Source organism: Corynebacterium sp. HMSC034B08, assembly GCF_001835805.1.
Lineage (GTDB): Bacteria > Actinomycetota > Actinomycetes > Mycobacteriales > Mycobacteriaceae > Corynebacterium > Corynebacterium coyleae.
The window spans coordinates 94,917-209,854 of the sequence record NZ_KV825973.1 but is presented as its reverse complement, the minus strand read 5'-3'; the positions used below and the strand labels follow the sequence as shown (position 1 = coordinate 209,854).

Annotated in this window: 102 protein-coding genes, 1 tRNA gene and 1 pseudogene (1 of these 104 only partly in view); 64 read left to right on the top strand and 40 right to left on the bottom strand. The window is 61.8% G+C overall.

The features are described 5' to 3' along the window. From HMPREF2656_RS11825 to HMPREF2656_RS11800, 6 genes are all read right to left on the bottom strand, one after another. Positions 1-1,843: the 5' portion of an ABC transporter ATP-binding protein gene (locus tag HMPREF2656_RS11825; RefSeq protein ID WP_070816860.1), read on the bottom strand. It extends 80 nt beyond the left edge of the window; only the first 1,843 of its 1,923 coding nucleotides appear in the window; it begins with the start codon at positions 1,841-1,843; its stop codon lies off the left edge, out of view. Beyond that, positions 1,840-2,829, bottom strand: a complete 990-nt coding sequence (locus tag HMPREF2656_RS11820) for an ABC transporter permease (protein WP_101740371.1) — start codon at positions 2,827-2,829, stop codon at positions 1,840-1,842. Before HMPREF2656_RS11820 ends, HMPREF2656_RS11825 begins: the two co-directional genes overlap by 4 nt. Before the next feature lie 103 nt (positions 2,830-2,932). Beyond that, positions 2,933-3,916, bottom strand: a complete 984-nt coding sequence (locus HMPREF2656_RS11815) for an ABC transporter permease (protein WP_070421616.1) — start codon at positions 3,914-3,916, stop codon at positions 2,933-2,935. Between the two features lie 128 nt (positions 3,917-4,044). Continuing rightward, positions 4,045-5,748 carry an ABC transporter family substrate-binding protein gene (locus HMPREF2656_RS11810; protein WP_070421615.1) on the bottom strand — a complete coding sequence of 568 codons (1,704 nt, stop codon included), beginning with the start codon at positions 5,746-5,748 and terminating at the stop codon, positions 4,045-4,047. Positions 5,749-6,136: 388 nt separating this feature from the next. Further along, positions 6,137-6,673, bottom strand: coding sequence for a ribonuclease FAU-1 family protein (locus HMPREF2656_RS11805; RefSeq protein WP_070614087.1), 537 nt, complete (start codon positions 6,671-6,673; stop codon positions 6,137-6,139). Between the two features lie 3 nt (positions 6,674-6,676). Continuing rightward, a complete protein-coding gene (locus HMPREF2656_RS11800; protein WP_246815464.1) occupies positions 6,677-7,294 on the bottom strand; it encodes an Rv1157c family protein in 618 nt (205 codons plus the stop codon). Positions 7,295-7,571: 277 nt separating this feature from the next. Between HMPREF2656_RS11800 and HMPREF2656_RS11795 the strand changes: the two genes are divergently transcribed. The 9 genes from HMPREF2656_RS11795 (at position 7,572) to HMPREF2656_RS11755 (ending at position 15,895) form a co-directional block, all read left to right on the top strand. Next, entirely contained in the window at positions 7,572-7,898 is a 327-nt protein-coding gene (locus HMPREF2656_RS11795) for a hypothetical protein (protein WP_070452725.1), read from the top strand. Positions 7,899-7,972: 74 nt separating this feature from the next. Next, on the top strand, positions 7,973-9,889 hold the full coding sequence (gene typA, locus HMPREF2656_RS11790) for a translational GTPase TypA (protein WP_070484497.1): 1,917 nt from the start codon (positions 7,973-7,975) through the stop codon (positions 9,887-9,889). A 10-nt stretch (positions 9,890-9,899) separates the two neighbouring features. Next, positions 9,900-11,522, top strand: a complete 1,623-nt coding sequence (locus tag HMPREF2656_RS11785; protein ID WP_070816859.1) for an ABC transporter family substrate-binding protein — start codon at positions 9,900-9,902, stop codon at positions 11,520-11,522. Continuing rightward, positions 11,519-12,394 (top strand): N-acetyl-1-D-myo-inositol-2-amino-2-deoxy-alpha-D-glucopyranoside deacetylase, encoded by an 876-nt coding sequence (gene mshB, locus HMPREF2656_RS11780; RefSeq protein ID WP_070816858.1) that lies wholly within the window; start codon positions 11,519-11,521, stop codon positions 12,392-12,394. Before HMPREF2656_RS11785 ends, mshB begins: the two co-directional genes overlap by 4 nt. Beyond that, complete coding sequence (locus tag HMPREF2656_RS11775) at positions 12,391-12,714, top strand: hypothetical protein (RefSeq protein WP_070816857.1); 324 nt, start codon at positions 12,391-12,393, stop codon at positions 12,712-12,714. Before mshB ends, HMPREF2656_RS11775 begins: the two co-directional genes overlap by 4 nt. A 13-nt stretch (positions 12,715-12,727) precedes the next feature. Further along, the gene (gene fdxA / locus HMPREF2656_RS11770; RefSeq protein WP_070421608.1) at positions 12,728-13,051 is read left to right on the top strand and encodes a ferredoxin; all 324 of its coding nucleotides are present in this window, start codon (positions 12,728-12,730) and stop codon (positions 13,049-13,051) included. A gap of 3 nt (positions 13,052-13,054) precedes the next feature. Next, a complete protein-coding gene (gene dapC, locus HMPREF2656_RS11765) occupies positions 13,055-14,164 on the top strand; it encodes a succinyldiaminopimelate transaminase (RefSeq protein ID WP_070816856.1) in 1,110 nt (369 codons plus the stop codon). An 85-nt stretch (positions 14,165-14,249) separates the two neighbouring features. Continuing rightward, positions 14,250-14,756: a GtrA family protein gene (locus tag HMPREF2656_RS11760; RefSeq protein WP_070816902.1), complete on the top strand. Its 507-nt coding sequence runs from the start codon at positions 14,250-14,252 to the stop codon at positions 14,754-14,756. Positions 14,757-14,845: 89 nt separating this feature from the next. Continuing rightward, complete coding sequence (locus HMPREF2656_RS11755) at positions 14,846-15,895, top strand: HNH endonuclease signature motif containing protein (protein WP_070816855.1); 1,050 nt, start codon at positions 14,846-14,848, stop codon at positions 15,893-15,895. Positions 15,896-15,918: 23 nt separating this feature from the next. Here HMPREF2656_RS11755 and HMPREF2656_RS11750 read toward each other — a convergent pair whose 3' ends face one another. The 5 genes from HMPREF2656_RS11750 to HMPREF2656_RS11730 all read right to left on the bottom strand — a co-directional run bounded on the left by HMPREF2656_RS11750 (position 15,919) and on the right by HMPREF2656_RS11730 (position 21,177). Further along, on the bottom strand, positions 15,919-16,428 hold the full coding sequence (locus tag HMPREF2656_RS11750) for a GNAT family N-acetyltransferase (RefSeq protein ID WP_083319539.1): 510 nt from the start codon (positions 16,426-16,428) through the stop codon (positions 15,919-15,921). Beyond that, positions 16,418-17,392: a 2,3,4,5-tetrahydropyridine-2,6-dicarboxylate N-succinyltransferase gene (gene dapD, locus HMPREF2656_RS11745; protein ID WP_070615202.1), complete on the bottom strand. Its 975-nt coding sequence runs from the start codon at positions 17,390-17,392 to the stop codon at positions 16,418-16,420. Before dapD ends, HMPREF2656_RS11750 begins: the two co-directional genes overlap by 11 nt. A 5-nt stretch (positions 17,393-17,397) precedes the next feature. Further along, positions 17,398-18,756 (bottom strand): amino acid permease, encoded by a 1,359-nt coding sequence (locus HMPREF2656_RS11740; protein ID WP_070816854.1) that lies wholly within the window; start codon positions 18,754-18,756, stop codon positions 17,398-17,400. After that, positions 18,756-20,123, bottom strand: a complete 1,368-nt coding sequence (locus HMPREF2656_RS11735) for an amino acid permease (protein WP_083319538.1) — start codon at positions 20,121-20,123, stop codon at positions 18,756-18,758. The genes HMPREF2656_RS11740 and HMPREF2656_RS11735 overlap by 1 nt, the downstream gene beginning before the upstream one ends. 112 nt (positions 20,124-20,235) lie before the next feature. Next, the gene (locus tag HMPREF2656_RS11730; RefSeq protein WP_070816900.1) at positions 20,236-21,177 is read right to left on the bottom strand and encodes a 2,3,4,5-tetrahydropyridine-2,6-dicarboxylate N-succinyltransferase; all 942 of its coding nucleotides are present in this window, start codon (positions 21,175-21,177) and stop codon (positions 20,236-20,238) included. A gap of 29 nt (positions 21,178-21,206) precedes the next feature. Here HMPREF2656_RS11730 and dapE point away from each other — a divergent pair, with 29 nt between their 5' ends. From dapE to HMPREF2656_RS11695, 7 genes are read left to right on the top strand one after another with little or no spacing between them, the layout of a single operon-like run. Next, the gene (gene dapE, locus HMPREF2656_RS11725) at positions 21,207-22,295 is read left to right on the top strand and encodes a succinyl-diaminopimelate desuccinylase (protein ID WP_070816852.1); all 1,089 of its coding nucleotides are present in this window, start codon (positions 21,207-21,209) and stop codon (positions 22,293-22,295) included. A gap of 5 nt (positions 22,296-22,300) precedes the next feature. Then, positions 22,301-23,086 carry an LOG family protein gene (locus HMPREF2656_RS11720; protein ID WP_070569802.1) on the top strand — a complete coding sequence of 262 codons (786 nt, stop codon included), beginning with the start codon at positions 22,301-22,303 and terminating at the stop codon, positions 23,084-23,086. After that, complete coding sequence (gene folP, locus HMPREF2656_RS11715; RefSeq protein ID WP_246817482.1) at positions 23,079-23,918, top strand: dihydropteroate synthase; 840 nt, start codon at positions 23,079-23,081, stop codon at positions 23,916-23,918. The genes HMPREF2656_RS11720 and folP overlap by 8 nt, the downstream gene beginning before the upstream one ends. After that, positions 23,915-24,664, top strand: a complete 750-nt coding sequence (locus HMPREF2656_RS11710) for a glucosyl-3-phosphoglycerate synthase (RefSeq protein WP_256381259.1) — start codon at positions 23,915-23,917, stop codon at positions 24,662-24,664. The genes folP and HMPREF2656_RS11710 overlap by 4 nt, the downstream gene beginning before the upstream one ends. 10 nt (positions 24,665-24,674) lie before the next feature. Further along, positions 24,675-24,980 carry a hypothetical protein gene (locus HMPREF2656_RS11705; RefSeq protein ID WP_070421784.1) on the top strand — a complete coding sequence of 102 codons (306 nt, stop codon included), beginning with the start codon at positions 24,675-24,677 and terminating at the stop codon, positions 24,978-24,980. A 12-nt stretch (positions 24,981-24,992) separates the two neighbouring features. Continuing rightward, the gene (locus tag HMPREF2656_RS11700) at positions 24,993-25,163 is read left to right on the top strand and encodes a DUF3117 domain-containing protein (RefSeq protein ID WP_070421785.1); all 171 of its coding nucleotides are present in this window, start codon (positions 24,993-24,995) and stop codon (positions 25,161-25,163) included. A gap of 28 nt (positions 25,164-25,191) precedes the next feature. Further along, the gene (locus tag HMPREF2656_RS11695) at positions 25,192-26,052 is read left to right on the top strand and encodes a methyltransferase domain-containing protein (protein ID WP_070421786.1); all 861 of its coding nucleotides are present in this window, start codon (positions 25,192-25,194) and stop codon (positions 26,050-26,052) included. A 106-nt stretch (positions 26,053-26,158) separates the two neighbouring features. On the opposite strand, the gene HMPREF2656_RS11690 is transcribed toward HMPREF2656_RS11695, so the two are convergent. Both HMPREF2656_RS11690 and glgA read right to left on the bottom strand, forming a co-directional pair. After that, on the bottom strand, positions 26,159-27,583 hold the full coding sequence (locus HMPREF2656_RS11690) for a GH32 C-terminal domain-containing protein (protein WP_070816851.1): 1,425 nt from the start codon (positions 27,581-27,583) through the stop codon (positions 26,159-26,161). Further along, entirely contained in the window at positions 27,583-28,737 is a 1,155-nt protein-coding gene (gene glgA, locus HMPREF2656_RS11685; protein ID WP_070816850.1) for a glycogen synthase, read from the bottom strand. The genes HMPREF2656_RS11690 and glgA overlap by 1 nt, the downstream gene beginning before the upstream one ends. 67 nt (positions 28,738-28,804) lie before the next feature. On the opposite strand from glgA, the gene glgC reads away from it, so the two are divergent. Further along, positions 28,805-30,022, top strand: coding sequence for a glucose-1-phosphate adenylyltransferase (gene glgC, locus HMPREF2656_RS11680; protein WP_070421858.1), 1,218 nt, complete (start codon positions 28,805-28,807; stop codon positions 30,020-30,022). Here glgC and HMPREF2656_RS11675 read toward each other — a convergent pair. Continuing rightward, complete coding sequence (locus HMPREF2656_RS11675; RefSeq protein ID WP_070816898.1) at positions 30,019-30,672, bottom strand: O-methyltransferase; 654 nt, start codon at positions 30,670-30,672, stop codon at positions 30,019-30,021. The two genes, glgC and HMPREF2656_RS11675, sit on opposite strands and share 4 nt — an antisense overlap. 111 nt (positions 30,673-30,783) lie before the next feature. Here HMPREF2656_RS11675 and sigE point away from each other — a divergent pair, with 111 nt between their 5' ends. Genes sigE through tatB form a run of 3 tightly spaced genes read left to right on the top strand, consistent with a single transcriptional unit; the run spans position 30,784 to position 32,126 of the window. Then, the gene (gene sigE, locus HMPREF2656_RS11670) at positions 30,784-31,374 is read left to right on the top strand and encodes an RNA polymerase sigma factor SigE (RefSeq protein ID WP_070816849.1); all 591 of its coding nucleotides are present in this window, start codon (positions 30,784-30,786) and stop codon (positions 31,372-31,374) included. A gap of 19 nt (positions 31,375-31,393) precedes the next feature. Then, entirely contained in the window at positions 31,394-31,714 is a 321-nt protein-coding gene (locus HMPREF2656_RS13575) for an anti-sigma factor family protein (protein ID WP_070816848.1), read from the top strand. Positions 31,715-31,724: 10 nt separating this feature from the next. Further along, positions 31,725-32,126, top strand: a complete 402-nt coding sequence (gene tatB / locus HMPREF2656_RS11660) for a Sec-independent protein translocase protein TatB (protein ID WP_070816847.1) — start codon at positions 31,725-31,727, stop codon at positions 32,124-32,126. Here the strand turns inward: tatB and HMPREF2656_RS11655 are convergent. Continuing rightward, a complete protein-coding gene (locus HMPREF2656_RS11655) occupies positions 32,119-33,255 on the bottom strand; it encodes an Mrp/NBP35 family ATP-binding protein (protein ID WP_070816846.1) in 1,137 nt (378 codons plus the stop codon). The two genes, tatB and HMPREF2656_RS11655, sit on opposite strands and share 8 nt — an antisense overlap. A 59-nt stretch (positions 33,256-33,314) precedes the next feature. On the opposite strand from HMPREF2656_RS11655, the gene HMPREF2656_RS11650 reads away from it, so the two are divergent. Both HMPREF2656_RS11650 and HMPREF2656_RS11645 read left to right on the top strand, forming a co-directional pair. Beyond that, the gene (locus HMPREF2656_RS11650; RefSeq protein ID WP_070816845.1) at positions 33,315-33,842 is read left to right on the top strand and encodes a YflT domain-containing protein; all 528 of its coding nucleotides are present in this window, start codon (positions 33,315-33,317) and stop codon (positions 33,840-33,842) included. A gap of 6 nt (positions 33,843-33,848) precedes the next feature. Next, positions 33,849-34,559: a type 2 periplasmic-binding domain-containing protein gene (locus HMPREF2656_RS11645; RefSeq protein WP_070816844.1), complete on the top strand. Its 711-nt coding sequence runs from the start codon at positions 33,849-33,851 to the stop codon at positions 34,557-34,559. 63 nt (positions 34,560-34,622) lie between these two features. Here HMPREF2656_RS11645 and HMPREF2656_RS11640 read toward each other — a convergent pair whose 3' ends face one another. The 3 genes from HMPREF2656_RS11640 to HMPREF2656_RS11630 all read right to left on the bottom strand — a co-directional run bounded on the left by HMPREF2656_RS11640 (position 34,623) and on the right by HMPREF2656_RS11630 (position 42,975). Beyond that, a complete protein-coding gene (locus HMPREF2656_RS11640) occupies positions 34,623-38,357 on the bottom strand; it encodes a multifunctional oxoglutarate decarboxylase/oxoglutarate dehydrogenase thiamine pyrophosphate-binding subunit/dihydrolipoyllysine-residue succinyltransferase subunit (RefSeq protein WP_070816843.1) in 3,735 nt (1,244 codons plus the stop codon). Positions 38,358-38,480: 123 nt separating this feature from the next. Beyond that, positions 38,481-42,083 carry an ABC transporter ATP-binding protein gene (locus tag HMPREF2656_RS11635; RefSeq protein WP_070816842.1) on the bottom strand — a complete coding sequence of 1,201 codons (3,603 nt, stop codon included), beginning with the start codon at positions 42,081-42,083 and terminating at the stop codon, positions 38,481-38,483. Beyond that, positions 42,070-42,975 (bottom strand): hypothetical protein, encoded by a 906-nt coding sequence (locus HMPREF2656_RS11630; RefSeq protein WP_070816841.1) that lies wholly within the window; start codon positions 42,973-42,975, stop codon positions 42,070-42,072. The genes HMPREF2656_RS11635 and HMPREF2656_RS11630 overlap by 14 nt, the downstream gene beginning before the upstream one ends. A gap of 100 nt (positions 42,976-43,075) precedes the next feature. Between HMPREF2656_RS11630 and HMPREF2656_RS11625 the strand changes: the two genes are divergently transcribed. After that, a complete protein-coding gene (locus HMPREF2656_RS11625) occupies positions 43,076-44,605 on the top strand; it encodes a carboxylesterase/lipase family protein (protein WP_070816840.1) in 1,530 nt (509 codons plus the stop codon). Positions 44,606-44,693: 88 nt separating this feature from the next. Continuing rightward, positions 44,694-45,512, top strand: a complete 819-nt coding sequence (locus HMPREF2656_RS13180) for a hypothetical protein (protein WP_070453093.1) — start codon at positions 44,694-44,696, stop codon at positions 45,510-45,512. Here HMPREF2656_RS13180 and HMPREF2656_RS13175 read toward each other — a convergent pair. Further along, complete coding sequence (locus HMPREF2656_RS13175; RefSeq protein WP_168161869.1) at positions 45,509-46,036, bottom strand: hypothetical protein; 528 nt, start codon at positions 46,034-46,036, stop codon at positions 45,509-45,511. The genes HMPREF2656_RS13180 and HMPREF2656_RS13175 overlap by 4 nt on opposite strands. 95 nt (positions 46,037-46,131) lie before the next feature. Between HMPREF2656_RS13175 and HMPREF2656_RS11610 the strand changes: the two genes are divergently transcribed. The 5 genes from HMPREF2656_RS11610 to HMPREF2656_RS11590 all read left to right on the top strand — a co-directional run bounded on the left by HMPREF2656_RS11610 (position 46,132) and on the right by HMPREF2656_RS11590 (position 51,091). Next, positions 46,132-47,331: an MFS transporter gene (locus tag HMPREF2656_RS11610; RefSeq protein ID WP_070816839.1), complete on the top strand. Its 1,200-nt coding sequence runs from the start codon at positions 46,132-46,134 to the stop codon at positions 47,329-47,331. Continuing rightward, complete coding sequence (locus HMPREF2656_RS11605) at positions 47,328-48,323, top strand: nucleoside hydrolase (RefSeq protein WP_070816838.1); 996 nt, start codon at positions 47,328-47,330, stop codon at positions 48,321-48,323. The genes HMPREF2656_RS11610 and HMPREF2656_RS11605 overlap by 4 nt, the downstream gene beginning before the upstream one ends. A 90-nt stretch (positions 48,324-48,413) precedes the next feature. Next, the gene (locus HMPREF2656_RS11600; RefSeq protein ID WP_070816837.1) at positions 48,414-49,220 is read left to right on the top strand and encodes a glycosyl transferase family 9; all 807 of its coding nucleotides are present in this window, start codon (positions 48,414-48,416) and stop codon (positions 49,218-49,220) included. A gap of 9 nt (positions 49,221-49,229) precedes the next feature. Then, the gene (locus HMPREF2656_RS11595; RefSeq protein ID WP_246825165.1) at positions 49,230-49,937 is read left to right on the top strand and encodes an energy-coupling factor transporter transmembrane component T family protein; all 708 of its coding nucleotides are present in this window, start codon (positions 49,230-49,232) and stop codon (positions 49,935-49,937) included. Next, positions 49,928-51,091, top strand: a complete 1,164-nt coding sequence (locus tag HMPREF2656_RS11590) for an ATP-binding cassette domain-containing protein (RefSeq protein WP_168167570.1) — start codon at positions 49,928-49,930, stop codon at positions 51,089-51,091. Before HMPREF2656_RS11595 ends, HMPREF2656_RS11590 begins: the two co-directional genes overlap by 10 nt. On the opposite strand, the gene HMPREF2656_RS11585 is transcribed toward HMPREF2656_RS11590, so the two are convergent. From HMPREF2656_RS11585 to HMPREF2656_RS11570, 4 genes are read right to left on the bottom strand one after another with little or no spacing between them, the layout of a single operon-like run. Continuing rightward, positions 51,069-51,959, bottom strand: a complete 891-nt coding sequence (locus HMPREF2656_RS11585) for a hypothetical protein (protein ID WP_141750434.1) — start codon at positions 51,957-51,959, stop codon at positions 51,069-51,071. The two genes, HMPREF2656_RS11590 and HMPREF2656_RS11585, sit on opposite strands and share 23 nt — an antisense overlap. Before the next feature lie 45 nt (positions 51,960-52,004). Further along, positions 52,005-55,133, bottom strand: coding sequence for a DEAD/DEAH box helicase (locus HMPREF2656_RS11580; RefSeq protein ID WP_070816836.1), 3,129 nt, complete (start codon positions 55,131-55,133; stop codon positions 52,005-52,007). Positions 55,134-55,140: 7 nt separating this feature from the next. Beyond that, the gene (locus HMPREF2656_RS11575; RefSeq protein WP_070816835.1) at positions 55,141-55,536 is read right to left on the bottom strand and encodes a (deoxy)nucleoside triphosphate pyrophosphohydrolase; all 396 of its coding nucleotides are present in this window, start codon (positions 55,534-55,536) and stop codon (positions 55,141-55,143) included. 52 nt (positions 55,537-55,588) lie between these two features. Further along, complete coding sequence (locus tag HMPREF2656_RS11570) at positions 55,589-56,548, bottom strand: L-lactate dehydrogenase (RefSeq protein WP_070816834.1); 960 nt, start codon at positions 56,546-56,548, stop codon at positions 55,589-55,591. A 134-nt stretch (positions 56,549-56,682) separates the two neighbouring features. Between HMPREF2656_RS11570 and hisD the strand changes: the two genes are divergently transcribed. Next, the gene (hisD, locus tag HMPREF2656_RS11565) at positions 56,683-57,981 is read left to right on the top strand and encodes a histidinol dehydrogenase (RefSeq protein WP_070816833.1); all 1,299 of its coding nucleotides are present in this window, start codon (positions 56,683-56,685) and stop codon (positions 57,979-57,981) included. 21 nt (positions 57,982-58,002) lie between these two features. On the opposite strand, the gene HMPREF2656_RS11560 is transcribed toward hisD, so the two are convergent. The 4 genes from HMPREF2656_RS11560 to HMPREF2656_RS11545 form a co-directional block, all read right to left on the bottom strand. Next, positions 58,003-59,412 (bottom strand): amino acid permease, encoded by a 1,410-nt coding sequence (locus tag HMPREF2656_RS11560; RefSeq protein WP_070816832.1) that lies wholly within the window; start codon positions 59,410-59,412, stop codon positions 58,003-58,005. Positions 59,413-59,825: 413 nt separating this feature from the next. After that, positions 59,826-60,785, bottom strand: coding sequence for a hypothetical protein (locus HMPREF2656_RS11555; protein ID WP_070816831.1), 960 nt, complete (start codon positions 60,783-60,785; stop codon positions 59,826-59,828). 40 nt (positions 60,786-60,825) lie between these two features. Continuing rightward, a complete protein-coding gene (locus HMPREF2656_RS11550; protein WP_070450187.1) occupies positions 60,826-61,401 on the bottom strand; it encodes a hypothetical protein in 576 nt (191 codons plus the stop codon). 13 nt (positions 61,402-61,414) lie between these two features. Continuing rightward, complete coding sequence (locus HMPREF2656_RS11545; RefSeq protein WP_070816830.1) at positions 61,415-62,764, bottom strand: CitMHS family transporter; 1,350 nt, start codon at positions 62,762-62,764, stop codon at positions 61,415-61,417. 99 nt (positions 62,765-62,863) lie between these two features. Here HMPREF2656_RS11545 and HMPREF2656_RS11540 point away from each other — a divergent pair, with 99 nt between their 5' ends. From HMPREF2656_RS11540 to HMPREF2656_RS11530, 3 genes are all read left to right on the top strand, one after another. Continuing rightward, on the top strand, positions 62,864-65,005 hold the full coding sequence (locus HMPREF2656_RS11540; protein ID WP_070816829.1) for a DEAD/DEAH box helicase: 2,142 nt from the start codon (positions 62,864-62,866) through the stop codon (positions 65,003-65,005). Positions 65,006-65,114: 109 nt separating this feature from the next. After that, positions 65,115-65,930 carry a chymotrypsin family serine protease gene (locus HMPREF2656_RS11535; RefSeq protein WP_070816828.1) on the top strand — a complete coding sequence of 272 codons (816 nt, stop codon included), beginning with the start codon at positions 65,115-65,117 and terminating at the stop codon, positions 65,928-65,930. A gap of 107 nt (positions 65,931-66,037) precedes the next feature. Further along, positions 66,038-67,057: a chymotrypsin family serine protease gene (locus HMPREF2656_RS11530; RefSeq protein WP_070816827.1), complete on the top strand. Its 1,020-nt coding sequence runs from the start codon at positions 66,038-66,040 to the stop codon at positions 67,055-67,057. A 70-nt stretch (positions 67,058-67,127) separates the two neighbouring features. Here the strand turns inward: HMPREF2656_RS11530 and HMPREF2656_RS11525 are convergent, their stop codons facing one another. Genes HMPREF2656_RS11525 through putP form a run of 3 tightly spaced genes read right to left on the bottom strand, consistent with a single transcriptional unit; the run spans position 67,128 to position 69,831 of the window. Further along, a complete protein-coding gene (locus HMPREF2656_RS11525; RefSeq protein WP_070615260.1) occupies positions 67,128-67,613 on the bottom strand; it encodes a DUF2269 family protein in 486 nt (161 codons plus the stop codon). Positions 67,614-67,629: 16 nt separating this feature from the next. Further along, on the bottom strand, positions 67,630-68,250 hold the full coding sequence (locus HMPREF2656_RS11520; RefSeq protein ID WP_070615263.1) for an HNH endonuclease family protein: 621 nt from the start codon (positions 68,248-68,250) through the stop codon (positions 67,630-67,632). A gap of 6 nt (positions 68,251-68,256) precedes the next feature. Further along, the gene (gene putP / locus HMPREF2656_RS11515; protein ID WP_070615266.1) at positions 68,257-69,831 is read right to left on the bottom strand and encodes a sodium/proline symporter PutP; all 1,575 of its coding nucleotides are present in this window, start codon (positions 69,829-69,831) and stop codon (positions 68,257-68,259) included. A 118-nt stretch (positions 69,832-69,949) separates the two neighbouring features. Between putP and HMPREF2656_RS11510 the strand changes: the two genes are divergently transcribed. The 6 genes from HMPREF2656_RS11510 to HMPREF2656_RS11485 all read left to right on the top strand — a co-directional run bounded on the left by HMPREF2656_RS11510 (position 69,950) and on the right by HMPREF2656_RS11485 (position 78,537). Next, positions 69,950-73,078: a DEAD/DEAH box helicase gene (locus tag HMPREF2656_RS11510; RefSeq protein WP_070816826.1), complete on the top strand. Its 3,129-nt coding sequence runs from the start codon at positions 69,950-69,952 to the stop codon at positions 73,076-73,078. Then, a complete protein-coding gene (locus tag HMPREF2656_RS11505) occupies positions 73,071-73,886 on the top strand; it encodes an SWIM zinc finger family protein (RefSeq protein WP_070482749.1) in 816 nt (271 codons plus the stop codon). Before HMPREF2656_RS11510 ends, HMPREF2656_RS11505 begins: the two co-directional genes overlap by 8 nt. Before the next feature lie 58 nt (positions 73,887-73,944). Beyond that, complete coding sequence (locus tag HMPREF2656_RS11500; protein ID WP_070816825.1) at positions 73,945-75,093, top strand: metallophosphoesterase family protein; 1,149 nt, start codon at positions 73,945-73,947, stop codon at positions 75,091-75,093. Between the two features lie 2 nt (positions 75,094-75,095). After that, the gene (locus tag HMPREF2656_RS11495) at positions 75,096-77,765 is read left to right on the top strand and encodes an AAA family ATPase (protein WP_070816824.1); all 2,670 of its coding nucleotides are present in this window, start codon (positions 75,096-75,098) and stop codon (positions 77,763-77,765) included. Between the two features lie 11 nt (positions 77,766-77,776). Next, positions 77,777-78,250: a MarR family winged helix-turn-helix transcriptional regulator gene (locus HMPREF2656_RS11490; RefSeq protein ID WP_070421824.1), complete on the top strand. Its 474-nt coding sequence runs from the start codon at positions 77,777-77,779 to the stop codon at positions 78,248-78,250. A gap of 62 nt (positions 78,251-78,312) precedes the next feature. Next, positions 78,313-78,537 (top strand): PspC domain-containing protein, encoded by a 225-nt coding sequence (locus tag HMPREF2656_RS11485; RefSeq protein ID WP_070569869.1) that lies wholly within the window; start codon positions 78,313-78,315, stop codon positions 78,535-78,537. An 84-nt stretch (positions 78,538-78,621) separates the two neighbouring features. On the opposite strand, the gene HMPREF2656_RS11480 is transcribed toward HMPREF2656_RS11485, so the two are convergent. The 9 genes from HMPREF2656_RS11480 to HMPREF2656_RS11435 form a co-directional block, all read right to left on the bottom strand. After that, positions 78,622-80,235 (bottom strand): alpha/beta fold hydrolase, encoded by a 1,614-nt coding sequence (locus tag HMPREF2656_RS11480; RefSeq protein ID WP_070421826.1) that lies wholly within the window; start codon positions 80,233-80,235, stop codon positions 78,622-78,624. Positions 80,236-80,307: 72 nt separating this feature from the next. After that, the gene (locus HMPREF2656_RS11475) at positions 80,308-80,766 is read right to left on the bottom strand and encodes a hypothetical protein (RefSeq protein WP_070450152.1); all 459 of its coding nucleotides are present in this window, start codon (positions 80,764-80,766) and stop codon (positions 80,308-80,310) included. Between the two features lie 17 nt (positions 80,767-80,783). Then, positions 80,784-81,317, bottom strand: coding sequence for a YceI family protein (locus tag HMPREF2656_RS11470; RefSeq protein ID WP_070421828.1), 534 nt, complete (start codon positions 81,315-81,317; stop codon positions 80,784-80,786). A 63-nt stretch (positions 81,318-81,380) separates the two neighbouring features. Continuing rightward, a complete protein-coding gene (locus tag HMPREF2656_RS11465) occupies positions 81,381-82,301 on the bottom strand; it encodes a CPBP family intramembrane glutamic endopeptidase (RefSeq protein ID WP_141761085.1) in 921 nt (306 codons plus the stop codon). A 435-nt stretch (positions 82,302-82,736) separates the two neighbouring features. Beyond that, positions 82,737-82,810: transfer RNA gene (locus HMPREF2656_RS11455), tRNA-Arg, on the bottom strand. Between the two features lie 241 nt (positions 82,811-83,051). Further along, positions 83,052-83,732 carry a LutC/YkgG family protein gene (locus HMPREF2656_RS11450; protein ID WP_070421831.1) on the bottom strand — a complete coding sequence of 227 codons (681 nt, stop codon included), beginning with the start codon at positions 83,730-83,732 and terminating at the stop codon, positions 83,052-83,054. After that, positions 83,733-85,256: a LutB/LldF family L-lactate oxidation iron-sulfur protein gene (locus tag HMPREF2656_RS11445; protein ID WP_070421863.1), complete on the bottom strand. Its 1,524-nt coding sequence runs from the start codon at positions 85,254-85,256 to the stop codon at positions 83,733-83,735. It lies immediately after the preceding gene. Positions 85,257-85,279: 23 nt separating this feature from the next. Then, entirely contained in the window at positions 85,280-86,065 is a 786-nt protein-coding gene (locus HMPREF2656_RS11440; RefSeq protein WP_070421832.1) for a (Fe-S)-binding protein, read from the bottom strand. 88 nt (positions 86,066-86,153) lie between these two features. After that, complete coding sequence (locus HMPREF2656_RS11435) at positions 86,154-87,836, bottom strand: L-lactate permease (RefSeq protein ID WP_070482780.1); 1,683 nt, start codon at positions 87,834-87,836, stop codon at positions 86,154-86,156. Positions 87,837-88,041: 205 nt separating this feature from the next. Here HMPREF2656_RS11435 and argS point away from each other — a divergent pair, with 205 nt between their 5' ends. The 5 genes from argS (at position 88,042) to HMPREF2656_RS11410 (ending at position 95,631) form a co-directional block, all read left to right on the top strand. Beyond that, positions 88,042-89,703, top strand: a complete 1,662-nt coding sequence (gene argS, locus HMPREF2656_RS11430; RefSeq protein WP_070816821.1) for an arginine--tRNA ligase — start codon at positions 88,042-88,044, stop codon at positions 89,701-89,703. Beyond that, positions 89,703-91,067, top strand: coding sequence for a diaminopimelate decarboxylase (gene lysA / locus HMPREF2656_RS11425; RefSeq protein ID WP_070452195.1), 1,365 nt, complete (start codon positions 89,703-89,705; stop codon positions 91,065-91,067). Before argS ends, lysA begins: the two co-directional genes overlap by 1 nt. Positions 91,068-91,150: 83 nt before the next feature. Beyond that, positions 91,151-92,503 (top strand): homoserine dehydrogenase, encoded by a 1,353-nt coding sequence (locus HMPREF2656_RS11420; protein WP_070482789.1) that lies wholly within the window; start codon positions 91,151-91,153, stop codon positions 92,501-92,503. Between the two features lie 14 nt (positions 92,504-92,517). Beyond that, entirely contained in the window at positions 92,518-93,447 is a 930-nt protein-coding gene (thrB, locus tag HMPREF2656_RS11415) for a homoserine kinase (RefSeq protein ID WP_070816820.1), read from the top strand. Positions 93,448-93,648: 201 nt separating this feature from the next. Further along, the gene (locus HMPREF2656_RS11410) at positions 93,649-95,631 is read left to right on the top strand and encodes a vWA domain-containing protein (protein ID WP_070816819.1); all 1,983 of its coding nucleotides are present in this window, start codon (positions 93,649-93,651) and stop codon (positions 95,629-95,631) included. A gap of 15 nt (positions 95,632-95,646) precedes the next feature. On the opposite strand, the gene HMPREF2656_RS11405 is transcribed toward HMPREF2656_RS11410, so the two are convergent. Beyond that, positions 95,647-97,377, bottom strand: a complete 1,731-nt coding sequence (locus HMPREF2656_RS11405) for a long-chain fatty-acid--CoA ligase (protein WP_070452359.1) — start codon at positions 97,375-97,377, stop codon at positions 95,647-95,649. A 284-nt stretch (positions 97,378-97,661) separates the two neighbouring features. Between HMPREF2656_RS11405 and rho the strand changes: the two genes are divergently transcribed. From rho to HMPREF2656_RS11310, 20 genes and pseudogenes are all read left to right on the top strand, one after another. Then, a complete protein-coding gene (gene rho / locus HMPREF2656_RS11400; RefSeq protein ID WP_256381258.1) occupies positions 97,662-99,527 on the top strand; it encodes a transcription termination factor Rho in 1,866 nt (621 codons plus the stop codon). Continuing rightward, entirely contained in the window at positions 99,527-100,606 is a 1,080-nt protein-coding gene (gene prfA, locus HMPREF2656_RS11395) for a peptide chain release factor 1 (RefSeq protein ID WP_070816818.1), read from the top strand. The genes rho and prfA overlap by 1 nt, the downstream gene beginning before the upstream one ends. After that, positions 100,593-101,456 (top strand): peptide chain release factor N(5)-glutamine methyltransferase, encoded by an 864-nt coding sequence (prmC, locus tag HMPREF2656_RS11390; protein WP_070816817.1) that lies wholly within the window; start codon positions 100,593-100,595, stop codon positions 101,454-101,456. Before prfA ends, prmC begins: the two co-directional genes overlap by 14 nt. A gap of 23 nt (positions 101,457-101,479) precedes the next feature. Then, positions 101,480-102,136, top strand: coding sequence for an L-threonylcarbamoyladenylate synthase (locus HMPREF2656_RS11385; protein WP_070421840.1), 657 nt, complete (start codon positions 101,480-101,482; stop codon positions 102,134-102,136). Positions 102,137-102,154: 18 nt separating this feature from the next. Beyond that, positions 102,155-103,348, top strand: a complete 1,194-nt coding sequence (locus HMPREF2656_RS11380) for an MraY family glycosyltransferase (protein WP_070421841.1) — start codon at positions 102,155-102,157, stop codon at positions 103,346-103,348. Positions 103,349-103,354: 6 nt separating this feature from the next. Further along, complete coding sequence (locus tag HMPREF2656_RS11375) at positions 103,355-103,786, top strand: Cg1360 family ATP-synthase-associated protein (protein ID WP_070421842.1); 432 nt, start codon at positions 103,355-103,357, stop codon at positions 103,784-103,786. Positions 103,787-104,142: 356 nt separating this feature from the next. Next, on the top strand, positions 104,143-104,937 hold the full coding sequence (gene atpB / locus HMPREF2656_RS11370; protein ID WP_070421843.1) for a F0F1 ATP synthase subunit A: 795 nt from the start codon (positions 104,143-104,145) through the stop codon (positions 104,935-104,937). Between the two features lie 100 nt (positions 104,938-105,037). Continuing rightward, positions 105,038-105,283, top strand: a complete 246-nt coding sequence (locus tag HMPREF2656_RS11365) for an ATP synthase F0 subunit C (RefSeq protein ID WP_042406503.1) — start codon at positions 105,038-105,040, stop codon at positions 105,281-105,283. A gap of 46 nt (positions 105,284-105,329) precedes the next feature. After that, positions 105,330-105,902, top strand: a complete 573-nt coding sequence (locus HMPREF2656_RS11360) for a F0F1 ATP synthase subunit B (RefSeq protein WP_070816816.1) — start codon at positions 105,330-105,332, stop codon at positions 105,900-105,902. 5 nt (positions 105,903-105,907) lie between these two features. After that, the gene (locus HMPREF2656_RS11355) at positions 105,908-106,741 is read left to right on the top strand and encodes a F0F1 ATP synthase subunit delta (protein WP_070816815.1); all 834 of its coding nucleotides are present in this window, start codon (positions 105,908-105,910) and stop codon (positions 106,739-106,741) included. A gap of 8 nt (positions 106,742-106,749) precedes the next feature. After that, positions 106,750-108,414 carry a F0F1 ATP synthase subunit alpha gene (gene atpA / locus HMPREF2656_RS11350; RefSeq protein ID WP_070816814.1) on the top strand — a complete coding sequence of 555 codons (1,665 nt, stop codon included), beginning with the start codon at positions 106,750-106,752 and terminating at the stop codon, positions 108,412-108,414. 47 nt (positions 108,415-108,461) lie between these two features. Then, positions 108,462-109,430: a F0F1 ATP synthase subunit gamma gene (locus tag HMPREF2656_RS11345; protein ID WP_070816813.1), complete on the top strand. Its 969-nt coding sequence runs from the start codon at positions 108,462-108,464 to the stop codon at positions 109,428-109,430. A gap of 3 nt (positions 109,431-109,433) precedes the next feature. Further along, positions 109,434-110,951 carry a F0F1 ATP synthase subunit beta gene (gene atpD / locus HMPREF2656_RS11340; RefSeq protein ID WP_224212800.1) on the top strand — a complete coding sequence of 506 codons (1,518 nt, stop codon included), beginning with the start codon at positions 109,434-109,436 and terminating at the stop codon, positions 110,949-110,951. Positions 110,952-110,959: 8 nt separating this feature from the next. Continuing rightward, positions 110,960-111,328, top strand: coding sequence for a F0F1 ATP synthase subunit epsilon (locus HMPREF2656_RS11335; protein WP_070569891.1), 369 nt, complete (start codon positions 110,960-110,962; stop codon positions 111,326-111,328). 164 nt (positions 111,329-111,492) lie between these two features. After that, positions 111,493-111,954 carry a DUF2550 domain-containing protein gene (locus HMPREF2656_RS11330; RefSeq protein ID WP_083319534.1) on the top strand — a complete coding sequence of 154 codons (462 nt, stop codon included), beginning with the start codon at positions 111,493-111,495 and terminating at the stop codon, positions 111,952-111,954. A gap of 31 nt (positions 111,955-111,985) precedes the next feature. Continuing rightward, a complete protein-coding gene (gene nucS, locus HMPREF2656_RS11325; RefSeq protein WP_070452226.1) occupies positions 111,986-112,678 on the top strand; it encodes an endonuclease NucS in 693 nt (230 codons plus the stop codon). Then, complete coding sequence (locus HMPREF2656_RS12625; RefSeq protein ID WP_070421850.1) at positions 112,679-112,966, top strand: hypothetical protein; 288 nt, start codon at positions 112,679-112,681, stop codon at positions 112,964-112,966. It begins immediately after the preceding gene. A 21-nt stretch (positions 112,967-112,987) separates the two neighbouring features. Continuing rightward, positions 112,988-113,290 (top strand): MTH1187 family thiamine-binding protein, encoded by a 303-nt coding sequence (locus HMPREF2656_RS11320; protein WP_070452229.1) that lies wholly within the window; start codon positions 112,988-112,990, stop codon positions 113,288-113,290. Position 113,291: 1 nt separating this feature from the next. Beyond that, entirely contained in the window at positions 113,292-114,116 is an 825-nt protein-coding gene (locus tag HMPREF2656_RS11315) for a tetratricopeptide repeat protein (protein ID WP_070615301.1), read from the top strand. Positions 114,117-114,193: 77 nt separating this feature from the next. Continuing rightward, positions 114,194-114,938: pseudogene (locus HMPREF2656_RS11310) on the top strand (HNH endonuclease); the annotation flags it as partial.

Here is a 114,938-nt window from a genome sequence, read left to right as displayed (position 1 = left end):
ACAGCAGCGCCTTCGTGTACGGGTGCTGCGGGTTGTCGAAGACGTCGTCGGTCTCGCCGAACTCCACAAAGTCGCCCTTGTACATCACGGCCACACGATCCGACAGGTGGCGCACCACCGACAGATCGTGTGCGACGAACAGGTAGGACAGGCCAAGCTTGCGCTTGAGCGAATCCAGCAGGTTAATCACGCCGGCTTGGATGGACACGTCGAGGGCTGACACTGGCTCGTCGAGCACAATCACCGCAGGGTTCGTCGCCAACGCACGAGCCAAGCCGATGCGCTGACGCTGACCACCAGAGAAGTGGCCAGGGAAGCGGTCCAACTGCTTCTCATCCAGACCCACCGTGCGCATGAGCTCAGAGATACGCGCGTCCTTGTCGCCCTCGTAGCCCAACGCATCCAACGGCTCTTGGATGATCTCCTTGACCGTCATACGCGGGTTCAGCGAGCTCATCGGATCCTGGAACACCATCTGAATATTGCGGCGTGCTTGACGACGATCCGACGCACTCATCTTCGCCGCGTCCTTGCCACAGATCACGATGCGGGAATCACCCTGTGGATCCAGGCCCATGATCTCCAGCAGGGTCGTGGTCTTACCGGAACCGGACTCACCCACAATGGCCATGCACTCACCGGCGCGAACATCGAAGGAGATGTTCTTCACAGCCTCCACGGTGCCGATGCGGCGCTTCACCAGCGCGCCCTTGGTCAGTGGGAACGCACGGTAAAGGTTCTCTACCTCGAGGGTGACTTCGCGCTCCTCGCGCGGGATGCCCGCGAACTTGTTCTCCGGCAGGACAGGTGCGGGGAACAACGGCTTACCGTCGAGAGTGCCGTTTTCAATCTCATCGTGGCGCACGCATGCAACCATGTGGTTCTCGTCGCCCTTGTTCGGCACCAGCGGCGGCTCCTGCGTCAGGCAGGCCTCGGTGGCGATGGGGCAGCGTGGTGCGAACTGGCAGCGGTCGGCGACGTCGATGAGCATCGGCGGGTTGCCGTCGATAAACGTTAGCGGCTCGTTCGATGGCTGATCCACACGTGGAGTGGAACCCAGCAGGCCCACCGAGTACGGCATCTTCGGGTTGCCGAAGAGCTGGTGGACCTCGGCGCGTTCCACGGGGCGGCCGCCGTACATCACCAGCACGTCATCGGCGGTGCCTGCGACCACGCCCATGTCGTGGGTAATCATGATGCAGGCAGCGCCGGTCTCACGCTGCGCCTTCTTGATCACTTCCAGAATCTGAGCCTGGATGGTTACGTCGAGGGCTGTGGTGGGTTCGTCGGCAATAAGCACCTTCGGGTTATTCGCAATTGCGATTGCGATCACCACACGCTGACGCATACCGCCCGAGAATTCGTGCGGGAAGGAACGCAGGCGCTTCTTCGGCTCGGGGATACCCACCAGGTCGAGCAACTCCGCGGCACGGTCCATCGCCTTCGACTTAGAGATGTTCGTGTGCGCCTGGATGGCTTCCACCAACTGCGTGCCGATGTCGTACACCGGGGTCAGAGCGGACAGCGGATCCTGGAAGATCATGCCGATGCCGTTGCCACGAATCTTCGACATTGCGGCATCCGACTTGCCCAGGAGCTCCTCGCCCTCAAACTTCACAGAACCGGTGACCTTGGCGTAATCCGGCAACAGGCCCATGACAGCGAGAGAGGTGACGGACTTGCCGGAACCTGATTCGCCCACGATGCCGAGGGTACGGCCTGGGAGGAGATCGAAATCCACGCCTCGCACCGCGCGGACCACGCCGGCCTCCGACGGGAACGACACGTTGAGGTCGCGTACCGAAAGCACCGGGGAACCCGAGTTGTTGATGCTGGTTGTCATGCTGCAGAACCTCCAGAGTTCGAGTTCGGGTCGAGTGCGTCACGCAGACCATCGGCGATGAACGCCATGGACACGGTGAGCAAGGTCAGGACGAGGGCAGGGAAGTAGAACTGCCACGGAGCGGTCACCAGGGTTGCGGTACCAGACTGCAACAACGTACCCAGGGACACGTCCGGCAGCTTCACACCGAGGCCCAAGAACGACAGGGCGGTCTCAGACATGATCGTGGACACGATGCCCAACATCAGCTGGATAATCAGCAGCGACGCGACGTTCGGGATGATGTGGCGCACGATTGTCTTGGAGTTGGACACGCCCATGAACTTGGCGGCACGCACATAGTCGTTTTCGCGGATGGACAACGACAAGGACCAAATCACACGTGCTGAGTACATCCAGCCAAACGCGATGAGCACGACGGTGAGCACCTTCCAGTCGCCGCCCGAGCCGGATACCAGCAGGGCGATGATGAGGAACGTCGGCACAGCCAGCAGGAAGTGGATCACTGCCAGCACAATCTTCTCCAAGCTTCCGCCAAACAGGGCAGCACCTGCACCGACAATCGCGGAGATCACCGTGGTGGCAATCGATGCCGGTACCGCAATAGACAACGAGCGACCGAGGCCGTGCACCACCTGTGCAAACAGGTCGTTGCCGGAGTCAGTAGTGCCAAACCAGTGCTCGCCGGAAGGTGCGACGGACAGGTTCATGAAGTCCGGGTCGTCGTAGCTCCACGGTGTCATGAACTTGCCAAAGAGCGCGAGCAGTACCATCAGGAAGAAAATCACCAGGCCGACAACCGCGGCCTTGTTACGCATGAAGCGGCGCAGGTAAATCTTCGACTTACGCGTTGCGCGCATCGTCTGCTGATCTTCGATGCTGTCGCCCTGCTTCGGCAGGATTGGCGGCGTGTTCTTGTCTTTACTCATCACGCCGTCGGCCTGGCGGCCGGTCTCAGAGATGGCGGTCATGTCGTTGACCGGCATTGCGGCGTGCAGCGCCAGCTCGCTCGAGGTGGCGTGGGCGCGGGGGTCACTGAGCTTGCGGGATGTACCGCGTGGTGGCTTGTTTGTCATGGCTGTGATCTCCTTAGCTCACGCGCACGCGCGGGTCGAGGGCAACAACGATGAGGTCGGCCAAGATAGCGGACACTGCGGTCATTGCGGCACCGAATGCGGCCACAACGACGACACCGTGGACGTCGTTACGCGCAATCGTTTGGATGAAGTACTGGCCCATGCCTTGCCAGGCGAAGATGCGCTCCGTCATCACGGCACCGGTGAAGATGCCGGGCACCGAGAACGCCACCGAGGTAGCAACCGGAATTAGCGAGGTTCGCAGCGCGTGTTTGCGCACTGCTTGCGCCTTGGTTAGGCCCTTCGCGCGGGCGGTGCGGACGTAATCGGCGTTCAAGTTATCCAACAGCAGTGTTCTCTGCATGAAGTGATAGCCCGCATACGAAATGATCAACAGTGACAAGGTGGGGAGCACGAGGTGTTGGGCGTAGTCGACCATCTTCGGGAAGAACCCTTCAACGCCCGGGTTGGAAGCACCGGTGACGTAGAAGACGCGCTTGCCGGTCCACTCGTTGACCTTCAGACCGAACCACACCACGGCGATCGAGGCGACGACCACGTGAATGTTCATCGTGATGATCGAGATGCCCTGCCACATGCGGTCGGCGCGCTTGTACTGGCGCGACGCAGTGTACACACCGAGGGCGACACCGAGGAGGATCGACAGCAGGGTGGCAAACAGGGTCAGCTGCGCGGAGACCCAGATGCGGTAGGAGACTTGTTCATTGACGGAGTCGCCGATCGGGGATTTACCCCAGTCCCAACGCGTCAGGACGCCAGTAAGCCACGTCCACCAACGCTCGAAGATTGGTGTGTTTGGGTTCAAGTTCAACGGATCGAGCAGTGCATCGATCTGCTCTTCTGGCAGAGGTGGTCGGCGGCCAAAGTAGTTGGCGCGGGGATCGAGGAAAAAGCTGGCGAGAAAAAACGTGAGGTTGGTGGCAAGAAAAACAATCAAGCCCCAGCTCAGCGTCTTCCGGATCAGGTATCGAAACATAGTGTCTCTCAGTTCCGTGGTGGGCGGACGGGGGAGTTATTGAGAAAGATTGGAAGCCCGCCCAGCGTGGGAATGCTGGGCGGGCTCGCACTCAGTTCGTGGATTTCACGTGCGTCGAACCGTTACGGTTACTTCGCCCAGCCCACGTTCTCGATCGGGAGGATCGCGAAGGAGTTAGCACCGAAGTTTGCCAGGCCCTTCTTCACGGCGACGATGGCCGGGCCGTTGGCGTACGGCATGATGCCGTACTGAGCCAGGGCTTCCTTCTCAAGCTCGTTTGCGCGCTTGATCTGCTCGTCAGCATCCGGGAGCTGCTGCAGTTCCTCAATCTTCTTGTCCATCTCCGGGGTGCCGGTGCCGGACTTGTTCAGCTCGGAATCGGACTTGTAGATCTGGCCGAAGTACGCCACACCGAACGGGTCGGAGGAGCGGAAGCCGGACATGAACAGGTCGAAGTCGCGCTCGGAGACGACCTTGGAGAAGTCGGAGCTCGGACGCTCCTCAACCTGGACGTCGATGCCAATGTTGCGCAGCATTGCCTGCAGGGCAGTGGTGGTCGCCTGGATCATCGGGGAGTCACCCAGGGTGACGTAGCGCACGGACAGCGGGTTGGACTCGTCGTAGCCTGCTTCCTTGAGCAGCTCCTTGGCCTTCTCCGGGTCGTACTGGATGACCTCGCCGAAGTTGTCCTCGTAGCCCGGCTGGGTCTGGTACAGGTTGAACGAACCTGGCAGATCCTCGGTGTAGCCGAGGCCCTGGAAGCGGATCGCGGCGAGCTGCTCGCGGTCAACACCGCGCATGATGGCCTCGCGGACCTTGATGTCGTCCAGGCCCGGGGCGGTGGAGTTGATCGTCATCAGGTAGTTCGCCGGGTTCAGGGCGGTGCGGATCTCGATGGAGTCGCCCATCTCCTTCGCCGTTGCCAGACGGTCACGGGAAGAAACGCCGGTTGCGTCGATCTCGCCTGCGCGGAAGGCGTTCAGGGATGCCTGGTCTTCCATCTGGCGGTAGGTGATCTTGTCCAGCTTCGGCTTCTCGCCCCACCAGTTCTCGTTCGGGACGAAGGAGGCGGTGCCGCCTTCGAAGTCAACGTTCTCAACCTTGAACGGGCCAGCGCCCCACTCCGGGTTGACCTTCTTCAGGTAAGCGTTCATGAACGTGTCCGCGTCCTTGACCTGCGGCGGCACGAGGGTGCCGAAGAGGCCCTCCCACCACGGGTATGCCTGCTTGAAGGTGACCACGGCCTGCTTGTCGTCCTCGCCGCGCTCGACGGACTCGATGAGCTCGTAGCCGTCGGTGGAGTTGACCTGGACATCCGGGTTGGAGCCGTTGTTGAACTTGAAGGTGTTCTCGAAGGCGGTCCAGTCAAGCGGGGTGCCGTCGTTGTACACGGCGTCCGGGTTGATGGTGTAGGTGACCACGGTCTTGCCGTCGACGGTCTCATCCTTCACGTCGGTCAGATAAGCCGGGTTCGGGTGATAGGTGCCGTCGCCGTCGAAAAGCGTGAGCTGCGGGTTGTACTTGCTCCAGATGGTGTCCGTGTAGGACGTCATGTTCGCGTGGAACACGTTCTGCTGCTCAGCAATTTCGGTAATCGCGAGAGTGAGCTCGCCGCCATCCTGGATCTGGTCGCGCTCGAGCGGGTTGTAATCACCGGCAGCGTTGACTTCGAGCTGCTCGCCCGAGTTGTCAGCTTCCTTGGAGTTCGCGGAGTCCTGTCCGGCCTGGTTTGCGGTGGTCTCTTCGGTTCCGCCATCCGAGGAGCAGGAGGCGAGGACGAGGGACAGGGAGGAGAGTCCGGCGAGAGCGGCGACACGGAGGCGTTTGCTCATGGTCTGGGTCCTTTCAGTGATCGTCCGTACGCAGAGAACTTTGCGACGGTTGCCCGTGTTTGGGCGGTACGACGAAATGGGTATTTCGACGACCCCTGCACCACGATTGGGCCCACCAAAACTTGAAGCTCAGGTGAACACGACGTAATCAGGTTGCACAAAAACTTACATGAAGTGTTAGGCAGTTCACAGTGTTTGTGAAAAGTAATTTACGGCGAAATGCACGCTGCCTCACAGGGCTATGACAGGAATGGGTGTTTCTGCACGCTGATAGGCATCTGTAGCCATCGCAACGCTTTCTCAGCTTCTTCACGGATCGTGAATGTTATTCGCATAAAACGACCCCACCTGCGGGGTGCAGGTGGGGTGCAGTACGGGAATTGGGGTGTTATGCCACAGGAGTTAACTCGACTTCGTCCGCCCACGTCAGTTCAATACCCAGGGCGCGCAGCCACTCCATGGCATCGTCGCCGTGCCGAGTAATGCCCTCAACGGCGTTGAGGGTGACGTCCATGGCCTTCTCTGCCTCCTCGGCAGTGATCAAGCCTGCAGACGTCGCGGCTGCGAGTTCGTCGATATCAAGCACGTCGATCGGGTTGCCTGTCAGCGACACAATGTCGACGTACAGGTCGCGTGTGCGCCAGATATCGCCATCAACGTCAATGTCGGCGATGTCGAAGTAGAAGTCCTGATCGCGCTCTGCGCCCTCGCGGTAGTGGAAGATGTTTACCCGCAGGCCGAGTTCCGGCAGCAGCCAGCTTTCTAGGTAGCCGAACTCGGGGTGATTCGCCCCGCGTGCCATGTAGAGGCCAAAGTCGGTGACCTGGTACGTGTCTACCTCGCGCAGGAATCCCTTTGGGTCCGTGTTGATGTTCGCGGACGTGTCAAAGGTCTCTTGCTTTACCGGGTGTAGGTCGACGGTCATCGGTTACCTCACGTTGATCGAAGCGGCGGTCGGGGCAAATGCGCAGGTCTTGTCGGTGGTGCGTACTGCACCGTCGACGACTGCGAGGACGCGGCCCTTGCCTGTGTTTGCGGTGGCGGACAGGGTGGACGGTCCTGTTGGGTTTATCCCGTTGTTATCTAAAGGTGTTACGCCGGTGCGAAAAGTGTTGAGGTTAACCCAGTACACCTTCATGAGCCCCTGGTCCTTGGCGGCGGCCGGGGTGCCCAGTGCGGTGAACACAAACGTGGTCTGTCCCGCGCCTGCGCCTGGCGCTGGTGTTTTGGTCGGTCCCGGTACCGCAATTGCGGACGCGGTCGAGTGCAGCCCCTTGCCCATGCAGTGCCCGGAGACCGTCGGCCAGGCGAACTGTGTGAAGGCGGGGGCGTCCTCTGGCAGTGGAGGGCCGCCGAGCTCGCCGGTGCCAGCGAAGAAGTTCACTGCGGTGCGAAGTGCGTTGCCTACCTGTTCCGGCACCTGTGGTTGGTCCGCGAACGCGTGGACTCGGGCGACGGTCTCGGGGGTGGGGCGGCCAAGGCTATCGAGCGGGTTCGATGATTTGGCATGAGCCATTTGCGTATCGACGACGCCGGCAATCAGCATGCCGGCAGCGCAAACCGCCGCGACGGCGGAGCGTGCAAAAGATCGGGGAGTGCGCACGGCTGTCCTTTATTACATAGGGGCCACGGACATTAACTCAAGCAACATTAGTCACATAAGTAACAGCGTCAAGTGGAAACCGTTGATTTTGCAAGGAAAATTGCCGGGAAACTCCAGGCGTGCCCACAGTTACACCTGATTACGATTGTGAGCACGGGCACATTTAAGGCCTGTGAGAACGTGAGATCCGTTGTCCCCAACACTGAAAGGACTGATCGCAATGGATACCCAGACGTTCACCACCAACCTGTCACTGCAAGAGATTGAGCAGCGGCTGTCCGGACTGGACAAGTTCAACGTCAAGGACAAAACCGCCAGCGAACTGGCTGTCAACGTCGGCAGTGCACTGAAGTTCCGTCTTATCGGTGTGTATTTGAATAAGGACTACCAGGCGCCGCTGGCTATCGATGCCGCAGATAACGGCGATGGCACCACCACCGTCGAGCTCTCCGCGCGAGGGACTGAAGGTGCTGTCATTACTACTGGAACGGCCGAACAGTTTTTTAATGACGCGTTTGCAGAGCTCCGCGCCACGTTGGAGGGGTAGCGGAGAGGTGCGCTCAACTTAGCTGGGGAGTATCGTGTAACCGTTATTTCCGACAATGTAAAAGGATCTGTTGAGTGTCGCACCCTGAATTTCGCAACGTAGCCATCGTCGCCCACGTTGACCACGGCAAAACCACCCTGGTCAACGCCATGCTGGAGCAGTCCGGCGTCTTCGGCGACCACGGCGAGCATGGCGACCGCGTGATGGACTCCGGCGAGCTCGAGTCCGAGCGCGGCATCACCATTTTGGCCAAGAACACCGCCATCCGTCGCGCCGGTAAAGGCAAGGACGGTGCGGACCTGGTCATCAACGTTATCGATACCCCGGGCCACGCCGACTTCGGTGGCGAGGTCGAGCGCGGCCTGTCCATGGTTGATGGTGTCGTGCTGCTGATCGATGCTTCCGAAGGCCCGCTTCCGCAAACCCGATTCGTCCTGGGCAAGGCCCTCGAAGCGAAGAAGCCGGTCATCATCTGTGTGAACAAGACTGACCGTCCGGACGCACGTATCGACGAAGTCGTGGAGGAAGCACAGGACCTCCTCCTCGAACTCGGCGCTGGCCTGGAGGACCCGGAGGCTGCAGAGGCTGCTGAGAACCTCCTCGAGCTGCCGGTGCTGTACACCTCAGGCCGTGCAGGCCGCGCGTCCCTGGAGAACCCAGGCAACGGCAACCTGCCGGACAACGAGGACCTGCAGCCGCTGTTCGACGTTATCTACGACGTCCTGCCGGAGCCGTCCGCTGAGATCGATGCACCGTTCCAGGCGCAGGTGACCAACCTGGACTCCTCCTCCTTCCTGGGCCGCATCGGCCTGATCCGTGTGTTCAAGGGCTCGGTAAAGAAGGGCCAGCAGGTCGCATGGGTCCACTACGACGAGGACGGCAACCAGCAGGTTAAGAACGTCAAGATCGCTGAGCTGCTCGTCACCGAGGGCCTCGACCGTGTTCCGGCTGAAGGCGACGTTGTCGCAGGTGACATTGCCGCTGTCTCCGGTGTGGAGAACATCATGATCGGTGACACGCTGTGCGATCCGGAGCACGTCGAGCCGCTGCCGCGCATCGCCATCGACGATCCGGCAATTTCCATGACCATCGGCGTGAACACCTCGCCGATGGCTGGCCGTAACGGTGGCGACAAGCTCACCGCCCGCATGGTCAAGGCTCGTCTGGATCAGGAGCTCATCGGTAACGTCTCCATCAAGGTGCTGCCGACCGAGCGTCCGGACGCGTGGGAGGTTCAGGGCCGTGGCGAGATGGCGCTGACCGTGCTGATTGAGACGATGCGTCGCGAAGGCTTCGAGCTCACCGTTGGCAAGCCGCAGGTAGTGACCAAGGAGATCGACGGCAAGACCTACGAGCCGTACGACCACATGATCATCGACGTCCCGTCGGAGCACCAGGGTGCCGTCACCCAGCTCATGGCAAACCGCAAGGGTCAGATGACCGCAATGTCCAACGCGGGTTCCGGCGATTGGGTCCGCATGGAGTTCGACGTCCCGTCCCGTGGCCTGATCGGCTTCCGTACGACCTTCCTCACTGAGACCCGTGGTGCCGGTATTGCCAACTCCTACTCGATCGAGCACCGTCCGTGGGCCGGCGAGATCAAGGGCCGCCCAACCGGTTCGCTCGTCGCCGACCGTTCCGGCCAGGTCACCGCGTACGCCCTGCAGCAGCTTGCAGACCGCGGCGATTTCTTCGTCGAGCCGGGTGCCGAGACCTACGAAGGCATGGTCGTTGGTGCGAACTCGCGTGACGAGGACATGGACGTCAACATCACCAAGGAAAAGAAGCTGACCAATATGCGTTCCGCCACTGCGGACGCGACTGTCACGCTGCAGAAGGCCCGCACCCTCTCCCTGGATGAGGCCATCGAGTTCTGTGACGAGGACGAATGTGTTGAGGTTGCCCCTGAGGCGATGCGTGTGCGCAAGCTCATCCTGAACGCTACCGAGCGTGGCCGTGCCCGCTCCCGTGCGAAGCAGAAGAACAGCTAGCCTGTTCTTCATGCAGCCTCCTCGATCGCGCCGCCCAGCCACCCGTGCTGCGGCGGCGCTTTCCGCGCTTTGCCTCGTCGCGTCGTGCTCGGCGAACCCGGGCCCGCCGCCGCTCGTTGAGCCGGAGTCCGCCCAAAGCGAGACATCTGGCGTATCGACGACACCTTCCGACGACAACCCGCGCCGCAGCGACCGCACCCAGGTGCAAGTGGGTGTTGACCCTGTACGAGGAGGCTTCAACCCGCATCTCATTGCGGACGATTCCCCGACGGTGCGTGCCATCGCAGACCTCACCCTGCCTAGCGCATATGTGGGCACGAGCCCGAACAGGGACCTGCTGGTGGGGGTTTCAACGCTGCCGACCTCGCCCGCGGTCCAAACCGTGCGCTACGTCATCGCACCGGAGGCGCAGTGGTCTGACGGCACTCCAATTACCGGCTCCGACTTTGCCTACCTGTGGCGCGGGATGGTAACCACCGCCGGCACCGTCAACCCTGCGGCCTACCGGGCAATTCAGGCGATCCGCATTTCTGGTCAAGGCGGCAAGGTCGTCGATGTGGACTTTGAGCGCCCCGTGGCCAACCGCGAGGAGCTCTTTGCCTACCTGCTGCCGTCGCACCTGTTCGCCGCTGACGCCAGCGATTTCCCGTTCGCACTGCGCAACATGGTCCCTGCGTCTGCCGGGCGTTTCCTCATGGCAGATGTCGGCCGGGCCCGCGGCACGGTAGTGCTGAATAGAAACGACAGGTTTTGGGGTACTGAGCCAGCAAGCGTGGACATTTTGACGCTGACCGCCGCGCGCGATACAACACAAACCGCCGACCAGTTGCGCTCCGGCCAGCTCGCGTTCGCCGACGTCACGCCGCAGGAAACCACGGAAGAGGTCTTTCGCCGGGTGCCGGGGGTGGAGGTGCGCGAGGGGTCGTCGTCACGCGTGCTTGGCGTCGTCATCTCCGCGACAAGCGGGCTCGACCAAGCAATGCGCGAGCAAGTGCGATCGCTTATCGACGTCCCCCTGCTCGCCCACATCGCCGCCGGCCGCAGCACCAACCTGGCCGTAGCAGAGCATGCGTTCACGCCGGGGGAGAAGGACACCGCAGCGCTACGAGCGCGCACCGTGCCCATCCGCGTCGGGGCGGATGCGATGGACCCGGCGGCGGCCGCTGCGGCGCGCACCCTTGTCGACATCCTCAACGGCGCCGGCATTCCCGCAAAACTCACCTCTACCGACGCGACGACGCTCGCCGGGCGCAGCCTGCCATCGTCGGAAGTTGACCTGGCAGTGGTGTGGCAGCGCAACTCCACGTCCATGACCACGCTTGCCAGCCGCATGGCGTGCCCGCCGAAATCATGGCGCACCGGAAACCTCTCCGGCCTGTGCTCCGTGGGCAACGAAGCGCTCGCCGGGCGAATCCTGGATGGGACCATGAGTGCGACCGAGGCCCGAGCGGCCGTGGCCGAAGCCGAAGAGCGCGACGCCGTATGGGTGCCCATCCTCAACGAAACACGCATCGCAGCATCCTCCGGTGGCGTCGCCATCCCAGGCGTCTCCACCTGGCCCGGGGGTATCAGCGACGCCGCCCGCTGGCAACTGGCCGATACAGTAGGCCCGACACCGAAGGAGAAACCATGACAACGCGCGACCTCACCGGCTACCGGGTAGTGGCCGTCCACGCCCACCCTGACGACGAAGCCATCACCACCGCAGGCGTCATCGCCGATCTGACCCGACGTGGCGCCGACGTCCTCGTCGTCACCTGCACACTCGGCGAAGAGGGCGAAGTCATCGGCGAGCCGTACCAGCACCTCGTCGTCGACGAAGCCGACCAGCTAGGCGGATTCCGCATCGGCGAACTACGCGAGTCGTTGGCCGCCATCGGCGCGCGCGGCACCTTCCTCGGCGGAGCCGGCCGCTTCCGCGACTCCGGCATGGCCGGCTCACCCGCAAGCCGCAACCCGCGTGCCTTTGTAAACTCCGGCGACGCCGCGGTAGCCGAACTCGCCGCGATCTTCGAAGCGGAGCGCCCCCACCTTGTCATCACCTACGGCCCCGACGGCGGCTACGGCCACCCGGACCACATCCGCGCCCACGAAATCACCCACACCGCCGCCGAACGCGTCGCTATCCCGCGCATCCTGTGGGCCGTGCGCCTCGCCGAAGAAACCGCAGCGCTTACGCCCGAGACCGCCCCCGACGGCTGGCGCCTTGCCCAACCCGGCGAACTCGACGGAGTCGCCACCTCCGACATTGCGGTCACCCTCGATGACCACGCCTACAGCGCCAAAATCACCGCCATGCGCGCCCACGCCACCCAACTCTGGATCGCCGACGGCCGCACCACCGACGTCAACCCCCACGCCGTCATCGCCCAAGGCCCCGTCGTCTACTACGCCCTATCCAACCTCATCACCCAACCCATCCAACGCGTCGAACACTTCCAACTCGGCGCAGGCGCACCGCTTCATGACGACGCCACCCACGTCCTATCCGGAATCCCCAAATGAGCCACCCCGTCATCCGAACCGAATTTTCACGCGGGGAAGCCATCGCCGGCATCACCTGGCTGAGCGTCGGCGCCCTCGGCTCGCTCATCCTGGAAGTGGCGTACCTGAACTGGTTCTGGGTGATCATCGCCGCCGTGTTCAATGCGGTGTTGACGAAGACGGCGAGGCTGTGGTCGTCGAGAAGCATGATTGTTCCACTCGCCGTCTGGGCAGCAGCACTGTTCGCCTCCATGGTCATCCTCCCTCCAACCGGGTGGACCCTCGCACTCCTTCTCACCGGAATCGCCGGAGGCGTTTGGCCACTGATCAAGACGAAGTGACATACTGTTTCCCATGACTTACGTGATTGCTCAACCGTGCGTCGACGTCATGGACCGCGGCTGCGTCGAAGAATGCCCCGTTGACTGCATCTACGAGGGCAAGCGCATGCTCTACATCCACCCCGACGAATGCGTCGACTGCGGCGCCTGCGAACCTGCCTGCCCCGTCGAAGCCATCTTCTACGAAGACGACACCCCCGACGAGTGGAGCGAATACTACGACGCCAACGTCGGCTTCTTCGACGAACTCGGCTCGCCAGGCGGCGCCGCCAAGACCGGACCACAGGACTTCGACCACCCCTTCGTCGCAGCACTGCCGCCGCAGAACCAGGACTAAACCGTGGCACGCACCCCACTCGGATCACAGCTGCCCGACTTCCCATGGGACACCATCGCCGACGTGCGCAAGCACGCCGCATCCCATGAGGACGGTCTGATCGACCTTTCCGTCGGCGGCCCCGTCGACCCAGTCGCCCCGTCCATCCAACTCGCACTGTCCGAAGCTGCCGCAACGCCCGGCTACCCGCAAACCGCGGGTACGCCGGAACTGCGCGAAACGATCGTGGCCTCCCACGCCCGCCGCTTCGGCATCGCAGGGTTGACCGAACGCTCCGTGCTGCCCGTGATCGGGCTCAAAGAAGCCGTCGCGTGGCTGCCCACATTGTTGGGCCTGCGCGGCGAGAAAGTTGTGATCCCCGAGATCGCGTACCCCACCTACGAAGTCGGCGCGCTGATGGCAGGCTGCGAAGTTATTCGTTGCGACGACCCCGCCACCGCACCCCGCGACGCCGCCTTCGTCTTCATCAACTCGCCGTCGAACCCAACCGGCGCAGTCCTTGGCGTCGAGCAGATGCGCGCCTGGGTGGAATTCTCCCGCGAAACCGGCGCAATCATCGCCTCCGACGAGTGCTACCTCTACCTCGGCTGGTCCGCCGAACCGGTATCCATCCTGCACCCGTCCGTCACCGACGGCGACAACACTGGCCTGCTCGCCCTGCACTCGCTGTCCAAGACGTCCAACCTGGCGTCGTATCGCGCCGGCACCATCTCCGGCGACGAAGCCCTAGTGCAAGAACTTCTGCTTATCCGCAAGCACTCCGGCCTCATCGTGCCCGGCCCAATCCAAGCCGCCATGGTGGCCGCCCTCGGCGACGACCTGCACGAACAAATGCAGCGCACTACCTACGCCGCGCGACGGCTTGTACTCATGAAGGCCCTCCAAAACGCAGGTCTTACTATCGACGACTCCGATGCCGGCCTCTACCTCTGGGTCCACCACGACGGCATGGATTCCCGCGAACTCCTCAACTGGTTCGCCGACCACGGCATCCTCGGCGCCCCCGGCGACTTCTACGGCCCCGCCGGCGCCCAACACGTGCGCATCTCGCTCACCGCACCCGACGAGCGCATCGAAGCGGCAGTCGCCCGCCTAGGAAACACCGTTGACTAACCCCACTCATCCGTCGCCGGCCGCCGGCGACCAACACGCCGCCGCGCCCGAAAGCGGCAGCACTGCCGTACGCCTCGTTGCCGGGCTGCGCCAATTTTTGCGCTTCGGCATCGTCGGCGGCTCCGGCGTGCTCGTGAACTTCGTCGTGTTCTACTTGGCCAACAAAGCCCTAGAGAACGGCTTTGATCTGCACGCCAACGACGTGTTCATGCAACTCGGCTCCACCCGTTGGAACATCCGCTGGTACCACCTCATGTCCACCCTGGCGTTCCTCCTGGCCAACACGTGGAACTACCAGCTCAACCGCGCCTGGACATTCCGTGGGGTGCACGCGCGCTCCTGGCTGCGCGGGTTCTTCCCCTTCTTGGCCACCGGCGCGCTCGCGTTCGCGGTGTCGCTGACATGCATGACGTTGCTCATGAACCCGACGACCCCCATCGGACTCTCCGATTCACTTTTCGACGACTCCACCGGCCTGCGCACCAAATCCTACTGGGCCCAAGCCATCTCCACACTGATCGCGATGCCGGTGAACTTTGTCATCAACAAGGTCTGGACCTTCGGAAAACCGAAAACGCCAAAAACCGTCTAACCAGTGGTTTGTGGAATTTGGTGTTGGAGTTATCCACAATTTTGCGGTGGGTCTTGTGCGGCGGTTTCTCGCTTCGTAGCGTGTGATGCATGGCATTTGTAGACCTTCTCGGCTTCCGGCTTTCGGACATCGCCGACTTCGACCGCGACACAGCTCTTGCTGCCGGGCTGAACCCGTCGCGCATCCGAGAATGGTCACGCGTGCACGACGTCTACTACGGGGCAACGAAATTCACGCGGAAACAATCCGACGCACGCCTGATGGCAGCCGACACTCCTTTGGATCAGTTGTGTTTGATTGAACGCAAACTCGCGGTGGTTGAAGATGCCGCGAAGCGTTGGCGGTTGCGTTTTACCCTGCTGAAGTTTCAGGGCCGCTTCGACGCGCTGTCGCGCTATGCCGATCAGGTTATTGACGCGAAGAAACCCGCGCCTGAAAAGCAAGTGCGGTTTTCTCGTGCTCGCGAAGGGATGGCCACGCTGCACTTGACGCATTCGGCACGCAACATTGCCGATATTGAGCACACGCTGCGTGGGCTGATCGATACGGAACTGCCACCAGCCGGCCAGATGGCTGATGCACTCATGGGTATCTTGCGCGGTGATGGCGACGGCGGTGGGGTGCCGCATGCAGTACCACGGCCGATTGTTATGGTGCCGCTTCCAGAATGGACCCGGATCCAATCCGGCGCCGGTGACGAGGTCACGCTCACGCTAACCGATGGCACGACGATGACAGGTGCGGAATTTCTCGCGCAGCATGTCGGCGACGAGTTGGAGGTCGCGGCGTTTCACCCGACAGAGGGTGCGGTGAACCTGTATCGCACCCAGCGGTTTGCCAATAGTAAGCAGCGTGCGTTGGCATCGATGATGTCGCCGACGTGTCCGGTGCCCGATTGTCGGCATGGGGCTGACAACTGCGACATGCACCACATCCAAGCCTGGCGGCACGGCGGGGAGACCAACCTTGCCAACTTAGTGCCGTTATGCCGGTTCCATAACGGGCGCAACGACGATGACCCGCGTGAAAACCGCTACGGGCGAATACAGATACGCGATGGGATACCGGTGTGGGTATCGCCGGGAGGGTCGGTTGTCGAAAAGCATCCGCCCGGAGCCATGCAACAACTCTTTAACTAGCCAATAACCCGCCAGCGAGCGGGCTATTCGGCATGCTTGACATACTCCACGTGTTCATCACGCTCGCCAGCAAAGACGAAACCGTTGACCTCCGCGACGTGGCGCGAGGCAGCATTGTCTGGCAGCGCCCGAATAATCAGCAGGGGAGCCCCCTCGGCGAAAGCGTGATCGGTCACCAGGCGCACCGCACGGGTCATCAGACCACGCCCGCGGGCCCACGGGGCAGTGTTGTAACCAAAATCGGCACCACCGGAATCATCGGGGCGCAGCTCGATACTGCCGCAGTACCGGTCATCGACGACAAGCGCCCACCGTGCACACCCGTCACCTGAGTCGCCGAGGAACGCCTCGGCCATCTCGACGGTGTACGGCGACGGCACCGTCGTCCACTCAATCATCCGCGGGTCAACCGACGCAGCGAACAGGTCGTCGCGCACGCCCGGAACGGTTTTCACGCGCGACCACGGCAGGAGCGTCAACTCGCCGTCGGTGAGAGTGTCGTTGGCGGGTGGGAACCAGGGGTTAGTTGGCATGGAGGGCCTCGTTGAGTTCGATGCCCTTTGCAGGGACGGCTTCGACGGAGCCGGTGACGGAGTTGCGGCGGAATTGCAGGCCGTTCGCGCCGGAGAGTTCGAGGGCCTTCACTTCGGCGCCGGCTTCCTTGCCCAGGGCTTCGGCGACGGGTGCGGTGAGGACGACCTTTGTGCCGGCGGTGACGTAGAGGCCGGCTTCGACGATGCAGTCGTCGCCAAGCGAGATGCCCACGCCGGCGTTGGCGCCGAGGAGGCAGCGTTCGCCGAGGGAGATGATTTCTTTGCCGCCGCCGGACAGGGTGCCCATGATGGAGGCGCCGCCGCCGATGTCGGTTCCGTCGCCAACGACGACGCCTGCGGAGATGCGGCCTTCGACCATGGATGCGCCGAGGGTGCCGGCGTTGAAGTTCACAAAGCCTTCGTGCATCACGGTGGTGCCTTCGGCGAGGTGGGCGCCGAGGCGGATGCGGTCGGCGTCGCCGATGCGCACGCCGCTCGGCACAACGTAGTCGACCATGCGTGGGAATTTGTCCACGGAGAAAACGACGACGGGGCCGTTTTCGGCGAGGCGTGCGCGGGTCATTTGGAAGTCGGCGACGGCGCAGGGGCCGTAGTTGGTCCAGACGACGTTGGACAGGAGGCCGAAGATGCCGTCCATGTTGGCGCCGTGTGGGCGGATGAGGCGGTGGGACAGTAGGTGGAGGCGCAGGTAGACGTCGTATGCGTCGATGGCTGGTGCGCTGAGGTCGGCGATGGTGGTTTCGACTGCGACGCGGGCGACGCCGCGGGCCTCGTCGGGGCCGACGAGGTTGGTGAAGCGGGCGTCGGGCTCTTCTAATCGACGAGTGCCTGTTTCCGTCACCGCCTCGTCAACCTTGGGGGCGGGGTACCAGACGTCGAGGACGGTGCCGTCGTGGGTGATGGTCGCGATTCCGCGTGCAATTGCAGTCGTGGGGGTAGTCATGGCGACTACCTTACGACACCGCGTTTCTTGGTCAGTAGCGACAAGCCGACCAGGGCGAGGGAGAGGATGGTGACGGAGATGACTTGGGAGCGGGCGGCGTCGTCGAAAAGCATGAGCACCGTCAAACCAACGAGGGCGACGAGCGTGACCCATGGCACCCAGGTTGCGCCGTGGACGCGGACGGCGGATTCGCGGATGCGTGGGTGGAGTTTGATGAAGCTTAGGGTGATCATGATCCAGGTGACGATGAGGCAGCCACCGGTTGCGGACATGATGAAGTCGATCATTCCGGGCGGGTTCCACCATTGCAGGCCGACGGCGAGGAACGCGAACACCACGGAGACGAGCACGGAGTTCATGGGCACGTTGTTGGCGTTGGTTTTCGCCATCCATTTCGGGGCGTCGCCTTCGAGGGCTTGTTGGTAGCCGAGGCGGGAGGTGCCGTAGAGCTGTGCGTTGAATGCGGAGAGTAGCGCGAGCACGATGACAACTTCCATGAAGGCTGCGGCGCCTGGGATGTTTGCCATTTCGAGCACGGCGGTGAAGGGGGAGTCGGCGGCGGAGTCGGCGCCGTCGATGGTGGCGTACGGCAGTAGCAGTGTGATCACGGCGACGGAGCCGAGGTAGAAGATCGCGATGCGCCAGATGATGGAGTTGACGGCGCGTTTGACGTTGTCGGCGGGGTCTTCAGATTCGGCGGCTGCGATGGTGACCACTTCGATGCCGCCGAATGCGAATGCCACGGCGAGCAGGCCTGCGGCGATGCCGGCGACACCGTTGGGGGCGAAGCCGGATTCGCGCACGTTGTCAAAGCCGACGAAGCCGCTGGCGGGCAGCACGCCGAGCCACAGGAGAACGCCGATGATGAGGAAGCCGACGATCACCGCGATTTTGATCATGGCGAACCAGTACTCGAACTCGCCGAAGCCTTTGACCTGTGCGAGGTTTACGGCGGTGAGTACGACGACGACGATGAGCCCGGGCACCCATTGGGGTACGTCGAACCAGGAGGCCATCATTGCGGAGGCGCCGGTGAGTTCGGCACCACACGCCATGATCAGCAGGAAGTAATACAGCCAGCCGAGGAGGAATCCTGCCCAGTGGCCGTACGCCATGCGTCCGTAGGTGGCGAATGAGCCCGATGATGGGTGGGCGGCGGCCATTTCGCCGAGCATGCGCATCACGGCAATGACGATGAGTCCGGCGATGGCGTATGCGACCAGAATCGCGGGGCCGGCGGCACGAATGCCGACGCCGACGCCGAGGAACAGGCCCGCACCCACGGCAGTGCCGAGCCCCATGAGTGTGAGGTGGCGGGACTTCAGCCCGGTGCCGAGCTCGCTATTGCTTGTCGACGACCCCATTACCGCACCTCTTCCTTCTTCACGTTCTGTCCTGCAGCGGTCTTTCCTGTCGCGCGGGTCCACAAAACTCCCGCGAGGGAAACGACACCGACAACGACGGCGACGGCGAACATTTGGAATCGCCCGTCGGGGTCAGCGAGCATGAGCAGGATGACTCCGCCGGCGAGCGCGATCATGACCCAGGGAAGGACGTTGGGGGCCCACATACGTACGTCGGTGATTTCGCCGCTTGCTTCGAGCTTCGGGTGCAGGCGGACGAACGACAGGGCGACGACGATCCACAGCACGATCAGGCAGCCACCGACTGCGTTGAGGAGGAAGGCGAGCAGCCCGGGCGGGTTCCAGTACTGCAGGGCAACGGCGACGAAGCCGAAGAACACGGACACGATCACGGCACGGACGGGCACGCCGCGGGGGTCGGTTTTAGCGAAGGTCTCGGGGGCGTCGCCACGCACAGCAAGGTTTTGCATGAAGCGCGAGGAACCGTAGATCTGCGTGTTGCAGGCGGACAGCAGGGCGACGACGATGACGGCCTCCATGATGCCGACGGCACCCGGGATGTTTGCCATTTCGAGCACTGCAGTGAACGGGGAGTCGGCTGCGGAGTCCGCGCCGCCGATTTCGTCGAAAGGCAGCAGCAGCACGATCAGCAGCACGGAGCCGATGTAGAAGATGGAGATGCGCCAGATGATGGAGCGGATCGCGGAGTGGACGCCGGCTTCGGGGTTTTCGGATTCGGCGGCGGCGACGGTGACCAGTTCAATGCCGCCGAACGCGAAGGCGACCGCGAGCAACGCGGTGGCAACGCCAGCCCAGCCGTTGGGCATGAAGCCGACCTCGCTGATATTCGACAGGCCTACGAACCCGCCGGTGGGCAGCACACCGAGCCACAGGGCCACACCGATGCACAGGAACGCCACGATCACAACGACCTTGATCAGGGCGAACCAGAACTCGAACTCGCCGAAGTTTTTCACCGCGGCGAAATTGATCACGGTGAAAAAACCAATGGCGATCAGCGCCGGGATCCAGGGGGAAATGGCGAACCATTGGGCGACGATCGCGGACGCGCCGGTGATTTCGACGGCCATGATCATGATCATCATGAACCAGTACAGCCAGCCGATGGCGAAGCCGGCCCAGCGGCCGAAGGCTTGCTCGGCGTAGGTGGAGAACGTGCCCGACGACGGGCGCGCGGCGACCATTTCCGCGAGCATCTGCATGAAGCACACGGTGATGAAGCCTGCGACGACGTAGGCGAGGATGACGGCGGGGCCTGCGGCTGCGATGCCAACGCCGGTGCCAAGGAAGAGTCCGGCACCGATGGCTGAGCCGAGGCCCATCATGGTGAGGTGGCGCGTTTTCAGGCCGCGTGCGAGCGCGGTGGAATCGGCGACGGGGGAAACGGGGTTGACATGTCGAACACCTTAAACCTCGACATGCAGTGAAGTGCATTCTTTTCCGGTTTATATGCGTGTGTTACGTGCGCGTGGTTTCTGCGGGGCGCAGCACGGGGGCGGTGGTGTAGGGCTCGTGTTGGATGCGCAGGTTGTTGCGGCCGGTGAGTTTTCCCGCGGGAAAATCTTCTCCGGTGGCGGGGTCGAAGATTCGGGTGTGGGGTTCGAGGGTGATGCCGGCGCCGATGTCGCAGTTGTTGCCGAGGGTGATGCCGTTGATGCTGGCGGTGGGGTGGAGGTGGCAGTTGGCGCCGATGCGCATGGGTTGGCGGGCGAGGGCGTTGTTGTTGGTGGGGGTGGCGATGAGGGCGGTTCCGCGGGCGAGGGTGGTGTTGGCGCCGACGGCGACTGCGGAGGAGATGGTGCCTTCGATGCGTGCGGGGCCGAGGGTGCCGGCGTTGTAGGAGATGTAGCCTTCGCGGACGACGGTGGTGCCTTCGGCGAGGTGGGCGCCGAGGCGGACGCGTTCGGCTTCGGTGATGGTGACGCCGGTGGGGACGACGTAGTCGACCATGCGGGGGAGGCGGTCGATGCCGTAGACGTGGATGGGGCCGCGGGCGCGGAGGTTGGTGCGTACGGTTTCGAAGTTGTGGGGGAGGCAGGGGCCTTTGTTGGTCCAGGCGACGGGGGTGAGGTGGTCGAGGGCGCCGTCGAGGTTGATGGTGAGTGGTTCGACGAGGCGGTGGGACAGCAGGTGGAGGCGGAGGTAGACGTCGTGGGCGTCGATGGGTGGGGCGTCGAGGTCGGCGATGGTGGTGCGGACGGGCACGGTTTCGACGAGGCGGTCGCGGTCGGCGCCGATGAGGCGCAGGAACTCCGGGGAGAGGTTGTGGGCGGAGGTGCGTTGGGTGGTGGTGGGGTGGTCGTCGTTAAGTGTGAGCTTGGGGTTGGGGTACCAGGTGTCGAGCACTGTGCCGTCTATGGCGATGTTGGCGATTCCGAGGCCGTGTGCTCCCAAAGACATGGCCGTCATTGTAAACGTAGGATCGCGGTGTGACTTCCTTAGATCTTTTTGCGGACCCTGTTGTTTTGTCGGCTGCGTTGGTGGATATTGAGTCGCCGTCGCACCATGAGGAGGCGATCGCGGACGCCGTTGAGGCTGCGTTGCGTGGCCTTGAGCATGCGGAGGTGCAGCGCTTCGGTAATACCGTGGTGGCGCGTACGAATTTCGGGTTGGATTCGCGGGTGGTGTTGGCGGGCCATATTGATACGGTGCCGCTGGCTGATAACACGCCGCATCGGCTCGCGGACGGTATTTTGCACGGCTGTGGCTCAGTGGATATGAAGTCGGGGTTGGCGTGTTATTTGCATGCGTTTGCCACGTTGGTGCAGCCGGGGAAGGCGGCGCATGATTTGACGCTGATCGCTTATGAGGGCGAGGAGGTGGCGCAGGAGTTCAATGGCTTGTACCACCTTGAGCGTGATCATCCGGAGTTGCTGCAGGGGGATATTGCGTTGTTGGGCGAGCCGTCGGGTGCGATCATTGAGGCGGGTTGCCAGGGCACGATCCGGGTGTTTGTGGATGCGCATGGCACGCGTGCGCATTCGGCGCGTTCGTGGCTTGGGCATAATGCGGCGCATGATCTTGCGGGTGTGCTCACCCGTATCGCGGCCTATGAGCCGCGCACTGTTCTTATCGACGACTGCGAGTACCGCGAGGGTTTAAACGTCGTCGGGCTGGAGGGCTTCGTGGCGACGAATACGATCCCGGATCACGCGCGACTGATCGTGAATTTCCGCTACGCGCCGGATCGCAGCGTCGAGGACGCGAAGGCGCACTTGGAAGAGACACTCGCGCTGGAGGAGGGCCTCGAGCTCATTTACGACGATGTCGCGCCGGGGGCGTTGCCTGGCCTGGGTGACCCGGTGGCGGCTGGGCTGGTCAAGGCAGTGGGCGGGAACTTCCGCGCCAAGTTTGGGTGGACGGATGTGGCGCGCTTTTCTAGCCTGGGTGTTCCTGCGGTGAACTTCGGGCCTGGCGATCCGGGGTTTGCCCATAAGAAGGACGAGCAGTGCCCGGTCGATGAGATTCGTCAGGTGGCGGCGCAGTTGCTCGATTACCTGAGTGCTGAAAGCGAGTAAGAGATATGGCTCCGTTGAATTTCCCCCGCCCGGACCGCGACCGGAAGTTGCGTGGGCCGATGGCGCTGCGCAATGAGGCTGAGCAGGCCACGACCTATGATCAGCGTTTGTTGGAGTCCATGGGGCAGTCTGATGGGTATTGGAAGCACCAGGATCCGTGGCGTGTGATGCGGATCCAGTCGGAGTTTGTGGCTGGGTTTGATGCGTTGTCGGAGTTGCCGAAGGCTGTGACGGTGTTTGGCTCCGCACGTCTTGGCGAGGGCACGCCTGAGTACCAGTTGTCCTACGAGGTCGGCCGCGCGCTGGTGGAGGCGGGCTACGCCGTGATCACCGGCGGTGGGCCGGGTTTGATGGAGGGGCCGAACCGGGGTGCTCACAACGCGGATGGTTTGTCGGTTGGTTTGGGTATCGAGTTGCCGTTTGAGCAGGGCCTGAACGACTGGGTGGATCTGGGTCTGAATTTCCGGTACTTCTTCGCTCGCAAGACTATGTTTTTGAAGTACTCGCAGGCGTTTATTTCGCTGCCCGGTGGTTTCGGCACGATGGACGAGGTCTTTGAGGTGCTGTGCATGGTGCAGACTGGCAAGGTGACCAACTTCCCGATCGTGCTGATGGGCACTGAGTTTTGGTCCGGGCTCGTGGATTGGATTGAGCAGCAGTTGCTCGGCCGCGGGTTGATTTCGCCGGGGGATGAGAAGTTGTACCTGGTTACCGATTCGGTGGAGGAGGCCGTGGCGCACATCGTGGAGGCCCACAAGGTGATGACGGATCAGCGTCTGCGCGATGAGTGAGGTCATGGCGATCGTGAACCGCACCCCCGACTCGTTTTATGACAAGGGTGCGACGTTCGCGATTGAGAAGGCGCTTTTGCGTGTCGACGACGCCGTTGCCGCCGGGGCCAGCATCATCGACATCGGCGGCGTGAAGGCAGGCCCGGGCGACGACGTGTCCGTTGCCGAGGAGATTGACCGTGTCGTGCCGCTTATCGCCGGGGTGCGTGAGCGCCACCCGGACGTGACGGTGAGCGTGGATACCTGGCGCGCCGCGGTGGCTGAGGAGGCGATCGCAGCGGGCGCGGACCTGATCAACGACACGTGGGCAGGCTTCGACCCCGAGTTGGTTGAGGTAGCAGGCGCTCGCCGCGTGGGGTACGTGTGCTCGCACACCGGCGGGGTCACGCCGCGCACGCGCCCGCACCGGGTGCACTACGACGACGTGGTCGCCGACGTGATTGCGGAAACCACCGCGCTGGCCGAGCGCGCCGTCTCCCTCGGCGTGCCGGAGGAGGCGATCTTCATTGACCCCACGCACGACTTTGGCAAGAACACCTACCACGGGCTGGAGATCCTGCGGCGTATCGACGAAATCGTCGCCACCGGCTGGCCCGTCCTCATGGCCCTGTCCAACAAGGATTTCGTGGGCGAGACCGTCGGGCGTGGCCTCAACGGTGCCGACATCACCCAGCGCGTGCCCGGCACCCTCGCAGCAACCGCGTGGGCGGCCGCGCGCGGGGTGGCGGCGTTTCGCGTCCATGAGGTCGAGGCGACGATCGACGTCATCCGCATGATCGAGGCGATCCAGGGCACCGCGGCACCGCTGGCAACCGTGCGGGGGCTCGCGTGAGTGCCGACACGCTCGCCGGCATGCGCACCGATGTACGAATCAGTGTGGTGATTCCTGCGCTGGATGAGGAGGCGACGGTGGGTGGGGTCGTCGAAAAGTGTGTGGCTTCGTCAGCGGACGAAGTCATCGTCATCGACTCAGACTCCACCGACCGCACCGCCGAGCGCGCCGCCGCAACCGGGGCAACCGTGGTGAACTGGCGCGACGTCGACCCACGCACACCCTGGCCCGGCAAGGGCGAGGCGCTGTGGCGCGGCGTGAAGGCCGCATGCGGCGACGTGGTGGTCTTCGTCGACGCCGACGTGACCTCACTCGAACCCTGGTGGGTCGACGCGCTCGCCGAGCCATTTATCGACGACACCGTCCACCTCGTCAAAGCCTCCTACACCCGCGAAGGCGCCGGCGGTCGCGTGACCGAACTGACCGCGAAACCCCTCCTGCGCGCCCTCTTCCCGGAGATCGCCGTGGACCAGTCGCTCGCCGGCGAATACGCCATCCGACGCTCAACCGCGCTTTCGCTGCCATTCGTCGCCGGCTACGGGGTGGAAGCGGGCTTGCTCATCGACGTCGCCCGCGCCCACGGCCCAAAAGCCATCCAGCAAGCGCAACTGAGCCCCCGCACCCACCGCAATAGGCCGCTGTATGAACTTGCTGGGATGGCTGATGTCGTCGCAAAGACGATTCTCGCGCGCGCGGGAAAATTCCCCGTCGAGGTCAGCGAGCGCCCCGCCTGGGCCGACAGCTAAACTAACCCGCATGCTTTCCTGGATCATCCTCATCCTGGTGCTCGCACTGCTGAGCATCATTGGCCTGAAACTGTTCGCCACCGTCTTCGGCCGCGGCGAGGCCCTGCCGCCCATGCCACCAACAGAAGAGGTGAAGGAAGCCAACCGCCGCGCCGTGGAGGAAGGTAACTTCGGCGATATTCAGCTCGAGGTTGTGCACCGCGGTTACCGCATGGATCAGGTCGATGCGCTCATCGAACAGTTGGCGGGCGGCAACCTTGCGCCGGAAACACGGGTAGAATCTCCGGAAGAACACGTTTCGGAAACAAAGCAATAAGGAGTGTTGACGATGGCAGCAATGAAGCCGCGTACCGGTAGTGGCCCGATGGAAGCGGTGGAGGAGTCGCGCAAGATCGTCATGCGTATCCCGTCTGACGGTGGCGGACGCCTCGTCATTGAACTGAGCAAGGAAGAGGCTGGCGAACTTGGCCGCTTGCTCACGGAGGCTGCTGGAGAGTAGTTCCGGCCAAACGCGGTAGTATCACCACATGCTCAACGAGATCGTGGATGTACTCGCGGACCCGGTAGACCTGACCCCGCTTCGGGGCGAGGACGATTTTGGTCGTCTCGTCTCCGAATCGGGGCATTCTTATGACGTAGCCAAGCAGGGTTATGTCACGCTCGCGTCGGGGCGCGGGCTGAATCATGAGGGCGATTCGCTGGAGATGATTAACTCTCGCGAAACGTTCCTGTCGAATGGCCATTTCGCGCCGTTTGTGGAGGCGGTGTCGGATCGTGTGGCGGATGTTGTGGAGCATGCCGCAGGCGATCATGATCCGGTAATTCTGGAGGCTGGCGCCGGAACCGGCTACTACCTTGCGCACACGCTGGACCTGATTGATGGCGCGCGTGGTGTGGGGTTGGATATTTCGGTGCCTGCTGCGAAGCATTTGGCTAAGGCGCATCCGCGTTTGGGTGCGATTGTGGCGGATGTGTGGGAGCAGCTGCCTATCCGCACGGGGGCGGTTGATGTGGTGACTGTGGTGTTCGCGCCGCGCAATCCTGCGGAGTTTGCGCGTGTGCTTAGCGACGACGGCGAGGCCGTCATCCTCGTCGCCGACCAAGGCCACCTGGACGAGCTCCGTGAGCCACTGGGTATCCTCGGCGTGGAGGACGGCAAGGTGGCGCGACTGATCGAGCAGTCGGCGCAGTGGCTGACCCCTGTGGCCGATCCGGAGTTGATTTCGTTCCCGATGACCCTGGGCCGTGACGCGATCGCCGCGCAGGTGGGTATGAGCCCGTCGGCGCGTCACCTGGATAAGGACGTGCTGCACGCGCGACTCGAGGACCTCCCGGAGCAGATGGAGGTCACCGCCCGCGCCCAGCTGATCCGCCTGCGCAAGAAGTAGCGCGCCGGCGCTTCGCTCACGACGCGCTAAAGAAACGGAGAAGGCCCGCGTGATGCGGGCCTTCTTGCTGTGCCTAGCTCATGTGCCGGCTCACGCGCCGGCTGGCTTAGAAGCGGGCGGGGTATCCGCGGCGCCACTCGCCGCTGATGGATGCTTCGCCGGTGGCGCGGCTGCGGATGCCGTTGCAGCCGCCTTCGGGCCAGATGCGCGACGACATGACAACGCTGCCGCCGCCGGCGTAGACCTCGAGGGTGCAGCCGTCGACGATGACGGTGACGTTGTCTTCGTCGTCGTCGTGAAGCGGTGCGGTTGCGGGGGAGCCGTCGAGGCGGTCGAGTGTGAGCTGCTCGCCGTTATGAGTGATCACCGCAGCCGGTTCGTTGTTGCCGTCGAGCACCTCGAGGGTGACCTGGGAGCCGGCCGGGATTTCGCACAGGCCGGCCCACATGCGGGCGCGGTCGGTGGCGCTGACGGCGTCTGGCAGGCCTGGTGCGGGCACTTGGAAGAGGCGGCCACCCTGCAGGGTGGCGCGGCGCGGGAGGGTGAGGGCGTTGGCCCAGCCTTCGGTGGCCCAGTTGGGTTCGAGGGTGGGGTCGCCGGCGCGGTCGGTGTTGGTCATGAACCCGAACAGGTAGGCGCGCTCGTAGCGGTTTTCCGCAGTGGTTTCGTCCAGCGGGTAGTTGGTGTTGCGTGGGCGGGTGAAGTCGTGGCCGTAGTCGAGAAGCGTAAACGGCGTGGTGATGTCGAAGACATTGCCCCGCAGCTGGCCCACGGCGTAGACGGCGGTGTCTTTGCCGTCGCGTTCGAGGGTGATGAACAGGACGTCGCGGATTTCGCCATCGACTTCGTCGCGCAGGCGCACGATGCGTGGGGCAACGAGGGAGGCATCGAGGGTGATGCCGGTGTCGCCATTGAACTCGAGCGGGCCTTGCAGCTCCCAGTCTCGGCCGTCGGGGGAGGTGAGGACGACCGGCTTGGGGTCGGTGACAGGCCCGGTCACGGCGAGCATAAGCCAGCCGTCGTGGCCTTGGTCGCGGTCGGCTTCCGTGTCCCAGGCGGGTACGACGCAAGGCGAGCGGAAATTGGTGTCGCCGGCGGTGTCGTCGACTGCGGTGCCGGTGCGCTCGGCGGCATCGGAGACGTCAGTGTCGTCAGCGTCAGCGTCGTCGGCGTCGAGGTCGTCGTAAAGCCTGTCCACGTGCGCAACGTGGGCGATCTGGATGGTGTTTCCTGCCGGGGTTTCGGAGGAGAAGTACAGGTTGACGCCGTCGCCCGCGGAGGTGACGGACCCTGCACGGATGTTGGTTTCGTCGCCGGAGGGGACGATGACGTCGTTGCAGTCGAGCCAGTTGAATGCGTCGTCTTCGCTGACTTCGTGGCCCCAGCGGCTCGGGGTGTCGGGGGTTGGGCGGTACTGGTAGAACATGTGCCACAGGCGGTTCTCGCGGCTGCCGATGCGGAATACGCCGGCTGGGCCTTCGAGAATGCCGCGTTCTGCGGTGACGTGTAGTTCGGGACGGTAGACCGTCATCAGATCAACCCCTTGTAGATGTCTACGGTTTGTTTCGCGATTGTGCGCCAGGAGAAGGATTCTTTGGCTCGGGTGAGTCCGGCGCTGCCCATGGCGGTGGCGCGTGCTTTGTCGCCGGCGACGGCGTTGACCGCCTCGGCGAGGCGTTGTTCGAAGTCGGTGGTGTCGTCGGGTGTGTAGTCCACAAGCACGCCGGTTTCGCCGTCGACGACGACTTCGGGGATGCCGCCGACGCGCGAGGCTACCACTGCGGTGCCGCACGCCATGGCCTCCAGGTTCACGATGCCCAGCGGTTCGTAGACGGATGGGCAGACGAAGACGTCGGCGATGGTGTAGACCTGGCGTACTTTTTCGGCGGGCAGCATGTCTTGGACCCAGAACACGCCGTCACGCTGCGCTTGTAGCTTTTCGACGAGCCCACGCGTCTCAGCAGCAATCTCCTCGGTGTCGGGGGCGCCGGCGCAGAGGATGAGCTGGACGTCGTCGTCGAAAAGCTGCGCTGCTTTGAGCAGGTGGGCGACACCTTTTTGGCGGGTGATGCGCCCGACAAACGCGACGACCGGCCGCGAGGTGTCTACTCCGAGTTCTTCGGCGATGGTGCCGGTGTCCGGGTACCAGTTGGCGGGGTCGATGCCGTTGAGGACGACGTGGACGCGGGAGTCGTCGATACGCGGGTAGGCGCGCAAAATGGCATCTTTCATTCCGGCAGATACGGCGATGACCGCGTCGGCGTTTTCCATCGCGTTTTTCTCCGACCAGGAGGACACGTTGTAGCCGCCGCCGAGCTGTTCGCGCTTCCACGGGCGGTCCGGCTCGAGCGAGTGGGCGGTGACCACGTGGGGGATCTCGTGGAGCAGCCCGGCGAGGTGGCCGCCGAGGCCTGCGTACCACGTGTGCGAGTGCACCACGTCGAGCCCGGCTGCGGCATCGGCCATGCGCAGGCCTGTGGACAGGGTTTTGATCGCGCTATTGGCCCCCTCGAGTGCGGGGTCGACGCCGTGGACGTATACACCTGCGGCGTCGCGTGGGGCGCCCATGCAGTGGACGTCGACGTCGGCGAATTCGCGCATGAACCGCGTGAGTTCTGTGACGTGCACCCCGGCGCCGCCGTAGACCTCCGGCGGGTATTCGCGCGTGAGCATTCCTACCTTCATGTCCGCCGAGCCTACTGACGTTGCGGAATCCCTGCACGAGCCTTGAATTGGCATTAGCCTTGCGGTTATGAAAAGCCAGCCTCGAGTTCTCGCCATTGTCCTGGCCGGCGGGGAAGGCAAGCGCCTGTTTCCCCTGACGGCTGACCGTGCCAAACCCGCCGTTCCGTTCGGCGGCAACTACCGTTTGATCGATTTTGTGTTGTCGAATTTGGTCAACGCCGGCTACATGCGTATTGCGGTGTTGACGCAGTACAAGTCGCACTCGCTGGACCGCCATGTGGCTACGGCGTGGAACATTTCGGGGCCAACGCAGCAGTACATCGCGTCGGTTCCGGCGCAGCAGCGTCGCGGCAAGCGTTGGTACAACGGGTCGGCGGATGCGATTGTGCAGTCGCTGAATCTCATTTACGACGACATGCCTGACTATGTCTTGGTCTTTGGCGCGGACCACGTCTACCGGATGGATCCGTCGCAGATGGTCGAAGATCACATTGCGTCGGGCAAGGCCGCCACCGTGGCAGGCATTCGCGTGCCGCGTGCGGAGGCGAGCGCGTTCGGTTGCATCCAGGCCGACGATGACGGCACGATCACCGAGTTTTTGGAAAAGCCGGCCGACCCACCGGGTACCCCGGACGATCCGGAGATGACGTTCGCATCGATGGGCAACTATTGCTTCTCTACCGAGGCGCTAATCCAGGCGCTGCTGGAGGACGAGCAGAACGAGGATTCCAGCCACGACATGGGCGGCGACATCATCCCGTACTTCGTCGCGCAGGGCGAGGCGAACGTGTATGACTTTTCCAACAACGGGGTGCCGGGTGCCACGGACCGCGACCGGGGTTACTGGCGCGATGTGGGCACGATCGACTCGTTCTACGAGGCCCACATGGATCTGATTTCCTCACACCCGGTGTTCAACCTGTACAACAAGGCGTGGCCGATCCACGCGACTGACGACGACAACCTGCCCCCGGCAAAGTTCGTCCTCGGTGGTATTGCGCAGGAGTCCATTGTGGCGTCCGGCTCGATCATTTCCGGTGCGACGGTGCGTAACTCGGTGCTGTCCACCGATGTACGCATCGAAGAAGGCGCGACGGTGGAGGGCTCTGTGCTCATGCCGGGTGTGCGCGTGGGCAAGGGCGCGGTGGTGCGCCACTGCATCCTGGACAAGAACGTTTACGTCTCCGATGGGGAGACGGTCGGTGTGAATACGGAGCGCGACCGCGAGCGGTTCACGGTGTCCGACGGCGGCGTTGTGGTCGTCGGTAAGAGCGAGGTTGTTTAGCCGATTTTGGTGATCAGCGTCAGGCCGCCGTCAAGCGGCAGACGCGCCACCGCGGCGCCGCGCTCGGCTGTCAGCGTATCGACGAACTCATCCGCCTCACGGGCGGCCTCTGTTTCGCGGTCGCGGCGGGTGGGGTCGGCCACGGTGCCGTCGAGAAGCGAACCTGCAAGCACCAACGTGCCGCCCGGGGCCAGCAACGGCCAGGCGGCCTCGATGAGCGGGCGCAGTTCGACGGGGGAGACGTCTGCGTAGACGATCTGGTAGGCGTCGTTAGCCAAGCGCCCCATCACTTCGAGGGGACGTGCGGTGAGGAAACGCACACGCGACGGGCTAAACCCTGCGTTGCGCACTGCTTCCTTCGCGCCGGCCTGCAGTGCAGCTTCCGGCTCGATGCAGGTCATTGTGGCCTTCTCCGGCAGGCCTGCGAGCAGGTGCAAGCCCACAACACCGGCGGCCGGGGTCACCGCAACCGCACCCTGGGATGCGTTCGGGGCTGCCGCCGCGAGCACCGTCAACAGGTCGCCGACCACCGGGCTGGGTGCCGGGGTGCCGTTTTCGGCAGCGTCCTCGCGCGCTGCGCGCAAAGCTTCCGCAACCTGGTCGGAAAGGTGGCCGCCTTCGGTGGAACGGGCGGCGAGGTACGAGTTCATCTGGGTAAATGCGGTCTCACTCACACGCCACATCATAGCCGTGTTGCGTTCACAGGATTCTGTTAACTGGTTGGCTGGCTTTGGGGCAGTGAGTCTGCGAAACTATTGCGCATGAGCACTGACGTTCCACTCACCGGTACCGCAGCGTTTGACGCAGGCCAGGCAGCAATGCCGACCTGGTCTGAACTGGTGAAAGAACATGCCGACAGTGTCTACCGCCTAGCGTTTCGTCTCTCCGGTAATCAGCACGACGCGGAAGATCTCACGCAAGAGACGTTTATGCGTGTGTTCCGCAACGTGAAGCAGTACCAGCCTGGAACGTTCGAAGGCTGGTTGCACCGCATCACCACGAACCTGTTTTTGGACATGGTGCGTCGCCGCGCGAAGATCCGCATGGAGGCCCTGCCCGAGGATTACGAGCGCGTGCCCGGCACCGACATGACCCCGGAAGATGCGTACTCCGTGACCAACCTGGACCCTGCGTTGCAGAAGGCGTTGGGCGATTTGAAGGCGGAGTTCCGCGTGGCCGTGGTCCTGTGTGATGTGGTGGGGATGAGCTACGAGGAGATCGCTGAAACCCTCGGAGTGAAGATGGGTACTGTACGATCGCGTATCCACCGCGGTCGCGCGCAGATGCGTGAGTCGTTGGAGAAACAAGCCCTCCACAGCGCCGCCGCGAAGGAACTCATCCGCGCCCGGTAGTAGGGAAGGAGTCGGCGCCGTGACTAGGTTTAACTCCACGGATCATCTCAATCCGGAGGCGATTGCCGCCTACGTGGACGGCGAGTTGTCCAAGGCGGCCACGCTACGCGCCGAGCGACACCTGCAGTTGTGTGGGGAGTGTTGTGAGGAAGTTCAGGCGCAGCGGGGGACGTCGCAGCGTCTGCAGGTGTGTAATTCCTCAGGGATGCACGCTCCGGCGTCGCTTGTGGAGCGACTGGCGATGCTTTGCGACGAAGACGTGACCGACACCCCCGAAACCCCCAAGGGGATCCGGAGCCGAGTGGAGTCTGCGATTCGCTCGCTGACGCACCGTGAGTAAGGTGGGTTAGGTGTTTTCTAGCATCGGTTGGGGCGAGATTTTCTTCATCCTGATCATCGGGTTGATCGTGATCGGGCCCGAACGCCTGCCTTCTGTCGTCGAGGATGTGCGCGCCGCGATCTATGCGGCCAAGAAGGCGATCAACAACGCCAAGGCGGAACTCAATGGTGAACTGGGGGAGTTCGAGGAGTTTAAGAAGCCGATCGATACTGTCTCGCGCTATGCGGCGATGGGGCCGAAGCGTGCGATGGCGAAGGTGTTGTTCGAAGACGACGACCCCAGCGAGCCTCCAGCGCCGAAGACACCACCACAGGCGCCGCCGCCGAAGGCGCCCCAGCAAAAGCAAGCGCGCCCCGAGCCGCGCGGTACGCAGCCGGAGCGCAAAGGGTTCTCCTGGGAGGACGTTATTTAACCTGCGGGTTCAGGCTCTTGCCTGCCAGTGAGTTCGGGCGCACCTTTAGCTTGTCGACGATCTCAAGCACCGCCTTGGCCGCCGGCGACTCCGGATCGGAGATGACAACCGGGGTGCCGGTATCGCCGTGTTCACGCAGCTTCGGGTCCAGGGGTACGGAGCCGAGTAGTTTCACATCGGAATCGGTCAGCTGGGTCAGGCGCTCGGCGACGTGGTCGCCGCCGCCCTCGCCGAAGATGTTGAGTACCGTGCCGTCCGGCATGGTCATGCCCGACATGTTTTCGATCACGCCGGCGATCTTCTGATCAGTCTGCTGCGCGATCGTGCCGGCGCGCTCCGCGACCTCTGCCGCAGCAGCCTGCGGGGTGGTGATGATCAGCAACTCCGCATTCGGCACCAACTGCGCGACGGTGATTGCCACGTCACCCGTTCCCGGGGGCAGGTCCATGAACAGCACGTCCAGATCGCCCCAGTACACGTCGCCCAAGAACTGCTGGATCGCACGGGTAAGCATCGGGCCACGCCACACGACAGGGGCGTTGCCTTCCACGAATTGCCCCACCGAGATGTGGCGCACGCCGTGGGCGATAGGGGGCATGATCATTTCGTCGACAAGCGTGGGGCCCTGGTCCTCAGAACCCATCAACCCCGGCACCGAGTGGCCGTAGATATCGGCATCAACAATGCCCACCGTCAGGCCCTGGGCGGCCATAGCGGTGGCCAGGTTCACGGTCATCGAGGACTTACCCACACCACCCTTGCCGGAGGCCACCGCGATAACACGTGTGCGCGTATCCGGATCCGCAAATGGGATCGCCGGGCCGGTCTGCTCGCCGCGGAGTTTCTGGGCAAGCGCACGGCGCTGCTCGTCGCTCATCGTGTGGAGCGTGACGCTCACGTCGCCCACGCCGTCGAGCTCCTCGACTACAGCGCGCACATTTGACTCGATGGTGTCGCGCATCGGACAGCCTGCGATTGTGAGATAAATACCGACCGCAACATTGTTGCCGTCGATGGTGACCGATTCCACCATGTTGAGCTCCGTGATCGGTTTGCCGATCTCCGGGTCATCAACGCGCGAAAGCGCTTCGTGGACATCGCTTTCCAAAATCTGATGTTCAGTAGCCATTGCCACGCGATTATACGGCCGTTCCTGGGGGATTTTGGAATCCCGATAGACTACCCAGCATGACTGAACCTATGAACCCATCGTTGAATAAGCGTATTGGTGTCACAGAGGTGCCCACCGGCTGGCCCGTGGGCAGCTTTTCCACCTATGCGGAGGCGCAACGCGCCGTGGACAACCTGTCCGACAGGGAGTTTCCTGTAGAGAAGCTTTCCATCGTTGGTGTGGACTTGATGCAGGTGGAAAAGATTACCGGCCGGCTTACGTGGCCGAAGGTGCTGGGCACCGGCGCGCTGTCGGGTTTGTGGATGGGCCTGTTTTTCGGTCTGCTACTCTCCCTGATCTCTGTTCCTGGCGCCGGCATGGCCATGTTTGTGTGGGCGATTGTCATCGGCGCCATTTTCGGCACGGTGGCCTCCGCAGTGGCCTACGCCTTCACCGGCGGCAAGCGCGATTTCGCGTCTGCAACCACGATCGTGGCTGGACACTACGACGTGCTGTGCGAGCCGGATGCTGCACCGCAGGCCCGCGACATGATCGCACAAGCAGGTGGCCGCACTCCCGCCTCTGAAAACGTCATCGGCGAGTAAACCACCATGAAGGCACACCACCACACTGCCGTAGCCGCCGTTTTGGGCTCGGCTGCGCTCGTATTGTCCGGGTGCGCGTCGGAGGACAACATCTACACTCAGGCGCGCCCGGAGAAGGCCGATATCGCCATCGCCATCGACGGCGCCTCCAACGAACAAGTCGTACTTGGGGAGATCTACAGCCGCGTACTTAAGGGCCAAGGCCGGCCGACGAGCGTGACCTCAGTGACGGGGCTGGATGACGCGCCGACGCTTGAGGTGTTGCGTGAGCAGCCGATTGACTTCGTCGTCACGTGCACTGGGCGTCTGCTCGAAGAGTCGGACCCTAAGGCCGCCAAGGAGCTAGCGGGCGGCGATGTTACCGATGGCGCATATACTGACGAGGTCTATGGGGCCGCTGTCGCCGCCATGCCGGGGGATATGCGCACCGTCGACCCGTCACCCGCTCAAGCGTGCGGAGAGAGCAAACTTCCACAAAACGTCATCCCGGTGTTCCATAAAGGCACCTTCGACCGCGGTGAGATCAACCGCCTGAACTTCATCACCCGCGTGCTGTCCACTGACCGTCTCGAGGAGATGGCGGAAGAAGTGGACAAGGGTGCCACGGTGGAGGATGCGATTGCGGAGTGGATGATCGAATACGCCCAAATCGACGTCCACCACGACACCCCGGCAGACCCAGAGGATGTGATCGACCCGGACTCTGCGTCCAAATAACCGAATAACAAAAACTCCGGCCCGGCTTTTCACAAGCCGGGTCGGAGTTTTTAGGTGTGCAGGTTAGTCAGCGAATGCTTCCTCAAGCAGCTGCTTTTCTTCCTGCTGGTGCACCTTGGCCACACCGGTTGCGGTGGTGGACTGTGCACGACGGGACACGCGGACCATCTCCGGCATGTCCGGGATCAGGGTGCGCAGGTGCTCGTTGTAGAACGGCCATGCGCCCTGGTTTGCCGGCTCGTCCTGCACCCAGCGGATCTCCTTGGCGTTCGGGTAGTTCTTGAACGCATCCGACAGGCGGTTGAACGGGATCGGGTGGAGCATCTCCACGCGGACGATCGCAATGTCGTCGCGACCATCCTTCTGACGCTTCTTGTCCAGCTCCCAGTAGATCTTGCCGGAGCACAGCATGATGGTCTTCACCTTGTCGGTGTCGCCGATCTTCTTGTTGCCGCGCTCGACGAAGTTCGGGTCGTCGATGACGGACTGGAAGCGGTTGACCTCGGTGAAGTCAGACGGCTGGGACACTGCAGCCTTGTTGCGCAGCATGGACTTCGGGGTGAAGACGACCAGCGGACGCTTCATCTCGCCGAGAGCCTGACGGCGCAGCAGGTGGAAGTGGTTAGCCGGGGTGGACGGCTGCGCGATGGTCATGGAGCCTTCCGCGACGAGCTGCAGGTAGCGCTCGATACGAGCAGACGAGTGGTCCGGACCCTGACCCTCGTAGCCGTGCGGCAGCAGGGAGATCAGGGAGGACACTTCGCCCCACTTGGTCTCGGAGGAGGACAGGTACTCGTCGATAATCGTCTGGGCGCCGTTGGCAAAGTCGCCGAACTGTGCTTCCCAAGCGACAACCGCGTCCTTGTTGCCAAGGGTGTAGCCGTACTCGAAGCCCATGCCTGCGTACTCGGTCAGTGCGGAGTTGTAGACCTGGAACTGGCCGCCGTTGCCGGCTTCCTGCGCGTTGTGGTCGAGCGGGTTGAACGGCTCGGCGTTGTCCGGGTTGTACAGCACAGCGTGACGCTGGGTGAAGGTACCGCGCTGGCAGTCCTCACCGGCGAGGCGGACGAACTTGCCCTGCTCAGCCAGGGAACCGAAGGCGAGCAGTTCGCCCCAGCCCCAGTCGATGTCGCCGTCGGTGAACGAGCCGCCGCGCTTGGACAGGACGGACTTGAGACGCTTGTTCGGGGTGAAGTCCTCCGGCAGGTTGGCGTACGCGTCTGCGAGGCGCTTGAACTGCTCTTCGGAGATGTTCGTGTCCAGGCCGCGGGTGAGCTTCTGGGAATCGGTAATACCGGTCTGCTCGCTCGGCTTGCCCTTCTCGGACTTCACGTCGGTGAAGACCGCGTCGAGCTGGTCGTGGAAGTCCTGTGCCGCCTTCTCTGCGTCTTCCTGGGTGATGTCGCCACGACCGATGAGGTCCTGGGTGTAGCGGGTACGCACCGACGGGTGGTTGTTGATGCGCTCGTACATGACCGGCTGGGTCACGGTCGGGTCATCAGCCTCGTTGTGGCCGCGCAGGCGGTAGCAGATGAGGTCGATGAAGACGTCCTTGCCAAACTCGCGGCGGTACTCGGTAGCGAGCTGAGCAACCCATGCGGCTGCCTCCGGGTCGTCGCCGTTGACGTGGAACACCGGGCAGTCGAAGCCCTTGGCCAGGTCGGTGGCGTAGTAGGAGGAACGGCCGGAATCCGGGGTGGTGGTGAAGCCGATCTGGTTGTTCACCACGATGTGGATGGTGCCGCCGACGGTGTAGCCCGGCAGGCGAGACAGGTTCAGGGTCTCCTGGACGATGCCCAGACCGGTGAACGATGCGTCGCCGTGGAGCATAAGCGGAACGACCGGGTGGTCTTCGCGGCCCTTGGTGGCCTTGATCTGGTCTTCCTTGGCGCGCGCCATACCGACGAGCACCGGGTCGACTGCCTCAAGGTGGGACGGGTTCGCAGCCAGGGAGACCTTGATCTCGCCGTCGCCGAACATCTGGATGTGCTCGCCCTCGAAGCCGAGGTGGTACTTCACGTCACCGGAGCCACCCTGCTGGGCTGCGCGCATGTTGCCTTCGAACTCGTTGAAGATCGTTGCAACCGGCTTGCCCACGATGTTGAACAGCACGTTCAGGCGGCCACGGTGCGGCATGCCGATGACCACCTCTTCCAGGCCCTGGCCTGCAGCGGTGTCGATGATGGCGTCCATCAGCGGGATGAGGGTCTCTGCGCCCTCGAGGGAGAAGCGCTTCTGGCCGAGGTACTTCGTCTGCAGGAAGTTCTCAAAGGCCTCAGCGGCGTTGAGCTTCTGCAGGATGTACTTCTGCTCTGCACCGGTCGGCTTGGGCATGCCAGCCTCGACGCGGTCGCGCAGCCATTCGCGCTCGTCGCGGTCCAAGATGTGGGAGTACTCGGAGCCGACCTTGAGGGTGTAGGCGGAGCGCAAGCGCGACATGACCTCGCGCAGGGTCATCTGCTCCTTGCCGCCAAAGCCACCGACGTGGAAGGTGCGGTCCAGATCCCACAGGGTCAGGCCGTGGGTCTCCATGAGCAGGTCACGCGAATCCGGCTTCGCCAGACCAGGCTGGTGCCAATGCAGCGGGTTGGTGTCTGCGATGAGGTGGCCGCGGGAGCGGTATGCCTCGATGAGCTGCATGACACGGGTGTCCTTGTTAATGCCCGTGTTCGGAAGATCCTGTGCCCAGCGAAGCGGGGAGTACGGGATTTGCAGGGACTGGAAGATGTTGTCCCAGAACTTGTCGTCGATAAGCAGCTGCGAAATATCGCGCAGGAACTCGCCGGACTCTGCACCCTGGATGACGCGGTGGTCGTAGGTGGAGGTCAGCGTGACCAGCTTGCCAACGCCGAGCTCGGCGAGGCGGTCCTCGGAAGCGCCGGCGAACTCTGCCGGGTAGTCCATAGCGCCAACGCCGACGATGGTGCCCTGGCCCTTGGTCAAGCGCGGGATGGAGTGGCGGGTGCCGATGCCGCCTGGGTTGGTGAGCTGGATGGTGACACCGGAGAAGTCATCCATGGTTAGCTTGCCGTCGCGTGCACGAGCGACGATGTCCTCGTATGCGTCAACGAACTCGGAGAAGGACTTCTTCTCGCACTCCTTGATCGCAGCGACGACGAGGGAGCGGGAACCGTTCTTGCCCGGAAGGTCGATAGCCAGGCCGAGGTTGACGTTCTCTGGCTGGATGGCGAAGGACTTGTTGCCGTCCTCCTTGTAGTTCTTGTTCATGTCCGGGTGCAGCTTCGTCGCCAGGACGATGGCGTAGCCCAGGATGTGGGTGAAGGAGACCTTGCCGCCACGGGTGCGCTTGAGATGGTCGTTAATCAGCGCGCGGTTCTCAAACATGAGCTTGACCGGCATGTCTCGCACGGTCGTCGCCGTCGGCACCTCGAGCGACTCGTTCATGTTCTTCGCAATCGCACGGAATGCGCCCTTGAGCTGGAACTCGCCCGGCTCGACCTCGACCTGTGCGATCTTGTCCAGCGGGGAGGCCTTCGGCTTCGGCAGGGTGCGCTGCGGGCGGTTAGAGACCTTTGCTGCGGCCTCGTCGACCTTGGTCTCGCGACCATCCTGCGAAGGTGCGCCGGTGGAACGGGCAACCTTCGGGTCGGTCTTCGCCTGGCTTGCACCTGCCTGCGAAGGGGTGACGTTGGACGTGCCATTAGCGGTCTTCGGTGCACCCTTTTTCTCAAACAGTTCACGCCATTCGGCGTCGACCGAGTTCGGGTCGTCCTTGTACTGCTGGAACATCTCGTCAACCAGCCAGCTGTTCTGGCCGAACGTGTTTTCGCTGCTCACGGCAGGTTCTCGCCTTCCTTCTGTTTCGATTTCGCGGAACGTTTCTTTGACTGTAATCGTCCGCGCTGATATGGCGCGAACTTGGGTTGTTCCTGTCCACGGGGTTTCCGTCTTTCACCCCCGTTAGCGGTTGGCAGCCCACATTTGGGCATACCTACCGCCGGCGGTGAGGAGGTCCTCGTGGCAACCGTCCTCAATGATACGTCCTTCGTCGATGACGAGTATTCGGTCGGCCCTCGCAGCGGTTGCGAGGCGGTGTGCGACGACCACTGACGTGCGCCCCGAGGTTGCACGGTCGGCGGCGTCGAGCACCGCGCGTTCGGTTGCGGGATCAAGGGTGGCGGTAGCTTCGTCGAGAAGCAGCACGGCAGGGGAGAGCATCTCCGCGCGTGCGAGTGCGATGATTTGGCGCTGACCGGAACTCAAGCCTCGGCCGCGTTCACCGACGCGCGCGTTGAAGCCGCCGGGGATCGTATCGACGACACCGAGCGCGCCAATGCGGTTCACCGCCGCCTCGATCTCCTCTGGGGTCGCGCCCGGCGCGCCGTAGGCGATGTTGTCTGCGACGGTGCCAGGGAAGAGGTAGGACTCCTGTGGGACCTGGGCGAGTGCGCGGCGCCAGTCTGCAAGCGGGAACTCCGCGATGTTTGTGCCGGATGCGCGCACCTCACCGGAGGTGGGGTCGTAGAACCGGACGAGCAGTTTGACCACGGTGGATTTGCCTGCGCCGGTAGGGCCGACGAGTGCCACGGTGGTACCTGGCTCGATGGTCAGGTCCATGTGGTCGATCACGGGGGAGGCGTCTGTATCGGTGGAGGCGGAGTAGGAGAAGGTGGTGTCGTCGAAAAGCAATGGCCCACTTGCGGCGCTGTGAGCACCCGGGTTGGTGCCGGTATCGGGGACGGTGGTGCGTTGGGCAAGTAGAGCGCGGATGCGGTCGAAGCTGACGGTGGCTTGCTGCCAGGAGTCGAAGATTTGGCCAAGCTGCTGGATGGGGCCGTAGAGCTGGCCTAAGTACATGGTGAATGCGACGAGCACACCGACGGACAGCGATCCGTCGGCGATGCGTCCCGCACCAAAGCCGACGATGACGGCGGTCATGGTTTGGGAGATGAAGTGCATGCCTGGGAAGTACAGCGCGACCAGGGTGACGGAGCGCATGCGCAGGTGGCGGTATTCGTCGCTTAGGGCGGTGAAGTGCGCTTCGAAGTGGGGCTGCGCGCGGTGGGTTTGGGTGGTGCGGATGCCGCCGATGAGTTCCGCGAACTCGCCGTTGACCGTGGAGATCTGTTCGCGTGAGGCCTGGTAGTAGCGCTTGGAGAAGACTCTGAACGCCCAGGTAGCGACGACAATCACCGGGACGGCGGTCAGCGCGATGAGGGTGAGTTCGCCGTCTGTGGCAACGAGCATAACGATCACGCCCACGAGAGAGCCGACGGCGACAATCGCCTGGGCAAGCCCGGTTTGTAGGAAGCTCGACAAGGTGTCGATGTCCGTGGTCATGCGCGTCATGATCTTGCCGGACAGTCGCGATTCGAAGTAACTCAACCCCAGTTGCTGCAGGTGCGCGTAGGAGCGCAGGCGCAGCCCGTAGAGGAGGCGTTCGCCGGAGCGCGACGACAAAACAGTCATGAGTGCATCCGAGGCCCAGGCGATCGCGACCACACCGAGCGCAATGAGCCCCGCGTTGATCAGGTTCTCCTGGTTAATTGGGGTAATGCCGCGGTCCACGGCGGCGCGCACGATGGTGGGGAAGGCCAAGTCCGCCAGCACGCCCACAATCAGCAGGGCGACGGTGCCTGCGATGAGCCAGCGCACGGCCTTGAACATGTCGCGGATGTGGAATTCGCTCGACGGGGTGCGCAGGCGGGTCAGTGTCTGCTCGGCCAGATCTGGCAGTTCGCGCGCTTCCGGGAGGCGCTCCACACGCGCGAGCAGTTCCGGGGTGGCGTTGATGGTGGAGGCGCGCCCGCTCGTCGGCACGATCACGCGTTCCTGGGGTTCGGTGTCCACCTCGGGCCACAGGTTGCCAATCTCCTCGTACAGCGTTTCGGACTCGGGGTCCATGGAGGCGCGATACTCGTCGGTTGCCATGACCTCGTCGCGGGGCCCTTGCTTGACGACGACCCCACCGCGCACCACCGCTACCCGATCCGCATGATCCACCGTTGATTGGCGGTGGGCCACGGTCAGCACTGCGATGTCGCTGAGTGCCTCGCGTAGGTTGGCCAAGATGTGGGCTTCGTTGATGGAGTCGATGGCGCTGGTGGCGTCGTCAAGCACGAGCACCTTCGGTGTCGACATGAGGGCGCGGGCGAGCGCGATGCGCTGGCGCTGACCACCGGAAAGGGTGAGGCCACGCTCACCGACTTGGGTGTCGTAGCCGTCGGGGAGGCGCTCGATGAACTCGTCTGCCAGGGCGAGACGTGCCGCCTCGCGCACTGCGGCATCAAGTTCGTCCGGCGACATGTTATCGGCAGCCCCCATGGCGATGTTATCGCGCACGGAGGAAGAGAAAAGGAAGGCGTCGTCGAAAACACAGACCACATCGCCACCGGTGACCGTGCCCGTATCCGGGGTGTAGAACCCGCCAGCTAGCTGCACCGCCATGGTTTTGCCCGCGCCGGGCGGGCCGACCATTGCAACGGTCTCGCCCGGCGCGACCGAAAGGGTGAAGCCGTTTAAGACGTTGTGGCCGCCGGTGGAAAAGTGCACGTCGCTAAAGTGCAGGCCGGGTTCGGCAGGCAAGTTTTCGGTGGACTTCGCGGTGGACTCTTCAGGTGCGAGTGCCAGCACATCCGCGAGCCTGTCGAAGGAGCTCATACCCATCTGCATGCGGACGTACTGGTTGGTCAGCATGGAAAGGGTGGACGTCATCGTGGTCAGGTACGCGGTGAATGCGACGAACTGGCCGATGGAGATCCTTCCGTGGATGGCGAGCATGCCACCGGCGATGATGGTGACCACCAGCGCCACCTTGGGCAGTTGGGAGAGCATCGGCTGGAAGCGTGCGGTGAGTTTCGCCGCCCGCATTTTTACCGCGTAAAGGTGGCGACCAAGGTTGTCGAGCTGGTCGATCTCGCGCTGTTCCTGCCCGAACGCCTTGACCACACGCACGCCGGAGACGGTTTGTTCGACGTGCTCTGCAAGTTCTGCGGTGGCGTGCTGGTTGACCCACGTTGCTGCGTAGAGCGTTTTGCGCGACCGGTTGGCCTCCCAAAGGAGCACAGGCAGCAGCGCCAGCGACATCGCGGTCAGTGCGACGTCCATGCTCAGCATGACGATCAAGGTGGCTACCAGTTGCACGATGCGTGTGAGCATCATCGCCAGAGTGTCCAGCACCGTCTGGTACATGTTCAGATCCGAAATCGAGCGCGAGACAATCTGGCCGGTCACGATCTTGTCCTGTCCAGGCCCGTCCAGGCGGTGCAGCGTGCGCAGGATCTTGGTGCGCAACCAGTGTTGCGAGGTCGTGGCAAGGCGACCGGAGGTGGTGCGCCGGATGATGCTCAGGACGTAGGTGGCCGCTGCGACTGCCACCATCAGCCACGCCACGCGGGCAACGGAACCGTCCGCATTCCCGGTGGCAATATCAATCGCTTGGCCAGTAAGAGCGGGCTCGGCCACGCGGGTGAGCGCGGCCAAGATGGCAGCGGCGAAAGCGACGGCGGCAGGCGCGCGGTTCGCCTTGAGCGATTGGGTAAGAAGTGGGCTAGTGGTCCTCATGTTCCTTGTCGTCGCTGTCCTTCCCGCTACTGTCCTTACCGTCGCGGAAGATCTTCAAAATCCACGCAGCGAATTCCTTCGGGTTGAAGCCACCTTTGATGCGACCGGTCTCGTCGGCCTTGTCTTCAGGCTCGAGCGGGGTAGCAAACTGCAACGGCACCGGGCCGAGGGCCTGCTGAATGTTATCGATGATGTTGCCGGCCAGTTTGCGGTTCACCGTCGTACCAGCAACTGCGCCGATGCCGAGCGGCATCATCTTGCCCAGCCAGGCGCGACGCATGGAACGACGCAGCGAACGCATAGCCATGCGCTGCAGCACGTTGTTGGTCTCATTGAGCGTCGGGCCGGAAAAGCGCGACAGGGTGGCCTTGCCAGGCAGCTTGCGGGAGTTTTCGCCGAGCAGCGTATCCACGATTGCCAGACCCTTCGTGCCCATCAGCGTGGTCAGCACGATGGCGCGGCGGTGCTCGGCGTCGGAGATGTCGTCGCCACGCAAATATGCCGAGGACATGGCGTAAAACGCCGCGAGATCAAGAAAGAGGGCGGACTCGCCGGCCACAGCGGCAGCACCCGTGAACAGGCCAACGCCTGGCACTGCCGCAGCGGCACCCACACCGGCACCGGTGCCCGTGACGGTGTTTTTCAGATGCTTATCCATAATCGCCTGGATCTGTGCCGGCGACTTATCCGGATTGTCGCGGCGCAACCAATCCACATACCCGCGGATCACAGAGGTCTGCAGTCGCACGGCCTTGTCCACAGCGCCGATGAAAACACGACCGAGTTTGCCCGCGTCCTTTTCCAGCTGCGCTGAATCTTCCTGCAGCGCGACCACGATTTCCTTGCGGAGCTCCGCCTCGTCGATCTGCGTTGATTTCTTGTTACCGAACACGCTTATCCTCCTGCCGTGAACTGGCGATAGGTAATTGGTACAGCATAGAACGACTTCACATCCCGGGAAGACCGGGCGGAAACGCTCTAGGCTTGAACGCATGAATGCGCGCCGCCAACCAGTCGTACAGACAACGGCCGGAGCCGTGCGCGGTCAAGTCGACCCGCACACCGGAATGCGCACCTGGCGTGGCGTGCCATTCGGCGCCAACACCGCTGGTACTCGCCGATTCCGCGAACCAAAACCCGTCCAACCCTGGCCTGGGGTGCGCGACTGCACACGCTTCGGCCCACCCGCCATGCAAGGCACCTTCGGCATCCGTGGCACGGTGCTAGGTTCGGAGGACTGCCTCAACCTAGACATCGTCAGGCCCGACACTGATGAGGTCTTGTCTGTCGTTGTCTGTTTCCACGGCGGCACCTTTGTCACCGGCGCCAGCCACGAAAAAGTCCTCCAAGGCCATCGCCTCACCGCCGCGACGAACATTGTCTACGTCTCCTTAAACTTCCGCCTCGGCGTGCTCGGCTACCTCGATGTGCGATCGCTTGGCGACGACTGCGTGGCCAACCCCGCTATCCGCGACCAGATCCTCGCCCTGCGGTGGATCCGGGACAACATCGCAGCCTTCGGCGGCGACCCAGATGCCGTGACCATCATGGGCGAATCCGCAGGGGGTGCTGCCGTGCTGCATCTCATGTGCGCACCCGATGCCCGCGGCCTGTTCCACCGCGCAATCGCGCAGTCCCCGCCCCCGGCCAGCGTCCACTCGAGGCGCCAAGCCGCCAGGTGGGTCCAAGCCCTCATCAGGAAACTCGGTTTCGCACCAGACACCACCCTTGACCAGTTGCGCGACATCCCCGCAGAAACCCTTGTGCGCGCCGGGCAATCACTGATGTTTAACAGCAAGGAAGCGCTGCAATTCAACATCAGCTTCATGCCCACCCTGGACAGTGCAAGCCTGCCCCAACACCCCATTGACACGTTCAACGCCGGCGAGCAAGCCCGCGTGCCACTGATCGTGGGAACCAACTCCGACGAAGCCAGTTTCACCAAAGCCATCTACCAAACCTCCCGCCAGCGCCAACGCGCTGCGCGCCGGGCCTTGAACGTGTTTGACCCGGACAATGCACTGGATGTCATCGAGGCATATGACGATGTCGGCGCACGCGGCGACTTTGCGGAGTTGATGGCAGACGCCGTGTTCTGGGCCCCGAGTGTCATCCTGGCCACAGCGCACCGCATGGTTGCGCCGACCTATATGTATCGGTTCGCCTACGCATCTGCCGCGATGCGCAAGTTGGGCGTGGGCGCGATTCATGCAGCTGACCTTGTGGCGGTCTATGGCGATCCCTTTGCCACAGTGACCTCCAAACTGGATCGCTTCGGGCCGCGGGACACCTTCCAAGAGGTCAGCCGGCTCATGCAGTACCACTGGGGCGAGTTCTTCCACACCGGCGCTCCTGGTCCGGAGTGGCCCAGCTACGGGTTTAAGCGTGGCGACGACCCGGGGCGTGCGACTGCGGTGTTTGAGTACGGCATGCGTGTGGAATACGACCCGAAAGCGGAGCAACGCACCGCGTGGGAGTCGTTTGACATGCGCGAGTGGGGAATTAGCCGGACGGATTTATGACATCCGCGATGATAATTCCAGGCACGCGTCAGCGAACGTGGCTAGGCTGAAGCCAGTCTGAAGGTCAATGCGGAAGGAACCCACTGTCATGAGCTTTTTCGAGGACATCGCGGCCGCGTTGGACCGCGACGGTATTGAGTCGCGCGTAGGTGGGGACACGATGTTTGTCCCCATGTCCGCGGCGTTGGAATTGCAGTTTGTGGAAATTGATCCGCACCTGCCGGCGGCGAACGTGTACATCGCCGCCGCTGACGTGGACGAGGACGACGATGAGTTTGAGGCCGTCTTAGTTGCTGTGGTGTTTTCCGTGGAGGCAGCGGTGGCTGCTGTTGCTGAGCACATGGCGACCGACCAGGTGGTAACCGTGCTGCGCGACCTACTGGAGAGCACGGACGAGCGCATTGGGGATCTCGAGTTCTTTCAGGACCACGTCAACCCGCAGCAGGTGCGCGCCGAAGTGGGCGCGAATGCCGAGTTGCAGGTCGTCGTCGAAGCTGTCAACGGCGTGCCGAGCGCCACAGTGACCTTCGTTGCACTCCCGGATGACTACGACGATGTCATCGAGGACGCCGAGGGCGAGCTGTGGGAGTCCGACGGCGATGCGGAACTGTCTGAGGAGGACCGCGCACGTCTGTTTGACGTCATCCATGATGAGGCAGTTGCCGACGCTGAGAAGCTCGAGCTGGGCAGCTTCACCGACTTCGATCGCCTCTTTGACGTGCTGTCGCTCGCCGCCGACCAGGCAGAGGAATGGGAGGCGCAGCTGCTTCCAGTCGACGACGAGATTGACGAGCCGGACGTCTACGACATCTTCGGCCAAGACGACGAAGACTACGACGAGGACCTCGATGATGAGGATGATGAGGATCTCGACGACGAAGACTTCGACGAACTCGACGAGGACTAAGCCGCGCTGAGTCCTTCGAACATGGAGGAGGGCGACTCGATCGGGGTGAACGCCCCGTCGACGAGCCAGACGTAACTTGCTGCCTTCGCCCCCGGAATTTCGTGGACGGTGTGGGCAGCATCATCGGGGATGACCGCGCGCACCCAGGACTCGGCAAGCAACGTGTCCACAGGAACCCCCGCGGCATCGGTCACGCGCAGTTCGATCAAGTAGGCCGGAATGTGGCGCTGCCCGTATCCCTGAATACGAGCGCGGGCGCGCGGGCCAACACGCCGCCGCGTAACCGCCAACGACAGCGTCGGACCGTTGTCTATCCGGGGTAGCGATATCACTGGTGGCCGCCAGGTCGCAGCCGGGCGAGACAGTGAGCGCGGGTGGTGGATCATCGCGTTGATGGCGTGCAGCTTCTCGGGGAAGAGGTCTCGGATTTCAGCAGCCAAGGAATCGGCACTGGCGTATGCATCGGCATCCACAGTGGGGGAGGTGCGGAACATGGACAGGGCATTCTTTGCGTTCAACTTCATGGCTCAAACACTAAAAGTGGCCCCGACACCATACGATGCATATTCGAACATATGGGCGATACGGCTATTTGACGCGTTGTGTAACCTTGCTGTTTATGAGTGCGAATAAGGTGGTGAAACCGTCGATACCCCGCACCATTTGGGTGCTCACGGGCGCCGCCTTCATTGTTGCGCTCGGGTACGGGTTAATCGCTCCGGTGCTCCCGCAGTTTGCGGGAAGTTTCAACGTATCCATGGCCGCAGCAGGTGCGGTCGTGTCTGTGTTTGCTCTCGCCAGGTTGCTTGGTGCGCCCGGCGCGGGTGTGCTGGTGGACAAACTGGGCTCGCGCCCGATCTACCTCACAGGCTTGAGCATTGTGGCTGTCTCCACGTTCTGCGTGGCGTTTGCCCAGGCGTATTGGCAGATTCTTGCGTTGCGGTTCATCGCGGGTTTCGGCTCGACGATGTTCACGTTGTCGGCACAGGCACTGATTGTGCGGGTGACGCATCCTTCGATCCGTGGCCGCGCGAACGCGTTGTACGCTTCGGCATTTCTTGTGGGCAATGTGTTCGGTCCGATCGTGGGCGCAGCGTTGTCGTATTTGGGATTCCGTATCCCGTTTGCCATTTATGGCGTGGCGGTCGCGATTGCGGCCGGCCTCGTCGCGTGGCTTACACAGCCGCGTTCAGGTGCGAAGGCGTTGCCGAAGGCGAAGCCCGCGATGCGGCTGCGGAGCGCCTGGAAGGTGCCCACCTACAGGGGATTGCTGGTCGCGGCGTTTACCAATGGGTTTGTGAATATGGGTGCACGCGTGGCGGTGTTGCCGCTCTTTGCCGCCGCGGTGTTTGAGCAAGGCGGGGCAGCGGCTGGTTTCGCGCTTACGGCGTTCGCGCTCGGCATGGCGATCATGCTGCAGTTTTCCGGGCGTATGTCGGATCATTTTGGCAGGCGCCCGATGATCTTTGCGGGCATGGCAATGTCTGCAGTGTTTACGGTGGTGCTTGGCACGGCGACGAGTTTCTGGCCGCTCATGATCTGGTCGGTGCTGGCCGGCGTGGCTTCCGGCACGATGAGCCCGTCCATTCAGGCAGCGTTGGCGGACATCATTGGCAATGAACGCTCCGGCGGTAAGGTGTTATCCACATTCCAGATGACGCAGGATGCGGGCCAGATTTTCGCACCTGTGGTTGTCGGTGCGATTGCGCAGACCGCAGGCTTTACTGCCGCGTTCGGCGTATGCGGTGCAATGTGTGCGGTGGCGGCTGTGGTGTGGCTGATCATCGGTAAGGAAACGATGGTGAAGGAGCCACGATGAGAGTAATTCTGGACTGCGACCCGGGTATCGACGACACCTTAGCCCTCATCTGGCTGACCGCGGCCACGCAGGCAGGCATCCATGAGCTTGAGTGCGTGACCACGACTGCCGGCAACGTCGACGCCGACCAGTGTGCCAAGAACGCCGCATGGATCCTGTCGTTGTGCGGTTTGCCGATTATCTCTCTCGCCGCTGGAGTACCGGCACCGCTTGAGGTGGAGCTGACCACCACGCCGGAAACCCACGGCGATACGGGGCTTGGGTATGCCACCGCACCGGAGCGTCACGTTGAGCACGATTGGGAGGCGCTGTGGATCGACGCGATTGAGCGTGGCACAGACGATCTGCACCTCATCGTCACCGGCCCCATGACCAACCTGGCGTTTTTCGCTCACGCCCACCCGCAGCACTTTGCGCGTTTGAAGCACATCACGGTGATGGGTGGTGCGGTGAACTATCCGGGCAACACCACGCCGACGGCGGAGTGGAACTTCTGGGTTGATCCGCACGCCGCCGCCGACGTCTTCGACATGACACCGACCCCGATCACGTTGTGCTCACTTGGCGTGACGGAGAAGATGTTGCTTGAGCCTGAGCGGTTGGAGGGGGTCGTCGCAAAGCTAGGCGCGAGCCCGATTGCCCAGCACTTGGGTGACATTGTGCGGTTCTACTTCGAGTTCCACGAGGAGGTCGGGGAGGGCTACCGCGCGCAGATCCACGACCTGCTCACGGTGCTCATCGCGCTTGATGCGGTGGACGTTGAGCATTGCTTGACGACGATCGCCGTCGAGACCGATTCCGACCTCACCCGCGGCACCTCAGTGGCGGATCTGCGCGACATTTGGGAGCGCGAACCCAACGCGCGCCTGGTCACCGCTGCGGACATCGATGCCGCGTGGGAGTCCTTTGACTGGGCCTGCGAGATCCATGCACGCGTGGTGGCGGGTGATACGAGTCTTATGGAACTGCGCCACCTCAAAGCGGACGACTAACTGCTACACTGCCTGATCTGGACGTTCCTGCCGAGGTGACATAGGCAGGGCGCAATTGCTCATTTGCCCGTGAGAATTACGGAAAGATCCATGTCACACACCACTTCTCAAAACTCGCAGAAGGCGCAGTGGACCCCGCTGCGTCGCGTTCTTGTTGCCCTTGGCGCGCTGATTATCGCCGCGACCTGGCTCTACTTCGTTCTTGTCCGCCCCGCTGACTGGGATCAGGTCACAGGCTCCGGTCCTGGCATTACGTTGCTGGCGGGCTACGGCGTGGGCACCCTGCTGCTACTCGTGGCCATCGTCCCTGTGTTGCCGGCGCGCACGCTTGGGCTGATTCCGATTGCGATCATCATCAACTCCGTCATCGGCGAGATCGTCGGCTCGATTGGTCTGCCGCTGTACCTCGACTCCGTGGGTACCGTGCTGGTTGCAGCCTTGGCCGGCCCGGTTGCGGGCATGGCCACCGGTGCGCTGAACAACGTGGTGTGGGGTCTGGTCAACCCGGCCGCCCTGCCGTTCGCCGCCGGTGCGGCCTTGGTCGGCTGGTTGGCGGGTGTGTTCATTCACCGCTTCAACGCGCTGCGTAACCCTGGCACCGTGGTTGGCTTTGGCCTTGTGCTCGGCGTGGTGGGCGGCATGGTTGCAGCCCCGGTTGCCGCATATGTCTACGGCGGTACCGCCGGTGTGGGCACCGGTGCGCTGGTGAGCCTGTTCCGCGAGATGGGTGGGTCCCTGATCGCGTCGGTAACCACCCAGGCGTTTATCTCGGACCCGGTGGATAAGCTCATCGTCCTGTTCATCGCATACGCCACGGTCAAGGCGCTGCCGAAGCGCACCGTGGCTGCCTTCGCGCCACAAGAACCTGTCGCACCAGCATCGACACCTGAGGCGTAAAGCACTTCCGTGGCAGACCGTCTGAGCCCTTCAACCCGTGTGAACCCGTTGACCGCTTTGGCCATCGGGGCGTCGGGCTGGATTCTGGTGCTCGGGCTGAACCGGCCAGAAGTTTCACTCGCAGTGCTGGCCGCGGCAATGGTCCTGGGGACGTGGCGCACCCGCAACGTTGCGCTCATTGCGGCCACCGCGTTGCTTGCCGCCCCGGTCGCAGCATCCATGGTGCTCATCCACGCGCCCTACGGGGAGCACCGCATCGCGCCGCTGCTTACTAGCGACGGACTTGCCGCAGCAGGGGAGTTAGCCGCACGTTTCACCGCACTGATTGCCAGCCTGCTCGCGGCCGTCGCATGGTCGCGCACCCCGGACCTGGCCAAGGCACTGCAGGCGGCACCGGGTGGCAACCGGATCGGTTACATCGCCGGCACGACACTGCAACTCGGGCCCCAAGGCGCACACCGGGCCCGAATCGTCCGCGACGCCAACCGGCTTAAAGGCCAGCGCGTCACTCTAAAAACCGTGATCCCGAACCTGATCATGCCGGTGCTTACCGAGTTACTCACCCAAGCCGGCGCTCGCGGCCAAGCCTTAGAGACCGCAGGCTACGACCTCACTGGCCCCCGCACCGTGCTGCGCCCCGTCCACGACAGCCGCATCCAGCGCGCCGCCCGCATCCTCATCCCACTTGCATGTTTGGGGGTTGTGCTGTGGATCTGACGTTGCTTACCCAGGCGCTCGACGAGCACCGCACGGTGCAGGTGATCGGCAACTCCGGAGCTGGCCTGACCACCCTGGCAGCGCAGGTCCACCGCGAGTGGGACAACGCCGCCGTAGTCCAACAGGACGCCACCGCACACGTGTCGTATCTTCGCGATACCGTCGTCGAGGAAGTTGCGCTAGGCCTCGAGCAGCGCGGGATTCCCGCCGAAGAGATGCGCCAGCGTTGCGAGCGCATCCTTCTCGCGGCAGGTCTGAGCGATCTCGCCGAGCGCAACCCAGCGCAACTCTCCGGTGGCCAAACGCGACGCCTCGCCATCGCAGCCGTTGCGGTGCTCGAGCCGGGCACCTTGCTTCTCGACGACCCCTTCGCCGGCCTCGACCCAACCTCCTGTACCCGCATCACCGAATTGTTGGGCTCGTTGCCGTCGAAGGTGGTCATTCTGGGGACACGGCTTCGCGACATCGACTCGGCCGCGCTCGGTCTCGCGGACGGCACCCTCCAGCCGGACGTCCCATCAAGTCCGGGCCTGCAGTTGCCCGATCGCGTCACAGCAACCGGCGAGCCGATCGACCTCGGCGAAGTCTCCGCGGTGCGTGGCGAAACACCCCGCAAGTGGTGGCAGTTCCGCACCTCGACAGAACCGGCGCTCACGGCCGGGCCGGTGCAACTGACTGTGCGCCCCGGCGAGGCTGTGTGGCTACGTGGCGACAACGGCGCCGGCAAGACAACGCTCCTTCGCACGATGGCCGGCCTCGACGACAACCCGGGCCTGGAACAAACCCGCGGGGTGACCGTGTCGCTGGCACTGCAGCGCGCCGCAGACCAGCTCGCCGAATCCACCGTGGAACGGTTCATCGGCAACAATGACGCCGTCGCCGCACTTGGTTTGGACCCAGACGTCCACCCGCTGGACCTTCCATCAGCGCATTTCCGGCTCGCACAGCTCGCCCAGGTGTTCGCCCAGGGGCGCGACCTTGTGCTTCTGGACGAGCCCGACGTCGGCCTCGACATCCCCTCCCGCGAGCGTGCCCACGCCCTCATCGCAGCAGGCCTGGCACGCGGTCAGGCGGTGATCTTCACCTGCCACGACACCAGCTTCGCCGCGGAGGTAGGGGAGTACGCGGTGGTTAGAGCAAGTCTTCTTCGATGATCACAACGGAGCCGGCGTCTCCCTTGCACACCGGACGGGTATTGATGTTGTTCCACGGCTGCCCCGGGGGGTGATGTCCACGGGCGCACTCCCATCCATTCGGTGCGGTCCAATCGAGGCTGGTGCTTGTCGCCGCGCCTCCCGTCGGGTTAGGTGACGTGTAGTCATTGACTACTTCCATAGCCGCCACGCAATCGGTGTCCTTTTTCAGCGCGATGACTGCTCGGTCCGGTCCCTCGGTACTGGTCACGGTTCCACATCGAGTGCCTTCAGCGGCGGAAGTAACCGCTGCATCTTCTCGGTTCGGGTCGGGATTCTCCTGGACAATTTCACCGTCTTTGATGGTGATTTTGCTCAGGCCACGTTCCACGATCAGCGTTTCATCGTCCACACGAGTGAAGGTGAAGTCGGTGAGTGTGACGCGCTCACCAGGGTTGAGTTGTGGAGCGTCCATAGCGAAGGGATCTGTTTTCGAGCTAAACGTGTAGAAGCCGATGACCGGGTCATATCGCACTGCGGTGGCTACGTTGCCTTCAGCGGGGTAGCCAAGGTCAGCCAGTGCAGTTTCGGGCACGTCGAGCTCGATCTTGCATCCGAACGCTGGCCCGTTTTGAGCGTCTTCGCGGGTAGGAACCACACAGCCACGCTCGGAGGAGGCTGCACCGAAGAAGGCATACGCGAGGGGGTCCACCTCGAACCTGTCAGCAGAAACATCCGTGTAGGACGGCTCCGCATCTGGCGCAGGTGAGGCATTCTCAGCAACAGAATCCGAAGCGGAAACGGGCGGCTCTGGAAGGTCTTGTGGTTCACCCGAGCAAGCAGTTAAGGCCAAACCGAGCGAAGTAAAAATCGCGACTGTGCGCGTCACGTGGCGAAACATGAATTCGATTATGGCATTAAGGCTAGAGCCCTCCTACACCACCGCTCGCCCTTGCTCGTACAAACCTGCGGGCATCGGCCTGTGCAGCTGCCACTCGAAACGGATTGGCTTTTCGCCTGAGTGGCGTACGTGTGACACGTCGCCAAGGAGCGTGAATGCACGTGCAACTCCAGCAGCATCGAGTCGGGTGTTGCGTACACACAAATAGATCGAGTGGTTGTTCTCCAAGTGGTGGATGTATCGCTGGCCAGCTTTGGAATCCAACTTGGTTGTCGATTGTGATTCCCACTGGAACAGATCAGGAGATATTGGGTAATCGGCGTAGCGGGTGGTTTCGGAGAAGTCCGCTTCGTTCTTGGAAAGAGTGACGAAGAACAGGTCCAGATCGGATTCGGTGGCGTGGTACACACCTTCGCGCGGCAAATGGAGAAGCTTCTTCAGGGGAGCGGTACGTACAGCAGCAGTCAGCTCAGCGGTGGAGTAGTCCGCGTGGGTGAACAGCACAGGTGCGCCGGGGCCAGTAACGGGTTTTGGAGTCACGCGTGATTGGTCAAGGCGGTAGTCGAAAATCTGCTGAAGTTCATTCCTAAAGGAAGGGACGCTTCGGATAGCTGACAGTGCGTCGTCGAAAGTCTCCGGTGGTTGGACTCCCGATTGGTTTGCCCAAATCATCGTGACCAACATGCGGGTAAACGTCTGGTCCTCAGGCGACATTGTGTCGTACGTCGGCCCGTTCGCATCCACAATGGCAAGGTATCGTTCTGCTCGAAGCGGGTCGTTGACGTGCAACATTGAGCGAATCCGAGTGAGGAAAAATTCTTCGCGCTCGGGAACTGTTTCGGGGACAGGGAGAAGATCTTGGCTTCGCAACAACCGTGTCCATCCACCGTCGGCCCGGTTGCGGTAGAGATCTTCGAGTGAAAGACCAGTGTTAGCTAGGAATGACGAAAGATCCGTCGTCGCTTCTTGCTGTACAAGCTCACGGATCTTGACGATTGAATTGCCTGCAACACGCTTGACGTTTTGAAGTACCCGTTCTTGTGTGACTCGGTCGAGTTGAATATGGGTGCCACCAGGAAGGGAGGGAAACTCTTGCTCAATCTCCGTCTTTAAGCGTTTGCCACGCCGACCGGTGAGCGCTGCATACCTGCGTTCAAAGTCGAAGTTTGTGTGTTGTTCGCCGATGAAGTCCAGGACGGTACACACCTTGCCTGGCATCTTGCGCAAGCCGCGGCCGAGCTGTTGGAGGAAGATGATCGGGCTCTCAGTCGGGCGCAGCAGCAACAAGGTGTTGAGCTCGGGGATGTCGACACCCTCGTTAAACAGGTCGACGGTGAACAGCACTTTGAGCTCGCCGTCGCGGAGGCGTTGGATAGCCTGGTCACGGTCAATTTGTGGTGTCTTTGAAGTAACGGCTGCAGCCGGAATACCAAAATGGTTAAACCGTTCCGCCATGAATCGTGCGTGATCGATGCTGACGCAGAAGCCGAGAGCCTTGAGCTCCGCGAGGTCGAACACACGTTTTTGGAGTTCGCTGAGGATGAGTTTTACGCGGGAATCTCCAAGCCGAACGTAAAACTCGCTCAGTGAAGCGGTGTCGTAAGCGCGGCTTGAGCGCGACCATTTCACGCTTCGGAGGTCCGTCTCGTCGTTGATGCCGAAGTAGTGCATTGGTGCCACGAGGCCGAGTTGCAGTGCATCCCAGAGACGCAGTTCGTAGGCGACGCGATAGTCGAAGAAACGCTGGACGTTGACGCCGTCGCCGCGCTCGGGTGTGGCGGTAAGACCGAGGAGTTCCTTCGGCTTGAGGTAGTCGAGCACCTTTTTGTATGTGGAGGCTTCGGCGTGGTGGAACTCGTCGATAACCACCACGTCGAACTTCTTAGGAGGGAAGCTTTCCACGTGTTTATGCAGCGTTTGGATAGTGGCAAAGATGTGTGTGCCCTGCCGTGGCGTGTGCGTTCCATCAAACAGTTCGCCAAAGTTATTGTCGCGAAGTACCTCCCGGTACGTGCGCATCGCCTGTCGTAACAATTCGCGCTGATGCGCGACGAAAAGGAGCGAAGGCTTGCTTTTCGACGCCGCAGCCAACCCCTTGTAATCCAACGCCGCAACAACGGTCTTTCCAGTGCCAGTTGCTGCGATGAGAAGGTTTCGGTGACGGTCATGTACGTCGCGCTCTGCCTCCAGTGCCTCAAGCATTGCCTGTTGGTACGGCCAAGGCTGCACCTCAAGGCCGGAGAGCTCAATGCGGTCGGATGGGGTAGTGCCAAAACGTTCGCGCTTGAGGGCTTCGAAAAGCCGGTCGTGGTCAGCCTTCGGCTCGTAGGTTGCGTAGTGCTTGTCGTTCCAATACGTCTCAAAGACTGCCTCGAACTTGCGCAGGATCTCAGGCGTGGAGGTTCGCGATGCGCGGACGTTCCACTCCACGCCATCGATAAGCGCAGAGTTGGACAGGTTTGAGCTGCCGATATATGCGGTGTCGAAGCCTGAATTACGACGGAACAACCAGGCCTTGGCATGCAGTCGCGTATCGCGTGACTCATAGCCCACCTTGACTTCGGCACCGAACTCTTCGACAAGCCGGTTAATCGCCTCGATATCGGATGCGCCGCAGTAGGTCGATGTGATCACGCGCAACGGAATGTTGTTGTCGCGGAGATACTCGAGCTGGTCACGGATGACTGCGATGCCGGAGTTTTTGATAAACGCGCAGAGTAGGTCGACGCTGTCGGCGGTTCGGATCTCGCGTTTAATTTCTGCCGCCATGCTGAGATCACTACTGGCGTTCGTGAGCAGAGAAGCACCCGTCAGTGATGTTGGTTGGAAGCGCGGAGGCTCACCGAGCGACGCCTCGTACACCGCGTGGAGCAGTGTCTCTGACTCAATCGCATCATCGGGGTCGATGAGTTCCGCAAGCGTGTTAATCAGTTCGACGCGTTGCAGCGGCTCGCGAGTATTCAAAAGCTTCTGTGTCAGATGATCTGCGAGAACCCGAGTGATGGCGTCGGTATAGCGTTCGCGGTGCTGATCTGTGGCGTCCTCCAATGCGGGGCGCTGAAAACCATGTTCTGCTTCTGTCGCGGCGAGCCGTTCAAGAAGACGTTTGGTTACCGGAGTTTCGTATGCGCCGAGGGGAAGCGAGGCGTCGTTGATAGGCATTGGTGCTCTACCCAAACCTTTCTGCCAGTAGCTCGACAGTTGGAATGTCTGCAGGCGCCCAGGTGAGGTATGAGAGCTTGTTGGCCGCAACCCAGCGGACCTCTTCGTGCTCGGTGAGTATGGGTGTTCCGGAGACGAGCTCGCAGATGTAGGTAGACAGTTCCACAACAACATCACCAGTGTCATGCCTGGTAGTCACAACAAACTCGCCGACTTCCGCTTCGATCCGGAGCTCTTCCTTAAGTTCGCGTGCAAGTGCTGCTTGAGGGCTCTCGCCGGGCTCAATCTTGCCGCCAGGAAACTCCCAGAAACCCGCCATGGATTTACCTTTTCCGCGCTTGGCAGCGAAAATGCGGCCATCTTGGATGATGACCGCACCGACGACCTCGATCGTTTTCACCATGAGGTCAGTTTAAACAGCGCGCCGACGTGGGGTCGTCGATACGCAAATGCTCTTAGATCTCTGCCTTGTCGATAACCTCGCGCAGGACCTTGGCGGAGTGGTGGAACTTGGCGGTTTCGTCGTCGTTGAGACGAAGCTCGACGACGTTACGCACGCCGCCACGGTTGAGCACGGTTGGGGTGCCGATGTAGATGTCGTTGAGGCCGTATTCGCCCTCAAGAAGCGCAGAGACCGGCAGGACGACGTCCTCGTTGCGCAGGATCGCGCGGGTGATGCGTGCGAGCGCGTTGCCGATGCCGAAGGCGGTGTTGCCCTTGCGTTTGATGATGTCGTAGGCGGCGTCGCGGGTACGCACAAACATCTCGTCGATTTGTGTGTAAATATCCGGGTTGCGGGCGGCTTCCGACTCAAGCAGAGCGGGGAGGGGAACACCACCGATGGAGCCGGAGGACAGAACAGGCAATTCGGTGTCGCCGTGCTCGCCGATGATGTGGGTGTGCACCGCAGAGGGAGCAATATCGAAGTGCTGTCCCAGGTTGTGGCGCCAGCGCGCCGTATCCAGCACGGTGCCTGCGCCGATGACCTGATTCGATGGCAGTCCGGTCTGCTTCCAGGACACGTAGGTCAGCACATCCACTGGATTGGTGGCCACGACGTAGATGCCGTTGAAGCCGGCGGCCATGACTTGTTTGTTGATGGACTCGAAAATCTTCACATTGCGCGCCACAAGATCCAGCCGCGTCTCGCCGTCGCGCTGTGCAACGCCTGCGCAATTGACCACGAGTGCCGCATCCTTGCAGTCCTCATAGGTGCCAACCGTGACATCCATGTGGTGGCCAGAAAACGGGATCGCGTGATTGAGGTCTTCTACCTCAGCCCATGCAAGATCCTCGTTGAGGTCGATAATGGCGAGATGATCTGCCAGACCCTGGTTCAAGATGGCGTAGGCGTACGCGGTTCCGACAGCGCCGGCGCCGATGAGGACAGCTTTCGAACCTTGAGTGACAAACATATGACCATTATTCCATGTGTTGATTACGGGGAGCGGGGTGGGTTGGCGGCTTCGAGGTTACTTCGTCAATCCGCTTTTTAAGGGGCGAATGCTGGATAACATCTATTGATGTCCACGACAATCAAAGGAGCATCATGCTAAACGTGACAGACCTGCGAGGACGAGAGACCTCGGTACGAGAACTGCGTGCAATTCTTCCTCGTGCAGGTACCGATGTCGGCTCCGCAGCAGAACAGGTCGCGCCGATTGTCGACGACGTCCGTCGCCGCGGTGCCGAGGCAGCACTTGAATACGGGGAACGTTTTGACGGAGTACGCCCAGAAGCGGTTCGAGTTTCTTCGGATGCCATGCGGGCCGCGTTGGATGGTTTGGATGCTGATGTTCGCGCTGCACTGGAAACCTCGATTCAGCGGATCCGACAGGTACATGCTGAGCAAAAGCCAGCTACGCGCAAGACCGAACTCGCGACAGGAGCAGTTGTTACTGAGGTGTTCCGTCCGGTACATCGCGTGGGGCTTTACGTGCCCGGCGGTAAGGCGGTGTACCCGTCGAGTGTGCTGATGAATGTGATTCCGGCCCAGGAGGCGGGCGTGGAGTCCATGGTGGTGTGCACCCCGCCGCAGGCAGACTTTGACGGTCAGCCGCACCCGACGATCCTCGCCGCATGTGCGCTGCTTGGTATCGACGAGGTCTGGGCCGTTGGCGGCGCACAGGCGGTGGCGCTGATGGCCTACGGTGACGATGACCTCGAGCCGGTCGACATGATCACCGGCCCCGGCAACGTGTTCGTTGCAGCATCTAAGCGCCTGGTCAACGGCGTAGTTGGCATTGACGCGGAAGCCGGTCCGAGCGAGATCGCGATCATTGCCGACGACACCGCCGACCCCGTCTACCTCGCCTACGACCTGATCTCCCAGGCGGAGCACGACGAGCAGGCCGCATCGATTCTGATTACGGATTCTCCGGAGCTGGCTGGTCTCGTCGATAAGGAAATCGCGAAACGCTACGGCATCACGCTCAACGCTGACCGCGTGCGCGACGCGCTGGAAGGCCCGCAGTCCGGGATTTTGATTGTGGACGACATCGAGACTGCCGTGCACGTGACCAACGTCTACGCGCCCGAGCACCTGGAGATCCACACCGCGAATGCGCAGGCTGTGGCGCGCGAGATCAACAATGCCGGCGCCATCTTCGTCGGCCCGTACTCGCCGGTGCCACTGGGGGACTACTCGGCAGGTTCGAACCACGTGCTGCCAACGTCAGGTACCGCAAGGTTTGCCGCGGGGTTGAGCACGCACACCTTCCTCAAACCGATGAACATCGTCGAGTACTCCGCTGAGGCACTGGAAGAGGTCGCGGATGCCGTGATCACCCTTGCAGACGAAGAAGGCCTCCCCGCACACGGGGAGGCCATCAAGGCAAGGCGAGGCTAGCCGCCGGAGGCGAGGTACGTACTACTTCGCCTCGTACTCATATTCAGTCTCGGCGACAGCCTGTGGACGACCGGTAACGAAGTACAGGATGGTCATCACGATCAGGAAGCCCACACCGACGGCGAGTGCTACGTGGTATTCAGGCAGCCACACCATCGTGCCGAAGGTGAAGAGGATAAACGCCACCGCGAACCACTGACCATAAGGCCAGAACGGAACCGGGAACTTCAACGCCTTGACCTCTTGGGCGGTCATCTCGCGGCGGGAAGCGATGTGTGCGATCAGAATCATCAACCAGACGAAGATGGTGGCAAAGGTTGCAAGTGCTGCAATGGTGCCGAAGATGTCCGGGTAACGCTGGTTCAGGTACACACCGACGATCAGGGCGACGATAAGCATGGCCACAGTCATCACCGGAACATCGCGGTAGGTCTTTGCCATGGACCTCGGCGCCAGGTTTTCCTTGGCCAGGCCGGCGAGCACGCGGCCGGTGGAGAACAAGTCAGCGTTAATCGCCGACAGGGAAGCGCTGAGCACAACCACGTTCAGCAGCGCTGCGGCCCAGCTCACGCCGAGAGTGTCGAAGATCTGAACGAACGGGGAATCATCACCGTTAATCGTGCGCCACGGGTTGATCATCAGGATGACCAGGATGGACAGCACGTAGAAGATCAGGATGCGCATCGGGACAGTGTTGACGGCCTTCGGAATTGCACGATCCGGATCCTCAGCCTCAGCACCTGCGACACCGATGATCTCAGTACCACCGAAGGCGAAGAGGACGAGGATGAAGGAAGCTGCCATGCCGGAGAAGCCGTTAGCGAAGAAACCACCGTCGTTCCAGAGGTTGTCAATGCCCATTGCCTCCGGGGACTCACCAAGGTTGAAGATCAGGATTGCGGCACCGCCGACGATCATCGCAATCACGGCACCGACCTTGATCAGGGTGAGCATGAACTCGAGCTCGCCAAACAGGCGGACAGCGGCCAGGTTAGCTGCACTGATGATCAACAGTGTGACGGTGATCCAGACCCATGCGGGTGTTGTGGGGAACCAGAACTTCATATAGATCGTGATTGCCGTTAAGTCAGCCAGACACACGATCATCATCTCGAAGGCAAACATCCAACCGGTGATGTAGCCACCGAGGCCGCCCAGGTACTCGCGGCAGTAGACCGCGAAGGAGCCACGCACTGGGTGACGGACGCTCATCTCGCCGAGAGCTCGGAGGATGAAGTACATCACCGCGCCACCCAGGAGGTAGACGAGGAGCACAGAAGGACCAGCCGCCTGGATTGCGCCGGCGGAGCCGTAGAACAGGCCGGTACCAATCGCTGAGCCCAGAGCGATGAAGTGGATGTGGCGGGCCGTTAGGCCCGGCATTTTCGGTTTGGGAGTGTCTTGTTGCGTAGGTGCAGTCATGGTGGACATTAACTGTGCTCTTTCAAATGACAATGTGCGAATCGAAGTGCGAATCGAATCGCTACGGGAAAATATTGGTGATGACATTGCCCATGGCTGGGCTGCGTCTTCCCGGTTTGACCTTCCGGCGGTGGCACAGTGATTGGGGGCTCGCCGCGGGGGAGGGTCTCCGGGTGCGCGGCGTGTTCCGACGAATCCTTGACGCTAACGAAAAATCCCCCGCGCTTTGCTGCGAAGGGCAGTTAGCGCAGGGGCGAAAAAGTCGGCCGACACCGCGCTACAGATGATGATGCAGGCGGGCCGGCTGGGTATTCGGCAACGCGAAAGCGACGGCCTGGTCGGCCGTGGCGGAAAATGCGTTGCGGTTCATCACGTGGAGAACCATAACACGGCTGTCTTGAGTTTGGGGCGAAAATGCCAAATTAATTTTTCAGGCGGTGTGCTTCGGAGGGGTTGAGCAGGATCACGCCGCCTGAGCCCTCGAACGCTTCAGCGCCGTTCATCTGCGAATCTGTGCAGGCGGTTCTGCGGTTTTCGGGAAGGTCCTCGTCGTCGCCAAGTCGGTAACGGCCAATGCAACCCCAGCCGTTCTTCTCATTCGTCCATGCGGACACACTGCCTTGGATCTCACCGTTCTTCGCGGCTTCCTTGTATCCCTCAAGCGTCATCATTGCGACATCGCACGTGGTGTTGTCCTCCAGGGCGTACACGCCCATCTCAGTGCCAAGAATGTCGGAGGTGCCGCACTGTTCGCCCTTTGCCACCGTGTGTTCTTCGGTGATGCTCTGGGTCTTGCCCGGGCGGGAGTACACGCCGTCGTGGACCTCGAAGGTGTCGTTGCCATACTCGACGCGGACACCGCCACCGTTGAGGTTGGTGATCACGACGTCATTGATCGTGACACGCTCGCCTTCGTTGAGATGGTTCGGCTGGATGTCGTAACCCTGGGAGCCGGGAGAGACTGCGGTGATGAATCCACCGCGGTCCGGCTTGTACCAAATGACATTGGGGATTTTGGTGTTCGGATCGCCACCGGTGTGCTCTACGGGAGGAATCGGATCGACGAACGCGGCCTGGCAGAACACTGGAGTGTCATCCGGGTTCCTGCCGATCCGACACCCGAACACCCCTGAGTCGAGCCCAACAACATTGTGTTCGAACCGCGAAGGATCGACATCCGTGTAGTTGTCTTGAGTGTCCTCGGCCGACGTTTCCGGTGCGTCGGAAGCGGTCGTCGTGGATTCGGTGTCTTGTGCCGAATCCGAAACGGTTGGCTCAGGCAGGGCCTGCTCAGAGCTATCGCCGCAACCGGTCAAGGTTGCGGCGGTGACGAGTACTGCGGCGAGAATCGATGTGGTGCGGTGTGCGCGGGAAAACTGCATACCGCCTAGTTTAGGAACACCACGTGGTGCTCATAGGGAATTACGCCCCTGGTGTGAAGTGGTCGGAGGAGTATTGCCCGTCGGGGGAGATCTCAAACCAGGAGTTGTCGCGCTCGCCGCGAATTGTGCCGTCGGCCCCGTGGGTGAAGGTGTAATAGCTGATGGTCACCTGTTCACCGGGGTGAAGCACGTCGCCCACGGGTTGTGCGTCACCGCCGCCGACATCGTGGGTCGTGGCAAAGCCAATCTCTGACACCCACATCAACCGGTCAACGGGAGTGCCCTGGCTGTTGTCAATGTCTAAGGGCGGCATCTGCCCAGCCGGTGCGATTACGCACCCCAGATACCCGTCGTCATCTCCGCCGGCGGGGAAGTACGAACAGGTGGTTTTGGAGTCGAACTCCACGACGTACGCCGGGTACTCGCCGCCTTCTGTGAAGTCGGCGGGATCACGCTCGACGAGGGCAGCTTCTGTTGCTTGTGCGGAGGGGTCCACTGAAGATTCGTTCAGTTCCGCCTCCTGGACGTCGTCGCTGGTGGAGCATGCAGAAAGCGCCAGTGAGGCAACAAAAGCAGCGGCGAGGGCTGCTGCAGGCGTTGCGCGTTGTGTGTTCATGCACACGACCCTATTAGGCGAAGACGCCCACCGCCCAGGAACCGAGCACCAAAATCACCGAGAACACCCAGCAGATCGGGAAGGCGATGCGCAGGTACTTGCCCATCTCCGCACGCGCCAGGCCGAGCGCGAGCCACAGTGCAGGCGAGAAGGGGCTGACGAATGTGCCAATGACGTTGCCCACGATCATGGCGGACGCAGCACCCATGCCAGAGACGCCGAAGGCCTCGGCGGTTTGCTGCACGATCGGCAGCACGGAGAAGTAGTACGCGTCCGTCGACGTTGCCAGATCCAGCGGCACGCCGAGCAGACCGATGATCACGTGGATGTACGGACCGACAGACGCCGGCAGGATGGCGATCAGCGACAGTGCAATCTGCTCGAGCATGCCAGTGCCGTCCAGGATGCCGAGGAACATCGCGGCTGCGAGGATGACGCCGGCCATGGACAGGGCGGTGGGGGCGTGTCGTCGTAAAGCATCGCTCTGATCTTCCAGCGTCGGGAAGTTCAACGCCATGAGCAGCGCAGTGCCGACGAGGAACGCGGATGCTGGCGATGCCAAACCAGCAACCAGCACGCCGATGAGCGCGAGTGTGATCAGGGTGTTTGCCCACGTCACCCACGTGCCGCCGCGCTGGGTGAACTCCAGCTTGGAGCGCTCTTCTGCTTGGCGACGAGAAAAGTCTTCTGCAACCGCGTGAACATCCACCAGCTGGTGGTCACCATCCTGCTTGGCAGTACGGCGCTGTTCGATGATGCCGAAGATCGCGGCAACGACGAACACGAGGACAATGGCCACACCCTGGACCGGCAAGAGGTGGGCCCAGATCTCGTTCGGGGAAGGGCCGATGACGGAACTTGCGCGGCCAACCGGGCCACCCCACGGCAGCATGTTCATCACCGACGCCGACAGAGCGACGAGCGTGAGCAGGACGTAGCGCGACATACGCATCGCCTCGTAGAGCGGCAGCAACGCGGGGATGGTGAGCAGGAATGTTGTGGAGCCAGAGCCGTCCAAGTGCGCGACGATCGCGATGGCAGCAGTGCCGAGCGTGACCAAAATCGGCTTGCCGCGAGTCGCGCGGATCAACGCCTTAATCACTGGTTCGAACAGGCCGACGTCCGAAAGAATGCCGAAGTAGATGATGGCGAAGATGAACATCACCACGACCTTCATGACTCTGTCGAGTCCGTCGAGGTAGAAGTCCGAAATCTCTGCAACGCCTGCGCCGGTGAGTATCGCACCGACGATCGGGATCAGCGTCATTGCGACGATCGGATGGGTTTTGCCTTTGAGGAGCAGGCCGACCGTCACCACGATGATGGCAAGGCCAAGCACTGTCAGTGCGAGGGGAGAAGTCATGGCTGGATACTAAATGATTGCTGAGAAAAAGCGGGTTTGATTCTTTAAAAACCGTTGAAATAGCAGATTGAGGGGGTAATGCCGTAGTGTTGGCAGGCGATGAGCATTTCCGAAAACGCCACCGGCGGCGAGAACGAGCCGGATAAGAATGTGTCGGAAAATCAGGAAAACCCGCAGGATGTCGCGGCCGAGATTGTTGAGGCCGTAGTAGAGGACACCAGGGATGCGGAGATTTCTGAGGTAACCGGCGCCGCACAAGAAGACGCGGCCATTGAAATTGAAGACAACGTGGTAAAGATCGCGGATACGGACGAAGAGTCCGACAACGGCGATAACTCTGCAGATACCGCAGAGGAAAAGGCGGCAGAGGAGAAGCCGGAGAACGGCTTTGAAACCCTCGGCCTGCCAGACAAGGTTGTGGAGGCCGTCAAGCGCGTCGGTTTCGAGCAGCCCTCGCCGATTCAGGCACAGACCATCCCGCTGCTGATGGAAGGCCGCGACGTCGTCGGCCTGGCACAGACGGGTACGGGTAAGACCGCAGCATTCGCGCTGCCGGTGCTGTCCCAAATTGATCCCAAGAAGCGTCACCCGCAGGCACTTGTGCTCGCCCCGACGCGTGAGCTGGCACTGCAGGTGTCGGACTCCTTCCAATCGTTTGCCGATCACCTGGGCGGCATCAACGTGCTGCCGATCTACGGCGGCCAGGCCTACGGCATTCAGCTCTCGGGGCTGCGCCGTGGCGCACAGGTGATCGTCGGTACGCCGGGTCGCGTCATCGACCACCTGGAGAAGGGCTCGCTGGACATCTCCAACCTGCGCTTCCTCGTGCTTGACGAGGCAGACGAGATGCTGAACATGGGCTTCCAGGAGGATGTCGAGCGCATCCTCGAGGACACCCCGGGTGAGAAGCAGGTTGCGCTGTTCTCGGCGACGATGCCGAACGCGATCCGCAAGATTTCGCGCGACTACCTGAACAATCCGGAAGAGGTCACCGTTAAGTCGGAGACCCGCACCAACACGAACATCACCCAGCGCTACCTGTTTACGGCGCACCGCAACAAGCTCGATGCCATCACCCGCATTCTTGAGGTGACCGAGTTTGAAGCGATGATCGTGTTCGTTCGCACCAAGAACGAGACTGAGGACGTTGCAGAGAAGCTGCGCGCACGTGGTTTCTCCGCCGCTGCCATTAACGGCGATATTCCGCAGCAGCAGCGCGAGCGCACGGTGGATCAGCTTCGCGACGGCCGCCTGGACATCCTCGTGGCCACCGACGTCGCAGCCCGTGGCCTGGACGTCGAGCGCATCTCGCACGTGCTGAACTACGACATCCCGAACGATACGGAGTCGTACGTCCACCGCATTGGCCGCACGGGCCGTGCAGGCCGTACCGGCGAGGCAATCCTGTTTGTCACTCCGCGTGAGCGCCGCATGCTGCGCTCGATTGAGCGCGTGACCAACGCGACCATCGAAGAGATGGAACTGCCGACTGTCGACGAGGTCAACGAGAGCCGCAAGACTAAGTTCATGGACTCCATCACCGAGTCGCTTGAGGCTTCTGAACTGCAGATCTTCAAGACCATGGTGCGCGAGTACTCCGCGGCCAACAACGTGCCGATGGATGACATTGCCGCTGCGCTTGCTACCCAGGCGTTGGCTGGCGACGAGTTCCTGATGAAGGAGCCGCCGCGCGACAAGCGTGACCGTCGTGATCGTCGTGACCGCGATCGTTTCGACCGCGACGACCGTCGTGGCCGTGACCGCTTTGATCGTGGCGAGCGTGGTGGTCGTGGTCGTCGTGGTGACAGCGAGAACTTTGATACCTACCGTCTCGACGTGGGTAAGCGCCAGCACGTGCGCCCGGGTGCGATCGTGGGTGCCCTGGCCAACGAGGGTGGCCTGAGCTCCAAGGACTTCGGTCGCATCACCATCGGCGGTGACTTCACCCTGGTGGAACTGCCGAAGAACCTTGACCGCGCTGTGCTGGATCGTCTGGAAGACACCCGCATCTCCGGTCAGCTGATCAATATCCAGCGTGACCATGGTGCACCGCCGCGTGATCGTGGCGGACGTGGCCGTGGCGGCTACCGCGGTGGGCGCGACCGTGACGATCGTGGGTACGGCGGCCGTGGTCGCGGTGACCGTGACCGCGGTGGATACCGTGGCGGGCGCGACCGTGATGACCGCGGTTACGGCGGCCGTGGCCGTGGCGACCGGGATCGCGGTGGATACCGCGACTAGTTCTTAGCGCGTCAACGGCACGGGGCCACCTTGGTACCGGGTACAGTGTGGAAAGCATTTGCCCGGCCGGGGTGGCCCCGTTTTTGTTTTGTAAAGAGAGCACGCCTTCATGCTTCAACCGCGCTTGTTGTCCACCATCGCTGCATTCGTGATTGCGCTCGTCGCTGGGGTTGGGGTGCTTCCAGTGGAGGCGTCAGCGCAAACCCGCACTGTCACGCAGGGTGGATCTGTCGTGGTGCATGGCACCGGTGTGTGCACGGTGGGTTACAACGATCCGGCACGTCACCGTAGTTTTGTTGCGGCGCACTGCGGACGGAACGGGGCACGGGTGGAAATCGTAGACCCCGCTACCAATGCACGCAGCGGGGCAGTGGGCACCTTGTACCGTTCGCGGGCGTACGACGGCCACCTGGGTAACGACTGGGCTGCAATCCAGTGGGATCCAGGTGTGCGCCTTGACGGCAACCGCATCACAGGCGATGCCTGGGTGCACCCCAACGACATTCGAATGGGAGAGACCGTGTGCTACTTCGGTCGAACCTCGCATGCGGGTGGTGGACGCACCTGCGGTTCTTTTGGCGGGTCGGCGGATAACACGTTTCTCCTTAACGCACCTTTGACTCGCCCCGGTGATTCGGGCGGGCCGATGTGGGTGCCCGGTCGTGGTTTCGTTGGAGTGGTTTCCAGCATGTGGACCTCGCGCCAGTTGCCGCTCGTGCAAGGCAAGAACTTCGTCGTCGGCGTCGTGCCGCAGGACGGTCCGCCGGTACCAGATGCGCGCCTTGTCGGACTGTGGGCGCAGAACACGTTCCTGCCGGGGCTGACTGGTCCTGTCGCTGAGGGGATCCGGGCAGTTATCGACGCCATCTTGCGCCTGTTCACCGGGCTTGGCTTCCATGGCCCTGCGTCGCTGCACTACAGCTAGGTGTCTCGCCGCGAGATTGAACGCGGAATTTGCCTGCGTGAAGAGGTGTGAGCAGGTAATCTAATGCCCGCCACCCGTGCCCTATGAAAGCCATACAAATGAGAATATTGGGATTCGTCGCCACTGTGAACACCGAGATCCGCAGCCTCGTAGCCGCCGCTGGTGCAGCCGCGCTGGTGCTGAGCCCAGCGGTTGCAACCGCGGCAACGCCGTCCGTTGTCGAGCAAGGCAAAGCCATTTACATCGAGGGCCACGGAGCCTGCACCATCGGCTACAACGATGTGGCGAACCGAAAGAGCTACACCGCTGCACACTGCGGCAGCGAGGGTGCTCGTGTGTCCCTCATGGACCGCGCGACAATGGAATTTAGCGAAGAGATGGGTACGTTCCCCCCGTCGAAGAACTTCACCCGCCTGCCTTACAACGACTGGGGTTGGATCGAATGGGACGCTGGTGTGGCGATTGCCGGTAACTCGTATTCCGGCGACAAGGTGCTGACCAAGGACGATGTGAAAATCGGCGACGAGGTCTGCTCGCACGGCGAAACCAGCCACATGGGCACACGCAACATCTTGTGCGGCACGTTTGCCGGGTGGTCTGCGGAATCCTTTGGCGTGCAGCTCGAAGGCTGGCAGCAGGGCGATTCCGGCGGACCAGTGTGGGTACCGGGACGGGGCTTCCTCGGCGTGATGTCGGCAGCGGCACTAGGAGAGACCAAAGCACCTTCGATCGTGATTGGCGGGAAGAGGCAAACGGGCAAACCGGTGGGCTGGGCCGCGTCTATCCACGACGGTGAGACGCTGTCGGATCGTCAGTTCCAGCTCGACTTTGCCAAGGCAGGCGGGCTGGACACCAGCATGTTTGAGGGCACCCCCGGAACACCTGGCACCGCACGCCCACCGATTGCTGTGCCGAATTTGCCAACAGTCCCGGCACCGGCCCCAGTGCCTGGGCAGCCGGGCACCCAACAGGACAACCAGGCAGGCACCCAGCCGGGTGCGCAGCAGGATACCCAGGGGGAGAAGGGGTCGTCGACAAGCAGTAGCTCGCTGTCTACCGGCGAGATCATCGGCATCATCGTCTCGATCTTGATCGCCGCCATCCCCGTTGCGATGCAGTTTCTCTAACCTGCGCACATGAAAATCGCCCCGGAGCCACACAGTGCGGCTCCGGGGCAACTGCTTGCGCTGAGGAGGTTTAGAACAGGTCCGTCGGCAGGAACATCAGGACAAGTACCAAAACCCACAGCACGTTGAACACACCGGCACCAGCGTTCGCCTTTGCCTTGGACTTCTCAAAGTCCTCGGTGACATCAGTCGGATCGGCCTCATCAGGGGAGAGCGCACCGATCGTGCCCAGCATCTTGCGCTGCTGCGGGATCACCATAGCCAGCAGGATCGCCCACGCGATCACGGAAAGGATAATGGCCGAGTGCAGCCAGTAGTTGGTGCTGTAGCTCGCCCAATCAGCGAACATGACAACACCGCCGAGCAGCGGAACAAGCGCGGAAAGCAGGCCGTAGGTCTTCGTGATGCGGTACAGCACCGACGCGCGACCCATCGCTTCTTCGCCACCGTTACGGGCTTCTTCAGCCTGGCGGGGGAACATGGAGGCGGAAACGACAACTGGGCCGAGCAGCAAAATGGCAGAGACCACGTGCAGGAAGACAAGCAATGTATTCATGTGGCGCTACTCTACCTCACAGTTGTTGATTGGCGACGAGTCCCATAACGCCGGAACATGCACGTTTGATCACTTTCACATCTTCTGCCGGTAGCGGAAGGCGGTATTGGGTGGCCACCTCCACGATGCGGGTGCCGTACGCGCACCGGGCTCGGCGATTCGGCGGCATCCACTCGGAAGGCAGTTTGTCGGACTTGGCCTGGTTCGCTGCGGAAGATACGGCGATGAGGTTGAGCGGATCGTTGTAGAACGCGATGCGCATGGCTTCGTCCCAACGGTGCGCGCCGAGGTCCCAGGCGGCGGAAACAGGGAGGATGTGGTCGACCTCGATGTCTTCGCGACGCATCACGTCCCCGGTAAACGGGTCGGTGCCGGTAGCGGCGGCTCCAGCACGCGCTTGGGTGACGGGCAGCATGTCCGGTGAGCATTGCGTGCTGTCCAGGTCGCGGACCACGATGCGCTCGCGTGTCGTGCACCCGGTGCCATCGATGGCCCAGCCGGTGCCAAACGCGGTGCGGTCGTAGCCCAGCACAGTCGCGCGCTGAGGGAGAGTCGGGATAGAAAAACGCGATCGTGCCGTGGGAAACGGCACGATCGCGAGGGTGAGAATCACCAAGATTGTCAGGTAGGTACGCATACCTCCTTAGACGGCGGTAGAGCCTGCCTGGTTCCCATTGGTTGCCTCGAGGGCTTCCTCGAAGGATGCCTCTGGATGCGCAAGGGCGTAGTCGGTTGCAGCGATAGCCTGGTCGAACTCTTCTGCCACGCCTTCCTTCGGGCGAGTCATCAGGGACACACCGACCATGGCGATGGTGGCGAAGGCGACGCCCGGGACGATCTCGTAGATGATGTCGCTGAGGTACGTGCCCCAGACGAAGACCGTGACTGCGCCGACGATCATTCCGGCCAGCGCGCCCGGCGCGGTGAGCTTGCGCCAGTACAGCGACGCCAGGATTACCGGGCCGAAGGAGGCACCGAAGCCAGCCCATGCGAAGCCGACAAGGCCCAGAATCGTGTCGGACGGGTTGAGCGCCATGACCATGCCAATTGCAGCAACGACGACCACCATCGTGCGCGAGAGCACGAGCAGGGTGGTGTGGTTCGGGTTCTTCTTAAAGATGCGGTAGAGATCCTCAATCAGCGCTGAGGAGGTCACCAGCAGCTGCGAGGACATCGTGGACATAATCGCCGCCAGCACAGCGGTAAGCACGATACCTGCGATCAGCGGGTGGAACATGATGCGAGCCAGGTCGAGGAAGACCGTTTCAAAGCCGGACTGGTCGGTCACCGATGCGGACTTCTGGCCGAAGTAAGCGGTGCCCACCAGAGCGGTGAGTGTCGCACCTGCGAAGCAGATGAATACCCAGATGCTGCCCGTGCGGCGAGCGGTCTTGGCCTGTGCCGGGGAGCGCAACGCCATGAAGCGGGTGACAATGTGCGGCTGACCGAAGTAGCCAAGACCCCACGCCAGGTTGCCGATAATCGTTGCCGCGGACACGCCGGCGATCATGTTGAAGTAGTTCGGATTGCCGTTCTCCCACGGGCCGTACGGCTGGGAGGTCGGCCACGTAAGGACATCAGACGGGCTATTAAGCGCGAACAGAGCGAGCACCGGCACGATCAACAGCGCCAGGAACATCAGGGTGCCCTGTACGGCGTCGGTGTAGCTCACAGCCAGGAAGCCACCGATGAAGGTGTACAGCACGGTGACAGAACCGACGATCAACACACCGGTCAGGTAGTCACCGTCGAAGGTGGACTCGTAGTAACGGCCACCGGCGACCATGCCGGAGGAGACGTAGAACGTGAAGAAAACGATGATGATCACTGCGGAGGTGAAACGCAGCGCGCGAGACTGGTCGTGCGTGCGGTTTTCGAAGAAGCTCGGCAGCGTGATCGAGTCGTTGGACACTTCTGTGTACGCACGCATGCGGGGTGCGACCCACTTCCAGTTCGCCCACGTGCCAAGGAAGAGGCCGATGGCGATCCAGAGCTCACTGAGGCCGGAGACGAACAGCGCGCCGGGCAGGCCCATCAGCAGCCAGCCGGACATGTCCGAAGCACCGGCAGAAAGCGCCGCGACGAACGGATTGAGGCCACGGTCGCCTAGTACGTAGTCGTCGTACTTCTCGGTCTGTAGCCATGAGTAGAATCCGATGGCTACCATGACACCGAAGTAGAGGACGATCGCGAGGACAAGCCAGAAACTCTCTGACATAGTTTCTCCAATCTTCTTGTAACGTTCGCCACACTTTAACGCAAGGGTGCTCTACGTTGCACATAATCCTTAAAAACTTTTAGGAGTCAATTTCGGGGTGAGTGGTATAAGGGTGGGTATGCCTAAATACGTTTTGCACGGGCTCTGGACGTCCGACGCTGGACTTGTCATTTGGGCTGAGCAGGTAGAAGGCCACAAAATTGTGACGATTGGCCAAGTTCCGGAGGGGACTTTTCCGCCAATTGTGCATTCGCTTCTCGACGATTCCCGGTTCCGTCATCGAGAAATCCTGCTCCTGCAAACTCCGAAAGGCCGCCAAGTAACACTGCGTGCTCCGGTGGCAAAGTTTGCGCCCGAGGATGCGATCAGGTTCTTGGAGAGCATCGCACATCTCGACGGGCCATCACCGGCAGCAACCCCGTCGCAGCGCCAATCGATCGCACCTGACCTGTATTGGCTCATTCGTATGTACGCGGGGTTGACCAAGTTCATCCGAGCCGGGCGAGTGTCCATCCATGTGCCGTACCGGGAGAACCAGTGGTTTGCACAGTGGCAGTTGGGCACAGGTCTTGAGGAGCGTGGCTGGCTCGCGGAGATGATCGCCGCAGCGCCGGGCGTGCTCACGGCCAATAACCACAAGTTAAGCGAGGATTGTGCGACGACATTTACGCACTGGATTGCCTCGACTCGTCTGCGTGATACTGCGACGTCAGAAGCCGGGCGTCCGTTTCCACGCCACGACTTTGTGCTGTCGCTGATGTTCGATACTCCACTTCGTCGCGGCGGACCGAGCCTGGCACAGCAGGTCGGTGATTGGAACGGCACGATCACCGCCGCGAATCTGCAGCTGGTCTTCATTGCTGAAGACCCGCAAGAGCCGATGACAGATCTTGACGACGACCGCGACGGCGACGGCAGTAGCAACAGTGACGCCGCTGCAGCGGAGCCGTTGTGGCCGGTGCGGATCCAGGTCCGCTCACAGGCGGATTCACCCCGCCCGGTTCGCATGGCGGATTTTGATAGCGCGTCGGCGGATCACCTTCGTGGCCAGTTGCGCTCCGCGATCGCAGTGTCGGAGCTGCTCGATCCCTCACTGCATGGTGCCCAAGGGCGTACTGACGGTGATTGGGATGTGCTGCTTACGGCTGATCAGATCGTCGAGTTCGTCCAAAACGTTGCGCCCAAGTTGCGTGCGGAAGGCTTCGTCGTCATGCTGCCGCGAACGTGGGCGACGGCGGAGACGTCGTCGCAACTGAAACTTGCCCGTCACGAGGACCCGCACGATTCCGCCACGGTCACTCGCATGGGCTTTGACACGCTGGTCAAGTACGACTGGCGCCTTTCCATCGGCGGAGTGGAATTGACTGACGATGAGATGGCGGAACTTGCGCGCTCCAAAACCGGGCTGATCAAACTGCGCGGGGAGTGGGTGCTGGCCGATACCAAGCATCTGTCTAAGTCCGCGAAGTATCTGAACAAGCTCAAGGAAAGCACGCTGAAGAACGCGCTCGCCGAGGCGGAAGCCGCCGAGATCCACGCGCGTCTTGCAGAAGCCGGTGGCAGCGAAGATGCCGAACAACTTGCAGAGATCGCACGTGCGGCTCGCGTGGAGTACGAACGGCTAAAAGAAGCGCAGGGCGAGGGTGTGGTCTCCGCTGCGGAGCTGCGTCAGCTCGCCTTGGAAACTGGCGACGATAGCCCGATCGCGTTTACCGGCTCACCCTGGTTTACCTCGCTTGTCGGCGGCACCGACCGCCCCGCGCCTGAGCGCGTAGAGGTCCCTGAGACTGTCAACGCCGAGCTGCGCGAGTACCAGCGCCGCGGTGTGGACTGGCTGTACTACATGTCCCGCAACAACCTTGGGGCTGTGCTTGCGGACGACATGGGGCTCGGCAAGACCCTCCAACTGTTGTCCCTGCTCGCGGTGGAAGAGGCGAACGGCAGGAAGACCGGACCGACGCTTGTGGTTGCGCCGACCTCAGTAGTGGGCAACTGGGCGCGCGAAGCAGCCCGCTTCGTGCCGGGTATGAAGGTGCGGGTCCACCACGGCACGGGACGGCTCAAAGGTGACGAGTTGTTCGCTGCGGCCGAAGAAGCGGACATTGTCATTTCCTCCTACGGCACGGTTGCCCGCGACGTGAAAGACCTGGCCAAGGTGCGTTGGGATCACGTGGTGCTGGATGAAGCGCAGGCGATTAAGAATTCGGGCACGCAGGCGTCGAAAAGCGTGCGCGCCCTGCCAGCACGCCACCGCATCGCGCTGACCGGCACGCCGATTGAAAACAAACTGTCGGAGCTGCGTAGCATCCTCGACTTTGTTAACCCCGGCATGCTTGGCTCCCAGTCGTTTTTCCGCAACCACTTTGCCAAGGTCATCGAGGCCCACAGCGAAGATCCTGTCGCGCTCGAGATGAGCGAGCGGCTTCAGCGTCTCACCGCGCCGTTTATCATGCGCCGGCTGAAAACTGACACGGCGATTATCAGCGACCTGCCCGAAAAGGCCGAACATGTCATCGCCGTAGACATGACAGCCGAGCAAGCCGCACTGTACAAGGCGCTCGTGGACACGATGCAGGAAGAACTGCAGAACCGAAAAGGCATTGCGCGCAAAGGCCTGGTGCTGTCCACCATCACGCGCATCAAGCAGATTTGTAACCACCCGGCGCACTTTCTTGGCGATGGCTCCCCAGTCACCATCAAAGGCGTCCACCGCTCCGGCAAAGTACAAAAACTCATGGAACTGCTGGACAACGCTATCGAAACCGACCAGCGCGTCCTGATCTTCACCCAGTACAAGGCCTTCGGCGACATCCTCCAGCCCTACCTTTCGGAGCGCCTCGGCGGGAAGATCCCATTCCTCCACGGCGGCGTGGGCAAAACCGCGCGCGACAAGATGGTGGAAGATTTCCAAACTGAAAACGGCCCGCGCGCCATGATCCTGAGCCTGAAGGCCGGCGGCACAGGACTCAACCTCACCGCGGCCTCTATGGTCATTCACCTCGACCGCTGGTGGAACCCAGCCGTAGAAAACCAGGCGACCGACCGCGCATTCCGCATCGGACAAGACAAAAACGTTACCGTGTACAAAATCATCACCCGCGGCACCATGGAAGAATCCATCCAAGACATCCTCGACGGCAAAACCCAACTCGCAGGCACCGTCGTCGGCCAAGGCGAAGGCTGGATCACCGAGCTGGACACCGATGATCTGGCACAACTGATCAGCTACAGGGGGCAAAATGACTAAACGCCCACGCGAAGACAACGTCATCTACGCCAACTTCGGCGCACGCACACGCGTCTCCAGCCCAGCCGAAACCGGGGCGCAGACCAGCGAACCCTCGCGCGTCAACAGGCTATCCGCACCAGCGATGCGCATATTCAACGCTGCAGTGCGCCAAACCGACGTCGCGCGCGCCAAACGCGGCCGCACCTACGCCGACGGCGGGCACGTCCTTGGGCTGACCGCCGTAACCAACGGCATGCACGCAGACGTTGTTGGCAGCCAAAACGAGCCCTTCCGCACCACACTCGTCCTGCCACACCGCAGCCGCGAAGACATCGAAACAGCCATCGGATCGCTTGTGCGCGAAGCAGGTTCCCTCGAGCGCCTCCGTGCCGGGGAACTCAATGACGACGTCCTTGACATCCTGCTCTGCTCCTCACCCGACGAGGTGCGGTTTTACTGCGACTGCCCGGACAACGCCCAAGTTTGCAAGCACGCGGTCGCGCTCGCGCAGTGCGCTGCCGAACTTATCGACGACGACCCGAGCCTCATCCTCTCCATGCGTGGCATCACGCTTAACGCGCTCGAAGACCGCAAACGGCGCGAATCACACAACATGGCGCTCGAGAACTCCGCGCCGGGTTCGCCGTACTTCTGGGATGGCCACGACCTCCCCGATCTGCCACGCCCGAAGATCGCGCCGATGATCGAGGACTCGGACATCCACTTGCTGCACCGTGCGATGCAATCTGTGTCGTTTACCAACATCGACCAATTGCGCGCGGTAGCAGATATCGAGGATCTTTACGACGACCTCACGCGCTCATAGTTCATATGTTCGAATAAATTGTGTGCTGTGTCGTGATGGGGTGGTAGTTGTTGTGGGTATGACGCGCACGACATTCATTCACACCTCCGACCTGCAGTTGGGCATGACAAGAAAATTCCTGTCCGCCGACGCCCAATCGCGTTTCAACGAAGCCCGGCTCCGCGCGGTGACGCGCCTCGGCGAGATCGCCGAAGAGCGTGGCGCTGAATTTATCGTGGTTGCAGGCGACGTGTTCGAACACAATTCGCTCAAGCGCGAAACGCGGGGGCGCGCACTCGAAGCATTGCGGCATCTCCCGGTGCCGGTGTATCTGTTGCCGGGAAACCACGACCCGTTGGTGGCGGATTCCATCTTTAATTTCACCTCTGACATTGATGGGGTGACGGTCTTGGGAGACTCCACGCCCGTGGAGGTCCGCGAAGGCGTGGAGATTGTCGGTGCGCCACTGCTGGCCAAGCATGCCTCCGAGGATTTGTGCGCGAAGGGGATTCGGAATCTGGAGCCGACAGAAAACGTGCGCATCTTGGTCGGCCACGGCCAGGCAGAAGGCTATGGCACCGAGGAGACGGCGCCGCTTATCGACATTGCCAAACTAGATGCGGCAATCGATCGCGGCGTGATCGATTACGTGGCGTTGGGAGATACCCACTCCACGCAATCACTGTCGGACTCAGGTCGAGTGTGGTTCTCCGGCTCCCCGGAAACCACCGACTACTTCGACCGTTCACCTGGCGCGAAGGGCGGGGAAGTGGATTCCGGCAACGCGCTAGTCGTGACCGTGGAGAAGGACAGTCTGACATCCACAGTCGAGGTTGAGAAGGTTCCGGTTGGCACCTGGACGTTCGAAGCACGCTTCTGGGAGGTCAACGATGCCGACGATGTTGCCGCGGTTATCGACGATCTGAAGGCCTATCCTGCGAAGGATCGGACCGTGATCAAGTATGCGCTCTCCGGCACGCTTGGCCTGGAAGCAACCCGTACGTTGCAACGAGAGTTAGACGAGTTAGAGCCGGTCTTTGCCGCTCTCTACGAGCGGGAGCGGTTGATGAGCCTGCACCTCGAGCCAGACGAGGAAGAGCTAGAGAATTTGCCGCTGACGGGTTACGCCAAGGAGGCGATGCGCGAGCTTATAGGTGTTGCTGGCGATGAGGCTACAGCGCGCGATGCCGTGAACTTGTTGTTCCGTCTGTCTAAGGAGGTCCACTAATCATGCGTATCCATTCGCTGACCCTCGACAATGTTCGTGCGATTGAGCACCTGGAGCTGCGTGACCTGCCGGATACAGGCGTCATCGTTGTCCACGGACGCAACGAGGCCGGCAAGTCGACCATCTTGGACGCGCTTGATGCAGTACTCAACGAGCGTCACACTGGCGGCGGCAAGAAGATTCGCGCTCTTGCACCCGCAGGACGTGACGAATCACCAGAGGTAGAACTCAACGCCACGATTGGCGGCACCACGTTTACCGTGCGCAAGCGATGGCTCAAGGGAAAGAAATCAGAGCTGACGGTGCACACGCCGGTCCGCGCTAACTTCACCGGCCGCGAAGCCGACGATGAGCTTTTGCGGATCCTGGACGAGCACCTGGATACAGCGCTTACTCAGACGCTGTTTCTCCGCCAGGGGGACCTCGATCCAGCGATCGCTGCTGCCGGTATCCCGACGATCTCTCGTGCCCTTGACGCGGAAGCCGGAGAAGGCGAAACCGGTGAGGAAGATTCAGACCTCGCCCGCGCCATTGATGCCGAATACGGAAAATATTGGACCAACGCGCAGCCACCGAAGAAGAAAGCACCCTATGCGGCGTTGTTTACCGCCGTAGAGGATGCCCGCGAGAAGCTGCGAACACACGAAGCGGAAGTGCAGCAGCTGTCGCAGTACGTCGATGAGGTTGAGCGACGCAAGAGTGAGATCGACAGCATCGACAAGGAACTGCCTGATGCCGAGCAAGAGTTGCGTGAGCGCGAGCAGGCAAGCGCTGCGGCGAACCAGGTCCGCGATAAGGCAGCTACCGCCCAGGAGCGCCTCGAGCGAGCGACGATCACTCGCAAACGTGCTGAGCAGGATGTAGCAGACCGCAACGCCCTGAAGAAGCGCGTGGAGTTGGTCAAACATGAGGAAGCTCAGCTCCGTGAAGAGATTGAGCCTGCACGAAAAGCCCGTAACGAGGAAGGGGAGAAGATAGCAACCCTTCTTGCGGATGTCGAGGGCGCGAAGACACGACTTACAGACGCACGCACTGCATCCAAACATGCAGAGACCTTGCGGGATCTTGCACGGGCGAAGCGTCGCCTCAAGACCATCGACGAGCAGCTCGAACGCATTGGCACGGTAGAGCAGGCGTATAAAGAACTGCTCTCCAACGCGCCAGAGCGCGACGTCACTGACAAACACATTCGGGACCTTGAACAGGCAGAAAACGAGGTCACACTCCAGCGCCGTCTGCGCGACGCATCCTCGGCAAAACTAGAGATCACCGCAGATCATGCGACGATCACTGTCGATGGCGATGATCGCCCCATCAACGGTACGGAAACCGTCGCGGTCTTCGAGGGCTCCACGTTGCAGTTGGGTGAATTCGGCGTGGTGTTCCGCGCAGCCCAAGGCTCTGCAGATCCCCAAAGCGCCGTAGAGAAGGCAGAACGCGCATTTGCTGATGCACTTGCCGCCACCGGTTGCGACAGTGTTGATGAGGCCCGTGCCGCCCGCGACGCCACGCAGGAGTACGCCTCCGAACTCAAGGTGGCGCGCCAGCGTCTCGACGACACCCTCGCCGGTGCATCCGCCGACGAACTGCGTGCCGAGCGGACCAAACTGTCGGCACAGGCTGAAGAGCTTGCGGCAGCGCTGAAAGACACTGCTGCATCCGATGTCGTAGCGGAGGTGGACGAAGCCGACGCAGAGGAAGCGTTGCGCGAGACGCAAAAGGCGCTCGCTAGCGCAGAACGTGACGTGGACGCTGCCGAAGCCGCACTGAAACCCTACGCAGACAAAACCGCAGCACACACGCTGACCGTCCTGGAGACCCGTCTGGAGGCAAAAACAGCAGAAGCCTCTGCAGCAGCCGCGGAACTGTCCCGTGCGGAGGAAACAACACGTGCCGAAGATTTGGACAAAACTCTCCAGCAAGCGCGTGAAGACGAAACCGAATCCCAACAGGTTGTTGACGCGCTAAAGGCGGAATTGGCGGAAGCGGATCCCGAATTCGCCGCATCCCTGCTGGAGGGAGCCACCACACGTCTGAGCAATCTGGAGAAGCGCAAGAACGATGCACAGAACCGAATCCGCGAGCTCACCGGATACATCGACATGGCCACCGGTACTGCCGAGCAAGCCGACCATGCTGCTGCGGAGCTCGAGATCGCCCAAGCCGCCCTTGACCGTGCAACGCGACGGGCAGAGGCGGTGAAACTCCTACGCGAGACTATGCACCGCCACCGCGACGTTGCCCGTTCGCGCTACGCAGCACCGTTTAATGCCGCAGTGCGCGAGCGTGCCCGAATCCTGTTCGGCCCGAGCGTGGATTTCAACTACGGCGATGACCTGACGATTACGGACCGAACCGTCGATGGCGTCACGGTGCCACTCGATCAACTCTCGGGAGGCACCAAGGAGCAGTTAGCAATCCTGACCCGCTTTGCCATCGCAGACCTGGTGTCCGGAGAGGGGACAGGTGCTCCTGTGCCGGTAGTTGTTGATGACGCGTTGGGTGCGACCGACCCGGAGCGCCTCGCTCGCATGAACTCGCTATTTAGCCAGGTAGGCAAGCACTCACAGGTGCTCGTGCTCACGTGTTTCCCGCAACGATTCGACCGCGTATCGGCTGCACGGACCTACGCAGTGGATGACTTAAAGGGGATTCATAAGGGGATTGGATAACATCATCGGTTATGGCTACTCAACCGCGCTGGCTTACTGAGGACGAGCAACACCTCTGGCGACTGATCCTGGCTGCCTCGAAGAAGGTAAATAACGCCATCGATGAGCGGCTGCAGGAAACCGCAGCCATGTCTGCTCCCGAGTTCTCAATCCTGGTGGTGCTTTCCGAAGCCCCAGAACGGACAATGCGACTGCGCGAACTGTGTGCCGAGCTGCAATGGGACCGCTCGCGTGCGTCGCACCAGGTCACACGCATGGAAAAGCGCGGATTGGTGTCGAAGAAGGTGTGTCCGGGCGATGCGCGCGGCGTATTGGTGACTATCACCGATGAAGGCTTCACACGCCTGGAATCTGCAGTGCCGGATCACGTCGAAACCGTCCGCCGTCTGATCTTTGATCAACTGACAGACGAACAAAGGCACGTACTTCAAACCTGGCTGAACGATGTCATCGCAGTCGACCCACGTACCCCTGACGGTTCGTAAAAATCTCGCAACATGTTTCCAGAACCATTGCCGGAGCGAGGGAAGCGGAGTTTGATGGAGGCATGTCTTATATGAATAGCTCCCAGAACTTTAGTAACACTCCGAAACGACTTGAACGGTCGATGACTGATAAGTACATCGCGGGCGTATGCGGTGGCATCGCGAAATACTTCGGGGTGGACTCCACCCTCGTTCGCGTGGTCTTCATCCTGCTGGTACTCGCCGGGGTAATGCCGGGCCTGTTGGCATACATCGTTGCTTGGATGATCATGCCGGCAGAGTTCTAAAACACAGAGTTTTAGAAAATAATGCAGCCCGTGATGTGGTTCGTCGCTACGAACTCCATCACGGGCTGACGCCTATGCGCGGGGCTATCCCTGGTTGAAGTACCCCGGCTGATCAACCGGTCCAAGGTTGCCGGTGCGCAGGTATTCGACAACCTGACGGTCGACAGCCTGGTTGCCGCGCCCGACGTGACCGTGGCCCGGGCCGTGAACCGTCACCACGTGCGAGCCCATCGGCTGGGCGATGCCGAAGCGTCCCGCATACATGGTTTGCGGATCACGCGTGGCGTTGATCTGCAGTGGACGAGTCTTCAGCTTCGAACCGTTGAGCGCCACCTTGCCCGTGACTGGCGCTGCGCCGTTGCAGGTCACACCAGAGCCGAACTGCAGAGCAGGGGCGGTGATGACCTCGCCGGTCTGGTTGGCCCAAAACGCTTCCGGAATAAGGCCGTAGTCCGGCGCAGCGATGTTCTCGTTGCAGGTCTGCACGGCGAGCAACTCGTTGCGGGCGATGGACTCGTCTTGGAGGAACTTCATCAACTCAGGCGCCGGCTTGGCCTGGTCTTGCTTTAGCGAGCCATTGGTGAGCCGTGCAAGCGAGTCCCAGTCCGCAGGCGAGGGCAGCACATTGCGAGTGGCCAGCAGCAGCGGTGATGACACCTGGTTCGCACCCGGGTTGAGCATGCGGGAGATAATGCCTTCGCCCTCTACACGGGCCTTGCCGGCAGCCGACATAGCGTCTGCGCCCGCTTGGCCGGCAAACGCGAGTGCAGGCGGAAGGTCGCCCACACGGGCTGGCGGTGGGGTCACGGTCGGGTTAGTGCCGGACTGTGCGACGACCACGTTCGACCAGTACTGGTACGCCTTCAGTGGGGTATTGCCCATGCGGTACTTTGCGTCGTTTGCGGCGACCCACGCGAAGTACTCGTTTAGTGCACGTTCGTAGCCGCCCTTTTGGTCCAGCAGGATCTTCGACCACTGGTCGTTCGGGTTCATCGCGGAGTCGAGGACGACCTTGTCGGTGCGGTTGGGGAACATCGACGCGTACGCCGAGCCCAAGTACGTGCCGTACGACAAGCCCATGATTGAGATGGTGTCGTATCCAAGCGCCCAGCGGACCATGTCCCAGTCACGGGCGTTGTTGTAGGTGGTGATCGTCTTGGTGTAGCCCGGACGAGGCTTCTCGCACAGTTCGCGGGTGAGTCCGCCTTGGGTGACCGTGGCGTCCCATGTCAGCTTCGCTATGTCGGCAGGGCCGTTCATTGCAGGGTCAGCGCACTTCAACTGAGTAGAACCAATCAGGCCACGCGGTTGTACCGCTACGAGATCCCACTCGTTGCGCATCTCCTGCGGCCACTTCATGCCTTCGTTCATGCCGAAGAAGCTGTAAGCATCGCCACCAGGCCCGCCTGGGTTGCCGAAGATCGCGCCACGACGTGCACCCGGATTTTGAGCCGGGATCTTGATAAAGCCAACGGAGATGTCGCCAGCCGTGGGGTTGTCGTAGTGCATGGGCACCAAAATGCGGCCGCACTGTGCGCCCTTGGCATCAACGTAGAACGGGCACGACTCCCACGTAATGACAGGGGAAGTCGGCTGCGCGTGAGCAGGGGTTGCGGTCAGTGGTGACAAGGTGAGTGCCAGCGCGCCGAGTGCTGCAGCACTTCGCTTGACGACGCGTCTCGTGACCGACTTCAACATAGCCAGGCTCCTTTTCTCCATACCTAAGGTTTCGCTTAACCGAATCTACCGGAGTTGTCAGCTATCGCCACGCTACGCGCCGATTCTTTCGCGAATTGCACGCTGCACGTGGTCTTGATCCGCCACGGCAACGAGGCAGTCATCTGCATTGCGGACACAGATGCGCACCGTGGGCCCGCCGAGGGTGAACGCGTCCGCATCGGCGTAGCGGTCCGGCTGGTCGGTCAGCATGGCAATACCGGTGAAGTGGATCAGGCTGGGTTCTTCTCCGGGGCGCACGTCCTTGATGTCCGAATATGAGATGGTTCTGGATCGGCTGCCAAGGGTGGTGGTGAGGGAGTCGTGGTCAAGAACCAGCGCCACTTTGCGGGAGAAAATCCAGAGCCCCCAAAGCACCACCACGAATCCAAACAACAGCGCACCGTAGAGTTCGCCGCTCAACGCTGCAACGACGACTGCCACAATGACGAAACCCGCGACGAATGCCGCGGGTAGACCGCCTGGATGGCGGGTAAACACTTTCCGCTCCATGGCGGCGAGTATAAGGGCTACTGCTTGATGCCGGAGCCTTCGATCTCGATGCCGACCTTCTCGCTGACCAGCATGCCGCCGGAGTTCAGCGGTGCCTGGAAGTCGATGCCGAAGTCCGTGCGGTTAATGGTGGTGCGAGCTTCGAAGCCGATGCGTGTGTTGCCGAACGGATCCTCTTCGACGCCAAACGTCTCGACGTCAAACGTGATCGGCTTGGTGGTGCCCTTGATGGTGAGGTCGCCAGTGACGGAGCCGTTTCCCGACTCATCGATGTTGAACTCGGTGGCGGTGAACGTCATTTCCGGGTGCTTGTCGACGGCGAAGAAGTCGTCGCCACGCACATGCTCATCACGATCAGCGTTGTTCGTATCGACGCTCGCGGTGCGCACAGTGCCCGTCGCGGTGCTCTCGGCCGGGTTCTCGGCGATGGTTAGTGTTGCATCGAAGTCGGTGAACTCGCCGCGGACTTTGGTCACCATCGCGTGGCGCACGGTGAAGCCGATGGTGGAGTGGGCAGGGTCGAGGTTGTAAGTACCGGTCAGGTTAGTCATTGCGTCTCCTTTATTCGATGTCGTTACGTGTGGCGCCGACTGTAACGGAGTAATGGTGACACGTCAACAATTGTTTGACCGGCAATTTGCTGGTTGAGAAGTAGCTCGCTTAATGAGCAGATACGCTCCGGCGGTCGCCGCCACGGTGGCCACTACAGAGATCGCAAGATCGCTTGACGACGACACCGCCAAGTCAACCCCGTCCACACCGAATGCGTCCGGCGCGTAGGCGAACGTGTTGCCAACGGCGTGCACCGCAGCCGCCGCTTCAATACCACCGGTTGTGTGAGTGAGGAAGGTGGCGCACAGCGCGAACACGGTAACGCTGACCATGCCTTGCCACCCGTAGTGGTGGCCCGACAGGAAAAACAGGAGCGGCAGCAGATACGCAATCACGGCGGAGGAGAACCACTGGCCGGTGATCTGCACAAGCGAGCCGCGGAAAAAGAGTTCCTCGGACAGCGACTGGAGCGGTGCCATCGCGACGATGACGGCCAGTGCAGCGACATTCATAGGAGTAAAAGTCGCCTGGGACCGGTCCGAGATAACCACCGCGTAGATGCCCTCGGCGCCGAGGAACAGCAGGGCGGGTAGCAAGGCGAGCCCGAAGCTGCGCCACCTAAAGCGCAGTTCCCTGGACCACAGCGCACGGGGGTCGCGGCCTGTCACTCGGGCAGCGATGAACCCCGCGGGGATCATCGCCACCCACCCAATAAATGTTGCAGCTGCGAGATACGGATGCTCCAAAAACGAGTATTCCGCGAACGCGCTGACCTCAGGATGGGCGATCTTCTCGTACAGGTAGAACAGGCCGATCGCCGCGCTCGTTAGCGTGACCAAAAGCACCAGAGCGATGACGAGTTCAATCAACGGACGCCACCATGCCGGCCGGGGTGGAGTGGGGTTGTCAGTGTTGGGCGGTGTGGCGGGTCGTCGATACGCGCGTCCGAGGAGGTGGTAGGCGATGGATGTCGAAGCGTTCAAGATGTCACCTTTATTGCTACTCGTCGTGTTTCTTATCCCAGCGATACCTGCGGAGGTCAAAGATTGGCAAAATGACGATGTAGTAGACCCCCAGTGTCCACGCGGCCGGTTTGAGTAAGTTGCTTAGGTTGAAATGATCCCTGTCAACAGGAAACACGATATACATGGCGGGGACGGCCAAGGGGACGATCACGAATCTCTGCCACCATGGCGGAACCCATGGCGCTCCATTCTCTTCTCTTGCGGCAAGTGCGCCGCCAAAGCCCATTTCGAACCGAGAGCCCATTCCGAAGCCTCCTGACAACAAAAAGTCTAATACCGCCCGCGTGTCAACGGGCGCGACAAAAGAGGGGGCTGTGAATTGCACTCCCGGAACGACCCCACAAACAAAAATCTCGAGACACCGAAGGAACGATGTCTCGAGATAACACAGCGTGTCCCCGACAGGATTCGAACCTGCGACCTTTGGTACCGGAAACCAATGCTCTAATCCACTGAGCTACGGAGACAATGCCGATCACACTAGCACCCCGTGTGTGGGCAGAAGAAATTGGTGCAGCGCTTCACGACGAAACCCTCAGGACACTCTCAGCCACACGCCATGGTTTCTCAACACCGGTGTTTCATAATGATTGTGCGCCGCGGGAACGGCGTGACACGGGAAACAATGACAGCGAAATGGCCGGCCCCAAAAGGGACCGGCCATTTCGTGTATCTCGCCCCGGCGAAGGCGCCGGGGAAGAGGGAGTGTTACTTCACGACCATGACGATGAGGTCACGCGGGCCGTGCACGCCCTCGACGCGCACGAGCTCGATGTCAGAAGTAGCGGACGGGCCAGAAATCATCGTGGCCGGGTGCTCCGGGTTGATACGGGCGATCATCTCTGGCACACCGTAGACCACGGAATTTGCACGCACGATGCAGATGTGGCGGTCCGGAACCAGAGACAGCGCGCGGCGGCCGCACACGTCGCCAGCCTCCAGCACGATCGAGCCGGTCTGCGCGGAGGTGACGTGGGAATCCGTCACCACGGCGTCCACATCGCCCAGCGCACGCGGATCCGACGTGACGTCATCCGGACGGGCAGTGCCGGAGAAACCGTCGAACAGGGAGGCATCCAGGCCCGGTGCGTAGACAACGTCCTTGCACTTGCGGTCTGCAAGCACCTTCAGCAGGTCGTCGCCAAGCGTCTGCTCGGTGGTTTCCACAACGTCAGCCTTGTAGTCCACAAGACGGTCGATAAGGATTTCGCGCAGCTCGTCGCCCTTGATGTCGGACGTGGTGCGGTACTCGCGGACCACCTCGACATGCTCCGGAACGTTAGAGAGCTTGTGCGCGTTGCGGATGCGCTTGAGAATCTCGCGCTTCGCAGCCTCGTTACGGGAGTCGCGGGCGGGGGAGCCTGCAGCATTACCAGTAGTGGTAGTCATTTACTTCTCCTCCTCGATCGGCTTGGTGTTGACCTTCTGGCCGTTCGGAATGCCCTGCTCACGTGCCTCGGACAGCAGACGCTTCGCCTCGTCCGTCTCCCACCACTGGCGGAAGGACTTCTTCGGCGGCACCGCAACATCGCGGTAGCCAGTCCAGCCGGAGATTGGAGGCGGCATGGTCTCGATCTTGCCGTTAAAGCCGCCGAGCACACGACCAAGCGCAACCATGCGGACCAGACGGTTCCACACGTTGCTGCGGCCCCACACCTGAGCCAGCGACGCGAACGCAGCCTGCTCCATGCGGTTCGGCTCGTTCTTTGCCTTCTGGTAGCGCAGCTCCAACAGAATGTCGGTGATCGGGATCTTCACCGGGCACACCTCGTTGCAGCGACCGCACAGCGAGGACGCGTACGGCAGGGAACCGTTCGGGTCGTCCGAAGAATCGATACCTGTGAGCTGCGGGGTCAGGATTGCACCAATCGGGCCCGGGTAGGTGGAGCCGTAGGAGTGGCCGCCGGCACGCTCGTAGACCGGGCAAACGTTCAAACAAGCCGAGCAGCGGATGCACTTGAGTGCCTCGCGGCCGATCTCGTTAGACATTGCGGCGGTACGACCGTTGTCCAGCAAAACAATGTGGAAGTTCTGCGGGCCGTCGCCCTCGGTCACACCGGACCACAGGGAGGTGTACGGGTTCATGCGCTCACCGGTAGAGGAGCGCGGCAGCAGCTGCAGGAACACACCGAGGTCATCGAAGCTCGGCAGGAGCTTCTCAATGCCCATCACGGTGATAAGCGTCTCCGGCAGCGTCAGGCACATACGGCCGTTGCCCTCAGACTCGACGATGGAGACGGTGCCGGTATCGGCGCAACCGAAGTTGGCGCCGGAAATGGCAACCTTTGCCTCCATGAATTGCTGGCGCAGGTACTGACGTGCAGCCTCTGCGAGTTCGGCAGGTTCCTGGGTCAGCGTCTCGTCCGTGTTCGGCATCTTCGCGGCGAAGATGTCGCGGATCTCCGCGCGGTTGCGGTGGATCGCCGGGACGAGAATGTGGGACGGGAAGTCCTCGCCGAGCTGCACAATCAGCTCTGCAAGGTCAGTTTCCTGAGCGAAGATGCCGGCTTTTTCCAGCTCGTCGTTCAGAGCGATTTCCTGGGTTGCCATGGACTTGATCTTGACGACCTTGTCCTCACCAGTCTCCTTGATCAGGCCCTGGATGATCTCGTTGGCTTCCTTGGAGTCGCGAGCCCAGTGGACGTGGCCACCGCGCTTGGTCACGTTCTCCTCGAACTGCTCAAGCAGCTCGGGCATACGTGCCGCAACGTCGCGCTTAATGGTGGAGCCTGCCTCGCGCAGCTGCTGCCAGTCATCCAGCTCGTCGACAACGTTCTGACGCTTCACACGAATGGTCGTGGTGGCGTACTGGTAATTACGGCGCTTGGTGACGTCGTTAAGTTCGTGGTGCGCAGCCTTCTGGAACTTCTCCTTGCCACGCAGGTGAGCCGGGCCGTTGGCAAACGGCGGCATCGTGGGCTGTCCGAGTGCAACCTTCACAGCATCTTCTCCTTCGTGTACACCGCAGACGTCGGGGTCAGCGGGTGCTCCTTGGTGGAGGCGAGGATCTCAGCCATGTGCACCGCACGGATGCCCTGGTGCTGGCGGGACAACGCACCACCGATGTTCATCAAACAAGAGGAGTCACCAGCGGTGACAAACTCTGCCTGGGTCTCCTTGATGTGGCGGACCTTGTCGGACACCATCGCGGAAGACACCTCAGGCATCTTCACAGAGAATGTGCCGCCGAAACCGCAGCACTCCTCGGAGTTCGGCAGATCCACAAGCTCCAGGCCCTCAACGTGGCGCAGCAGCTCGGTCGGACGGTCGCCGACCTTAAGGAAGCGCAGGGAGTGGCAAGAGGAGTGGTAGGTCACGCGGTGCGGGAAGAATGCGCCCACGTCGTAGGTGCCGGCGACATCAACGATGAATTCGGAGAGATCGTAGGTCTTCTTCGAGGCGATCTTTGCGCCGTCGACAAGCGCCTTGGAGCCGAAACGCTCCGCAAGCTCGACGTGCTGCTCGCGGACAGCGCCCGCGCAGGAGCCCGAAGGAGCCACAACGTAGTCAATCGACGAGTCTGCAAAGGCATCGACGTACGTCTCAATGATTGGGACGGCTTGTTCTTTGTAGCCAGTGTTGACGTGCATCTGGCCGCAGCAGGTTTGTTGCTCGGGGAAGACAACCTCATAGCCGAGACGGGAAAGCACAATGGCCGAGGCCTTATGCGCGTCAGGGAAGAGGGCGTCGCCGATACAAGTAGAAAACAGAGCTACTCGCATTTCGGGCTCCTATCATGGGAAATCTCAGGGAAAACGACGAAACTCCCGAGGTCACTTGGACCTCGGGAGCACCGTAAAAGGATGGCAGTTACGGAACGACCGGAGCAAGGACCTCTAGAACGTTCGACTGCAGAAAGACTATCACGCACACTGCGAGCAAGAAGCCGAAGGACCAGCCCACGACCTTCTTGAAAATCTCGGACTCCTTGCCCTCCATGCTCACCGCGGTAGCGGCAATTGCGAGGGACTGCGGGGAGATCATCTTGCCCACAACACCACCGGTGGTGTTAGCAGCCAGCATGAGGTCCGGGTTGAGGCCAAGGTTGTTCGCGGCGGTGACCTGAAGGTTGGCGAACAGGGCGTTGGCCGAGGTGTCGGAACCAGTCACAGCCACGCCGACCCAGCCAAGCATCGGAGCGAAGAACGCGAATGCCGGGCCGAGGTTGGCAAAGAACTCACCAATGGTCACGGTCTGACCCGAGTAGTTCATCACGTATGCCAGTGCGAGCACCAGCATGATGGTGACGGCGGACCAGCGCATCTTCCATGCGGTGTCCACGAACTCCTTACCAACTTGGCCCCAGGTGAGGCTGTAGCGACCGTTGTCGTTGAACACCATGTAGGCGATGGAGACGATGATGGCGGAAATGACCATCAGCGAGCCCGGGTTGTTGATGTAGGCGAATGAGTAGTCGGTGTTGACCGCCTCGCCCGCAGCATTGAGCAGCTGGCCATCGATGACTGGCCACGGGAACGAGATCTTGAACTGCTTGAGCCAGGTCGGAATCGTGGTGCCCAGGTTTGCCAGGCCGAACACGACAACGACGATTGCGTACGGCATGAGTGCCATCCAGACGCGGCTGCCGGTGAGCGCTTCAGTGTCGCCATCTTCGTCGGCGTACGGCTCGAGGCCGAGGCGCTCACGCATGGCTTCCACACCGCGCGGCTGCCAAAAACGCAGCAGCACAAACGCGGCGCCAAGTGCGACGATGCAGGCGATAACGTCAGTGAGCTGGTAGGCGAAGTGGTTGGAGGTCCACCACTGGGCGATCGCGAAAGCCAGACCGATGACACCTGCGGCCGGGGCGGTCTCCTTGACGCCACGGAAGCCGTCGATAAGCAGCGCAATGATGAACGGCACGAAGAACGCCAGAACCGGGGTCTGGTGGCCGACGATGGCGGCGATGTTCTCGGTCTGCTCCAGCGTACGACCACCCACGTCACCTGCGGTGGTAATCGGAATAGCGACGGCGCCGAATGCCACCGGAGCGGTGTTCGCAATAAGCACCACGGTGGCGGCCTTCAGTGGCGGGATGCCGAGCGCGAGAATCATCGTCGCGGTAATAGCAACCGGGGCACCGAAGCCGGCGAGGGCTTCAAGCAGGCCACCGAAGCAGAAAGCGATGAGCATCGCCTGGATGCGAACGTCACCGTTGCCCATCTTGTCGAACACAAGACGAAGGTCCTCGAAACGACCCGAAGCGACCGTGATCTGGTAGAACCAGATGGCCGTCAGGATGACGAATACGATGGGGAACAGGCCGAACAGGCCACCGCGGAACGCGGAAGAGATGGCAAACGCGGTCGGCATATGGAAGCCGAAGATGGCCACGAGAATTGCAACGATAAGTGCAACAAAACCCGAGGTGTGAGCGCGAGCTTTCACGCCGAGCAGCATGATGAAGAAGGTTAACAGCGGCAGGGTAGACACCAATGCCGACAGACCAGTGCTGCCACCGACTGCGTCGGTGAAGATTTGGAATTGGTCCATAAAACAGGGCTCTTTCGAGACAGGAACGGAAAAAGAAACGGGTGACCGTGGCCTCGGCGTGCGAGACCCGATGGGCTAAATATGCCAAACAAGGCAGCGAAGTGAAAAGATTTGCCCCTCAAGGGGGATGTGAATTAGCGCACTTTGCGTATCGACGACCATCCGTATGCGCCCGTGTCAAAGCCCTCAATTACACTGCATGCCCATGACGCCAGCAGAACTTGCCACCACCGTAAAAGCCGCCGCAGAGCGCGTGCTTGCAGACCATGATCTCGACGCCTCTGTTGTCCCCGACACCGTGACTGTGGAGCGCCCGCGAAATCCGGAGCACGGCGACTACGCCACCAACATTGCACTGCAAGTGGCGAAGAAGGCGGGCACGAACCCGCGCGAACTCGCAGGCTGGCTTGCAGAGGTCTTGGCAGAGGACCCGGCCATCGCCGCCGCTGAGATCGCAGGGCCCGGCTTTATTAACCTGCGCCTCGCCGCAGACGCCCAGGGCCAGCTGGTAGCCAAGGTGCTCGAGGAGGGTGCCGCGTTTGGCAACTCCGACATCTACGCCGGCGAGAAGGTGAACCTGGAATTCGTCTCGGCGAACCCGACCGGCCCGATTCACCTCGGCGGTACCCGCTGGGCTGCGGTGGGTGACTCGCTGGGCCGCGTGCTTGAGGCTTCGGGCGCGAAGGTGACCCGCGAGTACTACTTCAACGACCACGGTGGCCAGATCGACCGCTTCGCGCGTTCGTTGGTTGCTGCTGCCAAGGGGGATCCAACCCCGGAGGATGGTTACGGGGGCGATTATATTCGCGAGATCGCTCAGGCGGTCGTCGAAAAGCAGCCCAATGCTCTCGAAGGCACTGATGCTGAAGTGCAGGAGACCTTCCGCGCTGCTGGCGTGGAGATGATGTTCGCGCAGATTAAGCAGTCGCTGCACGATTTCGGCGTGGACTTCGACGTGTACTTCCACGAGAACTCGCTGTTCGAATCGGGTGCGGTGGATAAGGCGATTGCCACCCTGAAGGAAAACGGCAACCTGTATGAGGCTGACAACGCGTGGTGGCTGCGCTCCTCTGACTTTGGCGACGACAAGGATCGTGTGGTGATCAAGTCCGACGGCGACGCGGCATACATCGCCGGCGACATCGCCTACGTTGCGGACAAGTTCGACCGCGACCACACACTTGCCATTTATATGTTGGGTGCGGACCACCACGGCTACATCGCACGTCTGAAGGCTGCGGCGCAGGCGCTGGGCTACAACGCGGACGCCGTCGAAGTGCTCATCGGCCAGATGGTCAACCTAGTGCGCGACGGCCAGGCGGTGAAGATGTCCAAGCGTGCAGGCACCGTGATCACGCTTGAGGATCTTGTCGACGCCATTGGCGTGGATGGCGCGCGCTACTCGCTGGTGCGCTCCTCTGTGGACTCCTCGCTGGATATCGACCTAGATCTGTGGACGAAGCAGTCCTCCGACAACCCCGTATACTACGTCCAGTACGGCCACGCGCGCCTGTGCTCGATTGAGCGTAAGGCCAAGGAAGCCGGCGTGACGCTGCCCGACGTCGCGGACATCGACTTGGGCCTGCTGACCCACGAGAAGGAAGGCGACCTGATCCGCACGATCGGTGAGTGCCCTGCAGTCGTGCGCGCCGCCGCGGAGCTGCGCGAGCCGCACCGCATTGCCCGCTACACCGAAGAGTTGGCCAGCGCCTTCCACAAGTTCTACGACTCCTGCCAGATCCTGCCGAAGGCCGGCGAGGCGCCGGAGCCGATCCACACGGCACGTCTCGCACTTGCGATGGCGACACGCCAGGTGATTGCAAACGCGCTGGGCCTGATCGGCGTGAGCGCCCCGGAGCGGATGTAATGACTGTTTTCGTATCCACCCCGTACAGCACCGACGAGGGCGACTTCAACGAACTGCCCACACACGTTTGGCCGCGAAACGCCAAGCGTGAAGAAGACGGGGTAGTGACCATCGCTGGTGTGCCACTGCCTGAGATCGTCGCCGAATACGGCAGCCCGGTTGTCGTCGTGGATGAGGACGATTTCCGCTCTCGCTGCCGCGACATGGCGGAAGCATTCCGTGCGCCGGAAAATGTGCACTACGCGTCGAAGGCCTTTTTGACCCGACACATTGCACATTGGGTGGATGAGGAAGGTCTTGCCCTCGATGTGGCGAGTGAAAACGAGCTCCGCATCGCACTTGCAGCCGATTTCCCGCCGGAACGCATCACTGTTCACGGCAACAACAAGTCCGACGAGTTTCTGCGCCTATGCGTGGATTCGCGCGTGGGGCATGTGGTCATCGACTCTCACCAGGAGTTAGCGCAACTGGAAGCTGTCGCCCGCGAGGCCGGTGTCATCCAAGATGTGTTCATCCGAGTGAAGCCCGGCGTGGATGCGCACACGCACGAGTTCATTGCGACGAGCCACGAAGACCAGAAGTTCGGCATTTCCCTGGCCACTGGCGACGCACTTGCTGCGGCCGTGGCAGCAATTGACTCAGATTCGCTGCAGTTGACCGGCCTGCACTGCCACGTCGGCTCCCAGGTCTTCGACGCTGAAGGCTTCAAACTGGCTGCAGAGCGCGTGCTCGGCCTGTACGCAGAAGTGTGGAAGACCTGCGGTGTCGCGCTTGGCTACCTTGATCTGGGCGGCGGTTACGGCATTGCTTATATGTCAGGGGAGCAGCCGCTCGACGTCGCAGCGGTTGCGCGCGACCTGCTTGCCTCCGTGCAGGATGTCGCCGACGAGCTCGGCATCGCCGCGCCGACTGTGGTTGTGGAGCCGGGACGTGCGATTGCTGGTCCTTCTGCGGTGACGGTGTACACCGCGGGTGTGATTAAGGACGTCGATACTTCGTTCACTACATCTCGTCGCTACATCGCGGTCGATGGTGGCATGAGCGACAACATTCGCCCTGCGCTCTACGGGGCGCTTTACGACGCCCGCGTGGTCAACCGCTTCGTCGACGGTGACAACACCGATACCCGCCTGGTTGGTTCGCACTGTGAGTCCGGCGACATTCTCGTAGAGAATGCGAAGTGGCCGAATGATATTTCCTCCGGCGATCTCATTGCGTTGGCTGCGACTGGCGCGTACTGCTACTCCATGGCTTCGAATTACAACGCGTTTGGACGTCCGGCTGTCGTGTCCGTGCGCGGCGGACAGATCACCCCGATGGTGCGCCGCGAGACTGTGGAAGACCTGTTGGCCCGCGAATATTAATTGACCTGAGTGCTTGCTTAAGCGATAGTAGACCAAGCGGTTCAAACCTGTACTTTGCAGCAACGAAAAGGAGCATCCTGACCATGACAGTTGCCAGCGCTGAAGGCATCAACGGAAACTACCCCGGCAAGGGCATCGGCACCCCGGTGGGTATTGCCGTGTTGGGCAAGGGCACCGTGGGCACGGAAGTGCTGCGCCTGCTCAGCGAATTCTCCTCGAACTTGGAAAACCGCATCGGTGGCCCGATCGAGGTCCGTGGCGTGGCTGTCTCCGACGTGGACAAGCACAAGGACGCGCCTGAAGTCCAGGGACTTTACTTGACTGCGGATGCGAGCGAACTGGTCACACGCGACGACGTAGACATTGTCGTCGAACTTATCGGTGGCATTGACTACCCGCGCCAGCTGGTCCTCGAAGCACTCAACGCTGGAAAGTCGGTGGTGACGGCAAACAAGGCGCTCGTCGCAGCGCACGGTTCCGAGTTGGCTGATGCTGCGAACGCAGCCGGCGTCGACCTGTACTACGAAGCAGCCGTCGCTGCCGCGATCCCCGTGGTCGGCATGCTGCGCCGTTCGCTCGCGGGCGACCAGGTGCAGCGCATCTCCGGCATTGTTAACGGCACCACGAACTTCATCCTGGACGCGATGGCTTCCACCGGCGCGAGCTACGAGGAGGCGCTGGCTGAGGCAACCCGTTTGGGCTACGCCGAGGCTGACCCGACTGCGGACGTCGAAGGCCACGACGCGGCCTCCAAGGCAGCGATCCTTGCGTCCATGGGCTTCCACACCCGTGTGACGTTCGACGACGTCCACTGCGAGGGCATCACCAAGATCACCGCAGACGACATCGCGGCAGCGAAGAAGTCCAACCAGACGATTAAGCTGCTGGCCATCTGTGAGCGTCTCTTGGACGAAAACGGCAACACCACCGGCATTAACGCACGTGTGCACCCGACGCTGGTGCCGAACGAGCACCCGCTGGCAACGGTGGACAAGAGCTACAACGCCATCTTCGTCGAGGCAGAAGCAGCCGGCCGCCTGATGTTCTACGGCAACGGCGCCGGCGGTGCCCCAACCGCTTCCGCCGTGTTGGGCGACCTGGTCGGTGCAGCCCGTAACAAGGTCCACGGTGGCCGTGCGCCGGCGGAGAACCCGTACGCGGACTACCCGATTGTGGCGTTTGACGATGTGACCACGCGTTACCACATCAACATGACCGTCAACGACCGCGTCGGCGTGCTCGCAGACCTCACGGCTCGCTTTGCTAAGGCAGGGGTGTCGCTTTCCGCGGTCCGTCAGGAGGAGTCTGGCGACGAGGCACACCTGATCGTCGTCACGCACGGCGCACGTGAAGCTGCCCTGAACGGCATCGTCGAAGAGCTCACCGGCCACGATGATGTGAAGGCCGTCAACTCCGTCATCCGCCTCGACGCTTAAAGGAGCACTCCGTCATGGCAACCGATCTTGAAGTAGGCCTGAAAGCACGAGTGAAGGTGCCAGGTTCGTCCGCGAACCTTGGTCCCGGCTTCGACACCCTCGGCCTGGCGCTGAGCATCTACGACACGCTCGAGGTAGAAGTCATCGAGTCTGGCCTCGAAGTGGAGATCTTCGGCGAGGGAGCCGACGATCTGCCGCGCGATAGCTCGAACCTGATCGTCAAGGCGATCAACTCTGGTCTGATTGCCGCGGATGTGGGGGTGCCGGGTCTGCGCGTGGTGTGCCACAACCAGATCCCGCAGTCGCGCGGTCTGGGCTCGTCTGCTGCCGCGGCAGCCGCAGGTGTCGTCGCTGCGAATACGCTCGCGGGCTCGCCGCTGGATGAGGACACCGTCGTGCAGCTCTCGTCCGAGTTTGAGGGCCACCCGGATAACGCGGGTGCATCCGTGCTCGGCGGGGCAGTGGTGTCCTGGACCGACATTCCTGTGGACGGCCGCTCGAAGCCGTCCTACCGCGCCGTGCGCATTCCTGTCGACGAGTCCATCAAGGCCGTAGCCCTCGTCCCGGACTTCCACGCATCCACCAATGCGGTGCGCAAGGTCCTGCCGAGCCACGTCACCCACACAGACGCGCGTTTCAACGTCTCGCGCACCGCTGTGATGACGGCTGCGCTGCAGCACCACCCGCACCTCCTGTTTGAAGGCACCCGCGACCGCCTGCACCAGCCGTACCGCGCCGACGTCCTTCCGGTGACCGCGGAGTGGGTCAACCGCCTGCGCAACCGCGGCTACGCGGCATACCTGTCTGGCGCAGGTCCGACCGCACTCGTACTCATCACTGAGCCCATTGAGCCTGCGCTTCTCGACGACGCCCGCGCCGCCGGCCTCCGCGTCATCGAACTCGACGTCGCAGGACCGGTGACCGCAGAACTGCTGCACGATTAGTGCAAGTGCTTTGATCCCCCGGGGTGCACATGCGTACCCCGGGGCATCGTTTTTGTGCGGCATTATGACGGGGCGAAACGCCTCGTGCATCAGGTAGAAACCGTGTAAGTCCCGAGGAGCACGGATCAGCCCTGCGAGTGTGGTGGGTTTCTTTTATTGTCGGACGTGATTCTGCACACATCAAGCGAAGGGCGTGTTCGAATGAGTTGGTCAGTTTCGCAGAAGGGCGTGAGGGTTGTTCTCGCGCTGCTGGTTGCAGTGTGTTGTTGTCTTGCGTGGGCGCCGGTGGCGTGGGGGCAGTCGTCGTCAACGACGTCGACATCGTCGCAGGCAACGTCTGCGGAGGCCGATGACGGGTCGGCTGATGGCAGGGCGATGCTGATTTTGGATGCGTCGTCGTCGATGCTTGCGGCTGACGCTGGGGGTACGCGTATGGATTCGGCCAAGAAGGCGGCCAATGAGTTGGTGGATTCGCTGCCGGATACGGCGAATATGGGGTTGATGGTTTATGGGGCGAATGAGTCGGATGCTCCGGACAATCGCGAGCGCGGGTGCAAGGATGTGGAGACTCTAGCCACGGTGGGGTGGATTGATCGGGGGAAGTTTGCTTCGGCGATCAACGGGTTAGAGCCGAAGGGGTATACCCCGATGGGTCATTCGTTGCGCAAGGCGGCGGAGGAGCTCGGGAGCGAGGGGCAGCGTTCGATCATTTTGGTATCTGACGGCATTGACTCGTGTGCGCCGCCGCCAGTGTGTGAGGTAGCCAAGGAGTTGGCGCAAGATGGTGTTGATCTAGCGATTCACACGGTGGGGTTCCAGGTTGATGAGGAAGCACGCAAGGAACTGCAGTGCATCGCGGACGCCGGCAATGGCCAGTTCTTGGAGGCTGGGGATGCTGGTAGTTTGGCGCAGTCGTTGAAGTTTCTGGCGCAGCGCGACATCGGCAAATACAAGGTGAAGGGCACACCGTTTGAGTTTGCGGATTCGCCCGGGGACGCCAAGTGGTTTGGCGAGGGGCAGTACCGAACGAAGGTCACCCCGGATACGAATGCGAAGAAGAACCGTTACTTCCGTGTGTCCGTGCCGGAGGGGCACAACGCGTTGATCACGATGACCCCAATCTGGCAGACGGAAGGCAACATCCAGGAAACCGAGATCTTCCTCGAGGTGCCGGAGGCAACCAACGAAAACGACCCTGATTGTGGCACGGCGAGCAACGCAATTGGCGACAGCAGAATTCTCGGCGAGGCCAGCTTGTTAATGAATCCTTACCGGTTCTCGCTGGAACGTGGCGGAAGCGACAACGATTGCGATATGAGCTCGTGGCTCATTGCTACCCAGGTCTACCAAGAAGGGCAACCGATTGACGATGCCTTGGACCTCGAGGTGAACGTGTTCTACGTGCCGAACCCTGACCAGGAGCAGAAAACTGAATGGTCCAATGGTCCTATTGCTCCCTCGTTCTATGACGGCGACGTCCCGTTTGGCACCCCGCAGGAGAACAAGGGAGGCACCGGCTTCAACGACGCTATTGAGATCACCGAAGGTACGTATTCCGACAAGATCGTTCCCGGTGAATACCGCTTCTACAAGATTCCAGTGAAGTGGGGGCAGCGCCCGGTGGTGAAGATGAAGACACCAGAATCTGTGACGGAGGATGCAGATGTAATCAAAGTGGGCATCTATGACTCGCAGCGCAAGCTTTCGGGAGAAGGGAGCCTCAATGTCTACGACGACGCGAAAGAGAGTGATCCAATTGCGCCGAAGTATTACGCACAGGTTGCAAACGACATAGGCAAGTCTTACCAGGGCTACTACTACTTAAATTTTGCGATGAATTCCAAGCTTGAAGATGGGATCGCCGGTGTGGAGCAGCCGTACGAGTTCGCAGTGATAGTGGATGGTCAACCGTTCAATGGTGGTCCGGATTGGACCCCCACCTACGAGGACGGCCCGGAGCCGTCTGATGAGCCGATCAAGTTCGACGGTGCAATGAGCACGGATGAGCAGCAGACGGTGGAGGAGACTACCGAGGCAGCCGAGGAGACCGAGCAAGTCCTCGCAGAGGAGGAAGCGGGCGGGCTCTCCCTGCCGCTACTCGGCGGCCTTGGAGTGTTGTTGCTCGCGGTCATCGGTGCGGTGGTCTTTATGTTCAGCCGCAACCGGGCGCAAGAGACCCGGTAGTAGGAGCATATTGCTTTACGACGTCGCCTTCGGCCGGCTGCCTGGGCCGGGCAAGGCGATGATGTCGAACTCCTCGCGCTGCAGGTGCTTGCGCAGGTCCTTCTTGTCAAACTTGCCTACGGACGTTTTGTCGATTGAATCCACAAACGTCCAATACTCAGGCGCCATCCACTTCGGCAACGTGTCTGCGAGCGATTCGCGGAGTCGTGCGGCAGTCTCCTTTGTCGGCTCAATGCCCGAGAGAAGCTTGGTTACCGCCAGCGGTCGCTCACCCCACTTGGGGTCCGGGATTCCGATCACTGCGCATTCGACGACTTCCTCGGACTCCATAATGAGGTTTTCCACCTGTGCGGAGTAGATCCACTCGCCGCCGGAGCGAATGACGTCGCGGGCACGGTCGTAGAGCGTCATAAACCCGGCGTTGGTGACGGTGCCTACGTCGCCGGTACGCAGCCAGCCGTCGGCAGTGAAGTGTGCGCGCACGTCATCAACTTCTTCGCCCCGGAAGGTGGAAGCGATCTCGCCCGGTTCTTGCGTGGGTGAGTGGTAGTAGCCTGCGGCGACCATATTGCCACGGACCTGAATCTCACCCTGGGTCAAGTCGTTAAACGCCATGACTTGGCCATCGTTGACCACGCGGTATTCCAGTGACGGGGCAAAGCGTCCCTGGGAAATGCGGTAGGACCAGCGCGCCTCACCAGAAGCGCCCGATGGCGGACGCGCCACGGTGCCGACCGTGGTGGTTTCCGTCATGCCCCAGCAGTGGACGATGTCCACGCCGTAGCGTTCCTCCCACATCTTGATCAGCGCCGGTGGGGCAGGAGAACCGCCGACGAAGATCTCCTGCAGACTCATTCGTTCCGGGCGATTGTGCAGGTAATGCACCATCAGCTGGATCCACAAGGTGGGCACGCCGTGTGCCACGCGCGGGTGCGTGCTTGCGATAAGTTTTGCCAGTGTCGGGGCAGACACGTCCGAATCGGGCAGAACCAGGGGAGTGCCCGCGAGAAAAGCTGCGAACGGTACGCCCCAACTGAGCACGTGGTAGATCGGGATGCAGCACAAAAACGTCTCACCGTGAGTGACCGCTAGTGAGTCCGTTGCGCGAAGACCGGTCGCTTCTAGCCACAACGCGCGGTGGGAGTAGGCGACGCCCTTCGGTGCGCCGGTCGTTGCTGTTGAATAGACCAAGGCAGCGGCGGTGTTCTCCGGGAGTTCGGGCCAGTCGTACTTTGTCGAGCGGCCGTCGAGAAGCTCCTCGTAGCTGTACACAGCGACATGCTCTGGCAGATACGCCGCGGCGTCTGTAATCGGTTCGGCACCTGTAAATGCCACCGCGCGAACCTTGGGGCAAAGCTCCACAACGTTGCCTAACTTCTCCGCAAGCCGCGGATCGGCAACGATCAGTTCAGCCTCGGAGTGGTTGGCAACGTAGGCGATCTGGTCCGTCATCAACTGGATATTTAGCGGCGTAAACACAGCGCCCTTGGCAGCGACGGCGAACATCACCTCGAGGTGCTCAGAGCAGTTGTACAGCATGGTGGCGACGCGTTGATCGCTATCAATGCCGAGGTCATCATGCAGGGCGTGGGCGAAGGCCGAAGCGCGGGCGCCGATTTCGGCGAACGTCGTTTCTTCCGCGCCATCAGTGCGCCATGTGGTGCACTTCGTTGTCGCGTGCGCAGTCCTGCCGTATTCGAGAATGCGTGCGACGGAAAAGGGCACTTCCTGCATCGTTGAAAGCATGTTGGCAATGTTAGCGAAGCAATGCGACACGCCCCGGATTAAACCGCGGACGCAAATGCGCTACACTTTGCGCAGGATCGTGCGAACCGCACCCGGCAGGGGTTGTCCCAGGTGGGGATGCGATGGCGGGCACAGCGGCGATTTTTGCTCCCGCACCCCGTGAGATCCGGCAGGGCTACAAAGTTTTACTTCAGTCCAATCCCGATGAAACGCACCGCTTCCAGCATGCACCGTCGCGTGTTAACTACGCGAGAACCTGCTGGTTGAGCGACGAAAGGACACACGTGACCGACACCGGTACCGCGGCAGACTTGGCCGCTATGAAGATTCCGGAGCTGCGCAAAATTGCCGCCGAGAAAGGCCTGAAGGGCGTTTCGGGGCTGCGTAAGGGGGAGTTGATCCAGGCAATTACTACCGGCCAGGTTCCCAAGAAGGCTGCACCGCAGAAGGCGGAGGCCGATAACGCGGAGGCGCCAGCTGCTTCCGAGCGTGCAGAGCGCAAGGCCGACAAGGCCGACAAGCCTGCAGAAAACGCTGACAAGTCGGCCGACAATTCCAATGACGACGATTCGCGGGGAGCTTCGCGTTCCGCAGCGCGCCGTGCTCGTCGAAACCGTGCGCGTCACCAGCATGAGGACAATGCGCAGGGTGGCGACGCGAGCGATGCCAAGGACGGCAAGGACGAGAAGTCCGAGAAATCCGAGATCACGGACAACCGCGACGACAACCGCGACGAGAACCGCGACAATCGCGATAACCGCGACAACCGTGACAATAACGACCGCGGTGGCCGTAACAACGGCAACAACGGCAACAACCGTGGCGGCCGCAACAACCACCGCGACGATAACGATGACGACCACCAGGGTGGCGGTCGTCGTGGGCGTCGCGGTCGTCGTAACCGTAATCGCAACCGTGACAATCACGGCGGCAACAACAACCAGGGTGGCGGCAACGAGCAGCACTTCGATCCGGAGGACCTGCAGGAGGTTGCGGGTATCGCGGATGTGCAGGACAACGGCTCCGCGTTCATCCGCACCACGGGCTACCGCCAGTCCAACTCGGACGTCTACGTGCCGCAGCGCCTGGTCCGCCAGTCGGGTCTGCGCTCCGGCGACGCGGTAACCGGTCAGGTGCGCGCCAACGGGCAGTCGCACCAGCAGGGTAACGGCCGTAACCGTCGTAGCTACAACCAGGTTGTTCGCGTCGACACGATCAACGGCCAGACTCCGGAGGATGCGAAGGGACGCAAGGAGTTCCACAAGCTCACCCCGCTGTACCCGAACCGTCGTCTGCGTCTGGAAACTGAGCCGAAGATTCTGACCACGCGTGTGATCGACCTGGTCATGCCGATCGGTAAGGGGCAGCGCGCACTGATCGTGTCGCCGCCGAAGGCTGGTAAGACGACGATTCTGCAGAACATTGCCAACGCGATCGCCACGAATAACCCGGAGTGCTACCTCATGGTTGTGCTTGTCGATGAGCGCCCGGAGGAAGTTACCGACATGCAGCGCAGCGTCAACGGCGAGGTTATTGCCTCGACGTTCGACCGTCCGCCGTCAGAGCACACTGCTGTCGCCGAGCTCGCTATCGAGCGTGCGAAGCGTCTGGTGGAGATGGGCCAAGACGTTGTGGTGCTGCTCGACTCGATTACTCGCTTGGGTCGCGCATACAACAACTCCTCGCCGGCATCGGGTCGCATTCTCTCCGGTGGTGTGGACTCCAACGCCCTCTACCCGCCGAAGCGTTTCCTCGGCGCTGCCCGAAACATCGAGGAGGGTGGCTCGCTGACGATTATCGCAACGGCCATGGTGGAAACCGGTTCCGCTGGCGATACCGTCATCTTCGAGGAGTTCAAGGGCACCGGCAACGCCGAGCTCAAGCTCGACCGCAAGATCGCGGAGCGTCGCGTGTTCCCGGCTGTGGACGTCAACCCGTCCGGCACCCGCAAGGACGAGCTGCTGATGAGCCCGGAGGAGGCGCGCGTCATGCACAAGCTGCGCCGCATCCTGTCTGCGCTTGATCCGCAGCAGTCCATTGACATGCTGATCAAGCAGTTGAAGAAGACCAAGACGAACGGCGAGTTCCTCATTGGTGTGGCGAACTCGGCACCAATGGCGCAGGCCGAAACTGAGGAGGACTACTCCTAATGGCAGAAAAATCGCATGTTTCGCTTGTCGACGACTACGTCGCCGAATACGAAGGCATCCAGGCCCAAATGGGCGATCCGGAGGTCGCTGGTGACCAGGACCGCTTCCGTAAGCTCTCCAAGCGCTACGCGGAGCTGCAGCCGATCATCAACGTCAATAACGCCCTGAACCAGGCGCGCGATGACCACGAGGCGGCATCCGAAATGGCCTCCGAGGACAAGGAGTTCGCGGAGGAGGCCAAGCGCTTAGAGGACGAGATTGTGCGCCTCGAGGAGGAGTTGGCTGACCTGCTGGCGCCGCGCGACGAGCACGATGGTGATGACATCATCATGGAGCTCAAAGCAGGCGCAGGCGGTGAAGAGGCCGCGCTGTTCGCTGGCGATTTGGCTCGCATGTATCAGAAGTACTGCGAAAAGCACGGCCTGAACTGGGAGGTCCTCGACGTTGCCGAGTCTGACCTGGGTGGTGTGAAAGACATGACCGTCGCGGTGAAGGCGAAGACCCCGTCGCGTGACGGTGCGTGGTCGATGCTGAAGTTTGAAGGTGGCGTGCACCGTGTGCAGCGCGTTCCGGTGACGGAATCGCAGGGGCGCATCCAGACCTCCGCTGCAGGCGTGTACGTCTTCCCAGAGCCGGACGAGGTTGAAAGCGTCAACATCGATGAGAAGGATTTGCGCGTCGACGTCTACCGTTCTTCCGGTAAGGGCGGCCAGGGCGTGAACACCACCGACTCAGCCGTGCGTATCACGCACCTGCCCACCGGCATTGTGGTGACCTGCCAGAACGAGCGTTCTCAGATCCAGAACCGCGCGCGTGCGATGCAGGTGCTGCAGGCTCGCCTCGACCAGATTGAGCGCGAGAAGCAGGAGGCCGAAGAGGCCGAGGGCCGCGCATCGCAGGTGCGCACGATGGACCGCTCGGAGCGCATCCGCACCTACAACTGGCCGGAGAACCGCATTTCGGATCACCGCATTAACTACAAGGCCAACAACCTTGATTCGGTGCTCGACGGCAACATGGATGACCTGATCACGGCGCTGCAGACGCACGAGCGCCAGGAGCGCCTTGAAGCCGAATAGCGTCCGCGACACCATCGCCCGCGCCGCGCAGATCCTTGCCGGCGCGGGCGTTGCGTCGCCTGAAGTCGACGCACGCCTGCTCGCCGCGCACCTGATCGGGGTGCCGCCGATGCAGCTCATGTTCGCCGACGCGCCTACGGACTTCGACGAGGCCTATGCCAAACTCATTGCCCGACGCGCGGCTCGCGAGCCGTTGCAGCACATCATCGGTACAGCACCGTTTGTTGACATCGACCTCGCCGTCGGGCCCGGGGTATTCATCCCGCGGCCAGAAACGGAAGTGCTCGCTCAGTGGGCGGTACATTTGCTTAGCGACGACACCACCTCGCCCGAATCCCCAACCGTCGTGGACTTAGGCTCCGGCTCGGGTGCGTTGGCCATCACGATCGCCCGGGCGTGCCCGCGCGCACAGGTGATCGCGGTCGAGCGTTCGCCTCAGGCGCGGAAATACTTGGAGCGAAATGTGGGGGACTACGCGTCGTCGATACGCATTGTCCCAGGGGATATGACCGATCCGGAGTTGCTTCGGGAACTCGACGGTGCCGTTGACCTCGTCGTCACCAACCCGCCGTACGTGCCAGAAACCGGTGACTTAGATGTGGAGGTCTACGCCGACCCCCATGAGGCGGTGTTCTCCGGCGCGGACGGGATGCATGCAATTCGGGGGCTCGTTCCGGTCGCCGCAAGGCTGCTGCGTCCGGGAGGGCACCTCGGCATTGAGCATGATGATTCCACGTCGGAGGCCGTACAAGATGTGGTGCGCGACCACGGCGCATTCGGCCCGCCGAGTGTGGTCGAGGACCTGACCGGCCGAGCCCGGTTTGTCATGGCGAGTAAGCTAGCCCGGTAACTTTCAGAACATGAAGGAGCACTATGTCCGCGATCTATAACTGCCTTGATCCGCAGGTTCGCGACGACGCGGTGCGCGCGGCCGCGGACGCTGTGCGAGCCGGCCGTTGCGTCGTCCTGCCGACAGACACCGTCTACGGAATCGGCTGCGACGCCTTCAACAACGACGCCGTAGCCACGCTGTTGGCTACCAAGCGCCGTGGCCCCGACATGCCTGTGCCGGTGCTCGTGGGCAGCTGGTCGACCATCCAGGGGCTCGTGCGGGAGTTTTCCGACACCGCGAAGACACTCGTGGAGGCGTTCTGGCCCGGTGGGTTGTCCATCGTCGTGCCTGAGGCACCGAGTCTGCCGTGGAACCTTGGCGATACACGTGGCACCGTGCTGCTACGCATGCCGAACCAACCGCTCGCACTTGAACTGTTGCAAGAAACCGGACCGATGGCGGTGTCGTCTGCCAACATCTCCGGCAACCCGCCGGCACAGACCGCAGCAGAGGCCAAGGCGCAGTTTGGTGATGCGATTGGCGTGTACCTCGACGGGGGAGAGGCCGAGGTTGGCACTCCTTCGACCATCATTGATATTTCGAAGCCTCAGCCGGTGATTTTGCGCGAAGGCGCGATCCCGGTCGAGCGCATTGGTGAAGTCTTAGGGCTTGACCCAGAGTCGTTGCGTCGAAAGTAGCGGGGGAGTTTTCAGGGGATGTCCGGAGCTGGTGTGCCACTTCGCGAGCTCGCACTCGTGCTACTCGTCGCGGCTGCGATCACGTACCTGGCCACAGGTGTGGTGCGTTCAGCTCTCGTGCGCACAGGACGCGTCGCGGAGATCCGCCAGCGCGACGTTCACACGCAGCCAACACCGTCGCTCGGTGGGCTGGCCATGTTTACAGGGTTTGCTGGCGCGTTTGTTCTCGCGCAGCAACTGCCCGCACTGACCCGCGGGTTCGCTCCAGTCACTCCAGAGATGACTGCAGTGCTCGTCGGCGGTGCCGCCGTCGTTGCTGTCGGAATTGTTGATGACCTCTACGAGCTCGGCGCGTTACCCAAACTCATCGGGCAATTCGCTGCTGCGATCATCATGTCCATCTTGGGGATTGCCTTTACGGTGTTTTACGTTCCAATCGGGGAGGGCACCACCCTGATTTTGGATGAAGTCCAGGGCATGGTCTTGAGTGCACTGTTTACTGTGCTGCTGATCAACGCAGTGAATTTCGTTGACGGCATCGACGGACTCGCCGCAGGGCTGGGCATGATCGCCGGGATGGCGATCCTCGTCTATTCGCTGTCAGTTCTCCATGACCAGGGCGGGGCGGTCTCCGCGTACCCGCCGGCGATTATCTGCACGTTGCTCGTCGGTATCTGCGCCGGCTTTTTGCCCCACAACTTCGAACCGGCGCGCATCTTCATGGGGGACTCCGGTGCCATGCTCATCGGGCTGCTGCTTGCCGCAGCGTCGATCTCCGCATCGGGCAAGATCAACATGTCGCTCTACGGGGCCGCAGACCTGGTAGCACTCATTAGCCCGATCATCGTCGTGCTCGCCGCGATTGCCCTGCCGGTCCTCGACCTGATTTGGGCCGTTGTGCGACGAACAGCCCGCGGCCAAAGCCCGTTCCAGGCAGACGCAGGCCATATCCATCACCGTTTGCTCCGCCTTGGGCATACGCACCGCCGCACTGTTCTGGTGCTGTACCTGTGGGTCTCCGCCGTCGCCTTCGGCGCGGTCAGTTTTTCCGTCGTGCCGGTGCGCATCGCAGTGATCTTCACCGTTGTCGCGCTTGTTTTTTCTTTCGTGCTCACTCTGGTTCCACTTGCGGAAGGCAAGATTGGCCCGCGGCGTGGTGGGGACGGTGCGGTGGCGTCGTCGAAAAGCAACCCTGCTCAGTCTGTAGGATGACCCAGCATGGAACCGCTCGAAGTCAATGACACGTCCCAGGTCAGTGATCATCGTCAGCCGCTCATCCGCGCACTGAAGGTCGCGGGATGGGCACTCGTCGTGCTTACGGTCGTCTCGCTCATGGCATGGGGCGCGACCCGCGAACTGCCCGGCATCTGGGCCGCGCTGATGGGAGTCGCCGTCGGCGGTGCGTTCGTACTCGCAACCACGGTGTCTGTCCTCGCAACCTCAAACTCATCCCCAAACACCACCATGGCAGTTGTCCTCGGCGGCTGGCTACTGAAGATGGGGCTGCTCGCAATCTTCCTGCTGTGGATCCGTGGATTCGACTTCTACGACCATCGAGCATTTGGCGTGACGACGATCGCAGCACTCGTCGTTGCACTCGCCGCCGAAGCCTGGGGTGTGCTCACCACACGCACCACGTACCTCAACTAACACAGAGTGTGGGGACCCTGTGACAGACCTAACAATCCGCTAGAAAGCCGTGCAAGCTGGGTGATTAGGGGTAAAAACCCTTAAAAGTCACCTTGGTGGGGGGACAATGGCACAGGTAAAACCCACATTCTCCTGATATCCTGTTAGGATATCCGCTGGGTTTGTTCCAGGCTGGCGTTACCCCTGATGTGCAGGCGAAACCGGCCGGGGAACGACATCCCCTGCCCCGCGGAAGCAGATGTGCGACGGAGTCCGCCGCGGAGGCAGCCTGATGAAGACGTCCATCGCACCGCCCTCCGGGGAACCGGGGAGCGGCCCGAGAACGGGAGAGAACGCTGAGCGTTACAACTTTGGCCATGAAGGGTGAGTTTCACGCACCTGCGCTTGGTCCAGAATTTTTCCCGGGGCAAACGTACGGCCATATCATTGGTGAGGAATTTGCCAATGGGTGGTTCGCACTGGACCGCATCATGCTCGTCCGCCTCTTGATTGCGGCGATCCTGGTGCTCCTCTTTGTTATCGCCTTTAGGAACCCGAAGCTGGTTCCGAAAGGCCTGCAGAATTTCGCCGAGATCGGCGTCGACTTCGTCCGCATCCACATCGCGGAAGACACCTTGGGCAAGAAGGACGGCAAGCGGTTCCTGCCGCTGCTGTGCACCATCTTCTTCTCCATTCTGTTCATGAACGCGGCGACGATCATCCCAGGTCTCAACATCTCGCCTAACGCGCGTATCGGCATGCCGGTCGTGCTGGCAGTTGCGGCCTACATTGCAATGATTTACGCCGGCGTCAAGCGTTACGGCGCTGCGTACTTCAAGCACTCGACCGTCATCCCCGGCCTTCCGCCGGCGCTCCACATTCTCGTGGTGCCGATCGAGTTCTTCTCGACGTTCATTCTGCGTCCGGTCACCCTGGCGCTTCGTCTTATGGCGAACTTCCTGGCTGGCCACATCATTCTTGTCCTGCTGTACTCCGCCACGAACTTCTTCTTCTGGCAGTTGAACGCATGGACGACAGTGAGTGGCCTGACCCTGATTGCAGCGCTGCTGTTCACCGCATACGAGTTGATCATCATCTTCCTGCAGGCGTACATCTTCGCCCTGCTGACTGCGGTGTACATCGAGCTGTCGCTGCACGCGGATGCGCACTAACAAAGCGCGACCACACACGGCCAACTGAATAACCCCCAACATCTGTCACACGCTTTCCCGCGGCCTGCGGGGAGGCACCTAGAAAGGGAACGACTTTCACATGAACGACATCATTCTTGCTCAGGCAGCGGAGACCGTGAACCGCTACGAGGGTCTCGGCACCATCGGCTACGGCCTTGCAACCATCGGCCCGGGCCTCGGCATCGGCATCCTCGTCGGCAAGACCGTCGAGGGCATGGCACGTCAGCCGGAGATGGCTGGCCAGCTCCGTACCACCATGTTCCTGGGTATCGCCTTCGTTGAGGCACTTGCCCTGATCGGCCTCGTTGCCGGCTTCCTGTTCTAAAAACAAGAACGAATAACCCCGTCCATTTTTAGATCAGGAGCAACCAATGACTAACGTCACTGCATTCCTCGTAGCCGCAGAAGGCTCCGAGACGCTGCCGCTCGAGAATGAACCATCCATTCTCTTCCCGGCCGCGTACGACGTGGTTTGGTCTCTTGTCGTTTTCATCATTATCGGCCTGCTTTTCTGGAAGTACGTTATTCCGAAGTTCCAGGAAGTGCTGGCAGAGCGCGAAGACCGAATCAAGGGCGGCATCGAGCGTGCTGAAGTCGCCCAAAAGGAAGCCAAGGCTGCCCTGGAGAAGAACAACGCTGAGCTTGCGGAGGCGCGCCACGAGGCCGCTGAAATCCGTGAGGCAGCGCGTGCCCGCGGCAAGGAAATCGAGGCTGAAGCCCGTGCCCGTGCCGAGGAAGAAGCCCGCCGCATCATCGAGGCAGGCGAAAAGCAACTGCAAGCAGCTCGCGACCAGGTTGTCGCAGAACTGCGCAACGAGATGGGCCAGAACTCCATCTCGCTGGCAGAGCGTCTGCTGGGCATCGAGCTGTCGGACACGACCCGTCGCTCGAACACGATCGATGAGTTCCTCTCCGAGCTCGATCACGTCTCGACGAGAAAGTAGGCGAGATGAAGGCAGCTAGTCGCGAAGCACAGTCGCACGTCACCGGTCAGCTCGAATCGCTGATCGGCAGCGCCGACAACGCAGTCGCCACCGCAGCACAGATCGGTACCGAACTGTTCCTCATCGTGGACCAGCTCGACACCGAACGTGCCCTGCGCGTGGCAATCGCCGACACGTCGCTTGAAGCAGGCCAGCGCGCCGGCATTGTCAAGGACGTTTTCGGCGGCAAGGTGGCGGAGCCCACCCTGAACATCCTCACCGCAGCAGCGGAGCAGGAGTGGTCGACCCCGCGCGAATTCCGCGCAGGTCTGATCAACCTGGGTCGCATCGCACTGCAGAAGGGCGCACAGGAACAGGGCCAGTTGGAGCAGGTCGAAAACGAGCTCTACCAACTGTCCGTCCTCCTCGAGGACGAAAAGGAGCTCACCCAGCTCCTGTCCGACCGCACCGCAACCGCTGCGCAGAAGCGCGGACTGCTAGCTAGCGTGATTTACGGCAAGGTGACAATGTTCACCGAGGCCCTGGCCCTGCAGGTCATCGGCCGGCCGCACCACAATCCTGTCGACGATCTCGCCGCACTGGCAGAAAACGTTGCAGAGATGCGCGGCAAGTCGGTTGCACGTGTGAAGACCGCTGAGGCGTTGAACGACACTCAGCGTGACGCACTGGCCCGCAAGCTGGAGCAGATTTACGGCCGCGAGATCGCCATCCACTCTGAGGTTGACCCCAGCCTCCTCGGCGGAATGGTGGTTCGTGTGGGCGATGAGGTCATCGACGGTTCGACGCGCGGCAAGATCGAGCGTCTCCGTACCGATATGGCAGCCCAGGCGGCTAAATAATTAACAATATGCTGGATAAAACTACCGAGAGCAGGAAGAACATGGCGGAGCTGACGATCTCCTCCGATGAGATCCGTAGCGCGATAGCGAACTACACCTCGAGCTACTCTGCGGAGGCCTCCCGTGAGGAGGTCGGCGTGGTGACTTCGGCCGCAGACGGTATTGCCCAGGTTTCTGGGCTGCCGGGCTGCATGACGAACGAGCTGCTCGAGTTCCCCAACGGCGTCATCGGCGTCGCCCAGAACCTTGAGACCGATTCCATCGGTGTCGTGGTGCTGGGTAACTTCGAGACCCTTTCCGAGGGCGACGAAGTCAAGCGGACCGGCGAGGTCCTCTCCATCCCGGTCGGCGAGAACTTCCTCGGCCGCGTGATTAACCCCCTGGGTCAGCCGATTGACGGCCTTGGCCCAATCGAATCCGACGAAGAGCGTGCACTGGAACTCCAGGCCGCAGGCGTTCTCGACCGCCAGCCGGTCGAAGAGCCGCTGCAGACGGGCATGAAGGCGATTGACGCCATGACCCCGATCGGCCGCGGCCAGCGCCAGCTCGTCATTGGTGACCGCAAGACCGGTAAGACCGCGGTCTGCATCGACACCATTTTGAACCAGAAGGAGTTCTGGGAGACCGGCGACCCGTCGAAGCAGGTGCGCTGCATCTACGTCGCCGTCGGCCAGAAGGGCTCCACCATCGCTGGCGTTCGCCAGACGCTGGAGGAGGCCGGTGCGCTGGAGTACACCACGATCGTGGCTGCTCCGGCATCCGACTCCGCAGGCTTTAAGTGGCTCGCACCGTTCTCCGGTGCAGCACTGGGCCAGCACTGGATGTACCAGGGCAAGCACGTCCTGGTGATCTACGATGACCTGACCAAGCAGGCAGAGGCATACCGTGCCATTTCGCTGCTGCTTCGCCGCCCGCCGGGCCGCGAGGCATACCCGGGCGATGTGTTCTACCTGCACTCCCGCCTGCTGGAGCGTGCCGCAAAGCTTAACGACGAGCTCGGCGCAGGCTCCCTGACCGCACTGCCGATCATCGAGACCAAGGCGAACGACGTCGGTGCCTTCATTCCGACCAACGTCATCTCGATTACCGACGGCCAGGTCTTCCTCCAGTCCGACCTCTTCAACCAGGGCGTGCGCCCGGCTATCGACGTGGGTATCTCCGTGTCCCGTGTCGGTGGCGCCGCACAGACCAAGGGCATGAAGAAGGTTGCCGGTAACCTGCGTCTGGACCTCGCGGCATACCGTGACCTCGAGGCCTTCGCTGCGTTCGCTTCCGACCTCGACGCCGCTTCCAAGAAGCAGCTCGAGCGCGGCCAGCGCCTGGTCGAGCTGCTCAAGCAGTCCGAGCACGCGCCGCAGCCGGTGGAATTCCAGATCATCTCGATCTGGGCTGCCAACGAAGGCGTCTTCGACGTCGTTCCCGTTGAGGACGTCCGCCGCTACGAAGCTGAGCTGCACGAGGCTATCAAGGCCAACGCACCGCAGGTCTACGACCAGATCGCTGGCGGCAAGCAGCTTGACGACGACTCGCAGGCCGCAATCCGCCGCGTCAACGAGGACCTGGCACGTAACTTCCAGGCAACCTCCGGCGAGCGCATTGTCCGCGAGGCCGAGCACGAGCCGCTCGACTCCGGCCAGGTTGCGAAGAACCAGCTCAACGTCAGCCGCTCCTAGTGCCAGTCGGTTCTAGGACTACTACATAAAGGAAGGGAGGAAACACCATGGCAACGCTTCGCGAATTGCGTGACCGCATCAGGTCCGTCAACTCCACGAAGAAAATTACAAAGGCCCAGGAACTGATCGCCACCGCGCAGATCACCAAGGCCCAGCAGCGCGTCGAGGCGGCTAAGCCGTACGCCGACGAGCTCAAAGACGTCATGGAACGCCTCGCGTCCGCGAGCTCCCTGGCCCACCCCATGCTCCACGAGCGTGAGAACGGCCGGGTCGCGGCAATCCTCGTGGTCACCTCTGACCGCGGTATGGCCGGCGGCTACAACCACAACGTGCTGAAGAAGGCTGCGCAGCTTGAGCGCATGCTGACCGACGCAGGTTACGAGGTGGTTCGTTACGTCACCGGTAATAAGGGCGTGACGCACTTCAAGTTCCGTGACATGGATGTCGCGGGATCATGGACCGGATTCTCGCAGCAGCCGTCTTGGGAGGACACGCACGACGTGCGCCACCAGATCATCGACGGCTACATGGCTGGCTCCGAAGCCACCGTCCCGCTTCGCCAGAACGGCGAAACGGGCGAATCTGTCCGCGGGTTCGATGTTGTCCACGTTGTCTACACCGAGTTCGTATCTATGCTTTCCCAGGAGGCACGCGTCGATCAGCTTCTGCCGATCGAGCCGGTCCTGGAAGAGTTCAAGTACGAACAGGAAGACATGCTGACCAACTCTGGTGAAGTCAGCCCGGACATGAACTTCGAGCCGGACCCGGACACGCTCATGGATGAGCTGCTGCCGGTCTACGTTTCCAGGTTGCTCTACTCGATCTTCCTGGAAGCAGCGGCCGCCGAGTCGGCATCGCGCCGCACGGCAATGAAGAATGCGACCGATAACGCCACCGAACTGGCCAACGATTTGTCTCGCGAGGCAAACCAGGTCCGTCAGGCGAAGATCACCCAGGAAATCACCGAGATTATCGGCGGCGCTGGTGCGCTGTCCGGTAGTGGAGAAAGTGACTAAATCATGACTACTGCTCACTCTTTTGATGAGCGCAACGACGATCTGGCGGGTGCGGCGCTTCCTGAGGCCGACACCCAGACCGCAGATCGGGTCGAGAACACTCAGAACCCGCGCGGTTCTGAGAACGGCCGTGTCGTGCGCGTCATTGGTGCAGTCGTCGACGTGGAGTTCCCGCGTGGCGAGCTGCCCGCTCTGTACAACGCTCTCGAGGTCGACATTGACCTCGGCGAGATGTCCCGCACCATCGTGCTCGAGGTCGCCCAGTTCCTGGGTGACAACCTCGTCCGCACGATCGCCATGGCCCCGACGGACGGCCTCGTCCGTGGCGCCAAGGTGTCGGACTCCGGCAACCCGATTTCTGTCCCGGTCGGCGACCAGGTCAAGGGCCACGTGTTCAACGCACTCGGCCAGTGCCTGGACGACCCGTCGGTCGGCCAGACCGGTGAGCGCTGGGGCATCCACCGCGAGCCGCCGGCCTTCAAGGACCTCGAAGGTAAGACCGAGATCCTCGAAACCGGTATTAAGGTCATCGACCTGCTCACCCCGTACGTTAAGGGTGGCAAGATTGGCCTGTTCGGTGGTGCAGGTGTTGGTAAGACCGTTCTGATCCAGGAGATGATTACGCGTATTGCACGCGAGTTCTCCGGTACCTCGGTCTTCGCCGGCGTCGGCGAGCGCACCCGTGAGGGCACCGACCTGTTCCTCGAGATGGAGGACATGGGCGTGCTTCCGGATACCGCGCTTGTCTTCGGCCAGATGGATGAGCCGCCAGGGGTCCGTATGCGCGTGGCCCTGTCCGGTCTGACCATGGCGGAGTACTTCCGCGATGTCCAGAACCAGGACGTGCTGCTGTTCATCGACAACATCTTCCGCTTCACCCAGGCAGGTTCCGAGGTATCGACCCTTCTGGGCCGTATGCCTTCCGCCGTGGGTTACCAGCCGACTCTTGCCGACGAGATGGGTGTGCTCCAGGAGCGCATTACCTCGACCAAGGGCCGTTCGATTACGTCGCTGCAGGCTGTTTACGTGCCGGCTGACGACTACACCGACCCGGCTCCGGCAACCACCTTCGCCCACCTCGATGCGACCACCGAGCTTTCCCGTTCGATCGCGTCGAAGGGCATCTACCCGGCAGTGGATCCGCTGACCTCCACGTCGCGCATCCTTGAGCCGGGCATCGTTGGCGAGCGTCACTACAACGTCGCTCAGAAGGTGATCGGCATTCTGCAGAAGAACAAGGAACTGCAGGACATCATCGCCATCCTCGGTATGGACGAGCTCTCTGAGGAAGACAAGATCACCGTGCAGCGCGCACGTAAGATCCAGCGCTTCCTGGGCCAGAACTTCTTCGTCGCTAAGAAGTTCACTGGCGACGAGGGTTCCTACGTCCCGCTCGAAGAGACGATCGACGCATTCGACAAGCTCTGCGAGGGCGAGTTCGACCACTACCCAGAGCAGGCATTCAACGGCCTGGGTGGCTTGGACGACGTCGAGGCTGCATACAAGAAGCTGCAGGCGTAGGAGGAAACATGGCTGAACTTACCGCTCAACTGGTCTCGGTTGACCGCCTGCTCTGGAAAGGTCCGGCAAGCATCGTCACCGCTCAGACTACGGAGGGTGAGATCGGTATCCTTCCTGGGCACGAGCCGCTCTTGGGGCAGCTCAAGGACAACGGTGTGGTAACCATCCGCCCGATCGGCGGCGAGCGTATCGTCGCGGCCGTACAGGGTGGGTTCCTCTCCGTTGTCGGCGACAAGGTGACAGTCCTCGCGGACTACGCCATCTTCGCCGACGAGGTTGACTCCGCCGTCGCAGAGTCCAACCTCGACAACGAGGACAGGGTCGTACAGGCTCGCTCGGAGGCGGAGCTGGCGGCCGTTCGTCGCAACGCGCACTAGTCGCTGCGCCGAGGAAGGCGTAACGCCGGCCTGACCAGCGCCCCCATCCGGATACATATCCGGATGGGGGCGTTTTTCTATGCCCCCACTCGCGCAGCGTGCGCATAAAAGACACAAAGGGCGTTAAGATATTGCGCATTACCCGCTGTCTGGAGGTTGAAACAATGGTGTTCGTCGTTGCCGTGGCTGTGCTTGTGGTGGCCACGTTTGCGGCGTCTGCCATTTGGCGGTTCAGCATGGTCCGCGGTAGCGGTTCCCGTGCCATGATCCGCCAGATGCCGGCTGAAGGCATCCATGGCTGGCGCCATGGTGTCTTGAGGTACGACGGGGAGCGCATGCTGTTTTACAAGCTGCGCTCTTTGTCGTTTACGCACGATATGGTCGCGGACCGACGCCTGCTGCAATTCACAGGCTTGCGGGACGTGACGGCAGATGAGCGCCAGTTTATGCCCGATATTGCGAAGATTCTGCAGGTCGATTCGCCCGATGGCGGTATCGAATTTGCTGCTGATCGTCGCACGCAGATGGGTTTTATCTCGTGGATTGAATCGGCCCCGGACGTACGCGCCGAGCGCACCGATATGCGCGCACTTGAGGAGCGCGCCCAGCGAGAGACCGAGCGTTAGCGGCGTTCGTCGCAACGGTACCCTTGGGCGCATGCGTCTAGTCATCGCCCGTTGTTCTGTTGATTATGTGGGTCGCCTCGATGCCCACCTGCCTGAAGCGCTGCGTCTCATCCTGGTGAAAGCGGACGGCTCTGTGTCCGTCCACGCCGATGACCGCGCGTATAAGCCGTTGAATTGGATGATGCCGCCGTGCACGCTGCGGGTGGAAAACGTTGTTGATATGGATGGCGATGACACTGGTGAGGAGCTGTGGATCGTCGAAAATTCCAAGGGTGAACAGTTACGCATCACCATCGCAGAGGTGCTTCTCGACGAATCACGTGACCTCGGCGTCGATCCCGGCCTGGTCAAGGATGGCGTCGAGGCACACCTGCAGGAGTTGTTGGCTGAGCACATTTCGACGCTCGGCGAGGGCTACGAACTTGTCCGCCGCGAGTATCCAACTGCGATCGGCCCGGTCGATATTTTGGCCCGTGACCCGCGTGGCGGAACGGTTGCGGTGGAGGTGAAACGTCGCGGTGGCATCGACGGCGTCGAGCAGCTCACCCGTTACGTCGAGTTGCTCAACCGCGACGAGTTGCTGCGGCCTGTGCGTGGCGTGTTCGCCGCCCAGGAGATCAAGCCGCAGGCGCGCACGCTTGCCAGCGACCGCGGATTCGATTGCGTGACCCTCGACTACGACGAACTGCGCGGCATCGAATCGAACGAACTGCGATTGTTCTAAATGCCACGCAAGAATCGCCGCCAGTACCAGTCGCCGCGCTACGTCCTGCCGCGTGACGGGTCGACCTTTATCGGCACCCAGGAGATGGAGGGGCCGAAGTGGACGAATGGCGAGATATTCAAGGTCCGCCAGATCGGCTCGGCAGCCGCAACGAAGTTCTACATTTGTCCAGGGTGCAACCAGAACATTCCTCCCGGTGTGTCTCATGTGGTGGCATGGCCGCGGGATTCCGGCAGGGGAGTCGATGATCGGAGGCATTGGCATAAGCATTGCTGGGGTCGTCGATAAGCGGGCGTTAGACTGGGCCGCATGATTGCAGCGTTTTCGGTCGCACCGACTTTGACGGAAAATTCCAACGCCGAAATGTCCGACATCGTGGCACGCGCCGTGAAGGTCGTCCGGGAGTCCGGGCTGCCGCACGAGACCACCGCCATGTTCACCACCATCGAGGGCGAGTGGGACGAGGTCATGGACGTGATTAAGCGTGCCACCCAGGCGGTGGAGGAGGTTTCTCCACGCGTGTCGCTCGTGGTCAAGGCTGATATTCGGCCCGGCTACACGGACATGTTGCACCAGAAGATCGAGTCGCTGAACAAGCACCTGGAGGATTAGCATGACCAACCCGCAGTTCACCGGCGGCGCTATTGACTTAGGCGCGCTGGCGCAGCAGCCTGAGCCTGGCGACTTTCAGCCGTTTGTCACCGTCAACGCCACCAACGTTGAGGCGGTTGCGTTTGAGCGGTCCAAGCAGATCCCTGTGATCCTCATGGTGGGCACGGACCGTTCTGAAGATTCTGTCGCGCTCAAGGCCACGTTCGAGCGGCTCGCGGCGGGGCAGCAGCAGTTTATGGTCGCCTACATCGACGCGGATGCTACCCCGCAGGTGGCACAGATGCTCGGCGTGCGCGTGCTGCCGACCGTGGTTGCGCTTGCCGCAGGACGCCCAGTGGCCAACTTTGAGGGCAATCAGCCGGCCGACCAGTTGGAGCAGTGGATCGGCCAGATCGTTGCCCAGCTTGGTGGCCAACTCCAGGGGCTTGGTGGCGAGGAGCCTGCGCAGGATCCGCGTCTCGACGACGCCACCGCCGCCCTCAACGCCGGCGACTTCGATCGCGCAACTGCGCTTTACGACGCCATCCTTGCCGACGACCCCACCAACTCCGATGTCAAACAAGCCAAGAACACCGTCGCCGTGCTCAAGCGGCTCAACGACCAGGACGGCGACGGCGACGCGGTGGATGAGGTGGAGCAGCAGCTGCTCGCCGCGGATGCGCAGTTTGTCGGCGGGGACCCAGAAGGCGCCTTCGATCAGTTGCTCGGCATGGTGAAGACGGAGCCGCGTGCGAAGGAGCGTCTGCTCGAACTGTTGACGTTGCTTGCTCCCGACGACCCGCGCGTGATTTCGGCGCGGACGAGGCTCGCTAGCTCGCTGTTTTAGAGTTATCCACAGGGGCGAATTCGCAAATTTCACAGGCTCGCAGAGGTGGGTTGCGGGTTTGGTCTAGCGTCTTGGGCATGAATTCGTTCGAGGTGTTAGTGCAGGCGATGTCGGCCGCAGCGTTAGAGACGCTGGCTGACTTCGACCTTGAGGTTGCACTCGCCTCGGGCTTTGCACCCGATCGTGCGCGAGCCTGGGCGCGGCTGCGGGATGTGTATTTCGGGCGCACCAAGTTCACGCGCAAGCAGGCGGTGGCCGCTACGCGGGCTCGGGGTTTCTCCCTCGACGAGTTAGCACTGATCGAGCGGCGCATCGCCTCGGTGAAAGATGCGTCCCAGCGGTGGGCGCTGCGCCTTGCCCTGCTTGAGGTCGAAGGTGGTTACCGGGCGATTGAGGCTGCAGCCCGTACGTTGGTGCCGGCAAACGAGAAGCCTGCGGTGGATGCGGCGAAGTTCGGGCCGTCGCGAAACGGCAAACGTACCCTGCACTTAACCTATGACGAGCGAGAAATTTCCGATATGGAGCACGCTGGGCGGTTAGGGATTGATCCGGATCGTCCGGCTGCACCCCAGATTGCCGAGAATTTGATTGGGATCTTCTTCGGCGAGGGCAAGGTCGCAACCGCAGCGCCTCGCCCGACGGTGTTGGTGCCGCTGCCGGATTACCTGCGCATCTTGGATGGCAATGGTGATGATGTGCTGTTGGCCATGACCGATGGCACCACCATGACGGGTGCGGAGTTTTTGGCCTCCCAGTTCGGTGATGCGTTAGAGGTGGCGGCGTTTCATCCGCAGGCCGGTGCGGTGAACTTGTATCGCACGC

What these genes read in the sequence shown, in the direction of transcription:
- atpB (WP_070421843.1), top strand. Translation starts at nt 104,143, where the DNA reads ATGAAGGGTGAGTTTCACGCACCTGCGCTTGGTCCAGAATTTTTCCCG.
- HMPREF2656_RS11505 (WP_070482749.1), top strand. Translation starts at nt 73,071, where the DNA reads ATGACTAAACGCCCACGCGAAGACAACGTCATCTACGCCAACTTCGGC.
- mshB (WP_070816858.1), top strand. Translation starts at nt 11,519, where the DNA reads ATGACAACGCGCGACCTCACCGGCTACCGGGTAGTGGCCGTCCACGCC.
- HMPREF2656_RS11575 (WP_070816835.1), bottom strand. Translation starts at nt 55,536, where the DNA reads ATGGTGAAAACGATCGAGGTCGTCGGTGCGGTCATCATCCAAGATGGC.
- HMPREF2656_RS11475 (WP_070450152.1), bottom strand. Translation starts at nt 80,766, where the DNA reads ATGGAGCGGAAAGTGTTTACCCGCCATCCAGGCGGTCTACCCGCGGCA.
- HMPREF2656_RS11775 (WP_070816857.1), top strand. Translation starts at nt 12,391, where the DNA reads ATGAGCCACCCCGTCATCCGAACCGAATTTTCACGCGGGGAAGCCATC.
- HMPREF2656_RS11450 (WP_070421831.1), bottom strand. Translation starts at nt 83,732, where the DNA reads ATGACTACCACTACTGGTAATGCTGCAGGCTCCCCCGCCCGCGACTCC.
- HMPREF2656_RS11345 (WP_070816813.1), top strand. Translation starts at nt 108,462, where the DNA reads ATGGCAACGCTTCGCGAATTGCGTGACCGCATCAGGTCCGTCAACTCC.
- nucS (WP_070452226.1), top strand. Translation starts at nt 111,986, where the DNA reads ATGCGTCTAGTCATCGCCCGTTGTTCTGTTGATTATGTGGGTCGCCTC.
- folP (WP_246817482.1), top strand. Translation starts at nt 23,079, where the DNA reads ATGAGTGAGGTCATGGCGATCGTGAACCGCACCCCCGACTCGTTTTAT.
- HMPREF2656_RS11545 (WP_070816830.1), bottom strand. Translation starts at nt 62,764, where the DNA reads ATGACTTCTCCCCTCGCACTGACAGTGCTTGGCCTTGCCATCATCGTG.
- HMPREF2656_RS11650 (WP_070816845.1), top strand. Translation starts at nt 33,315, where the DNA reads ATGACTGAACCTATGAACCCATCGTTGAATAAGCGTATTGGTGTCACA.
- HMPREF2656_RS11730 (WP_070816900.1), bottom strand. Translation starts at nt 21,177, where the DNA reads ATGTCTTTGGGAGCACACGGCCTCGGAATCGCCAACATCGCCATAGAC.
- HMPREF2656_RS11755 (WP_070816855.1), top strand. Translation starts at nt 14,846, where the DNA reads ATGGCATTTGTAGACCTTCTCGGCTTCCGGCTTTCGGACATCGCCGAC.
- HMPREF2656_RS11445 (WP_070421863.1), bottom strand. Translation starts at nt 85,256, where the DNA reads ATGCCGCCGTTTGCCAACGGCCCGGCTCACCTGCGTGGCAAGGAGAAG.
- HMPREF2656_RS11740 (WP_070816854.1), bottom strand. Translation starts at nt 18,756, where the DNA reads ATGGGGTCGTCGACAAGCAATAGCGAGCTCGGCACCGGGCTGAAGTCC.
- HMPREF2656_RS11570 (WP_070816834.1), bottom strand. Translation starts at nt 56,548, where the DNA reads ATGTTTGTCACTCAAGGTTCGAAAGCTGTCCTCATCGGCGCCGGCGCT.
- atpA (WP_070816814.1), top strand. Translation starts at nt 106,750, where the DNA reads ATGCTGGATAAAACTACCGAGAGCAGGAAGAACATGGCGGAGCTGACG.
- HMPREF2656_RS11600 (WP_070816837.1), top strand. Translation starts at nt 48,414, where the DNA reads ATGTCACACACCACTTCTCAAAACTCGCAGAAGGCGCAGTGGACCCCG.
- HMPREF2656_RS11610 (WP_070816839.1), top strand. Translation starts at nt 46,132, where the DNA reads ATGAGTGCGAATAAGGTGGTGAAACCGTCGATACCCCGCACCATTTGG.
- dapD (WP_070615202.1), bottom strand. Translation starts at nt 17,392, where the DNA reads ATGACTACCCCCACGACTGCAATTGCACGCGGAATCGCGACCATCACC.
- HMPREF2656_RS11490 (WP_070421824.1), top strand. Translation starts at nt 77,777, where the DNA reads ATGGCTACTCAACCGCGCTGGCTTACTGAGGACGAGCAACACCTCTGG.
- HMPREF2656_RS11480 (WP_070421826.1), bottom strand. Translation starts at nt 80,235, where the DNA reads ATGTTGAAGTCGGTCACGAGACGCGTCGTCAAGCGAAGTGCTGCAGCA.
- HMPREF2656_RS11555 (WP_070816831.1), bottom strand. Translation starts at nt 60,785, where the DNA reads ATGCAGTTTTCCCGCGCACACCGCACCACATCGATTCTCGCCGCAGTA.
- HMPREF2656_RS11580 (WP_070816836.1), bottom strand. Translation starts at nt 55,133, where the DNA reads ATGCCTATCAACGACGCCTCGCTTCCCCTCGGCGCATACGAAACTCCG.
- HMPREF2656_RS11405 (WP_070452359.1), bottom strand. Translation starts at nt 97,377, where the DNA reads ATGCTTTCAACGATGCAGGAAGTGCCCTTTTCCGTCGCACGCATTCTC.
- HMPREF2656_RS11375 (WP_070421842.1), top strand. Translation starts at nt 103,355, where the DNA reads ATGGAACCGCTCGAAGTCAATGACACGTCCCAGGTCAGTGATCATCGT.
- HMPREF2656_RS11805 (WP_070614087.1), bottom strand. Translation starts at nt 6,673, where the DNA reads ATGACCGTCGACCTACACCCGGTAAAGCAAGAGACCTTTGACACGTCC.
- lysA (WP_070452195.1), top strand. Translation starts at nt 89,703, where the DNA reads ATGACTGTTTTCGTATCCACCCCGTACAGCACCGACGAGGGCGACTTC.
- HMPREF2656_RS11410 (WP_070816819.1), top strand. Translation starts at nt 93,649, where the DNA reads ATGAGTTGGTCAGTTTCGCAGAAGGGCGTGAGGGTTGTTCTCGCGCTG.
- HMPREF2656_RS11440 (WP_070421832.1), bottom strand. Translation starts at nt 86,065, where the DNA reads ATGCGAGTAGCTCTGTTTTCTACTTGTATCGGCGACGCCCTCTTCCCT.
- HMPREF2656_RS11820 (WP_101740371.1), bottom strand. Translation starts at nt 2,829, where the DNA reads ATGCCGGTCAACGACATGACCGCCATCTCTGAGACCGGCCGCCAGGCC.
- HMPREF2656_RS11700 (WP_070421785.1), top strand. Translation starts at nt 24,993, where the DNA reads ATGGCAGCAATGAAGCCGCGTACCGGTAGTGGCCCGATGGAAGCGGTG.
- HMPREF2656_RS11495 (WP_070816824.1), top strand. Translation starts at nt 75,096, where the DNA reads ATGCGTATCCATTCGCTGACCCTCGACAATGTTCGTGCGATTGAGCAC.
- HMPREF2656_RS11315 (WP_070615301.1), top strand. Translation starts at nt 113,292, where the DNA reads ATGACCAACCCGCAGTTCACCGGCGGCGCTATTGACTTAGGCGCGCTG.
- HMPREF2656_RS11675 (WP_070816898.1), bottom strand. Translation starts at nt 30,672, where the DNA reads ATGAACTCGTACCTCGCCGCCCGTTCCACCGAAGGCGGCCACCTTTCC.
- glgC (WP_070421858.1), top strand. Translation starts at nt 28,805, where the DNA reads ATGAAAAGCCAGCCTCGAGTTCTCGCCATTGTCCTGGCCGGCGGGGAA.
- prfA (WP_070816818.1), top strand. Translation starts at nt 99,527, where the DNA reads ATGGCAGAAAAATCGCATGTTTCGCTTGTCGACGACTACGTCGCCGAA.
- HMPREF2656_RS11625 (WP_070816840.1), top strand. Translation starts at nt 43,076, where the DNA reads ATGAATGCGCGCCGCCAACCAGTCGTACAGACAACGGCCGGAGCCGTG.
- HMPREF2656_RS11645 (WP_070816844.1), top strand. Translation starts at nt 33,849, where the DNA reads ATGAAGGCACACCACCACACTGCCGTAGCCGCCGTTTTGGGCTCGGCT.
- HMPREF2656_RS11750 (WP_083319539.1), bottom strand. Translation starts at nt 16,428, where the DNA reads ATGCCAACTAACCCCTGGTTCCCACCCGCCAACGACACTCTCACCGAC.
- HMPREF2656_RS11800 (WP_246815464.1), bottom strand. Translation starts at nt 7,294, where the DNA reads ATGCTGATTGCCGGCGTCGTCGATACGCAAATGGCTCATGCCAAATCA.
- HMPREF2656_RS11525 (WP_070615260.1), bottom strand. Translation starts at nt 67,613, where the DNA reads ATGAATACATTGCTTGTCTTCCTGCACGTGGTCTCTGCCATTTTGCTG.
- glgA (WP_070816850.1), bottom strand. Translation starts at nt 28,737, where the DNA reads ATGAAGGTAGGAATGCTCACGCGCGAATACCCGCCGGAGGTCTACGGC.
- HMPREF2656_RS13180 (WP_070453093.1), top strand. Translation starts at nt 44,694, where the DNA reads ATGAGCTTTTTCGAGGACATCGCGGCCGCGTTGGACCGCGACGGTATT.
- HMPREF2656_RS11705 (WP_070421784.1), top strand. Translation starts at nt 24,675, where the DNA reads ATGCTTTCCTGGATCATCCTCATCCTGGTGCTCGCACTGCTGAGCATC.
- HMPREF2656_RS11535 (WP_070816828.1), top strand. Translation starts at nt 65,115, where the DNA reads ATGCTTCAACCGCGCTTGTTGTCCACCATCGCTGCATTCGTGATTGCG.
- HMPREF2656_RS13175 (WP_168161869.1), bottom strand. Translation starts at nt 46,036, where the DNA reads ATGAAGTTGAACGCAAAGAATGCCCTGTCCATGTTCCGCACCTCCCCC.
- HMPREF2656_RS11470 (WP_070421828.1), bottom strand. Translation starts at nt 81,317, where the DNA reads ATGACTAACCTGACCGGTACTTACAACCTCGACCCTGCCCACTCCACC.
- HMPREF2656_RS11385 (WP_070421840.1), top strand. Translation starts at nt 101,480, where the DNA reads ATGTCCGCGATCTATAACTGCCTTGATCCGCAGGTTCGCGACGACGCG.
- HMPREF2656_RS11335 (WP_070569891.1), top strand. Translation starts at nt 110,960, where the DNA reads ATGGCTGAACTTACCGCTCAACTGGTCTCGGTTGACCGCCTGCTCTGG.
- HMPREF2656_RS11355 (WP_070816815.1), top strand. Translation starts at nt 105,908, where the DNA reads ATGAAGGCAGCTAGTCGCGAAGCACAGTCGCACGTCACCGGTCAGCTC.
- thrB (WP_070816820.1), top strand. Translation starts at nt 92,518, where the DNA reads ATGGCAACCGATCTTGAAGTAGGCCTGAAAGCACGAGTGAAGGTGCCA.
- atpD (WP_224212800.1), top strand. Translation starts at nt 109,434, where the DNA reads ATGACTACTGCTCACTCTTTTGATGAGCGCAACGACGATCTGGCGGGT.
- HMPREF2656_RS11330 (WP_083319534.1), top strand. Translation starts at nt 111,493, where the DNA reads ATGGTGTTCGTCGTTGCCGTGGCTGTGCTTGTGGTGGCCACGTTTGCG.
- HMPREF2656_RS11655 (WP_070816846.1), bottom strand. Translation starts at nt 33,255, where the DNA reads ATGGCTACTGAACATCAGATTTTGGAAAGCGATGTCCACGAAGCGCTT.
- HMPREF2656_RS11815 (WP_070421616.1), bottom strand. Translation starts at nt 3,916, where the DNA reads ATGTTTCGATACCTGATCCGGAAGACGCTGAGCTGGGGCTTGATTGTT.
- fdxA (WP_070421608.1), top strand. Translation starts at nt 12,728, where the DNA reads ATGACTTACGTGATTGCTCAACCGTGCGTCGACGTCATGGACCGCGGC.
- HMPREF2656_RS11635 (WP_070816842.1), bottom strand. Translation starts at nt 42,083, where the DNA reads ATGAGGACCACTAGCCCACTTCTTACCCAATCGCTCAAGGCGAACCGC.
- HMPREF2656_RS11550 (WP_070450187.1), bottom strand. Translation starts at nt 61,401, where the DNA reads ATGAACACACAACGCGCAACGCCTGCAGCAGCCCTCGCCGCTGCTTTT.
- HMPREF2656_RS11500 (WP_070816825.1), top strand. Translation starts at nt 73,945, where the DNA reads ATGACGCGCACGACATTCATTCACACCTCCGACCTGCAGTTGGGCATG.
- HMPREF2656_RS11320 (WP_070452229.1), top strand. Translation starts at nt 112,988, where the DNA reads ATGATTGCAGCGTTTTCGGTCGCACCGACTTTGACGGAAAATTCCAAC.
- putP (WP_070615266.1), bottom strand. Translation starts at nt 69,831, where the DNA reads ATGTCAGAGAGTTTCTGGCTTGTCCTCGCGATCGTCCTCTACTTCGGT.
- HMPREF2656_RS11720 (WP_070569802.1), top strand. Translation starts at nt 22,301, where the DNA reads ATGGCTCCGTTGAATTTCCCCCGCCCGGACCGCGACCGGAAGTTGCGT.
- HMPREF2656_RS12625 (WP_070421850.1), top strand. Translation starts at nt 112,679, where the DNA reads ATGCCACGCAAGAATCGCCGCCAGTACCAGTCGCCGCGCTACGTCCTG.
- HMPREF2656_RS11690 (WP_070816851.1), bottom strand. Translation starts at nt 27,583, where the DNA reads ATGACGGTCTACCGTCCCGAACTACACGTCACCGCAGAACGCGGCATT.
- HMPREF2656_RS11510 (WP_070816826.1), top strand. Translation starts at nt 69,950, where the DNA reads ATGCCTAAATACGTTTTGCACGGGCTCTGGACGTCCGACGCTGGACTT.
- HMPREF2656_RS11485 (WP_070569869.1), top strand. Translation starts at nt 78,313, where the DNA reads ATGTCTTATATGAATAGCTCCCAGAACTTTAGTAACACTCCGAAACGA.
- HMPREF2656_RS11420 (WP_070482789.1), top strand. Translation starts at nt 91,151, where the DNA reads ATGACAGTTGCCAGCGCTGAAGGCATCAACGGAAACTACCCCGGCAAG.
- HMPREF2656_RS11365 (WP_042406503.1), top strand. Translation starts at nt 105,038, where the DNA reads ATGAACGACATCATTCTTGCTCAGGCAGCGGAGACCGTGAACCGCTAC.
- HMPREF2656_RS11560 (WP_070816832.1), bottom strand. Translation starts at nt 59,412, where the DNA reads ATGTCCACCATGACTGCACCTACGCAACAAGACACTCCCAAACCGAAA.
- HMPREF2656_RS11795 (WP_070452725.1), top strand. Translation starts at nt 7,572, where the DNA reads ATGGATACCCAGACGTTCACCACCAACCTGTCACTGCAAGAGATTGAG.
- HMPREF2656_RS11520 (WP_070615263.1), bottom strand. Translation starts at nt 68,250, where the DNA reads ATGCGTACCTACCTGACAATCTTGGTGATTCTCACCCTCGCGATCGTG.
- HMPREF2656_RS11360 (WP_070816816.1), top strand. Translation starts at nt 105,330, where the DNA reads ATGACTAACGTCACTGCATTCCTCGTAGCCGCAGAAGGCTCCGAGACG.
- HMPREF2656_RS11605 (WP_070816838.1), top strand. Translation starts at nt 47,328, where the DNA reads ATGAGAGTAATTCTGGACTGCGACCCGGGTATCGACGACACCTTAGCC.
- HMPREF2656_RS11785 (WP_070816859.1), top strand. Translation starts at nt 9,900, where the DNA reads ATGCAGCCTCCTCGATCGCGCCGCCCAGCCACCCGTGCTGCGGCGGCG.
- HMPREF2656_RS11380 (WP_070421841.1), top strand. Translation starts at nt 102,155, where the DNA reads ATGTCCGGAGCTGGTGTGCCACTTCGCGAGCTCGCACTCGTGCTACTC.
- HMPREF2656_RS11540 (WP_070816829.1), top strand. Translation starts at nt 62,864, where the DNA reads ATGAGCATTTCCGAAAACGCCACCGGCGGCGAGAACGAGCCGGATAAG.
- hisD (WP_070816833.1), top strand. Translation starts at nt 56,683, where the DNA reads ATGCTAAACGTGACAGACCTGCGAGGACGAGAGACCTCGGTACGAGAA.
- HMPREF2656_RS11695 (WP_070421786.1), top strand. Translation starts at nt 25,192, where the DNA reads ATGCTCAACGAGATCGTGGATGTACTCGCGGACCCGGTAGACCTGACC.
- sigE (WP_070816849.1), top strand. Translation starts at nt 30,784, where the DNA reads ATGAGCACTGACGTTCCACTCACCGGTACCGCAGCGTTTGACGCAGGC.
- HMPREF2656_RS11810 (WP_070421615.1), bottom strand. Translation starts at nt 5,748, where the DNA reads ATGAGCAAACGCCTCCGTGTCGCCGCTCTCGCCGGACTCTCCTCCCTG.
- argS (WP_070816821.1), top strand. Translation starts at nt 88,042, where the DNA reads ATGACGCCAGCAGAACTTGCCACCACCGTAAAAGCCGCCGCAGAGCGC.
- HMPREF2656_RS11435 (WP_070482780.1), bottom strand. Translation starts at nt 87,836, where the DNA reads ATGGACCAATTCCAAATCTTCACCGACGCAGTCGGTGGCAGCACTGGT.